This is a genomic window from Rhodococcus sp. 1168 (genome assembly GCF_002091955.1).
Classification (GTDB): Bacteria; Actinomycetota; Actinomycetes; order Mycobacteriales; family Mycobacteriaceae; genus Rhodococcoides.
On record NZ_MKKY01000084.1, the window covers coordinates 1 to 115,343 of the forward strand.

Consider the following 115,343-nt stretch of genomic DNA (forward strand, 5'->3'; position numbering starts at 1 on the left):
ATGGCGAGGGATCTGACACAGCTGGAGCTGCTACACGAGCTGGTTCCTGTTGCGGAAGACAACGTGAACCGCCACATGTCGATGGCGAAGGAGTGGCACCCGCACGATTACGTGCCGTGGGACGAAGGCCGCAACTTCGCCGCACTCGGTGGGGTGGACTACGAACCGGAGCAGAGCAAACTCTCCGAGGTAGCGCGAGCAGCGATGATCACCAACCTGCTCACCGAGGACAATCTGCCCTCCTACCACCGCGAGATCGCCGAAAACTTTTCACAGGACGGCGCCTGGGGCACCTGGGTGGGACGGTGGACCGCCGAAGAGAACCGGCACGGCATCGTCATGCGCGACTACCTGGTGGTCACCCGCGGTGTCGATCCGGTCGCGCTCGAGCAGGCCCGGATGATTCACATGACCAACGGTTTCGCCTCGCCGGCGGGCGCAGAAACCGGACTGTTGCATTCGGTCTCGTACGTTACCTTCCAGGAACTCGCCACGCGTGTCTCGCATCGCAACACCGGCAAGGTGTGCGACGACCCGATCGCCGACCGGATGCTTCAGCGCATCGCGGCGGATGAGAACCTGCACATGATGTTCTACCGCAACGTCACCGCTGCCGCGCTCGACATCGCGCCGGATCAGACGTTGGAAGCGATCTCGCATATCGTGATGAACTTCCAGATGCCTGGTGCCGGGATGCCGAACTTCCGCCGCAACGGTGTGTTGATGGCCAAGCACGGCATCTACGATCTGCGTCAGCACCTCGAAGACGTGGTGTGGCCAGTGCTACGGAAGTGGCAGATCTTCGAACGCGAGGACTTCACCGGTGTCGGGGAATCCAAGCGTGAAGAACTGGCGGTGTTCCTCGAAGACCTCGAGCGTCAGGCCACCAAGTTCGAGGAAATGCGTGATCGTTCCCTCGCACGCGAAGCCGCCAAAGCAGAGGCACGCGCCTCCTGAATTTAGATGCCGTGTGCCCGGTACCGGTATCGGTGCCGGGCACACGGCATTTTAACCCGTCCACAGATTCAAGAGGCTTCTCCCATGACATTGCAGATCGGCTCGCTCGAGCTGAACAGTCCCGTTGTTCTCGCTCCGATGGCAGGTGTGACCAATGTGGCGTTCCGCACATTGTGCCGAGAGCAGGAGATAGCGCGTGCCGGCAGTACGTCCGGCCTGTATGTCTGCGAGATGGTCACCGCTCGTGCGCTCGTCGAGCGCCAGCCCGCCACGATGCACATGACGACCTTCGGTCCGATCGAAACCCCGCGGTCATTGCAGCTCTACACCGTGGATCCGGACACGACCTACGCCGCGGCGAAGATGATCGTCGATGACAACCTCGCCGACCACATCGACCTGAACTTCGGTTGCCCCGTTCCGAAGGTGACGCGAAAAGGCGGTGGCGCTGCGCTCCCCTACAAGCGCAAACTGTTCGGACGCATAGTGGCGGCCGCAGTGAAAGCGACAGAGGGGACGTCGATTCCGGTGACGGTCAAGTTCCGCGTCGGTATCGACGAAGAACATCACACACACCTCGACGCCGGCCGAATCGCAGCAGGCGAAGGGGCGGCAGCCGTTGCGCTGCACGCACGTACGGCCTCGCAGCGGTATTCGGGAACAGCCGACTGGAGTGAGATCGCTCGGTTGAAAGAGCACGTCACCGATGTCCCCATTCTCGGTAACGGCGACATCTTCTCGGCATCGGACGCCGTTCGGATGATGGCCGAAACCGGTTGTGACGGAGTCGTCGTCGGTCGAGGATGTCTGGGACGTCCGTGGTTGTTCGCCGAACTCAGTGCACGCTTCGCGGGGCGCGCAGAGCCTACGCCCCCGACACTCGGCGAGGTCACCGTCATCATCCGTCGCCATGCCGAACTTCTGGCTGCGCACCATGGCGAGAACAAGGGTCTTCGTGAACTGCGCAAGCACGTGTCGTGGTATTTGCGTGGTTTTCCAGCCGGATCCGACCTACGCGTGGCGATGGCATTGGTGAAGACCTTGACCGAGTTGGACGATCTTCTCGGTCAACTCGATCCGACAGTGGCATTCCCGAAAGATGCCGAAGGCCCACGGGGCAGACAGGGTTCGCCTGGCGTTGTGTCACTGCCCGAGGGATGGCTCGACGACCCCGAGGACGATCGAGTGCCCGTGGGGGCGGATTTGATGAATTCCGGCGGCTGACCGAGGTCACGGCCGCGAGGATCGGCCGGAGTGGACCCCACAGGTTTCCTCAGTATCATTGCGAGGATCGCCTGACTCGGCGGCAAGAGCGATACCCGGAAGGCCAGGTTCACATTCGTGGGTGACGATCGAGACTCGGGCCCACCTGCGCCCGAAGGACGAGCTCCCTGGGAGCGTCCGATCTCCCGAATCTCACACGAGCCTCGGTCACCGAGTAGCGTGCCGGTGGCGTCGAATCCGCCGTCATCCTCCCCGTCTGTATCCGACCGCCGAGTGCCCGAGCCAACCGTCGAGTCCGCGGACAGCGAAACGCCCAGCAGTAAATTCAACCGGCTAGGCAAGCGTTCCTCTCGGAAGTCCGACTCGGTATCGGTAGCCGATCTCGTGGACAAGATGGCCGACGACGATCCACCCGCCGAGACGCCGCCTGTTCGAGCGTGGCCCAGCCGACCCGACCTCGATGAACCCACTGAAAAGATCGATCCGATTACGGACTCGACCCCGCCACCGGTGAGCCCACCCCCGGTCGTTGCGTTGCCCGAGGCCGTCGGCGTCCCTGCCGATGATCGGCCGGTCCTGACCCGTTTGGCCATGAGCAAAGTGCGTCGGCAAAAGCGACTTCGCAACATCGGCCGCGGATTCGTCTCCCTCGTCGCAATTCTCGCGCTCACCCTCACCGGAATGGTCTGGGGGTACCTTCGGAGCACCGACAAAGGGTTCGCACAGGTCGCCGCCCTGGACATGGATTCGACGGACGTCGTGGACGCTGCCGGTCAATATGGTGACGAGACTTATCTGATCGTCGGAACAGACACTCGTACCGGTGCCAGCGGCGAGGTCGGCGCAGGCACGGTTGCCGATGCAGAGGGCGCCCGCTCGGATACCGTCATGCTGGTCAACATTCCTGCTGATCGAAGCCGTGTCGTCGCAGTCTCGTTCCCACGCGACCTCGATGTTGTTCGCCCTGAATGCGAGGGCTTCGACAATTCCAACAACACGTACACCGGCGAGATGTACCCGTCAGCGGACGGCGACAAGCTCAACGCGACCTATGCGCTCGGCGGGCCCAAGTGCCTCGTCAAGACGATCCAGAAGATCTCCGGCTTGAAGATCAGCCACTTCGTCGGTATGGACTTCGCCGGATTCGAATCGATGGTGGACGAAGTGGGTGGCGTCGAAGTCTGCACGCCGCAACCCCTGATCGACTATGAACTCGGCACTGTGCTGCAAACAGCTGGGGAGCAACGTATCGACGGCCGCACGGCGTTGAACTACGTACGCGCACGCAATGTGGAAAGCGAGGGCAACGGCGACTACGGGCGTATCAAGCGTCAACAACGGTTCCTGTCCTCCCTACTGCGCTCTGCGCTCTCGAACAAGGTCCTGCTCGACCCAGGAAAGCTCAACGGGTTCGTCAGCGCCTTCACCAGCGACACCTTCGTCGAGAACGTGAAGACCAAAGACCTCGTTACTCTCGGCCGTTCCCTGCAGAACGTCGACGCAGGAGCCGTCACCTTCCTGACGATCCCCACTTCGGGTACCAACGGCTGGGGCAACGAGATCCCGATCGACGACGCCATTGCGGTGATCTTCAGTGCCATCATCAACGATGATCCGTTGCCCGGCGAAGAACGTAAAGACCCGCCGCCCAGCGCGGAGCCGTCGGATCAACCGACAGCGCCGCTGCTGGCAGTCGATCCGACAACCGTCTCGATCCAGGTCTCCAATGCTTCCGAGAAGGTAGGGATGGCGGCCACTGCGTCCAGCGAACTGTCCACCTACGGTTTCCAGATTCTCGAAGTCGGTAACTTCGTCGGAACAGCCAAGCAGACCGTCGTCCGCTACTCGGAGGGCCAGGAATCCGAGGCTGCAACGGTGGCGTCGGCAATGCCCGGTGCAGTCATCGAGCAAGCGCAGGGGCTCGACAGCATCGTCGAGGTCGTGCTCGGCTCGGACTATCCCGGGTACACCACTGCACCGACGGCGTTCGGTGAGCCGATCGAAGCCACGCAAGTTCAGGGTTCGACCGAAGCCGCGCCGTTGCCCGAGGATTTGTCGTTCACAAACGCCGCCGACGATACCTGCGCCTGAGCAAGCCATTCACGCTCCGTTCACCCTCTCGACGGTGACCATATGGGTGCGACCAACTAAACTCGCTGGTATGCGCGTCGCCTACACAGAACAGATGAACGACCTTGCCGATATCCTCGGACAGATGGCCACACTGGCCGGCTCTGCGATGGAGAAGGCAACTCAGTCACTACTACAAGCAGATTTGCTCCTCGCCGAGCAGGTCATCTCCGATCACGACAAGATATCCGAACTGAGTACCGTCGCCGAAGAGAGGGCATTCACCCTCCTCGCGCTCCAAGCTCCGGTCGCCGGAGATCTCCGCTCGGTCGTATCAGGGATCCAGATCGTCGCCGACATCGAGCGGATGGGGGCCCTCGCCCTGCACGTCGCGAAGATCACCCGGCGTCGTCACCCCAACAACGCTCTCCCCGAGGAGGTCAACGGATACTTCGCCGAAATGGGTCGAATTGCCGTTCAACTCGGAGCATCTGCACGCGAGGTCCTCGAAACTCGTGATCCGGAGCGCGCCGCCAAGCTCCACGAGGAGGACGAGGCGATGGATGACCTCCATCGTCACCTGTTCACGGTGCTGATGGATCGCGAATGGAGTCACGGTGTCGCCGCAGCTGTAGACGTCACCCTTCTCGGTAGGTTCTACGAGCGCTTTGCCGACCACGCAGTCGAGGTCGGACGTCGAGTCATCTTCCTCGCCACCGGTGAAATGCCGACCGAGCTGAGCAACACACACCTGCCCAGCTCCTGATCGGTCCAAGTCTCCTGGACGTGCACAAGAAAAACCCCCGAACGCTCAGCGTTCGGGGGTTCTTTTCATCTGGACGTGCACAAGAAAAACCCCCGAACGCTCAGCGTTCGGGGGTTCTCTTCATCTGTTTCCCTAGCCGAAGCGACCGGAGATGTAGTCCTCGGTGGCTTTCTGGGTCGGATTGGAGAAAATCTTCTCGGTGTCGTCGATCTCGACGAGCTTGCCGGGCTTGCCGGTAGCTTCGAGATTGAAGAAGCCGGTCTGATCGCTCACGCGTGCGGCCTGCTGCATGTTGTGCGTGACGATGACGATCGTGAAGTCCTTTTTCAGCTCGCTGATGAGGTCTTCGATGGCAAGCGTGGAGATCGGGTCCAGCGCCGAGCACGGCTCGTCCATGAGGAGGACGTCGGGCTGCACTGCGATGGCACGGGCAATGCACAGGCGCTGTTGCTGTCCGCCGGAGAGCCCGCCACCGGGCTTGTCGAGGCGATCTTTGACCTCGTTCCACAGGTTCGCACCTTTGAGGGAGCGCTCGGCGACCTCGTCGAGCTCCTTCTTACTTTGTCCACCCTGTAGCTTCAGACCTGCGACGACGTTGTCCCGAATCGACATAGTCGGAAAAGGGTTCGGGCGCTGGAAGACCATGCCGATGGTGCGACGCACACCGACCGGATCGACGTTGGACCCGTAGATGTCCTCACCGTCAAGGAGCACAGATCCTTCGACGCGCGCACCCGGTATCACCTCATGCATACGGTTGAGCGATCGTAGAACTGTGGACTTGCCGCAGCCGGAGGGCCCGATGAAGGCTGTCACTCCACGCGGGGGAACTGCGAGGGTGACCCCTGCGACGGCCTGAAACTTGCCGTAGAAGATATTGACGTCTTTCAGGTCGAGACGTTTTGCCATGATTGGCTCCTGGGTTTCGCGAGCGGGGAGATTCGTGTGTAGCGCAGTGGTCAGAAGCTCTTGGGAGAGAAGAACTTGGAGACCAACTTCGCGCCGATGTTGAGCAAAGCGATGATCAGGATCAGCGTCAGTGCTGCTCCCCACATCCGCTCGCTGGTGAGTACGCCGGTTCCTGCTTTCTGCAGGTCGACCATCATGAGCGGCAAGGACGTCTGCGGCCCTTCGAACAAGTTGAAGTTGATCGCGGTGGCGGAGCCGACCAGAATCAGCACCGGCGCAGTCTCACCCATGACACGGGCCAGTGCGAGCATGATGCCGGTGACGATGCCGGAAAGTGCCGTTGGCACGACGATCTTCGCGATGGTCTTCCATTTCGGCACACCGAGTGCATACGACGCCTCGCGCAGATCCTGCGGAACGATACGCAGCATCTCCTCGGACGACCGCACGATCACCGGGATCATCAACAGGACCAAGGCAAGCGCGACGGCGATGCCGGACCGGTCGAAACCGAACGTGGCGATCCACAGCGTGTAGATGAACAGCGCGGCGACGATGGACGGGACACCGGTCAGAATGTCGACCATGAAGGTCGTCACTTTCGCGAGGCGCGTTCCGACACCGTATTCGACGAGATAGATGGCGACGAAGACACCGATCGGAATCGAAATCAACGCGCAGAACAATCCCTGTATGAGTGTGCCGACTATGGCGTGATAAGCGCCACCGCCAGCTATGAACTGAGTGAGGCCTGCTTGCGAATTCGTCCACCACTCGAGGTTGTCTACTGCTCCGATGCCGCGAGAGATCACCGTGTACAGCACCCAGATGAGTGGAACCAGCGCGACCAACACGGACAGACTGACCAGTACTGTCGCGAATCCGTTGGTGAACTTGCGCCGAGGACTGACACCCTTGAAGGTCTGTTCCTTGACCGGGCGGTCCAGCGTTGCGGTCATGGCTCCTAGGCCTTCTTTCCGGCGATGGCGGCACGAGCACCCGCGTTGACGACAAAGGTGAGAACGAAGAGAACGAGCCCGGCCGCGATATAGGCACCCGCCTGCAGCTGGTTGTTGAACTCACCTGCCGCGAGCGCGATCTTCGTTGCAAAGGTGTTTCCGCCGTCGAAAAGTGTCCATCCGAAAGTAGATTGCGTGCTGCGGATGATGATGTACAGCGCGATGGTCTCGCCGAGAGCGCGTCCGAGCCCGAGCATCGAGCCACTGACGAATCCAGATTTTCCGAATGGGATGACGGTAGTCCGGACGACTTCCCACCGAGTTGCGCCGAGCGCGAGGGCTGCCTCGATCTGCCCTTTCGGCGTCTGGACGAACACTTCACGCGTCACTGCGGCGATGATCGGAAGGACCATGACGGCGAGCACGATGCCGCCGGTAAATATAGTTCCTCCACCGGCGATCGATACCGAACCGGTCGCGAAGAGCGGGAACCAGGCGAGATTGGTGTTGAGCCATTCCGCGAACGGGCTGATGGCCGGTGCCAGGACGTAGAGGCCCCAGAGTCCGAAGACGATCGACGGCACAGCAGCGAGCAGATCGATGATGTAGGCCAAGGGTCCCGAGACCTTCTTGGGCGCGTAGTTGGTGAGATAGACCGCAATTCCGAGCGCGACCGGCATCGCCAGAACCAGAGCGAAAATCGACACGGTCACGGTTACCAAGAACAGGTCCCGGATTCCGAACAACATTGCCGAAGTGTCCGAGGTGTTCCAGCTGCCGTTGTACGTCAGAAAGTTGACCGTGTTGTTCTGTAGCGCCGGGATCGCCCGCCACAGCAAGAACAATGCGATGGCAGCGATGAGCACGATGATGAAGACACCAGACCCCTTGGCGAGGGTGGCGAAGATTCGGTCACCTGGGCGAGTGACGGTACCGCCCTTGGCCTTCTTGTCCGGCAATTTTTTGGACTCTTCCGTGTTCCGCGGCGCGTCGGTCGCGGTGGATTCATCCGCGGACGTATCGCCGGTGATCGAGTGGGTGTCGCTCATACCGTTCACGTCTCTCGTGTGGTGGTCGAGGACGAGACCTGCTCGATGCCTCGGTTGTCATTGCACAGCATCGACACAGGCTCTCGTCTCATTGAATCAGGCGATCGCGTTGATCGCAGTGACCAAACGCTCCTTGAAAGACTCGGGCAGCGGAACGTAGCCTGCTTCCTCGAGACCCTGCTGGCCTTCGTTTGCGGCACTGAGCAGGAAGGACTTCACAGCCGCGCTGGTGTCGGCGTCGTAACCCTTCGAGCAGACAACTTCGTAGGTTGCAAGAACCAGCGGGTAGGAATTCTCGATGTCGCTGGCGTAGAGGGCGTCGATATCGATGACGAGGTCGTTGCCCTCGCCGGAGAACGCGGCAGTATCGATGGCCGCGCCCGCGGTCTCACTGCTCAGCTCGACCGGCCCATTGCCGAAGTCGACATCGGCGGTGCCGAGACTTTCCTGGTCTGCGAAGCCCTTCTCGACGTAGGTGATCGAGCCAGGAGTCGCAGCGACTGCCTGTGCGACCCCGGAGGAGCCGTTCGCGCCTTCGCCGACGCCGCCGGCCCAATCGGAGCTGTGGTCGAGTGTCCACGCCTCGGGCGCGGACGCTGCGAGGAAGCGCTGAAAGTTGTCGCTGGTGCCCGAGGAGTCGGAGCGGTAGATCGGCGTGATGGGGGTTGCCGGCAGCGAGACGCCCTCGTTGACAGCGGCAACTGCCGGGTCGTTCCAGCTGGTGATCTGGCCGGTGAACATGCGGGCCGCGAGGTCGGGAGTAACGACGAGGTTGTCGACACCGTCGAGGTTGTAGGCGATAGCAACCGGGCCGAATACGAGCGGAAGGTTCCAGGCGGGGTTAGCCTGGCACCGCTCGGCAGCCGCGGCGGCCTGCTCTGCCTTGATGGCCGAGTCCGAGCCTGCGAAGTCCACGAGGCCGGCGACGAACTGGGTGCGGCCGTTGCCCGAACCACTCGTCGTGTACTCGACAGCCTTACCGGAGCACACGCCCGCGTAAACCGAAGTGAAGTTGGACATCGCGTTCTGTTGAGCAGAGCTTCCTTCGCCCGTCAGCGGGGATTTGCCCTCACATGAGGCGGCCGTATCCGTCCCGGATGCCGATTCCACGTTCGAGTCGCTGCCGCACGCTGTCAGCAGCATGGCACTGATCGCCACTGCGCTGATCAAAGCAGCATTGCGCTTGAGGTTCACCGTTTCCTCCGAGGATTCTTGTTGCCGTTGTCGCTTAAAAGGGCAGCGTCTGCGCTACCCACCAGCAAAACGTAAAGGGAGCCGGTTGACAGCTACCCCCGAAACAGTGAACGGAGAATGAACAGAGCGGGCATTTGTCCGTTTATGGGCGTGTATACGCCGTGTCGACGTGGAAACGCGAAAAACCGAGACGTTCGTAGGTGTGCACCGCAGCTGTATTGTCCGCCTCGACGTAGAGCAGCACTTCGGCAAGCTGTCGGTCGCGCAGGTAGTGCAGGCCTGCGAGGGTCAGAACCCGACCGAGACCACGCCCCTGCGACGCCGGGTCGATACCGACGACGTAGACCTCGCCGATCTCGTCTTCGCCTGCCTCGGCGGCGTGCACTTTCGTCCAGTGAAAGCCGAGCAGATGATCGGTACCTTCTTCGAAAGCGAGGAACACCCCGACCGGGTCGAACCATTCTTCGTCGCGGCGTTCGGCAATGTCCTTCGCGGTCCAGCCGCCTTGTTCGGGATGCCAGGCAAACGCTGCACTGTTGACGCGAAGAAGTTCCGTATCGTCGCGAGCCCCTTCGTACGTGCGCAGTGTAATACTTTCCGGCACAATCACTTCCGGCAGTTCCGGCGCTCTCAGCGAGCGACGCATTTGCAGCAGTTCACGAGCCACCGTCAGACCGAGCCGGGCGGCGACTGCCTGTGCCGGTTCGAGGTTTCCGTGGGCCCAGACTCGGGCTCCGTCACCGCCCTCGGACAGTGCACGGTCGACGAGGCTTCGCCCTGCGCCTCGGCCGCGGAACTCCGGATCCACGACGACTTCAGCCATCGGCGGAGCCTCGTCCGAACCAGCTGCGATGCCCGCGTAGCCGACGATACGAGTGCCCTCGGAAACAACCAGGTGCTGCACCGACTTGTCCGCCGAGATGGCCTTGTCCGCCGAGATGGCTTTGACAGCCTGTTCCGACAGGGGAGCGGTGCCGTCGGTGACGGCGGCACGTGACACCACCGCCTTGACTGCCTCGGACACCTCCGAGGTCATCGCGGCGGAGTGGAATCGGAAGATTTCGAACGAGGAGTTCATCTACTGAGCCGCACTTCCCTGGGTCGTGCCGTTGATCGAGGTCGACTCGGCGCCGTCATGGCCATCGTCTTCGTGACCTGTAGCGACCGGCCCGCCCTTTGCGGTGCGGGACGGGCGCACCGCCTTGTATCCGACGTTCCGAACAGTACCGATCAGCGACTCGTACTCGGTGCCGAGTTTCGCGCGTAGGCGTCGAACATGCACGTCCACTGTTCGAGTGCCACCGAAGAAGTCGTATCCCCACACCTCTTGGAGCAACTGCGCACGCGTGAAGACTCGCCCGGCATGCAAAGCCAGATACTTGAGGAGTTCGAACTCCTTGTACGTCAGATCGAGTGGGCGCCCGCGCAGCCGTGCAGTGTAGGTGCCCTCGTCGATGACGAGTTCGCCGAGAGTGATTTTTCCCGACGCCTCCGGACTTGCCGCTCCCCCGGAACGTGCGACGAGTAGACGGAGTCGGGCATCGATCTCAGCGGGCCCGGTGCCGGGAAGAAGAATGTCGTCCAGGCCCCATTCGGAGTTGACGGCGACGAGACCGCCCTCGGTGAGTACGGCCACCACCGGGATCGCCGAACCGGTACTGCCCAGCAACCGGCACAACCCGCGTGCGGCGGCCAAGTCGGTGCGAGCGTCGACCAGGGCGATGTCGGCGGAACCCGCCTCGAGGAGTGAGGAAACTTCCGTGGGAACAGGCCGCACATTGTGCGACAGAAGCGCAAGCGACGGTAGAACGGCCTCCGGGTTCGGATCGGAGGTCAGAAGCAGGAGCTCCACACAGCCTCTATTCTTACCGCTGTCGTGCCGATATCGAACTGAGTCGAATTCTCGGCGGGACGCCGTCTTCGGAGCGAAGCCGACGGCTTTCTCAGGGGGTAAGACTAACTTGCCAACGGGGACCACCGTTCAACGCAGTCCCGGATCCGTCGGTCACAATGGTCCCCATGCGCAAACTGATCATCGGTCTCGTGAGTCTGCTGGCACTCGCTCTTGTCGTCGACTTCGGGGTTGCGGCCTACTCCGAGTACCGCGTCTCGCGCGCAATTCGTGAGGGCGGGGACCTCACCTCCGACCCTCAGGTCACGATTCACGGTTTCCCTTTTCTGACCCAGGCCGCCGAAGGCAAGTACCAGAACGTGGAGGTCCGGGCACAGGACGTCCCCAGCGATTTCGTCGGGTCGACGACCATCGAAGCCAATCTGCGTGGCGTATCGATCCCCCTGTCGGATTTGGCCGATGGGTCGGTTCAGACCGTTCCCGTCGATAAACTCGACGGTCGGGTGCGCATCGAAGCGACAGACCTCGGACGCTTCCTCGGCATCGTCGACCTGCAGGTTTCTGCGCCACCCGCCGACAAGTCGGACGGCACGGGCGGTTCGGGTGGGTCCGGAAAGACGACGAACGGCGGAGTAGTGCTTACCGGCACCGTTCCTGTCGGCCCGGTCGAAACCGAAGTCAGCGTCCAGGCAGATCTGATTCTCGATGGTGATCGGGTGAGCGTCGTCGCCACCGATTTCTACTTCGGCCCCGAAGGCAGTGCAGACTTCACGATCCCAGACTTCGCGAAGTCTGCTGTACTCGGTCAGTTCACCAAGACGATAGAGCGACAGACGCTTCCGTTCGGAGTGCTCCCTACCGATGTCTATGCGGAGGGTTCGCAGATCGTGATCGAAGGCTCGGCGGAGAATGTGACGATCGACTTGGACCAGATCGAAAAGTCATGACCGGAATCACAATTCTCGTTGTCGTATTGGTTGCTGCATCGGTGGTCGGCGTAATCCTCACCTCACGCGCCGGAAAGGTGCGGCACGCAGCCGCGGAGGGAACTTCCCCGCGCTTGAACGCCATGCTGAGGGACGCCGGCGCGGTGGTAGGGCACGCCACGATTCTGCACTTCTCCGCCGACTGGTGTGGCCCCTGCAGTGCTGTGCGACGCGTGGTGGGACAAGTGCTCGCCGAACTGGACGGTCCCACCGAGCTCGAGCTCGACATCGACGAACATCAGGCGCTCGCCCGGGAGCTGGGCGTCCTGTCGCTTCCGACGACATTCGTTCTCGACGGGCAGCTGAACCAGCGCGTTCGGATTGCCGGAGTCCCGAAAGCGGCCGCCCTCGAAGCTGCGTTACTCGACCTGTAGTTCTACTGGTCGGACTTCTCAGGGTATGGTGTTCGATGTGTTGTCCCGCCATGAGCTGTTGCTCACCAGTCGTCGCACGGTAGACCTGTGCCGACTGGGCGGTTGTTGCTGTCGCTGCTGCTGATCCCTCGTTCCGCCGGTGCCCATGGTGCGCACTCCGGAAAACTTTCAGGCGATCACGGGTAGATCCTTCATTACCCCTCTGCAGATGTGCTGGTTCCGTACTTCGGACCCGCCTCGACAACCGATTCGTTCAACAAATCAAGCGCAGGAGCACTTTCTCGATGTCTACTGACCTACATTCCGCGGTCGAACAAGTCGATGCCCGTGGCCCGCGATTCGCGGCCTGGATCACCACCGCCGTACTCGTCGTAGTTCTGCTGCTGTCGTCCTTCTCCGTTGCTGCCGCGGCAGTGCTTCTGGCTGCGCAGGCCGTGGTCTTCGCGATCGGTGCGGCCTTCGGTCCACGGCGCAGCCCTTACGGCCGATTGTTCGCCCTGTTTCTCGCACCGAGGTTGTCGCCTGTCGGCGAACGCGAGCCGACACCGCCACTGAGGTTCGCGCAGCTCGTCGGCTTCATGTTCGCGACCGCCGGTGTCATCGGTTTCGCCGCTGGGCTACCGACTCTCGGCGCTGTGGCCACTGGCTTCGCATTGTTCGCCGCCTTCCTCAATGCGGCCTTCGCTTTGTGCCTCGGCTGCCAGATCTATCCCCTCGTGGCGCGGCTGCGACCGCAGCCCGCTCACGCCTGACTACCTACCCACCTATCCATCACCGACCGACACAATTTCTCCCCTCTGATATCCATCACCGAAAGGAAACCCATGGCCCGCTCCGACGTCCTGGTCTCTGCCGACTGGGCCGAGCAGAACCTGAACGCCACGAAGACCGTTTTCGTCGAGGTCGACGAAGATGCAAGCGCCTACGACGGCGGTCACATCGAAGGCGCAGTGAAACTCGACTGGCGCAAGGACCTGCAGGACCCGGTTCGCCGCGACTTCCTCGGCCAGGACCAGTTCTCAGATCTCCTGTCGGCGAAGGGAATCGCCAACGACGACACCATCGTGCTGTACGGCGGTAACAACAACTGGTTCGCCGCGTACGCGTACTGGTACTTCAAGTTGTACGGCCACAAGGACGTCAAGCTCATCGACGGCGGCCGCAAGAAGTGGGAACTCGACGGTCGTCCGCTGTCGAGCGATGTCGTCACCCGGGACACGACGCAGTACCGGGCACAAGCGCCCGACCTGTCGATCCGCGCATTCCGCGACGAGGTCATCGACGCCATCGGCAACAAGAACCTCATCGATGTGCGCTCCCCCGACGAGTTCTCCGGCAAGATCCTCGCGCCGGCGCACCTGCCGCAGGAGCAGGCGCAGCAGCGTGGACACGTGCCCTCTGCGATCAATATCCCGTGGAGCACCACAGCCAACGAGGACGGCACGTTCAAGAACGACGACACCCTCGAGGCGCTGTACAAGGAAAAGGGCTACGACGAGGGCAAGGCGACCATCGCTTACTGCCGCATCGGCGAGCGCTCGAGCCATACCTGGTTCGTTTTGAAGGAACTTCTCGGCAAGTCCGACGTCAAGAACTACGACGGCAGCTGGGTCGAGTACGGCTCCCTCGTCGGAGCACCCATCGAGTTGGAGGTTCACTGATCATGTGCGGAGCGCCCGTTCAAGGCCAAACGATTCCGGCAGGCGTCGATGTCGAGAAGGAGACCGTCATCACCGGTCGTGTTCTTGCCACCGACGGTGAGCCTGTGGGCGGCGCATTCGTGCGTTTGCTCGACGGCACCGGCGAGTTCACAGCAGAGGTAGTGGCGTCGGGAACCGGAGACTTCCGGTTCTTCGCAGCGCCCGGCCAGTGGACCTTGCGTGCACTGTCCTCATCCGGCAACGGTGAAGCGGTGATCACCCCGGAGGGTGCAGGCGTGCACTCGGCGGATGTGACTGTCGGAGCCTGATTACTCCCAGCACACGAAAAGCCCCGCATCGATCTCCTTCGATGCGGGGCTCTTTCGTGTGTGTCTAGTTCTGCGGTAGCACTATGCCGAAGGAATCGAGCAGTGCTCCCAAATCGGTGTCACGTGTGGGGGTTCCGGGCGTCGGGAGGGTTTGCGGAGCTGGGCTGGGATCGACCTCAGAGGGTGCCGGAGGTGCGTCGTCGACGCCCTTTTTCTCGCGTTCGGTTTCGGCCAGATCCGTCACCCAGGCGACAATTTTTTCGCTCTCCCACACACGGCCGTCATTCGGATTGTTGTTCCAGTACAACAGGTGCTGGAGGAATCCGAAAAAGATGTACGGCTCGATGAAGACGTCTATTATCCCCTTGTTGTTCTCCAGCAGGCCTTCGCCTTCGGCACGCACTTTCGCACGCACCGTCTCGGCTCCTGGCCCCATCGCCCAGTCGAGGTCTTCGCGTAGACGCTCGGGGGTCAGACCTGCACGGGCTTTCCCTTCGTCGACCTGGTAAGTCTGATCGGAAACTTTGACGAGCACTTCGAGCAATGTCTCCTCGGACCCGACCCAGTCCTTCTGGGTGACGATGTCGACGATCGCGCGGGTGGCGATGGAAGTCACGGCACGGGCGAAGTCGGCGACGGTCTGGACGGGGTCGAGCACTGTCAGCCGCATCTGTCCGAGCACTCCGAGTGCCAGTTGCAGCGCGAGAATGTTCTCGGGAGCGTCGCACGCGAGATCGTAGGGCCGACAAGCCCACGTCATCTTGTCGTTCAGCGTGCCGTAATCCTTGGCCTCCGGCGACTGGAACCCACCGCGTGTTGGGCCGGGCTCGTCGATATTGGGTACGCCCGCAGGTCGGTACGGATCCCCCAAGAGTGCGACACCGGCGACGTCCTCGCCCGTGACGAGCGCATCGGGAGAGCGGTGTCCGAGTTCCATCGCCACACGCTCGACCACCTCGCCGCCGACGCTGTATCCGAGGAGCACGAACTTGGTGTCCTCGCCGCACTTGCTCTTGTACTCGTCGAGCAGACGGTTGGTCGATCCGACGCCCGCGGCAACCGATTCCTGGTACGTCGGCACGTCGGACAGGAATCCCACTCCGTACGTCGATGGATACGGGACGTAGAGCCAACCGACCGATCCCGGGTTTTTCGCGCCGGCCTGGCCGACAGGGAGCGTCACGTTGCCCACCCAATTGGACATCGGCGAGCGGGATTCTTCGTTCAGCGGATCACGATCGGCGTCCGAATCGGTGGCGCCGGATACTGTGAGCATCAATATGTCCGGGCACTCTTGGGCAAAGTTGTTCGGGTCGATATTCGGGCCGTCGTCTTCGGAAGAGGACCCGGCTGCAGACCCCGTCGAGGACGAGCCCGAGTCCGGGGATGCGGCTGCCGCCGCAGGAACGGCAAGGAGCAGCGCCACTCCCAGCGTCGCGGACTTGGTCAATATCGAGCCCGCACGTGTTCGGCGACGCATTCGAGATCCTCTCCAGCACACTTCGAGACAGCTTTCGACCAGACAAAAGATGTCGGGCGTAGACCGCCCGACACCACACTGGAGAAGCTACCGTGCCCAGCCCCCATCGTTTGCTACAGAGTGTGAAACCCCGATGTCAGGGGCCGAATTCTGGGAAATCGCACTATCGACTCCCGGGTTCTCCCCACCGCGATTCTGCGCAGTGAATCGGGTGGGTCTAAACTCGTCGTCGTGGTCATCTTCTTCGAGCTTCTGCTGGCACTGGCTGCAGTAGCCATCATCGCGTTCTCGCTCTACGTCGTCTATCGCTTGGTCACCGAAGAATCGTGACCGAGAGCGCAGCTGACGGGTCGGGCGAGACCACACGGTCCGCCAATGATGCGATCGCCGAAGCTGCCGAGAAGTTTGCGGCGGCGTCGGCACGCAACATTCCGACGTTGCCTGATCTTCCGCACCCCGAAGACACCGCCAACCTTCGCCTCGGACCCGAACTGAATCCAGCGATGCTTGCGCTGCTTCCCCTTGTCGGCGTCTGGCGCGGCGAAGGTGAGGGTCGCGATCCCGAGTCGGGGCAGGAGTACCCGTTCGGGCAGCAAATTGTCGTCTCGCATGACGGTGGGGCCTACCTCAGCTGGGAATCTCGCTCTTGGCGCCTCGACTCCGACGGCAACTACGCGCACCCAGACCTTCGCGAAACCGGTTTTTGGCGAATCACCGGTGATGACGTCAAGGGCAGCGAGACGCCGGAGGTCATCGAGTTTCTGCTGACGCACAGCACTGGCGTCGTCGAACTCTATTACGGGCACGCGCTCAATCAGACTTCCTGGGAACTCGCGACCGATGTCGTCATCCGGTCCACTTCGGGTGCCCTCGTCGGTGGTGCCAAGCGCCTCTACGGCATCGTCGATGGTGCCGACCTCGCGTACGTCGAAGAACGTGTCGACGCCGACGGAGAGCTCGCACCGCGGCTGTCTGCTCGCCTCATCCGCTATATCGGCTGAAGTCACTCATCGGTCCTTCGGACAATACTTCCTGCGCACGCGAACGGCCCCCGAGCCATACCTGCTTTCAGGTCTCGGCCGGATAAGACCGAGGGCTCGGGGGCCGGGTAGCTGCCCTGGATTCGCTTGCCGCTCGCGCGGTCTCCGAAAAGTGAATCCGTCAGCGGTTGCGGCTAGCTGACAGCCACCTCACGTGTCCTAGAGTTCTTCAACGTCAGACCACCTCCTCTCCCGTGTACTCAACAAGGTACGCCGCGATTCCGAAGTCGGCAAAGGAATATTTCCGTCCGGAAGACCAAGGTCCAAGACCAGGTCAGCACGGGTGTCCACCGGAAGTTGATGAGTCACCACCACGACCGCACGATTGCCGTCGACGATACCGTCGGAGCGGTCCAGGAGCCGTCGTAGCAGCTGCGCTCCCCCGTCGTCGTCGAGGTGTTCGGTCGGTTCGTCCAGTAGCAGAATCGGCGCGTCGGACAACAGCGCACGAGCCAGCAGAATTCGTCGACGCTGTCCTCCGGACACAGCCTGCGCACCGCCGACGAGGGGCGTGTGGATTCCGTCTGGGAGCGAAGAGATCCAGGCGCCGAGGCCGACTCGGTCGAGCGCCTCGACCGCCTCGTCCGGCTGCACGTCGCCGCGTGCCACCCTCAGGTTTTCGAGAATCGAGGTGTCGAACAGGTGCGCATCTTCGGCGAAGAAACGGGCGCCGGAGCCTTCGACGGTGCCGCTGATCGGTGGCAGCAGTCCCGCGAGCGTCATCAGGAGAGTGCTCTTGCCGATACCGCTGGGGCCGACGATCGCTACCCTCGCTCCGGGACCGACATCGAGATCGACCGGCACCGTGGTCGAGGATGACCCCGGCCAGCCGCACCGTAAGTTTCTCGCAGTGACACGGTCGGTGCGAGAGTCCAGATCATCGACTCTCTGCGGAGCGGCCTCGTCCGCAGCGTCGAGAAGTTCAACGATGCGTGACACGGAGATACGGGCCCTCGTCAATGCAATGGCGGCACCAGGCAGCGCAGACGTCGCCTCGAATGCGGACAGCGGCACCAGCACGATGATCGCCAACGCCATAGGCGTCATACCACCAACTGTTCCGCCCGTGCTGCCGTACAACGAGATACCGACGAGCAAAGAGCCCAACACCGCCGCGCCGACGGAGAGAGGTAGAGCCGCGTCGGCGAATGCTGCCGGGATTGCCGCACGGTCGCGGGCCTTCACCGATGCTCGGTTGGCTTCGGCAGCGTCCCGGAGGGTCTCGCTCAATCGTCCGGCGACCCGCAGCTCACCGGCATGGTCGAGGGCGCGGACGGCGGTTTCGCTGAACTCCGCACGGGCCGAAATACCCTCGGACTCGGCGATGACGGCAGATCTCGCCGCCCAGTAGGGGGCAAGTACTCCGGCGACCACGAGCGCCAGCAACAGGATCAGTGCCGCAGCAGGCGAGACGAACGCCAACACGACGACGGCGGCGATCGCCAGAACTATCGATACGCAGATCGGCACGATCGCACGCACCACGACGTCACCGAGCACGTCGACGTCGTTGCCGGTGCGCGACATCAGATCGCCGCGACGCAATCCCGCTGCTGCGGCCGGGTTGCCTGCGGCGAGGCGTTCGTAGAGACGAGTTCTCGCCGAGGTGGTTCCGCGCAGAGCGGTGTCGTGGGTAGCCAGGCGTTCCAGGTATCGGAATACGCCGCGTGAAATGCCCAGTGCCCGAACCGCTACGACAGCGACCGTCAGATCCAATACCGGTGGCATCTGCCAGGCGCGGGTGATGAGCCAGGCAGATACCGCCGCCAGGGTCAGTGCGCTGCCCAAGGTCGCGACCCCTGCCGCCACGGACATGGCCACTCGGGACGGACGAAGTTCGAGAAGCTCGAGAGCGCGCCGAAGGTCAACGAGCATGGCGTGCCTGCACTTCGATGATCGTGTCGGCACTGATGAGAACCGAACGACGGTGACCGACCACTACGACGGTTCTGCCCTCGTCGGCGAGGCGACGAATGGTTTTCAGTACTGTCGCTTCGTGGGTCGCGTCGAGGTGAGCCGTGGGTTCGTCCAGCAGAAGCACCGGGGCCGAGGAGGTCAGGACTCGTGTCAGCGCGAGGCGTTGGCGCTGTCCGAGGGAGAGCCCGACACCTCCGGTACCGACGACGGTCTGCCATCCGAGCGGTAGCTCTGCCAGAACCTGATCGAAACCTGTTGCTGCGCAAATACTGTCGAGCTCCCGGCGATCGGGCCGTGTCCCGGTGAGCAGGAGATTACTCTCCAGAGTGCCGGGAAGAAGGACGGGTCGCTGTGGGAGCCAAGCGATCTGACGCCACCAGGAATCCACATCGACGTCGGCCAAGTCGGTTCCGCCGACCGTGACCGTGCCTTCATCGGGCGCAGTCAGCGCGAGAATCACGCTCAGCGCCGTCGACTTTCCTGCCCCGTTCGCACCGGCCAGCACTGTCACGGTGCCGGGTTCGAATACGGCGTCGAGTCGGTGTGGGGCGCTGCCGCCTCGGGCATCGACAGAAATCGAAGCCAGCTCCAACCGTGCGCCTCGGGCTCGAATCGAACACGTTCCTGCCCTGTCCGTCGGGCGATCATCGAGCACGCCGAACGCCTTCTCCGACGCGGCGACGCCGTCCTCGGCGGCGTGGAATTGGGCCCCGACCCGGCGTAGCGGAACGTACACCTCGGGTGCGAGTACCAGCGCGATGATGCCGGCCTCGAGAGCCATGTCCCCGAAGACCAGTCGGAGTCCGATGCTCACGGCGACGAGAGCTACACACAGTGTGGCAAGCAGTTCGAGCACCATCGAGGACAGAAACGCGATCTTCAGTGCGCGCATGGTCGCGCGGCGATGTGCTTCGCCGAGTGCCCGGACCCGCGCTGCGGGCCCGTGTTCACGGCCCAGTGCCCGGAGCGTCGGAAGTCCGGCGAGAAGGTCGAGCAGTTGGGCGGACAAACGCGTCATCGATTCGAGCGTCGCCTCTGCCTTCCCCTTGGTCAGCAGGCCGATCAGAATCATGAAGATCGGAATCAGCGGAAGCGTGAAAAAGATGATTGCTGCCGATGTCAGATCCTCGGTCAGGATGACCACGAGCGTCAGTGGGGTCAGCGTTCCCGCCAGGATCAGCGCGGGCACGTAGCCGGTGAGATAGGGCGCGAGACCACCCAAAGCCCTGGTCACGACCGTCGCAACGCCTTCGCGCTCGGAATCGAGTCGACGCGGATCACTGTTCGACGCGGCGGCGAGGACGTCGTTCTCGAGTTCTTCGACCACGCGCGAGGCCGCACGATGCGCATAGCGCGATTGCAGCCAAGTCGAGGTAGTTCTGACCACGATGGCTCCGGCAAGAACTGCCAACTGCCCGGACCAGTTCGAAATCGATCGTGCTGCAGGATCAGTGATGACGCCCGCGAGCACTGTGCCGGTCATCACCGCGGAGACGATGATCGCCGCGGTATCGACAAGCGAGAGAAGCACTGTCAACAGCAGATACCGCCGCGCCGATCGCGAGTACCGCCACAACCGGGGGTCGATCGGTCCCCGGCTCGGCGCGGCGGTGACTGTCATGACTTGCGACCGAGCGGCAATCCGATCGAGTCGGGGATGTGCGCAGTGGAGATGCGCTGACGGAACACCCAGTAGGTCCACGCCTGATAACCGATGACAACCGGTGCCGTGAAGGCAGCTGCCCAGGTCATCACCTTGAGCGTGTACGGGCTCGAAGACGCGTTCTCGATGGTCAAGCTGAACGCGGGATCCGTCGTGGACGGCATCACGTCGGGGAACAGCGATCCGAACAGCAGAACGACGACGGCAATGACGGCGATCGTGGTGAACACGAATGCCCAGCCCTCGCGCACCTTGGCGGTGAGAGCGACGACGGCGATCAACGCGACAGCGGCGATCCCGACCATGATCCACGTCCACCCCGTTCCGTAGGCGAGTTGGGTCCACAGTGCGAACCCGCCGCCGACCACGACCGCCGGAACCGAGAGTCGTACTGCCATTTTGACAGCGTCCTCGTGCACGTCACCGGCAGTCTTGAGCGCAATGAACACTGCTCCGTGCAGCGCGAACACCAGCGCCATCGTGGCGCCGCCGAGCAGGGCATACGGGGAGAGCAGGTCGAAGAACCCGGCGGTCACCTTCTTGTTCTCGTCGATTGCGACTCCGCGCACGATGTTGGCGAACGCGACGCCCCACAGCACGGCCGGTATCCACGAGCCGATGCCGATACCGAGATCACAGCGTCGTCGCCACACCGGGTCGTCGATTTTGCCGCGGTACTCGATGGCGCAGATTCGCAGGATGAGCGCGACGAGGATCAGCAGTAGCGGTATGTAGAACCCGGAGAACAGGGTTGCGTACCACTCCGGGAATGCCGCGAACAGTGCACCTCCGGCGGTGATGAGCCACACCTCGTTTCCGTCCCACACCGGGCCGATGGTGTTGAGAACTGCGCGACGTCTACGTTCTCCGACTTTCGGATCCGATGCCCGTCCGAACACCGGGATCAGCATGCCGACACCGAAGTCGAAGCCTTCGAGGACGAAGTAGCCGACGAACAACACTGCGATCGCTATGAACCAGAATTCTTGAAGTCCCATGACCGTTCCCCTCAGTACGCGAACGAGAGTTGTTGCGGAGCGTCGTCATCCGTCGGATCGTCTTGATCGCTACCCGGCGGGTGCTGATCGTGTTCGAGCGGGCCTTCGACTACATATTTGTGCAGAAGGTAGTACCACACGACGCCAAGAGCTGCGTAGACCACCGTGAACGTCACCAGCGAGGCGACGACGAGGGAGGCCGGGTGATCGGACACCCCCTGATCGACAGTGAGTCTGATTCGATCGACGCCGGTCGGGTTGGGAGCGACAACCCACGGCTGGCGTCCCATTTCGGTGAAGATCCAGCCGGCACTGTTGGCCAGGAACGGCGTCGGGATCGCGGCGAGGCTGAGCCAGGAGAACCAGCGCTGGTTCGGGACGCGTCCACCTCGGGTAACCCAGAGTCCGGCGATCGCGAGTAGCGCCGAGCCCGCGGCCAGGCCGATCATCGCACGGAAAGCCCAGTAGGTGACGAACAGGTTGGGTCGGTAGTTGCCCGGCCCGAACTGCTGCTCGTACTGAAGTTGCAGATCTTCCACGCCCTGCAGTGTGACCCCGGAGAACTCGCCCTTCGCAAGGTAGGGCAGAACGAACGGCACCTCGAGAACGTGGGTGACACCGTCGCAGTTGTTGTGGGTGCCTACAGTCAGGATCGAGAAGTCCGGATCGGTTTCGGTGTGGCAGAGCGATTCTGCCGAGGCCATCTTCATGGGTTGCTGCTCGAACATGAGCTTCCCCTGGACGTCACCGGTGTAGACCAGTGCGATGCCGGACAGGATCATGACCACGAAGGACATGCGAGCGGCCGGTCGGAACATGCTTCGCGAGTTGGTATCGCGACCCTTGCGTGCCTCGCGCACCATCCACCAACCGGAGATCCCGGCGACGAACGTTCCAGCTGTCAGGAATGCGCCGGCGACGGCGTGCGGAAATGCGGCAAGGGCGGTGTTGTTGGTGAGCAGTTCCCAGATACTCGTCAGTTCCGCGCGACCGGTCTCTTCGTTGTAGATCGCACCGACTGGATGCTGCATGAACGAGTTGGCGGCGATGATGAAGAAGGCGGAGGCGTTGACGCCGATAGCGACGAGCCAGATCGTGGCCAGGTGAACAAGCTTGGGCAGCCGGCCCCACCCGAAGATCCACAGCCCGAGGAAGGTCGACTCGAGGAAGAACGCAACAAGCCCTTCCAGCGCGAGCGGTGCACCGAAGACGTCACCGACGAAGCGGGAGTACTCGCTCCAGTTCATACCGAACTGGAACTCCTGAACGATGCCGGTCGCGACACCGAGCGCGAAGTTGATGAGGAAAAGCTTTCCGAAGAATTTGGTCAGGCGATACCAGGAGTCCTTCTTGGTGATGACCCACATCGTCTGCATCGCCGCGATGATCGGGGCAAGACCGATCGTCAGCGGAACGAGAATGAAGTGGTAGACGGTGGTGATACCAAATTGCCACCTCGAAATATCCAAGGTATCCATGACGACTCCGACTCTCCCGCCCCCCGGGGCAGGTAACTGAAGTTACCGCTGACGCGGGCTTGTTACAGCGAATCCTAGATTACTACTACGCGAAGTAGTAGCTCAAGCGTCGACAATGTCGCCCTCCCCACGTTCGATCGCAAAATCGACCATCGAACGAACGTCGTCGGCGTTCTCAGGGGTGCCCAGCGTGACCCCATTCACGGTAACGACACGCGCCGCGAGCGTGATACTCGAGATCAACCAAACACCCTCTGCAGCAATCAGATCCGCAGGAAAGATATTCGACTTCTCGCAGGTGTATCCCTTCGCGGTCGCGGCGGCGAACAAAGCGTCGACAGTGGTTCCGGCCAGGATCCCGTGCTCGACCGGCGGTGTGATCAGTGTCTTACCGCGGGAGATGACCACAGTGGACCGCGGCCCCTCCAGGACCTGCCCCTCGTTGCTAATGTAGATCACCTCGTCAGCACCTTGCTGAGCGGCATACCGCAACGCGGCCATGTTGGTCGCATACGAAAGCGTCTTGGCACCCATCAACTGCCACGGCGCCCCCACGGCGAAGTCCACCGAGTACCCGCGACCGAGGGTGATAGCCGACACCCCTTCTGCGCGGGCCTTGGCGACCCGTTCGTGCACTGGACCCACGGTCGCGTAACCCGTCGGGCCACCGCCGCTTTCCCGGCCGCGACTCAACACCAACCGCAGTGCACCCTCGTTCCGCGTCTTGCGCTCCCACTCGTCAACCGCAAGGCCTATGACCAGCCTCCAGTCATCCAGGTCGGGCTCAGGCAGATCGAGGGCTCTCGCCGAGGCAGCCAGGCGCGTGAGGTGCCTCTCCACCCCGCATGCCGCTCCGTCGCGAATCAAAAGCGTCTCGAAAATCCCGTCACCCCGAACTGCGGCAAGGTCGTCGGCACACAGAAGCGGTTGATCTGCATCGTGAACTTGCCCATCGAGGGTCACTACTACACGGTCGGACATGGCGCCTACCCTAGTTGGGTCGCTCCGCAGGCTGCGCTCCTGCCCAACGGGGTCGCTCCGCAGGCTGCGCTCCTGCCTGATCGGGTCGCTCCGCAGGCTGCGCTCCTGCCTGATCGGGTCGCTCCGCAGGCTGCGCTCATGCCTGGTGCTCCTACTATGGGAGACGTGTCCGCTACCGCCCCGATCGACCCGAGCCCACTTCTCACCCTCCCCGGCGCTGTGCCTTCGCCCGAGGATTCTGCAGACCAGGCTGTGGCCTGGCACTACGGCAACCCCTTCGGTGAGCAACGAGATGCGACGTCTGCTGCGGCGGTCCTCGACCGCTCCAACCGATTCGTCATAGCGATCAGCGGGGACGAGCGCCTCACCTGGCTCGATACGATTTCCAGCCAACAGGTTCAGAACCTGCCCGACGGCATGTCCGCAGAGAACCTGAGTTTGGATATCAACGGACGCGTCGAGCATCACTTCGTGCAGACCGATCTCGACGGCATCACGTGGATCGACACCGAGGCGGCGAACGGGCCCGATCTCCTCGCGTTCCTGAAAAAGATGGTGTTCTGGTCCAAAGCCGAGCCTCGGGAAGGCCATGAACTCGCTGTCCTGAGCGTGCTCGGCTCGGACGCGCATCGAGTGCTCGAGGCCGCCGGTGCGCCGACCCCCGAGGACGTCTATGCCGCACTCCCCCTCGAAGGTGGCGGGTTCGTCCGGCGGATGCCGTGGCCCGGCCAGAACGCATTCGACCTACTCGTCCCGCGCACGTCACTGACCGCGTGGTTCAAGAAATTACGCGAGCAGGGCGCGACCCCCGCCGGAACCTGGACGTACGAGGCGCTGCGGGTCGAGTCGATCCGCCCCCGTGTCGGTGTCGATACCGACGAGAAGACCATCCCCCACGAGGTCCGTTGGATCGGCGGAGTTGCCGAACTCGGCGCCGTGCATCTGAGCAAGGGTTGCTACCGCGGGCAGGAGACCGTCGCGCGCGTGCACAACCTGGGTCGGCCACCCCGCCATTTGGTTCTTCTTCATCTCGACGGCTCTGCCGATGGCAGGCCCGAAACCGGGGATCCGGTGACGGCCGGAGGACGGACCGTCGGCCGACTCGGCACCGTCGTCGATCACTTCGAACTCGGTCCCATCGCGTTGGCTCTGATCAAGCGAACCATTCCTGCAGGCACCGAGTTGGTCGTAGGACCGTGTGCTGCGTCGATCGATCCGGATTCGATTCCGAACTACGACGACGTCCAGGCGGGCCGCGCAGCAATCGATCGGCTCCGCGGGAGATAATCGGAAGGTAGGTCACTTTTGCGCCGCGATGCGTCATCGTGACTCTTTACCGATGCTACGGGTATTGCCGCAGGCCAGCGGCCCTGACTGGCATCTTTGGACCGGCCATACATATAAACGGTAATAACGCTACCCAGAGGCGTATGAGCATCTCAGCCGTTCTCGCGCTAGAGTGTGGTCCAGGAAGAAATACCAAAACCAACGGGGCGCCCAAATTTCCCCAGGCCGCCCCGCAAGTCCGCGAGGGGGCAACGCCATGGGCCGAGGCAGGGCTAAGGCAAAGCAGACAAAGGTCGCTCGTGAGCTCAAGTACAGCTCTCCAACAACGGACTTGGAGAGTTTACAAAGAGAACTCTCCGGCGGTTCGTCCAAATCCCACCGTGGCGGTATTACCTCGGGCGGCATATCCTCCTCGGACGCGGAAAGCTATACCCGCGTCGAAGAGGACGAATACGAGGATTGGCGACGCTGACCTGCGATCTATACAACTGAGGGGGAGCCGCATTGCGGCTCCCCCTCAGTTGTATAGATTTCTTGAAGTCGTCATGGAGCGTAAGGCGCTCAGAAGCGTGGGTGATTGCCCAGCAATACGGCGCGCTCGGTTGCGACGGTCTTGTCCGTCGACTTCTTGACCGTTCCCAGCGTCCAGCATTCGATATGGCGTGCAGTCAGGACAGCAAGTGCACGGTCTACGTCCTCGGGTGCCACGATGGCAACCATGCCGACTCCCATATTGAACGTCTGTTCCATCTCGCTGCGTTCGACGCGTCCTCGCTGAGCGATCAGTGAGAACACCGGTGCCGGACTCCAAGTTCCACGGTCCAGTTCGGCGACGAGCCCTGCGGGCATGACGCGTCCCAGGTTGTTCGCCAACCCGCCGCCGGTGACGTGACAGAACGTCCGCACCTCGGTCTCGGCAGCCAATGCCAGGCAGTCCTTGGCATAGATCTTGGTGGGCTCGAGGAGCTCTTCACCGAGAGTGCGGCCGAACTCTTCGACGTGCCCGCCGAGATCCATGTGGTTTATCTCGAGCAGAACTTTGCGTGCAAGGGAGTACCCGTTGGAGTGCAGGCCCGAGGATCCCATGCCGATGACGACGTCGCCGGGGCGCACTCGATCGGGACCGAGAACCGAATCGGCTTCGACCACGCCTACCCCGGTTGCCGACAGGTCGTAGTCCCCGTCTGCCATCAGACCTGGATGCTCGGCAGTTTCACCTCCGAGAAGCGCGCAGCCCGCAATGACACAGCCGTCTGCAATGCCCTTGACGAGCTCGGCGACCATTTCCGGCACTACGCGGCCGACGGCGATGTAATCCTGCAGGAACAGCGGCTCAGCTCCGCAGACGACCAGGTCGTCGACGACCATGGCCACGAGATCCAATCCGAGGGTGTCGTGCTTGCCCATCGCCTGTGCGACGGCGACCTTGGTGCCTACCCCGTCTGTCGAGGCAGCGAGAATCGGCTCCCGGTAGTCGGTCTTGAGCGCGAACAGTCCGGCGAATCCACCCAGACCACCCATGACCTCGGGTCGAGACGCCTTCTTGGCAAGGGGGGCGAACAGTTCGACCGCTCGGTCCCCTGCAGCGATGTCGACGCCTGCCGAGGCGTAGGAAGCACCACCAGAGGAGGTTGCGCTCGGTGGTCGGGTTTCCTCGGTCATGCGGCTCCAGCCTGTGTGCTCGTACTGTTTGTATTCGCGCATCGTGCGCATAGTGCGCTCTCACGGTACCGGAGCGGACATTCGTCCGGGAACACGACAGACCTAGCCGAAAGCATCTGACGTCGACAACGGCAAATCGACGTAACGACGATCACACGACGTCGGCGATCAGCAGCCCCTAAGGTCTGCTCAGTGCGCTCGCGTTCGCGTTGTCGGTCTCGGTCTGTTGGCCGGCGGCCGTTGCAAGCATGCCTTCGAGTACATGCTTACCCAGAGCGTTGTCCGGCGGAAGGGCAATCGGGTACTCACCCGTGAAACATGCAGTACAGAGCCTGGATTCAGGCTGCTCCGATGCTGCAACCATCCCCTCGATCGAGATGTACCCGAGTGAGTCGGCACCGATGGCCTGACGCACACCTTCGAGGATTCCGTCCCCGGAATCGACGCCGTTGGCGATCAACTCAGCGGGTGAGGCGAAATCGATGCCGTAGAAGCATGGCCAGCGAACGGGCGGCGACGCGATCCGAACATGGATCTCGAGTGCGCCTGCCTCGCGTAGCATTCGGATGAGGGCGCGTTGGGTGTTACCGCGCACGATCGAGTCGTCGACCACGATCAGACGCTTGCCGCGAATGACTTCCTTGAGCGGATTGAGCTTGAGCCGAATACCGAGCTGACGAATGGTCTGCGACGGCTGGATGAACGTTCGCCCGACGTAGGCGTTCTTCATCAGTCCCTGGCCGTACGGAATGCCCGAGCCCTGTGCGAACCCGACCGCTGCCGGAGTGCCGCTCTCGGGAACCGGAATGACCAGATCACCCTCGGCGGGGTGTTCCTTCGCGAGCCGTCGACCGATCTCGACCCGGGTGGAATGCACGGAGCGACCACCGATGACGCTGTCGGGACGGGCCAGATACACGTATTCGAACACGCAGCCCTTGGGCTCCGGGGAGGCGAAACGTGAGGATCGAACACCATCGGCGTCGATGGCGAGCAGTTCACCGGGCTCGATGTCGCGTACGAATGCGGCACCGACGATATCGAGTGCAGCCGTTTCGCTGGCTACGACCCAACCCCGATCGAGCCGCCCCAACGACAGCGGTCGCACACCATGCGGATCACGGGCTGCGTACAGCGTGTGCTCGTCCATGAAGGTGAGGCAGAAGGCGCCCTCGAGCGTCGGCAGCAGTTCCATCGCAGCCTGCTCGATGGTGCGATCGGCGGCCTTGTGGGCCAGCAGGGCTGTCACGACGTCGGAGTCCGACGTCCCGTTGCCCTGGAGCCGGTCGCTGATGAGTCCTGCGTCGCGGGCTCTGGAGGCAAGTTCGGCGAAGTTGACGAGGTTTCCGTTGTGGCCGAGCGCGATGCCCGTCCCGGCAGTTGTGGTGCGGAAAATGGGCTGTGCGTTCTCCCAGGTGACCGAACCGCTCGTGGAGTAACGGCAGTGTCCGATGGCGACATGCCCCGGCATGGCGCCGAGGGTCTGCTCGTCGAACACCTGACTGACGAGTCCGAGGTCTTTGAAGACCAGCACCTGTGCGCCGTCGGAGACGGCGATACCCGCGGCCTCCTGGCCTCTGTGTTGCAACGCATACAGACCGTAATAAGTAAGTTTTGCCACATCCTCGCCTGGAGCCCATACACCGAAGACGCCGCATTCTTCTCGCGGCTCACTTTCGGGTACGTCCAGCGGTTTGCCTACCAAAAGATTCGGACTGTCGACCGACAACTCGGCGTTGGTCACTGGCACTGCTCCCTAAGGGGGACGAGGGCGGGGGGCTGGGACCAGTCTACGGGCCCACGGCAAGAGGAAACGCATCGTACGTGCACGGCATTCCTTCGGGGGCTCATTCCCGCAGGATCGGCAGCCGCATGATCGGCAACCAGTGTGCGACGTCACCGGCCCGACTGCCCGAGGCCGTGATGGATCCATCTTTCAGCGCATCGTCGAAGGTGCGGACACCTGTCGCTATCTGCAACCAGGTGTGCGGATCCGTCTCGACGACGTTCGGCGGCGTGCCGCGGGTGTGCCGCGGACCGGTGATGCACTGCACCGCCACGAAGGGTGGAACCCGGACCTCCACGCTCGAACCCGGTGCGACCTGCGCGAGCGTGCGTACGGTGGCCCGAACTGCATCGGCGAGCGTAGAGCGTGAGGGTTTCTCTACGTCCCTGCCTCTTGTCCAGTCGGCGACGGCCAGCACCGCTTCGCGTACCTGTTCGGGGGTTACGAGTTTGCTCGGCGCCATCTTCTCAGCCTAGTTCCAGCCAGAACCGCACCACTTACGTTGACCGACAGATGCATCAGCGCAGGGGCGAGGACGCTTCCACTGCGTCGCCGTAGAAACGAGAACACGACCCCCGCGGCTGCGGTCCCGATCACAGTGCCGACCACCGAGTCGCCGGCTGTCCGTGCCGGATGAATATGCCACAGCCCGAAGAACATCGGCGACAGTGTGGGTGATACTGCGTCGAACACGCTTCGAAAAACGAGTTCCTCGCACACGACGGTTCCGAACGGAATACGAAACAGGATCCACTCGGCGAGGTCGTTGTCGGATGGACGCACGTGCTCCAGCCACGACGGCTGGGCCGCGATGACGACTGCGCCCACCGCCGGCCGCGGCCTCCCCAAGCGAGCCCCGAACGCCACGACGAACGCTGAAGGCCGGCCGGACGGATGCCGACCGTGCGAGCGAGGACGATCGTGCCGATACCGAACAAGAGATTCGCGACGGCATTGCGCCGGTCCGGCAACGCCAACCGTGGCGACACCCATGTGCTCCAGCTTGTGGTCACCGCGCCGAGCGCCAACCCGCGGATCACTTTTCCGGGCCGTCCGTGCCCTTGTAGTCGTCCATGACAGCCCGCACACGTTCGGTGTCGGCGGCGGTCCACCCATCGGGGGCGGCGATCGAGACCCACCCGTCGAGGACCAGCGTTCCGTAATTGTGTCCGTGGCCGTCCGGGACGCCTGCGGCGTTGGTCAGATCAGCTGCAACCTGCCAGAACGTGACGATCGGGAACCAACGCATGTCGGGCAGCCGATCGGGCCCTGGAGCCTCGGACAGCCAGTCAGGCCGCTCGAACAGCAGGTCGGGAGACCACCAGACGACAGGATCCGATGCGTGCTGCACGTAGAGCACCCGCGGGCCGTACCAAGGTTGATCGACCGGAGGTATCGCTCCCGAGTTGTCGGCGAAACGCAGCACGAGCCCCTCCGCGTAGACCGGGAGCACTTCCGGGCTTCCGGGGTCGCGTCGATCCACGAACTGACTCCAGAGGCGATTGGAGTTCGGCGGTCCCACCCACAGCACGCCGTCGGTCGTGTCGCGTATGTCGGCCAAACCGTCGAACGCACCCTCGCCGGCATTGGTGCCGAGGCTTTCGCCGTAGACGTAGAACTTGGGGCGCGTGGCCTCCGGCTCTTGCAGCCAGCGCTCGTGAACCTTGTCGATGAGTGCCTTGCCTGCCTCCGATGCGATTTCTCGTTCGGCGAGAAAGGAAATCCAGCTCGGCAGATAGGAGTACTGCGCGGCCACCGTGGCCACGTTGCCGTCGAACATCAATTCGGCTGCTTCGATGGCCGTGGGATTGACCCAGCCCGTCCCCGTCGTGGGCACGACGATCAGGGCGCTACGTTGGAAGGCGCCGGTTCTTTCGAGTTCGTCGACGACCAGGTCGAGCCGCTCGTCCTGGTTCTCAGCCGATTCCAGTCCGGCGTATGCGCGGATAGGTTCCATGGCGTCCCGTCCGAGCGCCCGAGTCAGCTCGCCGGCGTTCATCCCGCTGGAGACGAAGTTTCGGCCTTCGAATCCGAGCGACTCCCACGACGCGGCGGACTGAGGACTTCCGGATCGCTCACGCTCCGTGGGCTGGATCACACCCTCGCGAGTTTCGTCGTTCTGGAGGCTGAAGATCGAGTTCGTCACGTCCGACACCGCCCGGAGCAACACGCCTTGCACGAGCGTGACGACGAGAACGACAACCAAGACCACCCCGATGACGTTGGCGACCTCACGCGGCATCTTGATCACTTTGTTGATCTGCCGAACCACGAGTCGAACGAAGTCCCGGAGCACCCGAATGGCCGAGATCAACAATGCGGCCGTCCCGATGCTCAGAGCACCGGTCCGTAAGTATCCGGTCGTTGTGGTGCCCTCGGCGTCCATCAGTGCCGCCAATTCGCGTTGCCAGCCTGCGGAGTAGGCGAGCATCACGAGCGAAGCGAGGACTGCCGCGATCGGGACGAAGATCTTCAGGCCCAGCTCGGCTCGTGGTGGCAGCGGCCACCACGAACGTGGCCGCAGAAACACTCGGAGTACCAGCCACCCGACGGCGACACCGAACCCGTAACCGATCGCGGAATTGATTCCGCCGATGAGGCCCTGGAACAACCAATCTCGGGGCAGGAGCGAGGGTGTCAGCGACCAGCAGAAGAACAGCGCACTGAAGGCAAGGCCGGTGAAGTCGAGCTTCGGCAGCCCCCACAGCCACATGAGGAAGGGGTGCGCGAGCGGGGAAGGCATCGAGAACTCGATGGGGATGCCGAGGTAGTGAGCATGTTCGCGTTCGACTGTGTCGACGTCCACGACCGTCGCCGCGTCCTCCGATACCTCGCCCCGCGACACGTCCCTATCCGAAGAGTCGGGGAAGAGTGCCCTCGAAAACTTCTCGCAGCTCGGTCATCGGGACCGAGAACTGACCCTGAACCTCGATCTCGTCGGAGCCTTCGTCGACGACGCCGATGCGCGTCCACGGCAGCTGACGAGCGGTACACATGTTGGAAAAGCGAGTCTCCTCGGTACGTGGAACCGCAACGAGAACGCGACCCGAAGACTCCGAGAACAGTGCCACGAAAGGATCTGCACCCTCGGGGAGTAGAATGCGGCATCCGGTTTCGCCTGCCAAGGCTGCCTCTACGACGGCCTGAGCCAGTCCCCCCTCGGACAGATCGTGGGCAGCGGTGACCATGCCGTCGCGCGAACCGGCGAGGAGGATGTCCGCCAGCAACTGCTCCCGCGCGAGATCGACCTTCGGCGGGACGCCACCAAGATGATCATGCTCGACCTGTGACCAGATGGAACCGTCCAGCTCGTCATGCGTCTCACCGAGCAGAATCAACGTTTCGCCGGGCTCGAGACCCAGGCCCGTCGGGATGCGTCGGTGCACGTCGTCGATCACGCCGAGGACGCCCACCACTGGCGTCGGCAGGATCGGCTCGGAGCCGGTCTGGTTGTAGAAGCTGACATTTCCGCCGGTGACGGGGATACCGAGAGTGACGCAGCCGTCGGCGAGACCGCGGACTGCCTGCTGGAACTGCCACATGACGCCCGGATCTTCGGGTGAACCGAAGTTGAGGCAGTTGGTGACGGCCTTCGGAGTCGCACCGGTGACCGCGACGTTGCGAAACGCCTCCGCAAGGGCCAGCTGAGCACCCTGATACGGATCGAGCGCGGTGTAGCGGCCCGACGCATCGGTAGCGAGCGCGATACCGCGACCGGTCTTCTCGTCGATGCGGATCATTCCGGAATCGGCGTTCTCCGCCAGCACGGTGTTGCCGCGGACGTAGCGGTCGTATTGCTCGGTGATGAACTTCCGGCTGCAGAGCTGCGGCGAGGCAATCATCTTCAGCAGCGTTGCCTTCAACTCGTCCGGCGTTTCGGGACGTGTCAGCGAAGCAGTCGTGTTCGCGATCAGTGCGTCCTGGTGCGCTGGACGCTGCACCGGACGGTTGTAGACCGGGCCGTCGTGGGCGACCGTCTTCGGCGGAACATCGACGACGGTCTCGCCATGCCAGGTGATCTGGAGGTGGTCGCCGTCGGTGACCTCGCCGATGACAGTGGCCAACACATCCCACTTCCTACAGACCGCCATGAACGCATCGACATTGTCCGGAGTCACGACGGCGCACATGCGCTCCTGCGACTCGCTCGAGAGCACCTCGGCAGGGGTCATGCCGGTGGCGCGCATCGGCACCTTCTCCAGCTCGATGGACATTCCCCCACTGCCGGCGGACGCCAGCTCGGAAGTGGCACAAGACAGTCCGGCACCGCCGAGATCCTGGATGCCGACGACGAGCTTGCCTGCATACAGTTCGAGGCACGCCTCGATGAGGACTTTCTCGGCGAACGGGTCGCCTACCTGAACTGCCGGAAGCTTCTTGCGCTTGCCGTCTGTCTCGTCGCCGTCGAAGGTCTCCGAGGCGAGAACGGAGACGCCGCCGATGCCGTCGAGACCGGTACGAGCCCCGAACAGAATGATCTTGTTGCCCAGTCCCGACGCGAACGCGAGATGCATGTCCTCTACCCGCATGACACCGGCACACAAAGCATTGAGTAGCGGGTTACCGGCGTAGGAGGCGTCGAAGACCGTTTCTCCGCCGATGTTGGGGAGGCCGAGGGAGTTTCCGTATCCACCGACCCCGGAAACGATGCCGCTGAGCACGCGACGAGTATCCGGCGCATCGGCGGCACCGAAGCGCAGCTGATCCATGACAGCGATGGGACGTGCACCCATGGCCATGATGTCGCGGACGATGCCGCCCACGCCTGTCGCGGCGCCCTGATAGGGCTCGACGTACGACGGGTGGTTGTGGCTCTCCACCTTGAACGTGACGGCCCAGCCGTCACCGACGTCGACGACGCCGGCATTCTCGCCGATGCCCGCGAGCATCGAGGTGCGCATCTCGTCCGTGGTGGTCTCCCCGAAGTACTTCAGGTGCACCTTGGAGGACTTGTACGAGCAGTGCTCGCTCCACATGACCGAGTACATCGCCAACTCGGCATCGGTGGGGCGACGACCGAGTATTTCCTTGATTCGGACGTACTCGTCTTCCTTGAGTCCGAGCTCTTTGTACGGCTGCTCTACATCGGGTGTGGCGGCTGCGGTTGTCACTGTATCGACGGACACGAGGAGTGGGGTCCCTTCTTGGAGCGAAATGCCAGCTGAAGTCTATCGGGCCGGGCCGACATGCCCGAATCCTCGTCCTCCCCCGGTGGCGAGCCAGGCCGAAATCAGCGAGCGAACACGACCCGGTGGACGGACCGCTCACCGAAAACGATCTGCACGAATCGGGCGTACCGACGCCCTAGATGGTGGTCAAGGGTGTGAATATCGCCCGCAAGGCCGTCATGTGCTTCTTCGCGGAAGTGATCGACTCCATAGCCGGTCAGGGCCGGGCACGAGAGTTGTTCGCCCTGCGATCAGAGCACGGCGAGCATCCCCCGTGCGAAATCGAGCTCGCCGGGGAGTGCATGCGCCTGCAAGCGCGCACCATTGTTCTCGAGCTCACCCCCGCGCTAGCCGAACAGCGCGGGGGTGTACTTCGGAAAAAGGGTGTTCACTTACCGAGCCGGGGCGAGAAACGCAGCGAGCGCGGCAGCGTAGGCGGCGACGTCGGACGCGCCCATCAACTCGCGCGCCGAGTGCATCGCCAACTGCGGCGCCCCGACGTCGACGGTGGACACGCCTGTGCGCGAGGCGGTGATCGGCCCGATGGTCGATCCGCACGGCAGATCGGCGCGGTGGACGTAGCGCTGTAGCGGCACCCCGGCCTGATCGCAGGCCAACGCAAAAGCCCCCGCGCCCGCGGAATCGGTTGCGTACCGGAGGTTCTGATTGACCTTCAACACCGGTCCGCCGCCGAGTTCGATGCGATGCGCGGACTCGTGTCGATCCGGGTAGTTCGGGTGCGTCGCATGTGCCATATCGCCTGAGGCACAGATAGATCCGGCCATTGCCTGTAGGAACTCCTCGCGTCCGCCGCCGCGCCCCAACACGATTCGCTCCAGTACGGTGCTGAGCAGATCGGAGAAGGCGCCGCGGTCCGACATGCTGCCGACTTCTTCGTGGTCGAAGAGCGCCAACACCGGGGTGGCGTTCGTAGGGTTCTCCACTGCCGCAATCAAAGCCTGCGTTCCGGCGTAGCACGTCGCCTGGTTGTCCAGACGCGGAGCGCTGACCAACTCGTTCTCGACGCCGACGACTGCACTCGGCGCCAAGTCGTGCGTCATGAGTTCCCAGCCGAGCACAGCAGACGGATCCACTCCTTCGCGCTCGGCGACGTATTCCAGGAACGATCGGGGTGAATTGCCCAGTCCCCAAATAGCATTGACGTGACGCTGTGGATCGAGGGTGACACCCTTGCGATCCTCGGACAGGTGGATCGCCAGCTGCGGTACGCGCAGGATGGGTTCGTCGACCTTGACCAGTACCTCGCGGAGTCCGTTGCCGTCTCGAACACTCAGCCGTCCGGAGATTCCGAGGTCGCGGTCCAGCCACGAGTTGAGCCAGGCGCCGCCGTACGGCTCGAGACCGACCATCTGCCACCCCGCCGACTCGAGGTCGGGGTTTTGCTTGACGCGCAGGTTCGGGCTGTCGGTGTGCCCGCCGACGATCCGGAACCGGCCAGGAGTGGAGCCTGCAGAATCACGAGGGCTGCTCTCGGTACTCCACGCCACCAGAGAGCCTCCGCGGATCAGGTAGTACCGCCCGGCCTCCGTCGGCCAGGCCGCGGTCTCCTCGACACGAACGAACCCGACTTCTTCGAGTTGCACCGACACCGTGCGGCACACGTGGAAGGGCGACGGAGAGACGTCGACGAACTTACACAAACCGGTGGCAGACGCATTGGAATCACTGAACGGCATAGGAACCATTGTGTCAGCAGCTGCGTCGAACGGATCAAGAGATCGAGAGGTGCTCCCCAACCTGGTTTCGAAGGTCGGTACCTCGCGGACCGTGACGGCTAGTGCGCTCCCGAAATGCAGAACACGTTGCCGTCGGGATCGGCCAAGGTCACCCACGTGAAGTCGCCCATCGTGTGCTCGTCCACCTCGGATGCACCCGACGACACCAGCCGAGACCGCTCACCCGCAAGGTCGGAAGTCGTCAGATCCAGGTGTATCCGGTTTTTGCCGGGCGTAGGGTCATCGACCTTCTGGAAAGCAAGGAGATACGGCACCGACGGCAGAACGACGGTGTAGAACCAGCCGTCGTTCTCCTCGCCGATGCGGCCGTCGGTCTGCTCGGCCCACCACCGTGCGAGGGGGCCGGGGTCCGAGGAATCGAACGTGATCATCACTGGTGTCAGAGTCATGCCCGGAGATTAACCCGGGCCACCGACAACTATGCGGAGACGATCGCATCCAGAGCGGAGTAGAAGATGCCGAGGCCGTCGTCGCTCGGGCCGGTGAGGGGCTCGGTGGCGTGCTCGGGATGCGGCATGAGTCCGACGATGCGACCGTTGGCCGAGGAGATACCGGCGATTGCGCGTTGCGAACCGTTGGGGTTGGAACCGCTGTAGCGGAACACGACCCGGCCTTCACCCTCCAGCTCGTCGAGAACGGCTTCGGAGGCCTGGAATCGACCTTCGGCGTTCTTGACGGGGATGAGGATTTCGGCACCGCTCTCGTAGCGCGAGGACCATGCGGTGTTGCTGTTCTCCACCTTCAGCCACTGGTCGCGGCAAACGAAGTGCAGATCCTCGTTGCGCGTCAGAGCGCCTGGCAGCAGCCCGGCCTCGCAGAGAATTTGAAAGCCGTTGCAGATACCGAGGACGGGCATGCCGCCTCCTGCTGCTTTGACGACGGATTCCATGACGGGTGCGAACCTGGCGATGGCGCCGGCGCGCAGATAGTCACCGTAGGAGAAGCCGCCCGGAACCACGACCGCGTCGACGTTCTTCAGGTCGGCGTCCGCGTGCCACAAGCTGACGGCCTCGCCGCCTGCCAACGTGACTGCACGGGAGGCGTCGACGTCGTCGAGAGTTCCTGGAAAGGTGATGACACCGATGCGAGTGCTCATGCGAGACGGGTCACTTTCCAGTCCTCGATGACCGTGTTCGCGAGCAGCGATTCGGCGATCTTTTCCAGCTCGGCGTCGTCGACACTGTCGTCGACCTCGAGCTCGAAACGCTTGCCCTGACGCACATCGGACACACCTGCGATCCCGAGACGCCCAAGAGCGCCTGTGATGGCCTGACCCTGCGGGTCGAGAATTTCGGCCTTGGGCATGACGTCGACAACAACACGGGCCACGTGAGAGCTCCTCGAGATATAGGTACCGGCAGGTGAGAGTCTACGCAGGCACTCCCGCGTGCATGACACTGCGTTTACTGTGGGGTGATGCGGCTGACTCACTTCGGACATTCCTGCCTCCTCGTCGAACTCAACGGAACGACCGTCCTCTTCGATCCGGGCAACTTCTCCCACGGATTCGACGGCATCACCGATCTCGACGCCATCCTGATCACTCACCAACACCCCGATCACGTGGACCTCGAGCGCCTGCCTGCCTTGGTGCAAGGAAATCCGCGGGCAGCTCTGTACGCCGACCCGATGACGGCGTCGCAGCTCGGCGAACGCTGGACCGCGACGCACCCGGGGGATGTGTTCGGTGTCGGCGGGATCCAGGTGACCGGTGTCGGTGGCACTCATGCGGTGATTCACCCGGACCTGCCGGTGATCGACAACACCGGCTACCTCCTCGGAACTCCCGAGAATCCGTCCCAGTTGTTGCATCCAGGCGATTCACTGTTCGTCCCCGAGCAGAAGGTGGACATTCTCGCGCTCCCCGCCGCGGCGCCGTGGATGAAGCTCTCCGAAACCGTCGACTTCCTACGCGCAGTTGCGCCCCGCACGGCCTTCCCGATCCACCAGGCCATCATCGCCGAGCAGGCCCGCGGGATCTACTACGGGCGCTACAAGGAGTTGGCGGACGAGAACACCGAATTCCGGACGTTCCCGGAGGAAGGTTCGATCGAGCTCTAGGGCCCCGCCACCTCGACAGGGAGCGCGCCGAGCATCGTCACCGAGGACCCATCCCATTGGTAGCCAATCAAGGCGGGACCGCCGCTCGGGTTGGCGTTGGCATCGTCACCGACGAGCCAGCGGTACCCGACGGTAATGGTGTCGACGGACTGCGAGTCGACGAAGGTGAATGCGTACGGCTCGGACGTTCCGGTGCCGAGGAAGTCGCCGTCGGCGAAGAACAACACCTGCACCGGCGAGCTGGCGGTGCCGCCGGACGTATCGGCGCGAACCCAGGTGAACGACGCGCACGGGTCCCCGATCTCCGTTGCCACCCACGAAACGCCGTCGAAGTACTGCGGCAGTGAGGCGAGAGCATCGGTCACGGTCGTCGAGGCAAGATCCAAGCAGACGGGATATTCGGGACCGGGCGTACGCGTAGCCGGGGCAGCCTCGGCGCGCGGAACCACTTCCGTTCTCGTACCGGGCGGGCGATCCGCGATGATGGGCGGTGGAGACCCTGGCGAGGGCACGAAGGTCTGCGGCACATTCTGCTGCCCCGGTGCCGCCGACGATGTCGGGGCCGCGGAGGATTGCGGGGCGGCTGTGGCGTTCCCGTCCTCGGAGTTTCCGCACGCCACCAAGGCCATGACGCTGATCGCTACGAGAAGAAGTCGTTTCATGCCGCCACCTGCAATATCGGCTGTTCGGTCGAGGATTACATCCCGCGAACCGAACGGTCCGTTACGGCAAGGGATACACCACTGACCGCTATGCGGCTCGGCGAACCGTCCGCACGTGCTCGTAGACGCCAGGCACCGCCCCGCTGTAGAGCGCGAGGTCGATCGCGTCGAGCATCGCTCGGCGCGGCCCGCTGCACCCGAGCTGCTGTGCGCTGACGGCCAATCGCACCAGGCCGTCTCGTCGAGCGGCGCGGCCCGCACCGATCACGAGCGCCCTGCACCACCACGGTTCGGCCTTCATGCCCTCCCCGATGCCGAGGACTCGTCCCCGCTCGGCGGTATCAGTTTCCAGGTCCCGAATTGCATTGATGCCGGCGATCATTCGAAATCCGGCATCCGGCAACGCCGACACTGCACCAGGCGAGGCGAGCCACCTGGGTGCCGCGAAAACTCTTGTCCGCAAGCCTGTCTCTTCCATAACGCGATCGGCAGCCATGAGTCGTAGCCGGGCTTCGTGGCGAGGAAGGGCGGCGAACTCGGCGCGGCGACGCTTGGTTGCCGCCTGATCGTAGCCGTGCAGAACGATGGCATCCCCGCTCTCGCGTCGGCCCCGAAGCCAGTCCTGGGTAGCCGAATCCTTCACGAGCCGATATTTGTCCTTCAGCCGGGGCGCGACGAGCAACGAGAGTGGTACCGATCGCGAGTCGAGTTCATGGGCGAATTCCGCGGCGTAGTCGCGGGTGTCGTCTCTGATTCCACTTACCGAAACGATCAGTGCTCCAGACATGACTCGAGCCTCGCACACCAGGGTGAACGAGGCTCGACATCAGCATTGACCGTCTCTAAACGGCGATGGTCTCTTTCGGCAGGATCTTGTCGATCGCTGCGAGTACTTCGGGTGCATCGGGTTCGGTGCGGGGACGGAACCGGTTGGTGACGACGCCGTCGGGAGAGATCAGGAACTTCTCGAAGTTCCACTGGATATCGCCTGCCGTGCCGTCTGCGTCTTCGACCTTGGTGAGCTCGGCGTAGAGCGGGTGCCGATTTTCGCCGTTGACATCGACCTTCTCGAACATCGGGAAAGTGACTCCGTAGGTGGTGGAGCAGAACGATTCGATCTCTTCGGCCGTGCCTGGTTCCTGTCCACCGAACTGGTTGCAGGGAATGCCGACGACCGACAAGCCCTGTGCCGCGTACTCGGTGGCCATCTTTTCGAGGGTGGAGTATTGAGGGGTCAGGCCGCACTTGGATGCGACATTCACCACCAACACTGCTCGGCCTGCGTACTCATCGAGCGTGGTGGGCGCGCCGCCCAGCGTGTTGATGCCGATGTTCTGAACTTCAGTCATGCCGACGAACTTACCTGTAATTATCGCGGGAAGGGGAACCGACCATATGAAAAGAGAACGACCCTCGCCGAGGGTCGTTCTCTCTTCATTTCCGAACCGGGCGACGGGGGGGTGCGCGGCGCCCGGCAGGTATCAGACCCTGGCCGATGCCTTCTCGAGTTCGACGCGCTCGACCTGCTCTGCGCGTTTGTCGTCCTCCGGAAGGTGATTGTCGGCCATGGTGGTCTCGTCGAACGGCAAGTTGCCGTCGAGAACTGTTTCGACGCGGGATGCGTCGATCGTCTTGGTCCACGTGCCGACCAGCAGAGTCGCGACGGCGTTGCCGGAGAAGTTGGTCACTGCACGAGCTTCGGACATGAAGCGGTCGATTCCAACGATGAGGCCGATTCCGTCGAGCAACTCGGGGCGGTGACTCTGTAGGCCGCCGGCGAGCGTGGCCAGACCGGCGCCGGAGACGCCTGCGGCACCCTTGCTGGCGATGATCATGAAGAGCAGCAACGAGAACTGTTCAGGGATCGACAGCGGAAGGCTCATGGCGTCGGCGATGAAGATCGACGCCATCGTCAGGTAGATGGCGGTTCCGTCCAGGTTGAACGAATATCCGGTCGGGACAACGATTCCGACGGTGGTGCGCTCGACACCGACATGCTCCATCTTGGCGATCAGCCGCGGCAGGGCCGACTCGGAGGAGCTGGTCGCAACGATGAGTAGGTATTCACGGGCCAAGTATTTGACCAGCTTGAAGATCGAGAAGCCTGTGACGAAGCGAAGAATCAGGCCGAGGAAGACGAAAACGAAGATGGCGCAAGTGATGTAGAACGCCGACATCAGGGTGCCGAGCTGAATGACTGCGTCGAATCCGGTCGCGCCGACGACGCCTGCGATGGCTCCGAAGGCGCCGATCGGGGCGAGCCACAGGATCATCGTCAGAATGCGGAAGACGAGCTTCCGTACTGCGCCGATGCCCTTGAGGATGCCTTCGCCCTGCTTGCCCATCGCTTGAAGCGCGAAGCCGACGAGGATCGCTACGAACAGAGTCTGCAGCACCGAGCCTTCGGTCAGCGAGGACAGGAGCGTCTCCGGAATGATGCCGGCGATGAAGTCCATCGTGCCGCCCGCGCCCTCCGCGGTGGCCGCATACTTCTCACCTGAGCCACTGGCTAGGATGTTGAGCCCGCTGCCCGGCTGGATGAGGTTGCCGACGACCATGCCGATCCCGAGGGCGATGGTCGACATAGTGAAGAAGTAGGCGAGAGCGAGTCCGCCGACCTTGCCGACGCTGGCTGCGGCTCGCACCGATCCGATACCGAGGACGATGGTGCAGAAGATAACCGGGCTGATCATCATCTTGATCAAGCTGACGAACAATGTGCCGAGCACCGCCAGGTCGACGCCGACTTCCTTCCACAGCAGACCGACGATGATGCCGGCGACCACTGCGATGATCACGGCGATGTACAGCCAGTGGGTCTTGTCCCGCTTCGCCTTGGGCTTGGGCGGCGGGGTCTGGCTTGTGTCAGCATCGATGCTGGTAGTCATTGGTACGTCCTCTGCGGCTATATCTGCGACTTGTGCTGCGTGAGGTGGGTCACGCCGTGCTAGGGAACGATGCTGGTGTAGATCGAGGCCACAGTCACGAATACGTTCATTCTGTTCATGAGTTTTACGATTTCTTCGAGGTGACATGACATGGCCAAGCGTCCGACGAGCGTGGCAGGGCAGGTATTGCTCTTGCAGTTGGCGGTCATCGCTGTCGTCGTCGCCGCAGGCGGCATCCTCACTGTCCTGAACGAACGCTCCAACAGTGACGAAGCGACATCCCGGGTAGTCGTAGGGGTAGCCGTCAGCATCGCCAACGAACCGTCGACGCCGTTGGAGATTGCCTCCGAAATCCGACGGCTCGGCTACAACCCGAAACCGAACGCATCCGCAAGATCACCGGCGTCGCTTCATCGTCGTCATGGCACCGGACCGTACGAGATTCACGCACACGACCGTCGACCTGATCGGTAAACCGTTCAGCGGCAACATCGATGACGCTCTGCGCGGTGAGACCATCACCGAGACGTACGTCGGGTCGCTCGGTCCGTCGATCCGTGCGGTCACCCCGGTCACCGACACCTCGAGAAATATCGTCGGCCTCGTCTCGGCAGACGTCACCCGCGCGAAGATCAGCGAACAGTTCGTTCGTGGTCTACCCATGATCTTCGCCGTCGTACTTGCCGATTCGCCGCCGCTGCAGCAGGATCCGTGCTTCTGAGTCGACGCCTCCGACGGCAGACCCTGGGGATGGCGCCCGATCAGTTGCGCACCATGTACGGCCATCACGAAGCGGTACTGCATTCGATCGGAGAAGGACTGGTGGTGTTCGGCGAGGGTGAGAGTGCCGAACTCGTCAACGACGAAGCGCGTCGACTTCTCGACCTCGAAGACGCACCGGTGACGCGGGCCTCGGTGCCGGAGTCGATGCGCTCGATGGACACCGGAATCGTTCGCGGCGAACTTCATCTCACCGACTCCAGGATCCTGTTCGTCGACCAGTATCCGGTGATGTGGGAGGGAACTCGGCTCGGGCAGGTCCTCAGCATCCGTGACCGCACCGAACTGCAGAACGTCATGGGCGAACTCGATTCGGTTCGCAGCTTCGCCGAATCGCTCCGATCGCAGGCCCATGAATCGGCGAACCGTCTGCACACGGTCATCACCATGGTCGAACTCGGCCGATCCGAAGAAGCCGTCGAGTTCGCAACCGCCGACCTGGAGTTCTGCATCTGATCGACCGAATGATGGCATCGGACCAGGAACCTGCGCTGGCGGCACTCCTGCTCGGCAAGATGAGCCAGGCCGGTGAACAGGGCGTGGAACTGACCGTCACCGAGGACACTGCGCTCGGACCCGTGAGTGTGCTGACTCCGCGCGAATTGGTGACCGTGGTGGGAAATCTGATAGACAGTGCGATCGATGCGAAAGAATCCGAACAACCGTGGGTCGAAGTGACGGTTCGTGACTCCGATGAGGTCCTCATCGTTCGCGTGGCCGACAGCGGCTCCGGAACGTCACCGGAAACGCTGCGTACGGCGATGACTCGCGGCAATTCGACGAAGGCAGATTCCCGTGGACTCGGACTCGCGTTGGTCACCCAGATCGTCAATCGCCACGGTGGGGAGTTGACCACTGCACTCACCTACGGTTCTGTGCTTCTCGCCAGCATCCCGTCCGGAGACCGGTCGTGATCAGGGTCCCGCATCACCGAATACGGCAAAGCGGGAAGACCGCAGGTCCGTTACCTCTGGCGGTAGTCGAGTGAGCCGCCGGTCTTGTCCACGATCCAGGCGTACTCGAAGGCCGCTTCCTTCCACTTCTCGTATCGCCCGCTGACGCCACCGTGGCCTGCATTCATTTCGGTCTTGAGTAGCAGGTGCGAGTCGCCAGTTTTCGTAGCGCGCAGCGCAGCAACCCACTTCGCCGGCTCGACGTACAGCACCCGGGTGTCGTTGATCGAGGTGATCGCCAGGATGCTCGGGTAGTCCTTTGCCTCGACGTTCTCGTAGGGGCTGTACGACTTCATGTACTCGTACACCTCCCTCTCTGCCAACGGATTACCCCATTCATCCCATTCGATGACGGTCAGCGGTAGCGATGGGTCGAGGATCGAGGTCAAGGGATCGACGAACGGCACGTTGGCGAGAATCCCGTTGAACAGTTCGGGTGCGAGGTTCGCGACTGCGCCCATCAGCAGGCCACCGGCACTTCCGCCGTCGGCGACGAGATGCTGCGGCGAGGTACGCCCACTGTCGATCAGATACTGTGCGGCAGAGACGAAGTCGGTGAACGTATTCTTCTTCGTCAGGGTCTTGCCGTTGTCGTACCACGCTCTACCCATTTCACCGCCGCCGCGAACGTGCGCGACGACGAACACGATGCCCCGATCCAGCAGCGAGAGCCGGGCGACCGAGAAGGACGGATCCGTGCTCGCCTCGTACGAACCGTAGCCGTACAGCAGCGTCGGAGCGGGCCCATCCGGCACATCCTTGCGTAGGACGACCGACAACGGAATTCGAGTGCCGTCCGCGGTGGTGGCCCACTCACGATGCTGCACATAGTCGTTCGCGTCGAAGTCGCCCAATACCGGCTGCGACCTACGCAGCAGCATCTCACCCGTCGCGAGGTCGTAGTCGTAAACCTTGGCGGGGGTGATGAACGAGGTGTACACCAGACGCAGCAGAGGCTGACTCCACTCCGGGTTGGAGCCCGCTCCGACGGAGTAGAGCTCCTCGTCGAACGTCATCTCCTCGTACTCGCCGTAACCGTTCTCGTCGAGCGGCCAGATCGCCAACCGCGTCAGAGCCTCCCGTCGATAGTTCAGTACGAGGTGGTCGGCAAACGCATCGACGTCCTCGAGTCGAACGTCGGCGCGATGTGGAACGAGGATGCGCTGGTCCTCGGGATTGTCGACGGGGGCCTCGGCGAGCAGGAAGTTCTCGGCCTTCTCCCCTTCGGTGCCCCAGCCGTTCACCGATCCGTTGTGCTGGATGAGAAACCGGTCCTCACCCTTCACGACGGCGTGTTCGACGCTGTATTCGACACCGTCGACGCGCGGGAGAACGACGCGAAATTCGCCTTCCGGATCGGCGGATTCGAGGACGAGGCATTCGGTGGTGATCTTCGACCCCACCCAGATCATCAGGTATTTTTCGCTGCGCGTGGATCCGAAACCGACCCAGTAGCTTTCGTCGGGCTCGTGGAAGACCTTCTGGTCCTGCTCGGTAGGGGTGCCGAGGGTGTGACGCCACACGGTGTCCGGCCGCCAGGATTCATCGACGGTTTGATAGAAGACGTGGCGGTGATCGATAGCCCACGTTGCACCCGTGGAGACGTTTTCGATCGTGTCGGCAAGCAGTTCGCCGGTCGAGAGGTCCTTGAAACGCAGCGTGTATCGCTCGTCGCCCTCGGTGTCGGTGGAGTAGGCCAGCAGGTTTCCGTCCTGGCTGATCGAGAAGGCGCCGAGCGAGAAGAAGTCGTGTCCTTCTGCTTCGAGATTGGAGTCGAGGAGGATCTGCTCGCCGGCGATCTCGATGTCCGCCGACAGTGTCGGTGGGGTCCAGTTGTCGGGTGAGTCCACCGGGCAACGGCATTGGAGCCCGTACGACTTCCCTTCGAGTGTGCGCGAGTAGTACCACCAGTTGCCCATCCGCGTCGGGACCGACAGATCGGTTTCCTGCGTGCGCGATTTGATCTCGTCGAATATCTGCCCTCGCAGCTCCGCCAACCCGGCGGTCTCCTGCTCGGTGTACGCGTTCTCGGCTTCGAGGTAGGCGATGACCTCGGCGTCGTCCTTGTCACGCAACCATTCGTAGTTGTCCACGAAGGTATCGCCATGATGGGTTCGTTTCAGCGGAACCTTCTTGGCGATCGGCGGTGTGAGTGTCATGGCTTGACCCAATCTTCGAAGTTCAGACCCGAAATGCGTTCGTAGGCCTCGATGTAACGTGCGCGTGTCGCTGCTACGACTTCGTCTGGAAGTGGCGGCGGTGGGGTCTGCCCATGGCGGTCCCAGCCGGATTCACCGGTGAGCCAGTCGCGGACGTACTGCTTGTCGAAACTCGGCTGCACCCGGCCTTCGGCGTAGCCGTCGGCAGGCCAGTATCGCGAGGAGTCGGGAGTGAGAACCTCGTCGGCGAGTACGAGGTTGCCGTCACGGTCGAGACCGAACTCGAACTTGGTGTCGGCCAGGATGATTCCACGATCGAGCGCAAAATTAGCGGCACTGATGTAGATCTCGAGGGCTTCCGAGCGAAGCTTGAACGCAAGCGCTTCCCCGACCTGATCGACGACGGTCTGGAAGTCCACGTTCTCGTCGTGCTCCCCCATCGCTGCCTTGGCGGCCGGAGTGAAGATGGGCTCGTCGAGCTTGGAGGATTCGACGAGGCCCGGCGGCAGTTCGACTCCGCATACCGCGCCGGTGCTGCGGTAGTCCGACAATCCCGAACCCGTCAGATAACCACGGACGACGCACTCGATCGGGACCATCTGCAGCTTCTTCACCACCAGAGCCCGCCCGAGAAGTTCCTGCGGGATCCGCTCGTCGAGCGGATCACCGGCGAGATGATTCACCCCACCGAGCTGATCGAAGAAGAACACGCTCATCGCCGCCAGGACTCTGCCCTTGTCGGGGATCGGGGTATCGAGGACGTGGTCGTAGGCGGAGATGCGGTCGCTTGCGACGAGAAGCAGGTGGTCGTCGTCGACGATATAGAGATCGCGAACCTTGCCGCCGGCCAGATGCTGATAGCTATCAAGAGTTGGGCGCACGTATTCACCCTATCTGGGCCTGATGGCACGCTCGCCCGGCGACGGGAGAACAATGAATCGCAATGGCAACGAACAACGAAGTCGCCGATGTCGGCTTCCGGTCCGAACGCGGGCCCGTACTCATCGCGTTGATGCTCAGCACCTCGCTGGTTGCGTTGGACTCCACGATCATCGCCACCGCGGTGCTGACCATCGTCGGCGACCTCGGCGGCTTCGGTCAGTTCCCGTGGTTGTTCTCGATCTACCTGCTCGCCCAGGCCGTGTCGGTGCCGCTGTACGGCAAGTTGTCCGACCTGTTCGGACGCAAGAAGATCATGCTGTTCGGAATCGGGGTCTTCCTGCTCGGTTCGATTCTGTGCGGACTGGCGTGGAGCATGCCGGCACTGATCGCTTTTCGAGCGGTCCAGGGTCTCGGTGCGGGCGCCGTGCAGCCGATGTCGATCACCATCGCCGGTGACATCTACACGTTGGCCGAACGCGCAAAAGCACAGGGATATCTCGCGAGCGTCTGGGCCATGTCGGCGGTGCTGGGTCCGGCCCTCGGCGGCATCTTTTCCGAATACCTGTCGTGGCGTTGGATCTTCTTCGTCAACATCCCGTTGTGTCTGCTCGCGGCGTGGATGCTGATCACCAAGTTCCACGAGGGTGACGTAGAACGGACGAGGCCGAAGATCGACTACCTCGGAGCGGGGCTGCTCACCACGGGTGCAGCGCTGATGCTGCTGGGTCTGCTCGAAGGCGGGCAGTCGTGGTCATGGGCGTCGCCGTTCAGTATCTCGATCTTCTCCGCAGGTGTCCTCGCACTCACATTGTTCGCATGGGTGCAGACGCGAGTGCCCGAGCCGATTCTGCCGTTGTGGGTCTTCACCCGGCGAGTCCTTCTCGTCAGTAGCGTCATCTCGTTGCTCGTCGGCGCGCTGGTTCTGGGCCTGACCTCGTACGTACCGACCTTCGTCCAAGGGGTACTCGGGACCGGCGCGATCGTGGCGGGCTTCGCACTCGCGACCCTCACCCTCGGATGGCCGATCGCGGCCTCGCAATCGGGCAGGCTTTATCTCCGGTTCGGCTTCCGCACGACCGCGTTGACCGGCGCGTCCATCGCCCTCGTCGGTGCAGTTGCGTCCACGTTCATCGGTTCCGGTAGCGCCATCTGGCAGATCGCCGCCGTGTGTTTCGTCATCGGTCTAGGCATGGGGCTGATCGCCAGTCCCACCCTCATCGCCGCGCAATCGAGCGTCGAGTGGTCCGAACGCGGCGTCGTCACCGCCACCAACATGTTTGCGCGATCGATCGGAAGTGCGGTCGGAGTTGCCATCTTCGGAGCCATCGTCAACTCTCGGATCTCCGGCCCAGGCGAACCCGACCCGCAACAGTTGTCCGACGCCATCCATGTGGTTTTCCTCGGGGTGGCCGCGGCGGCCGTGCTCATGGCTGTTGCCGCATTGTTCATGCCGAAAAGGTGACTATTCGACTCGCGGGGAGCGCCGTACGTACCCGCGCGCCACGAATTCGACGGTGAACGACACCGCCAGGCTCTGCGCCAAGAGTATGCCGAGCAGGACGAGAATCTGAACGGCTCCGGCCTGGATGGCAGACCCACTGGCCAATAGCACTCCGACGAATGCGCCCGGCAGCGTCACGAGGCCGACGGTTCTCGTTTGATCCAGTCCGGGTAGAAGCGCATCGGCGGCCGTCGGTCGAATTACTTCCAACCGTGAATCTCGTTCACTGAGCCCAAGGCTCAGGGCCGCCTCGACTTCACCACGCCGCTGAGAGAGAGCGTCGAGAGACCTGCGCGCGGCAAGAGATGTCGCGATCATCGTGCCGCCGAGAATGATTCCGCCCACCGGCACTATTGCTATCCCTTGTGCTGGAACAACCCCGGTCATCAGACACAGCGGAACCACGACGCCGACCCCGGCGGCGAGTGGTATCGCGAGCCACGATCCGGAGCGGCCTGACTCCGATCGCCGAGCCGAGGTGAATGCGGCCGCGATGAACATTGCCAGCAAGACGAGGAGCGATGACCACAGGTACTCGAGAGCTGCCGTGAGCACGAGCGACACAGCTGCCAGCTGCGCGACGCCGCGCAGAGCGGCTGCAGGGACAGTGAAGGACGGTCCGATACCTGAAACCCGATAGACGATCGCCGCCAGCAGCGCCATGACGACGCACAACACTGCCAGCGGGATACCGGGTTCGGCCAGAGATGTACTCACGCAGTGAGTATCTCTCAAACGCAGATGTGACAGAGTCGGCTACAGCCCGACGCGCTCGAGCATGGCGTCGAATTCCTCGCTCGCCTCTTGTTCGGTGCGGCCGGCCTCGATGACGCTGTTGTAGAGCGCCAGTGCCGCGCCCTGGTATTTCTTGTACTTTTCGAGCCACTGTTCGGACCTCGCGCGCCAGTATCCGATGATGTGGAAGTGCGCGATGTCGAAACCTCGGTCCTTGCGAAAGTACTTGCGTACTACCCGCGAAGATGCGGCCTCACCTGCGAACCACACGTATCCGACGCCTTCGGGTAGTTCGTAGCTACGTACGGCTTCGTCGAGAACGCTTGCGCAGTCACCGTTTCCGGAACCGATGCGCCAGTCGTAGGTGACGGATGCTGCCGTGTCGAAACTTTGGATGTCGCCCCGCTCGAGCACCTCCACGACGGCATGAGCTCTCATGCCGGCCGGTAGTTCCTCGATGATGCGTCCGAGCGCTGGGAGTCCGGTCATGTCGGCGACGAGGAGTTGCCACTGAACGTCGGCCGGGACGCGGTACCAGGACCGCGGCCGCGCCAGCAGCACCCGTTGGCCGACGGTTGCCTGCCGCGCCCAGGTGGCCGCCACTCCCCCGTCGTGAGCGAAAAAGTCGATGACCAGCTCGCCTGCGGCGCTGTTCAACCGCCGGACCGTGTAGTTACGACCTTCGGGGACGTCTTCGATTCCGTGATACCACCAGACGCCGTCGACCTCGGTCATCGGCGGTGGGGAAGTTTCACCGTTGCGCGGGAAGTAGACGGCGATGCATTCGTCCGGTGCACCGATGCCCTCGTACCGGGCCAGGTGTTCTCCGCCGAACGTCACCCGCACCATGTGCGTGGTGAGCTGTTCGACGCCTACTACGTCTGCATAGTAGAAGCCGAGTTCGCCTTCACTCATTTCTTCACCCTCGCCACGATGACCATTTGCGTAGGCTAGCCTACCCTGCCGCTTTCGTACAGGGGTGCCGCGAACTCCAACACCGTCGACCCCCACCCCAGTGACCCCACCCGTGCGGCTCCACCGCCGGATTCGGCTACCAACGCACACACCTCCGCTTCGGTCCGACGCCCGGCGCCGTAGAGGCACAGCCGCAGCAGGTCCTCCTCGGTATCGTGATCGTCTGTCGTCGACGGATCGAGTAGGTCGGTGAGCAGCACGACTCGCCTGGCGGATGCCCCGAGGGTGCGCAACAGCAGCAGAGCGTCGGAGTCCGGATGCGTGTCGAGGACGTCGACAGCGATCACCACGTCGACGGGCGCTACCAAAGCTGCGAATTCACTGGCGTCGATGCGGGTGATCGCGTCCCGACGCGTCTCCGCGACGTCGCCGAGGTTTCTGGCGTTCAAGGCAGGAAGCCCAACGAGAGATATCGACAGTTCCGGACGCACACGTGCCAGCGTATCGGCGTACACCCCGGCGCCTTCGCCGTAGATCGCGACGGACTTTACGTCCTCGAGGTCCACCGCGTCCGGCAACGCCGGGGCGCGGTACACCGCTCCGAACGCGGACTCTTCGTGGAAGTCTTCGATGAAGCTCGAATCGGCTTTCTTGGCGAAGAAGCTGTGCGCAGCCGCGGGCAACCCCGTCCGAACAGATTCGAGCAATCCGAGGAACGCCAGATCGAGACGTGTGTGGATCTTGTCGAAGTGCAATGCCTGGCTGGCGAAGGTGTCCTGATCGGCGAGAATCGATCCCATCTCGGTGAGGGAGTAGCGGCCGTCGTCGTGGCTCAGAAGATCCATCAGCACGAGATGTCGCAGCAGCTTCGCCGTCGCACCCGGATTCGTCGCGCATTCCGCTGCAATGGCATTCGCAGAATCTTTGCCGCCGTCGACGGCGGAAAAGATACCCACTGTCACCGCAGTACGAATAGCGAAAGGTGGCAGTAGTTCCGACTTTTCGTGGAGTCGTTCGTCGGGGCTCGGCTCACCTGCGGGATCGAGCACCGGTTGGCCCGCAGCCACCGCGGAGGTCTCACGAAAACGCCAGTATCCGGCTATCTCGACGAACTGCTTCGAAATCTGCTTGTCCTGCTTGGCCCATCGGCGCAAAGGCTTGATGGTCGACGCCTCACCTGCGACCCAGAGATACGGCTGGCCTGGACGCCACTGCGCGGCCTGCACGGTATCCACCATCCGCGACCGGCCGTCGTTCTCCGAGCGGTACAGCCAGGTGATGTCCACCGAAGCCGCAGAGAAGAGTTCCTGGCGGTGCGAAGGCTCGGCCACCTCGATCACCACCGTGGCCGGCAGATCTGCCGGCAGCTTCTCCAGGCAATGCGCGATGGCAGGCAGCGCGGTCTCGTCTCCGGCGATCAGCATCCAATCCACCTCACGCGGCAGCGACGAAGAATGTTTGGGCCCGGCGATGAGGATCTTCTCCCCCGCCTGCACCCCGTATGCCCAGCCTGCTGCCAGCCCACCATCGTGCATCGCGAAGTCCAGTGCCATCTCACGGTTTTCCTCGTCGAAGTGGCGCACGGTGTACGTCCGGCTGTACTGGAACGAGCCGGCCGGCCAGTCGACCGTCCCGTTGTCGGAGTTCACCGGAACCGTGAACGGCAGGGTGCCGGTCGCTGGGTCGACGGGCAGAATCTTGACGTCGTCGTCGAAACCTCGGGTACGTACCGGCGGAAGCTCCACGCCGTCGCGAACGTGGCGATTCATCGAGGGACCCCCGACGGTCACTCGACGCATTCCCGGGGTGATGTCCTCTACCCGTAGAACGTCCAGTTCTCGTATGCAAACCGGAAAAACCTCGACCTCGCGAACAGTCGCCACCATCGAATATCTCTCTCTCGTAGAAGTGTTCAGTACTCGCAGACCGGCCGATCCGGGGCGGTGGCGATATCGCCGATGACGGTCTCACGGGTGAGCACAGTGTTCTCCCTCGTTGTTCGGTGAAGTAATTTCGGACCGAATCGTCCTATTCGGTAAACATCCCCTGGACCTGGTCCAGAGTTGCCATCACCCCGTCGTAGTCCGGACGGTAGCTGGTGGCAGGCAGTTCGTAGACCTTGTTACCGGCGAATGCGGGCAGACCGACGTACAGCGAATCCTGTTGCAGCTCTACGAGAGTGCGTCCGGCGACTGGGACGACGAACATAGCCGGGGCGTTGCCGACCGGCGCCAACAGCTCGTTGCTGATGATGAACGAGTCACCCGAGCCGTACAGTTCGGGGTTGTTCGCCTTGGTGATCACGTCGTCCGGCTCGAAACCGACGGCTGAGAGCAGCGTGGGCAATGTGGCGCTCTGTGGGATGAACGCGGGTTCATCGGTAGCCAGCGACAGGAAGTACGACACGGGTGTCGCTGGAATGGTGATCGAGTCCTTCACCGCGGCGACCTTGTCTTCGTAGGCCTGCAGCAGACCGTCGACCTTGTCGCTCTCGCCGGCGGCCTCGGCGACCGCGGTGAGCTGTTCCTGCCACGTTGCGAGCGAGGACGAAATCAATACTGTCGGGGCGATATTGCTGAGCTGGTCGTAGGACTCGTTCGCCTGAACAGCAGAGATTCCCTGGCCGCCACCGATGATCAGATCGGGTTCGGCCGCGGCGAGTGCTTCGATGTTCAGCGCTTCACCAGCAGGCAATTCTTGCGTGCCCTGCATTTCTGCTTTCTCCGCCCACTGTGGCGGGAAGCCGCCGTCGAGGTTCGTCACGCCGAGCAGCCTGGTGTCGGTGATCGCGATGGGGGCATCGAGTGTGAACAGGTAGCCGGCTAGGCCTGCCGACAGCACGGCGATCTTTTGTGGCTCGGCAGGCACCGTGATGTCGCCCTTGTCGGTGGAGACCACTCGCGTCTCGGTACCCGAGGCGTCCTCGCTCGAGCGCTCGGAGCTGCACGAAGCCAGCCCTAGCGCTACGAATGCCACCGATGCGGTGGCAAATATGCGAAGACCACGCCGTCGAAATTGTGAATCAGACACTGAGGTAGACCCTTTCGAGATCGTCGATCGTAACCGGCACGCGGTGTTCGCGGCCGGGCCGGGCATCTTCACTCGTCCCGCAGAAGCTTCGACACCAGCCGTCAGGAAATAAACTTAGCCTAACCTACATAGAAATGGGGTTACGGGCTTCCCAAGCCAATGCCGCGAGTCGACGGATCGAAGTGTCACGGAAGGGCCGTGCATGGATATCTCGTACCACTATCGACACGGGGTCTCGTGTCCGCACGACGACGGTGCAGCAGCCGACGCTGTCCAGTTTCTACAGTCGGATCGAGCCCTCCACATCACCATGCAATCGCTCTACGTCGGCGGCGGCGCCACGTTGCGAAGACGACCGGCATCCATTACGAGGGTCGTGGGCGCGCGAGCGGAATGACCAACGGCGTGAGTGACTCCGGATCTTCGATGATGCGACACGGCAGTCCGAAGACCGCCTCCACCAACTCCGCGGTGATGACCTCCGAAGGATTACCGCGGGTGACCACCGCGCCGTCCTTCATGGCGATGATGTGATCGGCGTAGCGGCAAGCGTGATTGAGATCGTGCAGCACAGCGACCATCGTGGTGCCCTGATCTCGATTGAGTTGCGCACACAGGTCGAGAAGGTCGATCTGATGCGCGATGTCGAGGAACGTCGTAGGTTCGTCGAGCAACATCAGCGGGGTTTGCTGGGCGAGAACCATTGCCACCCAGACTCGCTGACGCTGACCTCCGGACAACTCGTCGACCAACCGTCCGGAGAGGTCGCTCACCCCGGTCGCGTTCATCGCGAACACGACAGCAGCCTCGTCGTCGCGTGACCATTGCCTGATCAGCTTCTGATGCGGATACCGTCCGCGTGCAACGAGATCCGCCACCGAGATCCCGTCCGGCGCGATGGACGTCTGCGGCAGCAGCCCGAGGCGTCGGGCAACTTCCTTGGCCGGATACGTCGAGATCGCCTTGCCGTCCAGCAGTACTGTCCCGACCGTTGGTTTCAACAACCGCGACAGTGCTCGCAGCAGCGTCGATTTGCCACTCGCGTTGGGACCGACGATGACGGTGAACATACCGTCCGGAATCTCCACGGTCAGCCCCTCACTGACGATGCGCTTGTCGTATCCGATCGTGACGTCGTCCGCATGCAAGCGCGGCTTCCTTCCGGTCACTGTTTTCTACCTTCCCGAGCCAACAACCACACGAAATATGCCCCACCGATGGACACTGTCACGACACCGACCGGCAACTGCGTCGGCGCAAATATGCGCTGCGCGGCATAGTCACTGACGAGCAGTAGCAATGCACCCATCACCGCCGAGGGAATCAGCGCGACACCTGCGGTCTTGGTCAACCGTCGTGCCAGCTGCGGCGCAGCGAGCGAGATGAACGAGATCGGACCGGCTACTGCCGTGACGAGCGCGGTCAGCGCCACGCCGAGAACGATGAGTATCAGCCGCGTCGGCTCCGCCCGGATACCGAGCGATTTTGCTGCGTCGTCGCCCATCTCGAGCATCCGTAGACGCCCCGCGAAGACAGCCAGTAGTGGTGTGAGAACGACCAACACGATCACCACCGGACGTACCTGCCCCCAGCTGAGGCCGTTGAGAGTCCCCGCGCCCCACACAGCGGCGGCCAGCGCATCGGAGAGATCGGCTTTGACGATCAACCAGGTGTTGACCGACGCCAGGATCGCGCTGATGGCAATTCCGACGATGATCAGCCGAAAACCTTGCACTCCACGTTTGAAAGCGAGGACGTACACCACTGCAGCAGTAGAGATCCCACCGACGAAGGCGCCCACACCGGTGGGATAGTAGCCACCACCCAGCGTGAGGATGACGATCAGCGCACCGGTATACGAGCCGGTGTCGAAGCCGATGATGTCAGGGCTTCCCAACGGATTTCGCGTCAGCGATTGAAAGATCGCACCCGACACACCCAGAGCGCCACCGAGAAGCAAAGCCAGGGCCACCCGCGGGAATCGCCACTGCATGACGATCAGTTCGGTGAACCGCCCGGCATCGGAAAACACCGCAGCCAGTACTTCGCCCGGCGGGATGTAGTAGTCACCGGTGCCGAGCGCCAGGACAGCGACGGCGAGCGATACGAGCGCCAGAAGGCAGCAGACCACCACGGTGCGGATGTCTACCCGCCCGCTGAGCTTGTCACCGGCAAGGCGAAGAATGCGAACTCTGCGACCGAAATCGACCTCGGTCGTCACAGCCCACTGACTTTCTTGCGGCGCACGAGAAAGATGAGTACCGGAGCTCCGACGAACGCGGTGACGATCCCGACCTGCAGTTCGCCAGGCCTGATGACCAGCCGCCCGACGATGTCGGAGAGCAGCAGCAGGCACGGCGCCGCCACCACGGTGTACAGCAGGATCCATCGCTGATCGGGTCCGACGAACCACCGCACCATGTGCGGAATCATCAAGCCGACGAAGCCGATCGGACCTGCGGCCGCCGTCGCAGCACCGGCCAGAAGAGTGACTGCAACGACACCGATCACCCGGGTGCTGTTCACTTTCGCACCCAGCGAACGAGCCAGGTCGTCTCCGAGCGCGAGGGCGTTGAGGGGTCGCGCGATGACGAGTGCGAGCACCGAACCGACGATGACGAACGGCGAGATCGCCAACGAAATATCCAGTCCGCGACCAGCCAGCGAACCAGCACCCCACAAGCGCATCTTGTCGAACGCATCAGGATCGAGCAGCAGCATGCCGGACGTGATACCCCCGAGCACCGCGGACAGCGCAATTCCGGACAGCGTGAGCCTGATCGGCGTCGCGCCGGCTCGCGACATGGACCCGAGTGCATACACCGCCACCGTCGCGAGGATGGCGCCGAGGAACGCGAACCAGATGTAGGACCAGATGCCGGTGAATCCGAGCATGCCGACAGCGAGTGCGACGAAGAAGGCCGCACCGGCGTTGACTCCGAGGATGCCCGGGTCCGCCAACGGGTTACGCGTCATGGCCTGAATGAGCGCGCCGCTGACACCGAGAGCGACACCGACGATCAACCCCAGCACGGTTCGCGGTACGCGGATCTCGCGGATGATGACGTGGTTGCTCGACTCGTCGAAGTGGAACAGTGCATCCCAGACCTCGCTCGGCGGAATGTACTTGGTGCCGACCGCGATACTGAGCAGACAGATCGCGGCAAGAACGCCGAGCAGAACGAGAAGGCCGAGAGCGCGGCGCGAGTTCGTCTCGGCGAGCCCACCGGATTGTTCGAGCCTGTCGGCCTCATCGGTCTTCTTCGCTGCCGCAGGCATGGATCAGTTACCCCAAAGCGTTCGCGATATGTGCAGCCTGGGTGTCGAGCTCCGCGCGGTCGGGGGACGTCGGTCGGGCACGAAGACCGAATCCGTCACCCGAGGTACGAGGAATGACATGAAGATGGACATGGAAGATTTCCTGGCCCGCAATTTCACCGTCCGCAAGAAACAGGTTCACCCCCGCGCACCGGGGGTCGCTCGCCCGTAGCGCCGCCGCGATCTTCTGCCCGACGACGAACAGATGACCGCCGGTGTCCGGCTCCAACTCCGCCAACGAGCGAGCTTGCTTCTTCGGGACCACCAGAACGTGCCCACGCGTGACCGGCCGGATGTCCATGAACGCGATGACCACGTCGTCCTCGTAGACGCGAGAGGATTCCGCGTTCCCTGCAATGATTTCGGCAAAGATCGTATAGGGGTTCACAAAGAGACAGTCTAGAACTGCACCAGAACGGTGCTGCGACTAAAGTCTGACCATGAGTATCTTGGGCGGCGTTCTGTTCGACATCGACGGGGTGCTCGTCACCTCGTGGAAGCCGATACCGGGTGCCCGCGAGACTCTCGACTATCTCGACCACAAGGACATCGCGCGCGCCTTCCTGACGAACACCACCTCGAAAACTCGCACACAGATCGCGGAGTCGTTGGCGGGAGTCGGCCTGCCGGTCCATGCGGACGACATCGTCACGGCCGCGAGCCTCACCGCCGACCACCTGCGCGAAACCTACCCGGGCGCCTCCGTCGTACTCGTCAACAACGGCGACATCGCGGTCGACATGCCGGGAATCGAGTTCGTGGACGAGTCGTCGACGCACGATCCCGACGTCGTCGTCGTCGGCGGAGCCGGTCCCGAGTTCACCCACGAGCGCCTGAGCCGGGTCTATGACTGGCTGTGCCGCGGCATCCCCGTCGTCGCGATGCACCGAAGTCTCATGTGGACCACCGCTGCCGGACTCCGCATCGACACCGGAATGTACCTCACCGGTATGGAGAAGGCATCCGGACACACGGCACAGGCCATCGGAAAGCCTGCGCCACTTGGCTTTCAGACCGCTGCAGAAAGAATGGGCACCGACCCGGTCGACGTCGTCATGGTCGGTGACGACATCGACAACGATGTGCTCGCAGCCCAGGTCGTCGGCATGACCGGTGTCCTGGTCCGCACCGGAAAGTTCCGCCAGGACACCCTCGACCGCCGAGCCAAGAACGAGTTCGGCATGCAGCCGAATCACATCATCGGTTCGGTGGCCGATCTGCCGGAGCTACTAGAGAATCGGTGACGGAGAGTACTTCGCGGCTTCCGGGAACTGCGCGATCAGCGTCTCGACGTCGGAGACGACGCCCGCGACCTGCGATTCGGCCGAGCCGATGAATGCCGACTTGTCGGCAAGAGCGGCGTCGAGAGCAGCGCGATCGAGCGGGATGCGGTCGTCGGCGGCGAGGCGATCCAGCAGATCCGGGTCCTGCCCCTGCTCCCGCATCGCGAGTGCGACAGCGACAGCGTGTTCCTTGATGGCCTCGTGTGCCGTTTCGCGACCGACCCCGGCGCGAACGGAAGCCATGAGCACCTTCGTCGTCGCAAGGAACGGCAGGTAGCGCGTGAGTTCCTTGGCGATGACGGCCGGGTACGCACCGAACTCGTCGAGCACCGTCAGGAAAGTCTCGATCATGCCGTCGATCGCGAAGAACGCATCCGGTAGCGCGACGCGGCGGACGACCGAGCAGAAGACGTCGCCCTCGTTCCACTGGGCGCCTGCGAGTTCGGCCGCCATCGATCCGTAACCGCGCAACACCACCTGCAAACCGTTGACGCGCTCACACGAACGCGTGTTCATCTTGTGGGGCATCGCCGAAGATCCGACCTGACCGGGCTGGAAGCCCTCGGTCACCAGCTCGTGGCCTGCCATCAACCGAACCGTATGAGCGAACGAGGAAGGTGCGGCCCCGATCTGAACGAGCGCGGACACGACGTCATGGTCGAGCGAGCGCGGGTAGACCTGACCGACGCTGGTGAGCACGTGCCGGAACCCGAGGTGGTCGGCGACGATGCGCTCCAGAGCGGTCAACTTCGAGGCGTCCCCCCCGAACAGGTCGAGCATGTCCTGCGAGGTACCCATCGGGCCCTTGATACCGCGAAGGGGGTAGCGCTCGATCAGCTCTTGGATTCGGGTGAGGCCGATCAACAGCTCGTCCGCCGCCGATGCGAAACGCTTGCCGAGGGTCGTTGCCTGTGCGGCGACGTTATGACTGCGCCCTGCCATCACGAGGGAGGAGTATTCAGCGGCGCGTTCGGCGAGCCGGGCAGCAACCGCCACGCCGTGGCTGTGGACGTGCTCCATCGAGCGAAGAATCTGCAGCTGCTCGACGTTCTCGGTCAGATCACGAGAAGTCAGACCCTTGTGGATGTGCTCGTGGCCCGCGAGTGCGTTGAACTCCTCGATACCGGCCTTGACGTCGTGGCGGGTGACACGCTCACGCGCAGCGATCGACGCGAGGTCGACGGTGCCGATCACATTCTCGTAGTCGTTGATCGCAGCAGTGGGCACGTCGACACCGAGGGTGGCCTGCGCTTTGAGAACGGCCAACCACAGCTGGCGCTCGAGGACGATCTTGTGCTCCGGAGACCACAGGTTCACCAGTTCTTTGCTCGCATAACGGGTGGCCAGGACATTCGGAATAGTCACGAGAGGCAAGTTTACGCAGGAGTGGAGCCTGCGGAACGACCAGGTAGGCAGGAGTGGAGCCTGCGGAACGACCAGGTGGTTCAGGAGTGGAGCCTGCGGAACGACCAGGTGGTTCAGGAGTTCATTGTGCGGGGGCCACGACGTCGATGACTCGGAGCAACATGCTTCGTGCCATCGTTCGGGGTTCCGGGTCGACCTCGCCGAGAGCACTGACCACGACGCCGTCGACGACGGCCACGATTCGTCGTAGTTGCAGTTCGTCGACGATGCGTCCGGAGCGTCGCAGGACGTCGGTGAGCAGGTCGTCGGTCTGGGCGCGCAGCCGCAGCTGCACTTCCCGCAGTTCGGGATGCCGGGCCGAGGCGATGAATCTTTCGTAGCGTGCGATGAGCCGCTCGCGCCCTTCGATCGCGTCGTCTTCCGGTCCGATGAGCAGGTCCACGATCAGGTCGACTGTCGACTCGACGTCCTGATCGAGATTTCCGAGGTCGTCGATCCGTCGCCGCATGACTTCGAGTTCGCGGTTGCCCAGTATTTCTACGGCGCAGGCGATGAGGTCGGCGAGTGAGTGGAAGTAGTACGTCGTCGATGCGAGCGGAAGATCGGCGCGGGTTGCGACAGAGCGGTGGCGCACCGCGTCGAATCCGCCCTCGACCAGGAGTTCAGCAGCGGCAGAGGCCAATGCGTGTCGTCGACGCTCCCCTTTCGGGGTTGCGCCCGACACCTTGACTGTTGGCCCTGCAGGTACTTCTGGCATTTGAAAGCCATCGTGCCAGGCCTGGGCTTCTCCGCTGGGGCAAACGGGCCATTCGATCGTGTGGAATCGTGAACTTCATGCAACACAGAACTATCGATCTCCGCTCCGATACGGTGACTCGCCCGGATGCGGCCATGCGTGCTGCGATGGCCGATGCCGAGGTCGGTGACGATGTCCTCGACCACGATCCGACGATGGCGCGACTGGAAGAACGCGTCGCGTCGATGCTCGGATACGAGGCGGCGCTATGGGTCCCGAGCGGTTCGATGGGCAACATCATCGCGCTGATGCTGCACTTGCGACGTGGTGATGCGTTTCTGGCGCCGGAGCATTCTCATGTTCTCGGGTCCGAGTTGGGGACGGCAGCGTGGTTGGCGCAGGGAATGCCGTCGGCGTTGCCACACGACGGCGGGCCCGGGCGTCCGACGCCTGCGACCGTGACGGCGTCGGCAGGCGGACCTGGGCCGTACTTCACTCTGAACACCACGCTGTTGTGCCTGGAGAACTCCCATAACTTCGCCGGCGGTGCCGTGTTCGGACCCGAGGAATGGAATTCGCTGTTGGCCGCGGCTCGCGGCGCGGGCCTGCTCGTGCACCTCGACGGGGCGCGCGTGTGGAATGCGGCCGTAGCCCAGGGTGTGAACCCCCGCGAACTGACCGTAGGCGCCGATACCGTCCAGGTATGCCTGAGCAAGGGCCTCGGCGCTCCCGTCGGGTCGATGCTCGTATCCGATTCGGCCCGCATTACCGATGCTCGACGCGTCCGCAAGATGCTCGGCGGCGGCGTTCGTCAAGGCGGAATACTTGCAGCGGCAGGGCTGGTGGCGCTGGACAATCTCGACTCGCTCGCCGCCGACCACGACAACGCTCGACTGCTGGCCGAGGGGCTACGCGAGCGGAATTGGGATGTGATGGAACCGAACACGAACATCGTGCTCGCGACGTCGGCCGACCCCGTCGCAACTGTCTCCGCGCTCGCCGACAAGGGCATCGGCGCCGTCACTGTTGCGGGCAAAGTCCGATTCGTGACGCATCGCGACGTGTCCGAGGCCGATATCCGCGACGCCCTCTCGCGTCTATCCGCCCTGCGCGCGTAGGGCCGGCGCCAGGCGCGCCAAAGCCTCCCGCATGTGCTCGGTCGTACCCGCGAACGAAAATCGAACGGTGTGGTTCCCCGCCACGGTGTCGAAGTCGACGCCGGGGGCAAGTGCCACACCCGTCGTCGCGAGAACGTTCTCGCACCATGCCCGCGAGTCCTGGGTCAGGTGGCCGATGTCGGCGTACGCGTAGAACGCCCCGTCCGCAGGCGCGAGATCGGTGATCCCGCCGGCGGCCAAACCGTCGAGCAGGATTGTGCGGTTGACGGCGTAGCGGCGCACGTGAGCGTCGAGTTCGGTGCGTGATTCCTCGGTGAACGCGGCAATGGCCGCTACCTGTGAGATCGCGGGCGGGCAGACGGTCATGTTCGATGCCAGTCGTTCCACCGCCCGGTGCAGGGTCCACGGCAACAGCATCCAGCCGAGCCGCCAGCCCGTCATCGAGAAGTATTTGGACACCGAACCGATCACTACCGATTCCTTCGACGTCTCCCACGCACTCGACGTCCGAGCATCACCGTAGGAGATGCCGTGATAGATCTCGTCGGAGATCAGCAACGTTCCGTGCTGCTCACACCAGCGTGCGATCGCGGCAAGTTCGCCGGCGTCGATGATGGTGCCCGTCGGGTTGGCTGGACTGGCGATGATCAACCCTGCGGGCGGTTCCGGCAGAGCGTCGAGCATCGCGACCGTCGGCTGAAATCTGGACTCGATCCCGCAGTCCAATTCCACGACGCGACATCCGAGCGCAGCGAGAGTATTTCGGTAGGCCGGGTACCCGGGCCGAGCCATGACCACGGTGTCGCCGACGTCGAAGGCCGCCAGAAACAGCAGCGTGAACGCCCCCGAGGATCCGGTCGTGACCACGACGTCGTCGGCATGCACCGGGATGCCTGCCTCGTGCGCGTGATGCCGGGCGATGGCTTCGCGCAGCGGCAGGGTGCCGAGTGTCTCGGTGTACCCGAGTACATGTGCGTCGAGGGCCTCCCGTGCCGCTCGAAGTACCGGAGCAGGCGCTGACGTCGACGGTTGCCCGGCTGCCAGGGAAAGTACGTCACCGTGCGTGCGCGCTCGTTGGGCAGCGGCTTTGAATACGTCCATCACGTGAAACGGCTCGATCTTGGATCTGTTCGACTCTGTGCGCACACTTCGAGGCTAGCTCGCGGTCGAAAACACCCAGTGAAAGACTCTACGAATGCCGGAATCGACGACCTGCCCCACCGTGACCGACGTAGCGAATGCCCTCGATGCACTCCGCTCGTCGACTCCGCTGGTGCAATCATTGACCAACGTGGTGTCCGCCAACTTCGTCACCAATGTTCTGCTCGCCGCCGGGGCCAGCAACGCACACATCGACAACGTCCACGAGGCCGCAGGATTCGCCTCGATCGCTTCCGGAGTTCTCGTCAACTTGGGTACCCCCGACGATGGAACCGCTGCTGCCTTCTCGCTGGCAGCGGAGGCTGCTCGTGCCGCAGGCACGCCGTGGGTCTTGGATCCGGTGGGCGTCGGCGGACTACCGTGGCGGACCGAACTCGCAGCCGGGCTATTGACGCTCGAACCCACGGCGATTCGTGGGAACGCGTCGGAGATCATCGCGCTTGCGGGGCTGGGCAACTTCGCGCGCGGAGTCGACAGTGCTTCCGATTCCGCGGCCGCAGTTCCCGCAGCAGTGGCGCTGCTCGAGTTCGCACAGGTGGTGTCGGCGTCCGGTCCGGTCGACTACATCGTCGGACGAAGCGACACCGGGCCCGTGGGCGTGAAAGTCGGTGGAGGTAGCCCACTTCTGACCAAGGTCACCGCTACTGGATGTTCGCTCGCAGCGCTCGTGGCCGCGTACCTCAGCGTGTCACCGACACCTTTGATCGGAATAACGTCGGCACACGCACACGTGGCGGTCGCATCGGAACGTGCAGCCGAAAAATCATACGGCCCAGGAACTTTCGCCGTCGCATATCTTGATGCGCTGGCTTCGGTAACCCCGGACGACATGCGTTCGGCTCTTGTCGAACCGTTGACGCTCTAGCCCTATCCACAGGCACGGCACTTATCCACAGATCTCGTTTCGAGCCCCCGACAGTGCCGAGAACGGTGCACCGTTCTCGCCATGGGGGTGTACACACGCATGCAGCTCGAAGAATCAGGTATCGGTCGATCCGGCATCACCCGACGGATGCGCAGTGGCAGCATGATCCGCTTACTGCCGGGTGTCTATTCGGACCCGGAACCGTCGTACTACGAACTGTGTGTGGCGGTGACGCTATGGCGCGAAGATGCAGTGTTGAGCCACCTCAGCGCCGCGTGGTTGTGGGATCTACTCGACACCGAGCCCACAGTCGTTCATGTGACCCTGTCCAGGAACTCACGGATCAACGGGCCGAGCTGGCTGAAAGTACACCGACGCTCGGTGTCGCCCGAAGAGCACCGCGGATTCCAGGTCGTATCGGCGGTGCAGTGCTTTGTCGATGTGGCCGCCGCAATGCGGGGTCTGCCTTTGGAACAGTTCTTCGACCGGTGCATCTCCTCACGTGTGTCGTGGAGAGATGTCACCGACCACTGTGAGTCCGCCAAAGGAATGGCGGGCATGCGAGAGGTTCGTCGGCAGCTCGAGAAATGTTGTCCGGGAACCTGGTCGGAGCCAGAGCGCCTGGTGGCACGGGCTGTGTTGGCACGAGGTATTCGGATGGAGATCAACACGGCGTTGGGCCGATACATCGTCGACTTGGCCTGTCGGCTGGCGCGGGTGATCGTCGAAATCGATGGGCGCCAGTTCCACATAGATCCGCGGACATTCGACAACGACCGCGTACGGCAGAACACGCTGGTACTGGACGGCTGGTTGGTGCTGAGATTCTCTGCGGCGACGGTGAACCGCGATCTGGATCGAGTTGCCGATCAGATAGCCGCGGTGGTGCGGCGCCGTAGAAAGAGTAGGGGTGCATGAAGCTCCACTATTGCGCGAAATCTACCGAACTCGGGAAATTTCACGCAATAGTGGAGCAAAACTCACGGGGCTCACAAAGAGATGCGCCCCTCGAGGGCTGCGAGGCCGATATCGGTGCGAAAGTGGCTACCCGGCAACCGGATCGACTCGATCTTCGAGTACGCATCAGCTCGGGCAGCAGCGAGGTCAGCACCTGAACCCACGACGCTGAGCACCCGGCCACCCGCGGAGACAATCTTGCCGTCCTTCGCTGCGGTACCTGCGTGGAAGACGCCGAGACCCCCGGCTCCGGTGATCGCATCTCCGGTGCGCGGGCGGCCAGGGTAGTACTCCGCAGCCAGGACCACGGTAACCGCAGCGCCGTCTTTCCATTGCAAAGGCGCCAACGAAGCCAGCGTCCCGGTAGCTGTCGCGTTCAATGCCTCACCGAGAGGAGAATCGAGCAATTCGAGAACTGCCTGCGTCTCGGGATCGCCGAAGCGACAGTTGAACTCGACCACTGCAGGGCCGTCGACGCCGATCGCGAGGCCCGCATACAGCAGACCGGAGAACGGGCAGCCACGCTTGACCATCTCAGCGGCGACGGGCTCGACGACCTCGCTGACGATCTGGTCCACGACGGCCTGCGGAAGCCACGGAAGCGGGGTGTACGCCCCCATGCCGCCGGTGTTCGGTCCGGTGTCGCCGTCGCCGACACGCTTGTGGTCTTGCGCCGGCAACAGGGGCACTACCGTCTCGCCGTCGACGAGGCAGAACAGCGACACCTCGGGTCCGTCGAGGAAGGATTCGAGTAACACCGGATGCCCGGTTTCGAGGAGTTCGGCAGCGTGGTCGCGAGCGACGAGCCGATCGGTGGTGACCACGACGCCCTTGCCGGCCGCGAGCCCATCGTCCTTGACGACCCAGTTGGGTCCGAAACGGTCGAGTGCCGCATCGAGCTTCGCTGGTGAATCGACGATCTCACTGTGCGCCGTTCGGACGCCGGCCACAGCCATGACGTCTTTGGCGAACGCCTTCGAGCCTTCGATACGGGCAGCCGCTGCGGACGGTCCGAAGGTAGTGATCCCGGCCTCGCGCAACGCGTCGGCGACGCCGAGTACGAGCGGAACTTCCGGCCCGATGACTACCAGGTCCGCTTCGACCTTGCGAGCCAGTTCGGTGACCGCCGCACCCGAGGCGACATCTACGGGGTGTTGCTCGGCCAGCTTCGCCGTTCCTGCATTACCTGGGGCGACCAGCAGCTTGCTGACCTTGGGGTCCTTGCTCAAAGCAAGGAGGATGGCGTGCTCACGAGCACCGGAACCTATGACGAGTACGCGCACAGTGGACAAGAGTATCGGCTCGACCCGCTCCGAGCGAAAACTCAGTTGCTCAGGTCGTACACCGTCACGCTGTCCACCGTGGTCGGGGTGTAGTTGGCGGCTACCCATTCCGCTATCTCGGACGAAGTGCCGGTGTTACTGCCACCCATGCCGCTACTACCTGCGATGAAGTAGTGGATTTCGCCGTCGGCAACGTACTGCTGGAATTCAGCGAGTGTCGGCGACGGATCACTGCCGTTGAATCCACCGATCGCCATGACCGGGTCTTCGGTGGCCAGTTGGTAGCCGGCGGCAGTGTTGGAGCCGACTGCTGCCGCGACCCAGGTGTAAGAGTCGGCATCTTCCCCGAGGAGCGAGGTTATGGCCTCTGTCGGCGAGCTGCCCTGGAGCAACCCTCCGGCGCCACCGCCGGTGCTGCCGCCGCCACGTCCATCCGTCGTGCCGCGTCCATCCGAGGCGCCGCCGGGAACTGCCGCCGCACCCGGTGTTGCTGCTGCTTCCGGCGCTTGTCCCGGGCCACCGCCATCGCGCATGCCACCCGTGCCGCGAGCTCCGCCGAAGCCTCCCATGACACCTGTACTGGGCCCCGCGGAGACGATGGAACCGGTGTGCGGGGTTGCAAGCGTGTCGGCGGTGTAGGAAGTAGGACCTGCCAGTCCTGCGAACATTACTGCGAGAATCGAGGCGACCGCGAGCTTTCCACGTGTCATTGCAGGAATCAGCACCAGCACTGCGCCCAGGATGCCGACGCCGAGGATCGTCCAGCGAAGCCACGGCTGGAATCCTGCGCTGCGGTTTAGCAGGACCCATGCCATCGCCACCGCGGCCAGTGTGGCCACAGCCATTGCGATCCGAACCCAATACCGCTCGCGATGACGCCATGCGAGTACGCTTCCTGCGCCGATCAGCGCAGCGATCGGCGGTGCAAGAGCCACCGTGTAATAAGAGTGGAAAATGCCGGCCATGAAACTGAATGTCAACCCGGTTACCAGCAGCCACAATCCCCATACCGCAAGCGCCGCACGCTTCGGATCGGTTCGATCAATTTTGCCGCGCAGCACAATTCCGACGACAAGAATGATAAGAGCCGATGGGATCAGCCACGCAATCTGGCCTCCCTGGGACGCGTCGAACATGCGGGTGATGCCGGTTTCACCCCACCTGCTGCCGCCTGCCCCGCCGATTCCGGGACCAGCGTTTGCGCCACCCGGAGTCACACTGCCGGTCTCGTTACCGCTCAGGCGACCGAGTCCGTTGTAACCCAAGGTGAGTTCGAGGATCGAATTGTTCTGCGAGCCACCGATCCACGGCCTCGACGACGCAGGCCACAGCTCGACAATCAGGAGCCACCAGCCTGCGGACACGATCGCGGCACCGAGGGCGGCGAACAACTGTAGGAACCGTCGACCGAGCTTCGGTGGGCCTGCAAACAGGTAGAGCAGCGCAATCGGCGGGATCACAAGCATCACTTGCAACTGTTTGGTCAAGAATCCGAAGCCGACGAATATGCCGGTGAGCACGAGCCATCGAGTGCGTCCGTCTTCGACTGCACGCATCGACGCCCACACCGCCGCGATCATCAGAAGTACGAGCAGCGCGTCGGGGTTGTTGAAGCGGAACATCAGGGCTGCGACAGGGGTGACCGCCAGCGTCAGACCTGCGAGAAGCCCCGCCGCAGAACCGAATTGTCTTCGGATCGTCGCCCACAGCAACGCCACGGAACCGACCCCGAGCAACGCCTGTGGGATCAGCATCGCCCACGAACTCAGTCCGAAAATTCGAACCGACAGCGACATCAGCCACAGTGACATCGGTGGTTTGTCGACGGTAATCGAGTTCGCCGCGTCGGAGGAGCCGAAGAAGAACGCCTTCCACGACACCGACCCTGCCTGTATCGCAGCGGAATAGAACGAATTGGCCCAGCCGGACGCACCGAGCCCCCAGATGTAGGCGACGGCAGTACCGACGAGGAGCGCGCCGAGACCGATCCACTCCCAGCGGGGACCTGACTCGGGCACTGGCTCGGCTGATTCCGGTTGTCGTTCGATCAGTGTCGTCATTGAACTGCACCTTCTCTGGTTCGGAAAACCCAACGAAGGGCAACGAATCGACATACCGTTGCGACGAGATTCGCCACCACGAGGACGGCAAGTTCGAGGTGTCGGGATGCTCCTGGCGCCCATGCGTGCAGTAACGCCAGTGCACCACTGGTCATGAGCAGGGCGAAGGCGAAGACGATCAAACCCTGAATCTGATGCTTGCCTGCGCTCTTCGAGCCCCGAATTCCGAACGTGAAGGCTCGATTCGCCGCGGTATTGAACACTGCGGTGATCAGTAGACCGCATAAGTTCGCGGCCTGCGCTCCGATCAATGGGTGCAGGACCAAGTACAGCAGTGTGTACGCTGCGGTGCTCGACACCCCGATGATGGCGAACCGAACCAGCTGTCCGACCATGCCGCGCGGCACACCTGGCACCAAAGGCTCCCGTCCGAGGCTTGTGCGCAGCTCGGCGATCGGCAGGGCGCCGGAGGCTAGAGCTCTCCCGACCCGCCAGCACCCCTGGAGATCCTTGATCGCAGTATCGACGATGTCGACGCTGCTGTCGGGGTCGTCGACCCAGTCCACCGGAACTTCATGGATACGAAGTCCGACCCTCTCGGCGATGACGAGCAGTTCGGTGTCGAAAAACCAACCGGTGTCCTGAACGAGCGGCAATAGCTCCCGGGCGACGTCCGTCCGGATGGCTTTGAAGCCGCACTGCGCATCCGAGAAGCGTGCGCGCAGCGAGGTACGCAGAATCAGGTTGTAACTGCGTGAGATCATTTCGCGTTTCGCGCCACGCACCACCCGCGAAGATCGGTTGAGTCGAGATCCGATCGCGAGGTCGGAGTGTCCGGACACGAGCGGGGCGATGAGCGGCATCAGCGCATTGAGATCGGTGGAGAGGTCGACGTCCATGTAGGCCACGACGTCGGCTTCGGACGCCGACCACACTGCCTTCAGCGCACGCCCGCGTCCACGGTCGTTCAGGTGGTGGACGCGGACTCCGTCGATGTCACCGGCCAGAAAATGTGCGACGGCGAGGGTGCCGTCCGTGCTGGCGTTGTCGGCGATCGTGATCTGGGCGCGAAAGGGAACGTTCGCATCGAGGTGCTCGTGTAGCCGCCGAACGCACTGTTCGAGATCGTCTTCCTCGTTGTACACGGGAATGACCACCTCGAGGGTGGCGGTGGCCGTCGAGTCCGACTCTCGGCGGTGTTCTTCGTTCCGTCCGGCTCGAAGTAGTGGGTTCGCTGTCATGACACCAGGTTCGGGCCTCGACCTGCGACGTCCCTGCCACCGAGCTGGCAATCAGCTGTGATCCGCCTATCCTTGCAACTATGGCATCGGTCTTCAGCAAGATAATCAGCGGCGAGATTCCGGGACGATTCGTGTGGCAGGACGAGGACGTCGTGGCGTTTCTGACTATTGCCCCGGTCACTCCAGGTCACACGCTCGTCGTTCCTCGCGAGGAAATCGACCAGTGGCAGGACGTCGACGGCGCTACCTTCGCCAAGATCACGGCAGTCGCCCAGGTCATCGGCACCGCGGTGCGGTCGGCTTTCGATGCGCCGAGGGCAGGACTGTTGATTGCAGGGCTCGAGGTCCCACACCTACACCTGCACGTGTTCCCTGCCTACGACATGGGTAACTTCGACATCTCAGGGGCGGACCCGAACCCGTCACCGCAGTCGCAGGACGAGGCTGCTGAGAAGCTGCGTGCCGCGCTCCGCGAGGCCGGTCACGGCGCCAACGTTCCTACCTGATTTCGCTCGGTCCCCCACCCGGATGACCATCATCGACTCTGCCGTCGACCAACGACGGTCTCTCACGATCGCTGCCCTCGGCACCCTGCTTACTCTTGTCGCGTTCACGTCACCGCTGGCAACGATCAACTCCACCGCTGCCACCCTCGGCAGCGACACCGCCGGTAAGACATGGATTCTCAGTTCCATGAGCATCGGGCTCAGTGCGGCACTGCTCACCACCGGAACGCTCGCCGACGATTTCGGAAGGCGCCGCACGTTCGTTCTCGGCGTACTCGTGCTGGCGGTCGCCTCGGTGGTCTGCGCCGTGTCACCGAATACGGTGATCTTCGTCCTTGCACGCGTACTGCAAGGACTGGGCGGCGCCGCCGTGATCGCGTCGAGCCTCGGGATCATTGCGCATACTCACCCGGCAGGACCGGTCCGGGCGCATGCCAGTGGCGTCTGGGGTGCCAGCCTGGGCGCCGGAATCGCACTCGGCCCGCTCCTGGTCGCGACGCTCGATCGGCTGGCAACCTGGCGTGACGCCTATTGGCTCGTCGCGTTCGGCGGCGCACTGCTCGCCGCCGCCGCACATCGACTCGTGCGGGAGTCGACCTCGGATACCCCTCGTGGACTCGATCCCGCCGGCGCGCTTCTGCTGGCGTTCGGGTTGAGTGCTCTTCTCGCTGCCCTTGTCGAAGGGCGCCAAGGATGGGCGCGGCCTCTGCCGTTGAGTCTGTTCGCGTTATCGGCGGTGTTGTTGGTCGTGTTCGTCGTCGTCGAATATCGAAGTCGCGCGGCAATGCTCGATCTGAAACTGTTCACCCAGCCGGCGTTCGTCGCAGCTACTGTCGCGGCAGTCGTCACCGGTGCGGGGATCATCGCATTGATGTCGTTCATGTCCGGATTTCTCGGTAACGCCTACGACATCGATGCCTTGGGCGCGGCACTGTTGCTCTTCGCCTGGTCCGCGACTTCCGTCGTGACAGCCCTTCTTGCGCGACGTATTCCAGCCCGCGTCACCGGCGGTGTGCAACTGGCAGCAGGTCTGATCGGGGTTGCGATCGGGCAGCTCGCAATGCTCGGTCTCTCGGTGGACTCGACTTGGCTTCGACTTCTCCCGGGCCTGCTGTTCGCAGGCGTCGCGAGCGGAGTACTGAACGCAGCACTCGGACGTGAAGCCGTCGCGAGCGTCCCGGCCGGACGTGCCGGAATGGGCAGCGGCGCGAACAACACCGCCCGCTATGTCGGATCTGCGGTCGGGGTGACCGTGGTTGCGGTGCTGGCGGTACCGCGAGGAACGAGTTCTCCTGCCGCGCTCGTCGAAGGTTGGAACTCCGCAGTCCTGTTCACCTCCGCGGTATCGGTAGGCGGCGCACTGGTCGTGCTGCTGTGCCGAGGAAAGAAGAACTAGAGTTGCTCGGGTCTCCCAGTGATCCGTAGCGCAACTGCATTCGAAGCCTTGCCTTCGTAACCAGATTCGCGAAGTATCGCCGAGCGGTAGCCCGCGAGCCCAGCGGACCGCGGGTACGATCGGCGTGCGCCCCGTGAATTTTGCTATGCACTCCTTGGCCTATGCATCCACCCGCGGAAGCTCGACGCGGAAGGTCGCGCCCTGTCCCGGTGTGCTGTCTACGGTCACGGTCCCGCCGTGCGCGCTGACCAATGCGGCAACGATCGACAATCCGAGTCCGCTGCCACCGCTTTCGCGAGTGCGTGAGGAATCGGCACGATAGAACCGTTCGAAGACGTGCGCGGATTCTTCTGCCGACAGTCCAGGGCCGGTGTCGCGTACTTCCAATAGCGCTGTCGTGTCGGTGGTTCCGACGCAGACCATGATCTCGGCTTCCGGCGGGGTGTACCGGATCGCATTGCCCATCAGGTTTCCCAGTACTTGACGCAACCGTGCATCGTCCCCGCTGACCTCTGGAATGCCAGGACCAGGAAGCATTTTCAGAGAAATTTCACGTTCCGGAGATACAGCTTTGGCATCGAGGACAGCGTCGGTCGCCACGGACAGCAGATCGACGGTGTTCATCTCGAGGGGCCGTTGAGCATCCAATCGCGCCAACATCAGCAGGTCCTCGACGAGCAGGCCCATCCTGGCCGCTTCACCTTCGATCCTGTTCATCAGCAACGCGATATCGCTCATGGCGCCTTGGCGGTAGAGTTCGGCGAATCCTCTGATCGTCGTCAATGGCGTTCGCAGTTCGTGGCTCGCGTCCGCGACGAAGCGTCGCATCTTGTCCTCCGAGGCGCGTGCCGCCTCCTCCGATGCTGCACTGGCCGCGAAAGCGCGCTGGATTTGCGTCAGCATTCCGTTGAGGGCCGCCGACAGTTTGCCGATCTCGGTGCGCTCACTGCGTTCGGGAACACGCTGGTGCAGGTCACCGGCAGCGATTGCTGCGGCGGTCTCCTCGACCTCGACGAGCGGCCGCAGACTGCGGCGAACGACGAAGTATGCGACAACGGCAAGCACCGCGAGGACCACTGCGCCGATGATCGTTTGGAGCACGATCAATCTGTCGACAGTAGTTTCGACCGCGATGAGCGGCTGTGCGACCAGAGTCGAACCGTTCTGGTTGCTGATCTTCAGGACACGCCATTCGGTGCCGCCGCCTTTCGACCCCACGGACACCGGAGCTCCGTTCGGGACGCCGTCGGTGTCGGGAACGCCGATGTCTGCATCCGGTGTCAGCACGAATCTCGACTGCCCTGCAGGGTCGGTCACGTCGACGTAGAAGTCGCTCGGCGGTCGACCTTTCGACGAGGACGGCGGCGGGCCGTCGAAACCCCGCGGTTCTGCCCACGTGCGGGATGCCTCGACGAGAGATTGATCGACACGTCGGACCAGCGAAGATTCGAGTGTCGACGTCACAGCGATTCCGGACGCCAGAAGTCCGGCGGCGACGAGTAACAGCAGCGCCGCCACCAGTGTGAATCGCAGTGGCGTGTTGCGAAGCCTCACCGCGACTGCCGCATGACGTAGCCGACGCCCCGGAGGGTGTGGATGAGGGGCTGGTCCCCGGTGTCGACTTTGCGACGCAGGTAGGACACGTACGATTCGACTACACCTACTTGGCCGCCGAAGTCGTAGTGCCACACGTGATCGAGAATCCTCGGCTTGCTGAGCACCGTGCCCGCGTTGATCATGAAGTAGCGCAGGAGCGTGAACTCGGTGGGTGAGAGCGACACCGGCTCGCCGGCCTTCCACACTTCGTGCGTGTCGTTGTCGAGTTCGATGTCCGCGAAAGAGACTCGCGACGGCGTCGCCTCTTCCGTCTTTCCCGATCGCCGAAGAATGACGCGCAGGCGAGCAACGACCTCTTCGAGGCTGAACGGCTTGGTGACGTAGTCGTCGGCACCGAGCGTCAGGCCGCTCACCTTGTCCTCGACGGAATCCCGGGCGGTGAGAAACAGCGCTGGTGCCTCGACGCCGTCTGCCCGTAGTCGACGCAGAAGCCCGAAGCCGTCCATGCCCGGCATCATGACGTCGAGGATCACCGCTTCGGGGCGAAAAGTTCTCGCCTTGTCCAGACCCTCCGGACCCGAAGCGGCAGTCTGGACGTCGAAGCCTTGGAATCGGAGACTGACCGACAGCAGTTCAAGAATCGTCGGTTCGTCGTCGACAACCAGGACGCGCGTTCGAGGTGGATCGCTCACCTCACCATCATGAACCGGATGCCTGCGCACGTGCTGGACGCTCGCTGTGATGTTCCTGTGAACCTTCGGGTTGCGGTACCGTCGTGCCAGTCTCTTCATGACTAGCGGACGAGCGCACCGTACCCGGCCTGCGACAAGACGGTGCATGGGAGTGTTGTACGCATGGCTTGGTTGATCTTGGTCGTCTCCGGCGCCTTCGAAGCAGTCTGGGCAACGGCCCTCGGCAAGTCCGAAGGATTCTCCAAACTTGGTCCGACGCTCGTGTTCGCCGTCGCTCTCGTGATCAGTATGGGCGGTCTCGCACTCGCGATGCGCACGTTACCGACCGGCACCGCCTACGCGGTCTGGGTCGCGATCGGCGCGGCACTCACCGTCACCTACGCGATGATCACCGGCGACGAGGCCGCGTCGTGGATCAAGGTCGCGCTGTTGATGGGCATCGTCGGCTGCGTGGTCGGCTTGAAGGTCCTTCCATGATGTCTCCAGCGGTTACAGTAAAACCATGAACTGGGTGTCGGCGATCACATTCCCTGCGCGTGCCGGGATCGCAATGACGGAAACTGCGCTGCAAGTGACCAGCACGGTCCTCTCCACGACCCGATTCGTCCTGGAATCCGGCGCCGCCAACCCGTCGAACCTTGCATCGATTGCGAATCCTCGCGGCGGCACCATGGCGTTGCTCGCGCAACTCGGCCAACTGACCTCCGAGGATCGCGCTTTCGGCAACGCCCTTCGCGAAGGTGGGCCGCTGGACCGGCTCCTCGCACCCGGCGGCGTCGTCGACCGATTGACCGCGGAGGAAGGCACGCTGGAAAGGCTGCTGGCCGACGGCGGCCCGGTCGATCGGGTGACCGCCACGGGCGGGCCACTCGACAGGTTGCTCGCCGAGGACGGCCCTCTCGAACGGCTGCTTGCCGAGGGCGGGCTTCTCGATCGGATCACCGCCGTCGAAGGTCCGCTCGAGCGGCTCACCGCGACCGATGGTCCCCTCGAATTGCTGACGAGGGAGGGCGGAATCATCGAGCGGGCACTCGAGGAAGGCGGCCTGCTCGAACAACTACTCTCCGAGGGCGGCGCCATCGAACGCCTGACGGCGAAGGATGGACCCCTCGATCAGCTCGTCAGCCTGTCCGAGACGTTGTCTTCGCTGGCCCCGAACCTCGAACGTATGGGTGTCAGTGTCGACATCCTGCAGGATTCGGTCGAGATACTCTCGGCTGCAGTAAACCCGCTGGGCGAATTGGTCGGACGGCTCCCCAATCGCTGGCTCAAAGGGAAGCAGCCCGTGTCCGAGCTTCAGTGAAGGTGTCGATCGAAGAAGTCGAACACCCGGGCAAAGGCGTCTTCGGCCTGCTCGTCTTTGAATCCGAGACCGCTGATGCGTTGTAGAACCGCAGCTTTCTTGTTGTCAGGGAGTGCGTTTGCGAAACCGTGACCGGCGCCCGGATACGTCTTGACATCGTGCGGGATTCCCTTGTCGGACAACACTTTATCGAGCTTCTTGCCGGCACCGATCAAGCTCGGATCGTTCTTTCCGTACGAAGCGACGATCGGGCATGCACCGTCGAGTGCCTCCTCCATATCCTTCGGTGAGACTCCGTAGAACGGCGCGCTCGCTCCGAATCCCTTCGGCGACAACAGTAGAGCGAATCCACCGCCCATGCAGAACCCGACTATCCCGACGCTGTCGGTCGCATCCTCACGCGTGAGCAGATACTCCCGAGCCGCGAGCAGATCGTCCACGGCGACTCCGCTCTGCCCGAGAAGCGCACGGAAGACCCCGACGACGCACTTACGCATTCCACCTCGGCTGTACAAGTCGGGTGCAAGCGCAAGGTAACCCTGGTCGGCGAACCGGCTCGCGATAGCTCTGGTGTCCGCATTCAGCCCGAATGCGTCGTGCACGATCACGACACCCGGCCACGGCCCATCCCCCTCGGGGATTTCCAGTACAGCGGCAATCGGGCCTGCGGGGGTGTCGACCCAAATGTCAGCCATCCCCGAAGATTAACCCACCGACCGCAGCCCCCGCGCGATCACGAGACGCTGAATTTGGTTGGTGCCCTCGAATATCTGAGTGATCTTGGCGTCCCGCATGTACCGCTCGACACGGAAGTCGCGGGTATATCCGTATCCGCCGAACACCTGGACTGCGTCAGTGGTCACCTTCATCGCGGCATCGGTGGCTATGAGCTTGGCGACGGATGCGCTTCGCGAGTAGTCGAGCCCGTTGTCGCGGCGTCGGGCGGCGTCGATATACGTAGCTCGGGCAGAGTCGACGGCGGCAGCCATGTCGGCCAGCAGAAATCCGAGCCCTTGGTGGTCGACGATCTTCTTGCCGAATGTCGTGCGTTCGTTCGCGTAGGCCACCGCGTCGTCGAGGGCGGCTTGGGCGATTCCGACGGCGACCGCGGCAATACCGAGACGGCCGGAATCGAGTGCACTGAATGCGATCTGCAGGCCCTGACCCTCGGCACCGATGCGGCGTTCGGTTGGAAGGTAGGCGCCGTCGTAGTGCGCCGAGGTCGTCGGTACCGAGTGCAGTCCCATCTTCTCCTCGGGCTTGCCGAAGGTGAGCCCGTCGAGGTCCTTGGGCACCAGGAAGCAGGAGATGCCCTTCGACCCTTCACCGGTGCGTGCGAAGAGGTTGTAGAAGTCCGCGATGCCGCCGTGGGTGATCCACGCTTTCGCTCCGGTGACGGAGTATCCGTCACCGGATGGCACCGCCTTGCAGGTCAGGGCGGCGGCGTCGGATCCGGCCTGCGGCTCGGACAGGGAGTAGGCGCCGATCTGCGAGCCGCCGAGCATCTCCGGCAACCAGCGTTGCTTCTGCTCTTCGGTTCCGAATGCCAGTAGCGGCGAGCAGGCGAGACTGTGCACGCTGACGGCTACGGCGACCGCGGCCCATCGCGACGCCAACTCTTCGAGGACCTGGAGGTAGACCTCGTAGGGCTGCGCTCCGCCACCCCATTCCTCGGGGAACGGCAGGCTGAGCAAGCCTGCCTCACCGAGTTGAGCGAACACGCCATCCGGATACGACTCGGCTTTTTCGTGTGCGTCGACGATCGGGTCGAGCACTTTGTCTGCGACGTCGCGGGTGAGCTGGATGAGATCTTTGGCTTCCTCGGTGGGCAGCAGGCGATCGACGGGCACTGGGCACTCCTCACGAAACCACGGACAGTACTGGAATGATCCTCACAGTACTGTACACAGTACTGCGCCGTCGAGTGCAGTACTATTTCGCGGTATGACCGCAGCTCACGCGACTGCACGGCGCGCCCAGCTCTTCGACCAACTGGTCGCACTGTTCCTCGACGAAGGATTCGCACACCTGACGCTCGACGACATCGCGGCACGCCTGCGATGCAGTAAATCGACGCTGTACACGTTGGCCGGGAGCAAAGATGAGCTCGTGCGGACTGCGACCGTACACTTCTTCCGTGGTGCGACCGACCGTGTCGAGGCATCCATCGCAACCCTCGAAGGGACCGGCGCGCGACTGACCGAGTATCTGTCGGCGGTCGGCGTCGCGCTGCAACCCGCGTCGGCCCAGTTCATGGACGATCTCGCAGCGTTCCCCCCTGCCCGCGAGGTCTACGAACAGAACACCGCCATCGCCGCGCAACGCGTGCAGCAACTCATCGACGAAGGCACTTCGGCCGGGGACGTCCGCGGAGTCCATGCCGCGTTCGTTGCCGATGTGGCCGCGACGACGATGGCTCGAATCCAGAGCCGCGAAGTAGCCGAGCGCACCGGGCTCGAAGACTCGCAGGCCTACGCCGAACTGGCCGCACTGCTGACGACCGGTATCACCTGATCGATCGCGCTTCGGCTGATTCTCGCTTACGGGCCCGTCAGGAGTCGACAGTGACGCCTATCGCGCCTGCTTGCCCGGTGAGCGAACGAAATGTCGTCTCCACCGGTAACGGTTACAGTTCGAGAGGATCGACCCGCCCAGACCGACTACCCCGGCAGTCCGGCATCGCCGTTCGGCCCCGAGACGTGACCCGCAGGGAGATATAGATGCGCAACGTCTTTCGCGTGCTATCGCGAGATGTCAAACGGCTCGCGCTCGTGCGCAAAGCGTGGATCGTCATCCTCGGCGTCATGATCACCCCATCGCTGTATGCCTGGGTCAATATCTCGGCCTTCTGGGATCCGTTCTCGGAAACAGCGAATGTCAGCGTCGCGGTCGTGAACCAGGACGAGGGTGGCACCTCGACCGCGACAGGTGATGTCGACGTCGGCAGTCAGCTGATCGACCAGCTCGAGGAGAACGACCAACTCGGGTGGCAGTTCATGGACGAGAACGACGCGATGGAGGCGGTCAGGAGCGGATCCAGCTACGCAGCCATCATCATCCCACCGGATTTCACCCGTGATCTCCTCAGCATCACCTCCGGCGCTTTCACGCCCCCAACCCTCACGTACTACGTCAACGAGAAGGCGAACGCGGTCGCTCCGAAAATCACCGACGTCGGCGCAACCACCCTCGACACGCAGGTCAACAGCACCTTCGTCTCGGTCGTAGCCAAGGCGGTCACCGAGGAGTTGACCAACGCCGGTGACAACGTCGAACGCAAGCTGAAAGACGCCCAGAGCAACACCGTCGACACGCTCGATCGGGCAGTCGGCACGGTTGCGTCGGCGCGCGAGCGAATCGGAGATATCAGGGACGGGCTGTCTGGCACCCGGGGTGGCCTCACCTCGGCGGGAGACACGCTCGGCACGGTCGACGCCACACTGGGCGAGGTACAGACCGCCGTTGGCCAGGCTCGACAGATCGCAGACGAGGCGCAGCAGGAACTGGCCGACTTCACCGGCTCGTTGACGACCGCCTACGTCTCGGGCGCCACGCTTCTGGCCGACGCCGCATCGACGCTGAACGGGTCGGTCGCGAGGGTGACCTCGGGGCTCGAGCGCGCAGGCGTCGCAGTCGGTTCCGGGCTGGACGACGCCGACGAGGTCGTCGCCAGAACCGGCGAAGCACTCGGCGAAGTCCAGGCACTACTGGCCGCGACGGTTCCGAATTCCGAGCTGTCCGCTCGATTGAGCGAGGCTGTCACCGGGCTGCAGGACCGCATCCCCGACGACCAGAACATCCTCGCCCGCGTGCAGCAACTCAACTCCGTCGTGGCCGAGGCGACGACGGCGATCCGGAACTCGGCGGACGCCATCGACACCGCCGCGCAGGCTGCGGGTTCCTCGGCGCGGTCCGTCCGAGACGTCCTGTTGCTGACGGGGCCGGAACTCAACGGCGCGATGTCGCGACTGTCGGCGAGCGCGGGGGCCCTGTCCTCGGCGATCGATTCGCAGCGCGCGCAGCTGGGGCAGGCGCAGAGTCTGCTCACGAGTCTCGGCGGCCAACTCGATGCGACGTCGACGGCGCTCGACGCGCTCGACGGCAATCTCGCCGGGGTGGAGGCCGGACTCGATCGCGTGCGGACCGACGTGGTCGCGCTCAGCACGGCGGACGCCTGGGACACGCTCGGCACTCTGACAGGACTCGATGCCGAACAGATCGCGCAGTTCATGGCATCGCCAGTCGAGGTGGACGAACACCCGGTGTTCCCGGTCGCGGCCTACGGCTCTGCGATGGCACCCCTGTTCGCGAACCTTTCGCTCTGGATCGGCGCGTTCGTACTCGTGGTCATCTTCAAGCTCGAAGTCGACGAAGAATCGATCGACGGGCTGACGGTCAGGCAGGCCTATCTCGGGCGGTGGATGCTGCTCGCCGCGATGGGCGTCGTCCAAGCGTTGGTCCTGTCGATCGGCAACCTCGTCATCGGTGTGGAGACGGTCGGTGCTTTCGTGTTCGTGGCTACCAGCGTGCTCATCGGTTTGGCGTATCTGAGCATCATCTACGCGCTCTCGGTCGCCCTCGGATATGTGGGCAAGGGGCTGTGCATCCTGCTCGTCATCGTGCAGATCCCCGGCGCGGCGGGCCTGTATCCGATCGAGCTGATGCCGGGGTTCTTCCGCGCCCTGTACCCCGCTCTCCCGTTCACCTACGGTATCGACGCCATGAGGGAGACGATCAGCGGCTTCTACGGTGACCACTATTGGAAGAACATGGCAGCTCTGGCGGTGTTCGTCGCCCTTTCGTTCATCCTAGGGCTCGTTCTACGTACCCGGCTCGGCAACTTCGCTCTGCTGTTCAGTCGCAAGATTGCCACCACGCAGCTCTTCGCGACCGAGGACGTCCACATCACCGGGCGCCGCTACCAGCTGCCGCAGATCATCCATGCACTGTCGAACGGGGGGCGATACCGGCAGGTTGTCAGGGCCAGGGCACGTCGATTCAGGCAGAACTATCCGACTCTGCTGCGAGCCACCTTCGCCGTCACCCTCGTGGTCATGCTGTCCCTCGGACTCCTCGCGTGGCTGATCCCCGGCGGTAAGGCCCCGCTCCTCGGCCTCTGGGTGTTGTTCTCACTGCTCATCATCGGCTTCCTGGTGATGCTCGAATACGTCGAGCAGAGCATCGGCTTCGCCGAAGAACTAGGCGGGATGTCCGATGCCGAGCTGCGCCGGGAGCTCGTGCTTACCGGCACCGGGCACGATGCGAGGATCCCGAGTACATCAGAAGTAGAGGAGGAGAGGGAGATACCTGAGGTGGATCCCGACGGACGAGTCGAACGGGGTGAGCGCGAGTGAGGAACATATGGACGCTCGTTCGCCGCGACCTGCGCCGCAGCGCCACCAACGTGATGGCGATCATCGTCCTGTCAGGGCTGGTCATGATCCCGTCGCTGTTCACGTGGTTCAACGTCATCGCCACCTGGGACCCTTTCGGCAACACCAAGAACCTCACGGTCGCGGTGGCCAACACCGACGAGGGGTACCAGAGTGACCTCATCCCGCTGCGCGTGAACATCGGCGAGCAGGCGATCTCTGCGCTGCGAGCGAACAACGATCTGAACTGGGTGATCACCTCGCGGGACGACGCGATCGAAGGCACGAGGTCGGGAGAGTACTACGCCGCCCTCGTGCTACCGCCGGAGTTCAGCGCAGACATGATGACGTTCTATGAGGACGGCGGTAAGCGGACCGCGATCGAGTACTACACCAACGAGAAGAAGAACGCACTCGCCCCCAACATCACCGAGCAGGGCGCGACCGAGGTATCGACGAACATCAACGAGGCCTTTTCTGCCACGCTCGGTGAAGTAGGACTACAGATCGTCTCCTCGCTCTCCGAGGAGCTGAACGACCCCGGCACCCAGCTCGCCTTGTCCCGCCTCGAAGCTGGAATCGGTCAGGTCGCGGCGCAGCTCCGGTCGGGCGCGGGCACCGCGGATATTTTCACCGCACTGATCTCATCGAGTGTCCCACTGCTGACAAGCGCCTCGGACCTGGCCGTATCTACGGGCCGCGCGCTGCGCCAGGCCTCCGACGCCATCAGCGGCGGTGCAGACGCCGCACGTTCGCTGAAGTCGACTTTGGCCTCGGCAGCGGGCTCGCTCGGCGGTGCACTGTCGGCGAGCGACGAGAGCTATCAAGCGGTGTCGGACCGTATCGACGACGTCTATGCATCACTCGACGGCCAATCGAGCAGCAGCGCGGACACCCTCGAGGCGTTGGCAGCACGGGTGCAGACGCAGATCGATCAATATGTCCGCGCGCGTGACAGTGCTGTGGGCACGGTCTCCCCGCTGATTCCCGACATCGCCAGGGGCGCCTTCGACCTCGTAGTCTCACGGCTCGGCAACGCCATTGCGCGGCAGCAGGCGCTGCAGGACGGCCTCGAGGACGCGGCGCTACAACTGCGAGGCAACAGCGCCGATACGGGCTCCGCCCGCCAAGAGGCACTCGGCCTGGTTGCTGACGCGAGGGAAGCTATCGGGAGCGCCAAGACTGCCTACGACACCAGCCTGAGGCCGAAGCTCGAAGCCCTCGGCTCCACTCTGTCCTCGATCGACGACGGCATAGCGACGGTCGGCAACGACCTGTCCACTGCTACGGCGACACTCTCCGGCGGTACGGACTCGCTGCTCGATCGCCTCGCACAGGTACAGTCGACGACCTCGTCGGTCTCTGATTCCCTCACGGATGCGGCCGACCGCTTCGACGGACTGTCCATCGCGTTGGCGGAGGCCATCGACACGGGAGACCTCGGCGCACTCACCGATGCAATCGGCAACGACCCTGGAATGCTGGCCACCTCGTTGTCGAAACCCGTGCAGCTCGAGCGGGTGCCGGTGTTCGCCGTGGCCAGCTTCGGTAGTGCGATGACTCCGCTGTACATGATGCTGGGATTGTGGGTGGGCGCGCTGCTGGCGGCGGTGGCGATCCGCGTCGATGTGCCGGCGGGAGCACTGCCGGAGGGTGAGGCGTTGACTCCCGATCAGACCTACATCGGGCGGTACGGGATCTTCGCACTCGTCGGGTTCGCGCAGAGCACACTCGTCAGCCTCGGCTTGATCCTGTTCGTCGAGGTGGAGCCCGCACACCCGTGGCTACTGATACTTGCCGCCTGGGTGATCTCCCTCGTCTTCACACTGATCACCTACACGTTCGTCGTGGCGTTCGGTAATGCAGGCAAGGCGCTCTCGGTACTTCTACTCGTCTTCCAGATCGCCGGTTCCGGGGGCGCATACCCATTGCAGGTGCTCCCACAATGGTTCCAGAACATCAGCCCGTTCCTACCCGGGACGCATGCCGTCGACGCGATCCGCGCAGCGATCGCGGGAGTCTACGACGGTGACTACTGGAAGTCGTTGGGTTGGCTCGTACTGTTCATCGTGCCGATACTGCTGCTGGGGTTCGTGCTTCGGCGGCCGTTGATGGAGTACAACAAGAACCTGTTGCGCGAGCTCGAGTCGACCAAGCTCATGTGACGGCCGGGCGGCGGGCTCAATCCTGTGAAAGATGAGCGCTTTCCACTGCTTTCAAGGCGCTACGCTCACTGCTCTCGCGCAAGTAGCGCCCGTCGATCGCGTGCTTCCTGTACCGCAGAACGAATGAGGTCGGAGTCGGAACCGTCTGCCCTCGAACCGATTTCGAGCTCGATGACGTCGTCCAGCACCCGCGCGGGCAAGCTTTGCACCAGCTGTGGACGCACGGGGAGTATACCCACCACGAAGATGTGCTCGATCGTCTTCGCGTCGTGCATTTCGGCGACGATCTCGGCGACGGTCTTCTCCCCTACGCGGTGTCGTGGCGGAGTTCCGGACTCGACCGTAACCGAACTCGTCGCGACGCCCCGAGCATCGAAGGTGTCTATATCGGCGCCCCGCTGATCCACGGAGACGACGGCATAGGGACCTGCCTCATGGAGCGGTTCGGGTTCGGCGTCCACTCTCGGAACACCGACGAACCGCGCCTCGGTCTGCTCGGTTCCCGGCTCCAGGTCGGACGCGTCCCGCGCGGCCTCGACGGGCGCCCCCGCGGACACCGCGTCGTGCACCGAATCTGTCTGCATGTGCTCGCATTCCCCGCTCGTCGACATCCGAAGGGGTTGCCCAGGTCTCCGAGTGCCAAACATCACGACCGTTGTGTCGTTCGCCGAGACGTACCGTAGGACTCATGACACTTCGCACTGTGGACGCCGTAGTGATCGGCGCCGGACACAACGGACTCGTAGCGGCTGCTGCACTGGCAGACGCGGGCTGGGACGTAGTGATCCTGGAGGCCGGCACCGAACCCGGTGGCGCTGTCCGCAGTGCCGAGCTCATACCAGGATTCGACATGGATCTCTTCAGTGCCTTCTATCCGCTGGGGGCTGCGTCGCCCGTGATGACCTCACTCGACCTAGAGAATCATGGCCTGCGGTGGTCGCGTTCGCCCACCGTCTACGGCCACGCACGCTCATCGAGGGACGAGTCCGCTCCCGTCGTCCACAACGACGTCGCCGATACCGCTGCGGCTCTGGCCGAATACGACCGTCGCGACGGCGATGCCTGGTTCGACCTTTTCGATCAGTGGACGAAGATCCGGAAGCCGATGCTCGACGCCTTCTTCGGACCGTTCCCGCCGGTGCGCGCCGCTGCGTCGTTGGCGAGAACCTTGGGTGCGGCGGACACTCTGCGGTTCGGGCGGTTCATGGCTCTACCGGCACGCGTCATGGCGCACGAGCTCTTCCGGAGCGAGGCCGCCAGGTGCCTCCTGTTGGGCAACGCCATGCACGGTGATGCCCCTTCCGACGCGCCCGTCAGTGGTGCGATGGGTTATCTGCTGACGATGTTGGCGCAGGACGTCGGATATCCGGTGCCTACGGGTGGCGCGAGCAAGCTCGCCGACGCGCTCGTAAGCCGTGCAGGCAAGGCGGAACTATGCTGCGGCAGCCCGGTCGATCGCATCGATGTCACCGATGGACGTGCGTCAGCGGTTCATACGAAGGGTGGGGACACGGTGTTCGTCCGTCGGGCTGTCATCGCCGACGTCTCCGCACCGATGCTCTACGGTTCCTTGCTTCCGGCCGACGCGGTACCCCGACGGGTGCACGAGGACCTCCGCAACTTCGAATGGGATACCCCGGTGGTCAAGGTCAACTACGCCCTCGACCGCCCCATCCCGTGGCGCTCGACAAGCCTCTCGGGTGCCGGGACCGTGCATCTGGGCGCCGACGACGACGGCCTGGTCCGATGGTTGACCGATCTGACCACCGGGGTGCTCCCGGACCGTCCGTTCATGCTGTTCGGACAGATGACCACGGCAGACGCCTCCAGATCACCGGATGGCACCGAGAGCGCCTGGGCCTACACGCATCTGCCGCGCGGAGTGACCGACGACGCGTCGGCCGATACTGTCGCCGACCGGGTACGCGAGGTGCTCGAAGAACACGCCCCCGGGTTCAGCGGGTCGATCATTGCCGAGGTGGTACAGCGACCGTCCGATCTGATGGCAGAGAACGGCAATCTCTACGGCGGCGCGGTCAACGGGGGAACCGCACAGTTGCAGCAACAGTTGATCTTTCGCCCGACACCAGGACTCGGACGTTCGGAAACCGTCGTCGAGGGGCTGTTCCTCGGTAGCTCTTCGGCGCACCCCGGAGGAGGAGTTCACGGAGCAGCCGGGATGAACGCTGCCCGCGCGGCATTGGGTCAGCAGGGCCCGCTCGGCCGGATACGAAAAAAGGTGACCAGCTCCTTACTGGAGCTGGTCACCCGAGATCGAGAAGAGCCCTAACGCTTCGTTGCCGCTTGGACGGCGTCGGCAACTCGAACGAAGACCTGCACGGCAGGTTTGAGAGAAGCAGCTTCCAACAACCGATGTACCGGGTGTCCCTCTACGAGAGACCAGCTCGACCCTGCTGCTTCGGTCGCACTGTCGAGTGCGCTGAAGACGGTCAGGCCGGCAATGCCGAAGAAGCCGACATCGGACAGGTCGAGTACGAGATGCCGGTGAGCGTCGATGCGGGTGGATGCGAACTCGGTCAGCATCGGTGCACTACGGATATCGATGTCACCGTGAACGCTGACAACGAGCGCGGTCGAGCCGACCGGTACGGCTCGAAAGATTGCGCCGGTAGCAGCCACGGACACCGAGGTGTCTGCTGTGGCATGAGCATTCAGCGCGGTCTGGTTGTGTGCGGTTGCGTCGTCTTCGACACCGCGTGGAGTAACAGTCATAGCCGTCCCATCGTCTTTTCGATCGGGAGGGAAACAGTGCAACAGCGGTACCAGTCGAATGTGAACATCAGTTCCGCTAACGGCTGAGACAGCCAGGGCGTCTCCCCCGACAACGGCTGTTAGCTCAACCTCGATAAACCCTACGTTACTCGGGCCGTCCCGCATAGTGAAGACAAATCGACCAGTGAGATTTCAGGTGCTTCGCGGAAGCAGTTCCTCGTGATGCGCACGCATCGAGCCGATCAAAGCGACAAAAACTCGATGGGCCGCAGCAAGATCCGAGTCGGGCACATCGGCAAGCGCGGAATTGGTACGGATACCGAGCGGACCGAAGAATTCACGTGCGACGGCCATGCCGTGGTCGGCATAGCGGAGGATCACTTTTCGACGGTCACGATCGTCTTTTTCTCGTCGAATATGACCGGACTCGATCATCCGATCGACCAAGTACGTCATGGCTGCGGATGACAACCCGAGCCGAGCCCCGAGTTCGCCCGTCGTCAGCGGCGCGCCTTCGACGTCGGCGACCATGATCAGGAGCAGTGCACGAAAATCGTTGTGTCGCAGATGGTGTTGCGCCCCGAAGGCCCGTCCGATCTCCTCGGAGACAGCGGACAGCGCACGTACATCGGAGGAGATTTTCGATTCCAGCTCGCTTCGATCGGCCACTGCAGTCCTCCCTCTCCGACGATGCGCTCAGACTATCCGCACGCCCGGCGGCTGATCTTGCCGGTTGATTAATGTCTCAGTTAATGAGATTGTTTGCCGGTGGACAGCTCACGCCGCGACGACGGCTTCTGGCTCGGATTCGCCCGGATTGTCACCTCACGCCGGTCGTGGGCAGTCGCGCTTGCCGTCCTGGTGCTCTCGCTTGGGTTCATGGCCCTCGTCGGCGAGAACGACTCGGCCGGAAGCGCACCATCCTCGGTACCACCGGAAGCAGAGTCCGCCCAGGTCACCGAACTGCTGACCCATTTCCCCGGCGCGGACACCGCACCGGCGATACTTGTCGTCAGTCGATCCGATGGGGGGGTGCTGTCCGAAGCCGATCTGGCCGCCGCGAAACGAGCCCTCGATCGGACCGCAGTCGCCGCAGGCACCGCCACCGGTTCGCCTCCGCTCGTGCCGGCGCCCGACGGCAAGGCCACCCTCGGCCTGGTTCCGGTAGACAGTTCGCTGTCCGGGTTCACACTCGACGACCTCGTCACCTCGCTGCGCACCGCCGCCGTCGACGGCCTTCCCGACGGCCTCGACGCGCAGGTGACCGGCGGACCGGCATTCGGGGCCGACATTGCGAACTCGTTCTCCGGCGCCAACTTCACCCTGCTCGCGGTCACCGCACTCGTGGTCGCGATCCTTCTCATCGTGACGTACAGATCGCCTGTTCTGTGGCTGGTTCCGCTCCTCGTCATCGGCTTCGGCGATCGCGTCGCCACCTCCGTCGGTACGGCACTCGCCGAGGTGACCGGGCTGTCGTTCGACGGCTCCACCTCCGGCATCACCAGCGTTCTGGTCTTCGGAGCGGGCACGAACTACGCGTTGCTGTTGATTTCGAGATATCGGGAGGAGTTGCGCGCCGAGCCCGATCATCGACGCGCACTTGCCAGGGCCGTCCGTCACGCCGGGCCTGCAATTCTCGCCAGCAACGCCACCGTCGTGCTGGCGTTGCTGACACTGCTGCTGGCAATACTGCCCAGCACCCGCAGCCTGGGTGCACTCGCGGCCGCGGGCCTCGTTGTCGCAGCCGTGTTCGTCCTTATGGTCCTCCCTCCACTGCTTGCACTGTTCGGACGGAAGTTGTTCTGGCCCTTCATTCCAGGCCCTGACGATCGTGACACCGCCACCTCGGGGGCCTGGTTCTCGATCGCGGCCGCAGTGTCACGACATCCGGCCCGCACGGCATCGATCACGATCGTCGCGCTCCTCGCCTGTGCCGGTGCGCTGTTCGGCACCGGAATCGGCTTGTCGCAGACCGAGCAGTTCCGCGTATCCGCCGAATCCGTCGAGGGCTTCGAAACACTTTCCGAGCACTTCCCCGCAGGCCTGGCCGATCCGACGACAGTGGTCGGGAAGACCGATTCGGCTGCCGAGATCGAGTACGTTCTGGCAGGCAACGACGCCGTCACCTCGTTCACCCGTGGCGCCGACTCCGGCACCGGCCTGACTCGGTGGTCCGTCGTATCCGACTCGTCGCCCGCGTCCGAGGAAGCATTCGCCGTCATCGAGGATCTACGTGGTTCGCTGAAGGGCGTTCCCGATGCCGAGGCGCTCGTCGGCGGCAGTGACGCCCAAGCCCTCGACACCAGCGACGCCGCTGCCAGGGACCGACTCGTCGTCGTGCCCGCCATTCTGATCGTCGTTCTCGCTGTGCTGCTCGTGTTGCTACGCGCCGTTCTCGCGCCGCTGGTGCTCGTCGGCACGACAGTTCTCAGCGCCCTCGCGGCCCTGGGCATCGGTAGCTGGGTGAGCCTGCACATCTTCGAATTCCCGGCTCTCGACGACAACGTTCCGCTGTTCGCCTTCCTGTTCCTGGTCGCCCTCGGCGTCGACTACACGATCTTCCTCGTCACGCGTACCAGGGAGGAGACGCCCGGCCACGGCACTCGCTCGGCCATCGTGCGGGCGGTGGGCGCCACGGGTGGTGTCATCACGAGTGCGGGCATCGTGCTGGCGGCAGTGTTCTGCGTGCTCGGCGTCCTTCCCCTCATCACATTGACTCAGCTGGGCATCATCGTCGGCCTCGGCATTCTGCTGGACACCTTCGTGGTGCGCACGTTGGTCATTCCAGCCCTGTTCACCCTTATCGGCCCGGGGATATGGTGGCCGAACACATTCGGCTCCAGCAGTACCGAACTGGTGGGACAGAAGGAGTGAAATCCATGAAGGTACATTCGGTGCTCACACGCGCGCTCGTGGCTGGTGCGTGCGCCACGGGGATGCTGCTCGCCGGTGGAATCGCGCAGGCAGCACCTGCCCCGTCCGGTTCGGCCGGATTCGAACCCCTCGCCCCCATCCCGTCTCTCGATGTCGCTGAATATCAGGGCACCTGGAATCAAATTGCCGCCGTACCGCAGCCGTTCAACCTCGAATGCGCGCGCGACACGCAAGCCGAGTACACGCTGATCGATCCGGCCAACGTGCGCGTGGAGAACACGTGCACCACCTGGAACGGGGAGCACAACAACATCGTCGGCAACGCACGCGTCAATGACACAGTGACCAATGCCCAGCTGCACGTGAGCTTTCCGGGCGTACCGACCCAGGAAAACCCCGAAGGACCGACCAACTACATCGTCGCCTACATCGCGGACGACTACTCCTGGGCGTTCGTCGGAGACCCTTTCCGAACTTCGGGTTTCGTCCTGTCCCGCTCACCAGAAGCGAGCCCGGAGAAGTTCCGCGAAATCCGCGCCGTCGCTGAATCACTCGGCTACAACTCGTGTCTGATCCTCACCTCGCCGACACCGGGCGGAGCGGCGGGCATACAGCCTCTCTGCACCGTCTAGGGTTTCGCGTTACTCGACCTAGGGTCGGCATTGAGCGCGACCTTGCGTAGCAGGTGTGCCAACGCCTCGGTTTCGTCCCGGCTCAACCCGTCGAGCAGTTCACGATCACGCGCGATTCGCAGCGGAAAGACGGTATCGACCAATTCGATGCCGGAAGCGGTGAGTTGTAGCAGTACGACTCGCGCATCGCGGTCCAGGCCGAGTCGCTCGACCAAACCTTCCTTCACCAGACGTTCCGAGATCTTGGTGGTGGATGCCCCACTGAGCATCGTCACCGAGGTCACTTCGCTCGCTCGTAGTGGCCGTTGGGCCCGGCGGAGCGCGCTCAAGACGTCGAACTCGGCCCTCGACACTCCACTCGGTGCGAGGGTGGAGTCGAGCAGGTGGTTGGCCTGGGCAGCGATCCTTCCGATTCGCGCGAGAATTTCGATCGGCGAAGTGTCGGTGTCCGGAAAGAGGGCGACCCACTCGCGGCGGACCTGATCGACGAAGTCTCCGCCAGATTTCTGCACCGAGGTCATGTCGTCCACCTTACGGCCCAGGTCACGGCCAAAAATATTTACTTCACTAGTAAAATACTTATAAAGTATACGAGTGTTTGATTCCGCCACCCGACTCGCCCACACCCGTACTGCGCTCGCCCATGCCACTTCGCGACGGGCCTGGCACCAGGCGATGACGCTCGGGCAGGCCGATGCGACTATCGCTCCAGCCCTGCGGGTCGGCGCAGCCGTTGCCATCGTCCTCGTCGGTGGAGGCATTCTGGGTAGGCCCGAACTCGCCGGCTTCGCTGCGCTGGGCGCCCTGTGCAGCGCCTTCGCGCGACACGAGCCGTACCCACGGCGCGCAGGGAAGTTGGCGTTGGTCGGCGGTTCGATAGTTCTCTGGGCGACGCTGGGCGCCGCGCTCGGCACGATGACGGACTCCTCTGCCCTTCGGATCGTCGCAATCTCCGTGACGGCCGGCGTCGCGGCACTTGTCCTGTCGGCCTTCTCGGTAACCGGACCGGGCCCCGTCATCCTCGTGTTTGCTTCGACCGCTGCCGTCGGGTTCGCGAGCACCGCCGGGGACGTGGTCGAAGTTTTCGTTTCGGTGTCCGTAGGTGCTGCAATCGGATGGGTCGCAGCAATGCTCCCAGCCTTGCTACATCCGGTCGGACCGGGCCAACTCGCTGTTGCCCGCGCTCTCGCGGCCACCGACGCCAGACAAGACGGCATGGCCCGAGCGTCGATCGAACGCGCTCGCGTGATCGTTGCACTCAACGCACGGCAGGGTTCACGAAAGCACAGCCTCGGACTGACCACTCTCCTCGACGACGCCGAACACCTGCTCGACGCCTGGGCACGTGGCGAAGATCCCTCTCATGCAGCGGAACTACTCGCTCACGAGCGGGCACTGCGGAAAATGCGCAGGCACGACGCGTTGCCGATGCGCGCTGCCGAACTCACAGCTACGCCTGAAAACTTCTTCGCCGTCGGCGTGCGCTCGTTGACATCACGTTCCCTGGTGGTCAACGCCGCACGCATCGTTCTCGCATCGTTGCTGGCCGCATGGTGCGCAACGGCTTTCGGCTTCGAGCATCCGTTGTGGGCGACCATGGGCGCGATGGCCGCGATGCAGGGCATCACTTTTCACACCACGGTCGAGCGCGGCATCCAGCGACTACTCGGCAATGTCGGCGGCGCTGTCATCGCTGCCGTTTTGATCGCAGGTGCGCTCGGATACTGGCAGACAACGGTCGCCATCATCGTTCTGCAGATCGTTGCCGAACTCCTCGTCATGAAGAACTACGCCCTCACCACGATCGCGGTCACCCCGATGGCGTTGCTTCTGACGGGGATAGCCGGTCAGCTCTCCCCCACCGTCGCGCTCAGTAGGGTTGGCGACACCCTCGTCGGTGTCCTGATCGGGATCGTCGTCGCAGCTCTCACCATCGGAAGCGGAGACAAGTCAGCACGAAAACTCACTGGACCAGAGCGACGCCCCATCCGCTGAGACGGTGTTACCGTGCAGTTCGAATCGACGAGCATGGGGGCAATCGTAGTGAATTCAGGACTCGGTAGACGATCATTTCTCGCCGCCACCGGGGCCGCGGCCCTCGGGGCTGCAACCTTGGGGAGTGCCACCCTCGGGAGTGTAGGGCAGGCGTGGGCGGCACCGGGAGGTCTCGAGGTCGGCCGAGGCATCGGTGACATGACGGGTGAACCGCTCGGTGCGGGAATGAACGGCTACGCAGTGTTGGAGCAGTCCTCGGCAGGCCTGCACCTGCGGCAGCGGGCGCGGGCGTTCGTGTTCGTCGACGCTGCCTCGGCGCAGCGACTCGTGCATGTGACGTGCGAGGTCGGCCTCATGTTCGAGAGCATTCTGGAAGAAGTACTCCGTCGTCTTTCCGCTCGATTCGGCGATCTCTACCACCGAGGGAACGTCCTGCTCTCGGCTACGCACACCCATGCCGCCCCCGGCGGAACCGACGGCCACCTGTTGGTGGACATCACCACGCTCGGCTTCCGGCCGATCACCTTCGAGTCCAACGTCGCGGGCATCGTGGACGCGATCGCGCGGGCGCACGAGGACGTGCAACCCGGTCAGGTCTCGATCACCACCGGCTCCTTGACCGATGCCGGAGTCAATCGCTCTCCCAAGGCGTTCGATCGAGATCCGATCTCGGACACCTCTCGATTCCCGGGCAAGATCGATCCGCGATCGGTCAACCTTCAGGTGATGCGAAACGGCGAACTGGCGGGCATCATCAACTGGTTCGCCACCCACGGCACGTCGATGAAGGCCACGAACACATTGGTCAGCACCGACAACAAGGGATACGCGGCCTGGCACTGGGAGCGCGAGGTCGAGAAGGTCGACTACCGCAACCCCACCTTCGTCGCCGCATTCTGCCAAAGCACCCCTGGCGACATCACACCCAACCTGGACAGGCAGCCCGGCACCGGTCCGACGTCGGATGAATTCGAGAACACCCGCATCATCGGCATGCGCCAATTCGATACTGCGCGTGCGCAAACCGAGTCCGCTGCGAGCGCCGTCGGCAACGGTATCGATGTCCGGTGGGTGTATGCGGACTTCTCCGGCTTCACCGTCCGACCGGAGTTCACCGGCGATGGCCGCACCCACACCACCAGCCCCGCAGCCCTCGGTGCCGCCTTCGCGGCGTCGAGCCAGGAAGATGGTGGCGGACTACCGGAGCTCGGCCTTCAAGAGGGCGAGCGCGGCGGCAATCCCGCACTGGCAGCTCTCGGTTCGGTCGTGATGCCGCAGTGGCTACGCGATGCACATGCTCCGAAGGACATCCTCCTCCCCGTCGGATTGATACCCGGAATCGTGCAGCAGCAGCTTCCTTTTCACCTCTCGCGGCTGGGCGGGTTCTTCCTCTTCTCCTGCCCGTTCGAGCCGACCATCGTCGCGGGCTCACGCTTGCGGACAGCACTGGCCGACACACTCGGCGTCGACTCCGGGCAGATCGTCGTGCAGGGATACACCAACGGTTACGGCCATTACCTGACCACGCCCGAGGAATACGACCAGCAGGATTACGAAGGCGGCGCGACTCCGTTCGGTCGTTGGCAACTGCCGGCAACCGTCCAGATCGCCGTCGACCTCGCATCCGCCATGAGAGATGGCAGGGCCGTCGACAACGGCACTTCGCAGCCGGACCTGACCGGCGCGATACCGAACTCTCCCAGCGGAATCTCGTTCTTCGATCTTCCGACCCCTGGCAGGGCATTCGGCGACGTGTTGAGTCAACCGTCCCCGCAGTACGACGTCGGCGCACATGTCGCAGTGCGGTTTTCCGGTGCGAACCCGAACTCGAATTTGCGACGTGACGACACATATTTGGCCGTGGAACGGGCCGACGGTACGAACTGGGTGCGCGAGTACGACGACAGTGACTGGTACACAACCATCGTCTTCGACAACTCTGGGCCGATCACCGACACCACGATCGCATGGGATGTTCCGGCTTCTCAGCAAGCCGGGCGCTACCGCATCGCTTATTTCGGCGATGCCCGGGCTATCGATGGCCGGCTCACACCGTTCACGGGCACCTCTGCCGAATTCGAGATCCTGCCGTCGTGACCTTGCCGTGACTATTGAGTGACCGATACGTAATGCTCGCTTGGGTTGGTTGTGTCCCCGAGGGTGGAACGTAAGGGAAGGCGCTGCGACGAAACCAGTTCCACGCAGCCCGCCACTACAAAACGACCTATCGGGAGGCTCGACATGTCCACAGCCAGCATGACAGCAGTCAAGAGAAGTCTGGGCAGCGTAGCCGCTATCGGCACAGCACTGGCGTTCGCCGCACTCGTTCCCGCGACGGCGTCCGCCGCTCCGGTCGGGTGTACCACCGCACCGGGTGGCAGCGCTGAAGCGTCACTGGTCGGAAGTTCGCAGTGCGACAGTCAGGCCGACGCCACCAGTGCGGCAGCGGGGTACGGTTTCGAAGGTTGGGGATCGGCGAACGCTATGGCGAACGCAGCAGCACTGGCCCTCGGGTTCAACGGCGGCACCGCGGTAGCGGACGGTACGGCAGGCGGAGGGCCGGCTGCGATCGCATTCGGTCCGGGCAGCCTCGCGGACAACTCGGCCGTCGGCCTGGGGCTGTCCATAGCGATTGCCGGCCCAGGTGCCACCATCACGCTCACCCCCACCGGTGCCGTATGCGAGGGACCAGGCATCGCAGGGAGCTTCACCACCCTGCAGGGCTGCATCGGCTGACCCGATCTCAGCACAGGCTTCACGTGGAACGCGACGTTCCCGCGCTCCGCACCGGAGCGCGGGAACGTAGTTGTATTCACGCAGGTCCAGCGGCGATCAAGCTACCGCCATGCGTACCGATGGCGTGCAGCAGGCGGATAGATGAGTACCTCGGAGTTCAGCGAGGCGATCCTCGCTTTGACGAGAAGGTTGCGCAAGCAGCGGCCAGTGCATTACCTGACACCGAGCCAGATGCAGATTCTGGGCGACGTCGAGCGAAGCGGCGGATCGAGCGCCCCCGGCGACCTCGCTGCGATGCAGGGCGTGCGAATCCAGTCGCTGACAAGTAATCTCAACGCCCTCGAAGCCGAGGGCCTGGTGACCCGCACCCCGGACATCACCGATCGGCGCAGATTGTTGATCGTGATGACCGCCGACGGAACGACTCTCGTCGCAGCGGACCGTGCACAGCGTGACAAGTGGCTCGCCGACGCGATGGACGAGGAGCTCACTCAGGCTCGAACGCGACATCCTTCATCTAGCGGCTCCCATCCTCTGGAAACTCGCACGACGGGCGGATTCCGCCGGAACGATTGACCTTCCAGCGAGGCTCGTGAACCATGTAGAGCGTTAACCCCTGAAGTGGTGCCTGTGCCGCGAACAACGAGGAGCTCGAGCGAGATGATGTCCTACCTTCTATATGACCTGCTACTCCCCCAGGTCGGCCACGACGTTGCAACGTATTGGGCGACGCTGCTGGTCATCAATCCAACCTGACACGCTCGAGAAGCACCGACTCGGCCCTCGCGGGAACTACTCCGGCGAGGACCGAGTTTTTTGTCCTCATACCTTCGGAAGTCGTTTCAGGCGGGCGAAGTAGCGGTCGGCAACAGCCGTGAAAGGACATCGGACAGTGTCACCACGCCGAGTGTCTGCTCTCCTTCGACGACGAGCGCAAGGTGATTGCTCGTCTCGCGCATCGAAGCCAGTGCGACGTACACCGGAGTGTCGACCTGCAAGGTGAGTACCGGGCGAGTGATCTCGGAGAGGGCGACATCACCGTTGAGGGTGTCGCGAACATGGACGACACCGCTGACGATCTCATTGTCGCGCACGAGAATGCGCAGGTGCCCCGACTCGATCGACGCCGCACGGACGTCTGCGATCGTCGCCGCCGAGGACACCGACACAGGCAGACCCGGCGACATGAGAAGGTCACGGACCACCAGCTTCTGCAGGTCCAGCGCGCCGGAAATCTGCGCCGAGTAGCTGATGTCCAGCGCTCCGACGTTGACAGAGTGTTCCACCAGTTGGCGCAGGTCCTCGGCGTTCTGTCCTGAGGCGAGCTGTTCCGATGGTTCTACGCCGACCTTGCGTAGACACCAGTTCGCCATACCGTTGAGAGCGATGAGTATCGGGCGAGTCAGCCACATGAACCCGCGCATCGGAATGGCCAGCAACGTCGCGGACCGTTCCGGATGCGCGATGGCCCACGACTTCGGAGCCATTTCGCCGACCACGAGATGAAGGAAGGTGACGATGATGAGCGCGAGCACGAAACCGGCCACGTCCGACACCCAGTACGCGATACCCCAGGACTCGAAAGTAGGTGTCAGCCAATGGTGAACGGCTGGTTTGGTGGTGGCGCCGAGTGCCAACGTGCACAGAGTGATGCCGAGCTGTGAACCCGCCAGCAGCACCGTCAGTTCACTCGAACTACGCAGGGCCGCTCGTGCCGACCTGCTGGTGCTCGCCGCATCCTCGAGCCGGTGACGCTTTGCTGCGAGCAGTGCGAACTCGACGGCGACGAAAAAGGCACTTGCAGCGATCAGTCCAACGGTGACCGCCAGCACGATCCACGGATCGCTCATCGGTGGGAGTCCTTTTCTCGATCATCGGAGCGGTGAGTATCTTCGGGATGATCACTGCTACGCGAATTACGTTGCCTCAGATCGAGTCTGACCAGCGATGGGACGTAGTTGTCGATCTCGAGCACCTCGAGCACCACGTAGCGCTCGGGAACTTCGTCGTCGTCGTTCACCAGGTCGGCAGAATCGGCGGGCAGATCGACCTCCACTACGGTTCCGACGCTGGGCAAAGCTCCATGATGGGCGATGATCAAACCGGCGATCGTCTCGTAGTCACCGCCGGGCAGATCATGATCGATGGAGCGTTCGACCTCGTCGATATGAACCTCGCCGCCCATCGTCCAGGTGCCGTCCTCGGCTGCGATCGGAGTCGGATCGACTTCACCGCTGTCGTGCTCGTCGGTAATTTCCCCGACGAGCTCCTCGGCCAAGTCCTCGATGGTGATGACACCGGTCAAACCGCCGTATTCATCGATCACACAGGCGAGCTGATTGTTCGACGACTGTAATTCGAGAACAGCGTCGGGAAGTGCTTGCGTCTCCGGCAGAATCAGAGCCGGGCGAACGAACTCGCGGACTTCGGCATCCGGTCGATCGACCGCGATCAGAATGTCCTGCAGATGCACCACACCCACGATGCCGTCGTCGTCGTCAAGCACTGGATAGCGCGAATGCTCGTGTCCCATCGATGCCGTGACACTTGCCAGCGAATCGTGGGCGCGCACAGTCGCGGCACGAGATCGCGGAATCATCGCATGCTCGACGGTTCGCGTCGGGAAGTCGAGGATGCGATCGAGGAGATCGGACAACTCGTCGGGCAGATCGCCGGATCCTCGAGACTCGGCAACGATATGTTCGAGGTCGCGGGGCGTCGCAGAGTGTTCGACGTCGTGCACCGGCTCGATCTTCAGCGCTTTCAGCAGCAGATTCGATGCCTGGTCGAAGATGGTGATAAGCCATCCGAAAAGCTTGAGATACATCGTTGTCGACAAGGACAGCCAGCGTGCGACCGGCTCGGGCCGGGCGATCGCGAAGTTCTTCGGAAACAGCTCGCCGAACAACATCTGGACGAAGGTCGAGAACAGCAGCGCTACTACGGCACCGATACCTATTCCGACCGCGGTCGGAATACCGACACCTCCGAGCATTGTGCCCAGGGATTGTCCGATGAGCGGCTCTGCCACGTAACCGACGAGAAGTCCGGTCACCGTGATCCCGAGTTGCGCGCCGGACAGCATGAACGAGGTGCGTTTGGTGACCTCGAGGGTGCGCCGCGCCCCCGTGTCGCCGGCCTCGGCGCGAGCTTTGAGTCGAGAGCGGTCCACCGTCATGTAGGCGAATTCCTGAGCCACGAAATAGCCGGTGACGACCGTGATGAGGAAGACGACGAGGATACCGAGCAGGAGGGTGAGCACTTCGCTCATTCGCCGGACACCGCCTCGCACATTGTCGACATCGTGCGTGGAGCCGCGTCCGGCCTGGGTCTATCGCTGTCCATGAATCCTCTGCTTGTGGGCGGGGTGGTGATTTGTCCGATTGTACCTGCCCCATTCGAATGCGAGATCGGGACCGAACCCGAGACTTCCGATCACCGGGATTTCATAGCTTCCGGCGCCTGCGCCCTCCCCCTACTCTCGATTCGGTGAAGACGCTCAGGTACGGAAGCAGCGCAGTGTGCGCCGCCGGATGCTTCTCTAGGGCCGAGTGTTGTCTCGGGTCGAGCCCCTCCTCTCACTCTCACTGTTCTCGTTCGGCGCCTGGCCGAAAAACTCCAACGCTGTTGCTGGGCTGAAACTGACCTGAGGGGAATAAGCTCGATCGCTTCGGGTACATACGTGCGCGAGAGGTAACGCCACAAGACTGGAAGCGAGCTCCCTTTGACCGAACAACTGACGGTCCGACGCGTGATCGACGCCCCCGCAGCATCGATCTTCGCGGCCCTGGCGAATCCGGAACTACAGGCCGAGCTGGATGGATCGGAGATGTTGCAGGGCGCAATCGACCCGATGCCGCTCACAGCTGTGGGCGAAATGTTCGCGATGGAGATGTATCAGCCTGCGATCGGTGAGTACGTCATGGAGAACACCGTGTTCGTCTTCGAGCAGGATCGCCGGATCGGGTGGATTCCCAATCGGGCGGGTATGGAGCCGCGCGGAACCCGCTGGTCATGGGAGCTCGACGCTGTTACCGACGACCGGACCGCGCTCACCCAGGTCTACGACTGGTCACGCGTCACCGATCCGGAGTTCCGCAAGGCTGCCGGGTTTCCGCGAGTGAAAGAAGAGCAGATCGTCCACACGATGCGCAAGCTCGCCCAGCATCTCGGAGTGCCGATCGAGGACTGAGAAGAGAGTTTCACTGCGTCGACAAATCTCCTCATTTGTCCACCGGGTTTACATATCTGCTGTATTGTCATCTACTAAGTGACATGCACCACTTGCGATCCGCGTCAGATGAGGAGTTTGCGTCGTGGCAACCCAGATGAGTCCCCAGTCGAGCACCCCCGTCGAGGAGTGGCACGACAAAAAGCGTTACCTATGGCTGATGGGTCTCGTCCCGCCCACCGCCGTCTTCTTCGCCACCGCGATGATCTGGGTCTTCAATCAACTCGGCTGGTCTGCGGTCTCCCCGGTGCTGTGGTGGATCGGGCCGATCCTCGTCTACGGGCTCTTGCCGGTGCTCGATCTGTTCTTCGGTCCGGACGGTCAGAATCCGCCCGAAGAGGTCATGGAGCGTCTGGAGAACGACAAGTACTACCGCTACTGCACGTACATCTACATCCCCTTCCAGTTCGCGAGCCTGATCTTCGCCTGCTACCTGTGGACGGCAGAGAACCTGAGCTGGCTCGGGATCGACGGCGGCCTCGGGCTCGCCTCGAAGATCGGACTCGCCATCAGCATCGGCGTCGTGGGCGGCGTGGGAATCAACACGGCACACGAAATGGGGCACAAGAAGCCGAGCCTCGAACGCTGGCTGTCGAAAGTCACACTGGCGCAAACGTTCTACGGACACTTCTTCATCGAGCACAACCGCGGCCACCACGTTAGGGTCGCTACGCCGGAGGACCCGGCGAGCTCGAAGTTCGGAGAGAGCTTCTGGCGCTTCCTCCCCCGCAGCGTCTGGGGAAGCCTGCGCTCGTCGTGGGAGCTGGAGAAGGCCCGTATGGATCGACTCGGTAAGTCCACGTGGAACATCCGCAACGATGTCCTCAACGCCTGGCTGATGTCGGTCGTGCTGTTCGGCGGACTCATCGCCGTGTTCGGCATCGGTATCGCGCCATACCTCATTCTGCAGGCCGTCTACGGATTCGCGCTCCTCGAAACCGTCAACTACCTCGAGCATTACGGGTTGCTTCGCGGTAAGACTGCCTCCGGCCGATATGAACGCTGCGCACCGGAGCACAGCTGGAACTCCGATCACATCGTCACCAACATCTTTCTCTATCACCTTCAGCGGCACAGTGATCACCATGCGAACCCGACCCGCAGGTATCAGACTCTGCGCAGCATGGAAGGCGCACCGAACCTCCCGAGCGGTTACGCAAGCATGATCGGCCTCGCCTACTTCCCACCGATCTGGCGAAAAGTGATGGACCACAGGGTGTTGGAGCACTACCTCGGTGACATCACCAACGTCAACATCGAACCGAGCAAGCGTGCGAAGATCCTCGCTCGCTACGGTGCGACTCCAGAGGCACAGTGATGGCCAGTTACCAATGCCCCGTGTGCAGCTTCGTCTACGACGAGACCGTCGGCGCACCGCGTGAAGGGTTTCCAGCCGGCACCCCATGGAGCGACATCGCCGAAGACTGGCCGTGCCCGGACTGCGGCGTGCGAGAGAAGATCGATTTCGAACAGAAAGCAGACTGACATGTCCACCGATTTCAAGCTCTACCAATGCATCCAATGCGGGTTCGAGTACGACGAAGAAATCGGCTGGCCCGATGACGGCATCGAGCCGGGGACCAAATGGGAGGACATCCCGGAGGACTGGAGTTGCCCCGATTGTGGTGCCGCCAAAGCCGACTTCTTCATGGTCGAGATCAGCAGGCCGTGACGGCGGGCGGTAATGTCGACGAAGTGACTGTGCGACCGGAAACGATTAGCCCTTACAAAAGCGCTGTGACCACCCTGATGCGCACCACCATTCTCGACGCGCTCCACTCTTTGCTACTCGAGCGCACCTGGTCGAACGTCAACATGACGGACGTCGCCAAAGCTGCGGGGGTCAGTCGCCAAACCCTCTACAAGGAGTTCGGCACCAGAAAGGGTTTGGCGCAGGGTTACGCGCTGCGACTCACCGACACCTTCGTCTCGGCCGTCGACAGCGCAATCTACGCCAACGAGAACGACAGCCTTCGCACGTTGTATCTGGCCTTCACCCAGTTCTTCGGTCGGAGCGCCACCGACCCACTCGTGATGTCGATACTGACCGACGACCCACCACCGGATCTACTTCGTCTCGTTACCACCGAAAGCGGAATTCTGCTCGAACACGCGGCAACTCGACTCGCCGAGACCTTCGAGCACAGCTGGATTCGGGCCTCACCGCACAATGCCGATGTTCTCGGTCGTGCCGTCGTACGGCTGGCATTGAGCTACATATCGATGCCACCGTCGAATTCCGCCGACGTCGCCGCCGATATGGCGTCACTGCTCTCCCCCTTCGTCGATACCATCAAAGATTCGGCTTGACGCGTCGATGATGCTGTCCTCGGACAGCAGAACCTCGAGCGCCGCGTCGCCCAGCGGGATGAAACTGTCCTTGCTCGCCACTCGGCGGACGATGCCGTCGAAGCCTGCGTCGGCCAGCGCCGCGATCACTCCTTCACCGACTCCGCCCGTTCTGCGAGTCTCGTCGACCACCAGAACGCGACCGGTCGCACGAGCATGATGTTCGATGTCCTCGATGGGTAGCGGAGCGATCCAGCGCATATCCACCACGCGTACACCGATGTCGACTTTTTCGAGATCCCGAGCACAGCGCAGGCTCATCGGGACACCGTTCCCGAACGTGACGATCGTCAGATCGCGTCCCTCTCCGTACACCCGTGCGCGGCCGACCTCCGCAGGCTCGGTCGGATAGATGCTCATCCACTCCCCGTCACCGTCGACGTGCAGATCTTTGGTGTGGTACAACGCAATCGGCTCGAGGAAAATGCACACCGCACCGTGGCGCATCGCTGCGTCGGCGCAGGCCAGCAACATCGCGGCGGCGTCGTCGGGCCGCGACGGCGACGCAACGACAATCCCGGGGATATCCCTCAGCGCTGCAACAGCATTGTCGTTGTGGAAGTGTCCTCCGAATCCCTTTTGATAGCCGTATGCAGCGATACGAACCACCATCGGGTTTCGGTATTGCCTATTGGAAAAGAACTGTAGTGTCGCCGCTTCACCCCGAATCTGATCGGCCGCGTTGTGCAGGTAGGCCAGGTACTGAATCTCCGCAATCGGTAACAACCCCGAAATACCTGCTCCCGCAGCGAGTCCGAGTACCGCCTGCTCATCGAGAACGGTGTCGAACACACGCGCGGGCCCCACTCTGTCCAGCAACCCACGCGTGACGCCGTAGACTCCGCCCTTCCTGGCTACATCCTCACCGAACAGAACAGCCTGCCGATAGCGTTCGAGAACCTCGAGCAACGCTCGATTCACCGCCTGCGCCAACGTCAGCGGAGCCGCTGCCGCTGTTACCGGCGCAGACGACGTGGGGCCTGCCTGCGGTGCCGAGGCGATGTCGCGCATCATCTCCGAAAGCGGCTTCATCACCTCGGCCGCGGAACCGAGGTGCGGGAGTTCCGCGATCTCGCGTGCAGCCCCGATCACCTGAGCACGCTTGGCTTCGTAGCGCTCCAGCACGCCCTCGGCAGTGAGAGCGCCATTCTCGATCAACCATCGTGCCGTGCAGAGAACCGGATCTCGCGCATAGTCGGCGGAAATTTCCGAAGCTCCACGGTACGCAGATTCGACGTCGGATCCGGCGTGGCCCATCAAGCGGACGGTCCGCAGATGTAGAAAAGCCGGCTTGCGGTGCGTGCGCACCCAGGTCGCTGCTGCGGTCGCCGTCGCGAGAACTTCATGCAGCTCACTGCCGTCGGCATAGAAGTATTCGAGCCCTCGACGTTCGGCGAAGTTGGACGCAATCCAACCCGCCGGTGTCCGCACGCTGATTCCGATGCCGTTGTCCTCGCAGACGAACAGCAGCGGCAACGGCACGCCCTGATAAGCCGAGTGGACAGCGGTATTGATAGCGCCCAGGGCCGTCGAATGGTTGGCCGACGCGTCGCCGAAACTGCAGACCACGACGGCGTCCTCGGGCCACGGTGAGGCCACACCGAGCTTTTTCGCTCGTGGAATCGAGAATGCGACGCCGACTGCGCGGGGAAGATGCGAGGCAATGGTCGAGGTCTGCGGAATGACGGCGAGATCGGCTCGGCCGAACACTTTGTGACGGCCACCGGACATCGGCTCGCTCGTCGCCGCGACGAGGCCTTCGAGGACGTCGCGTATCGGATCGCTGCCACCGCCCTGACGTGCACGTTCGAGGTAGAAGGCTCCCGAGCGGTAGTGCAACAACGCCGGGTCCGTCGGTCGTAGTGCACCGGCAACCGCGGCGTTGCTCTCGTGTCCCGCGCTACCGATCGTGTAGAAACCACGGCCGATCGAGCGGAGCCAGCGCGCTGCGAGATCGAGATGTCTGCTGCCGAGCTGGGCGTCGAACAGCTCGAGGATACGGTCGGTCGTCGCTGACCGGCTCACCGCGCTACTGCCCGAGCAGAGGGAACCGATTCGATCCAGGAAGTGCTCGTCGATCGGTTCGGCCATGGCTGATTCTAGCCATCGGTGCGATGGTCCACGACTTTCCCGAACAGTCCCCCTGTGCCCCAGCAGAAACGGCCTATCGGGATATGGTGCTCAACGCTCGGCGACCATTCCGCGGTGCATGACGCGGTCGCCGGTCCGGAAATCGGATGCACTCGGACGAGCGGATGCTTCGCTGACACATTCTCGAATCCATCCAGTCCGGTCACCACGTGTGTGACGAACCGCCCGTCGATGTCGGCGCGGATCTCGGCAGGCAAGGTGTAATAGGCCCCGTACTGGTCGCTGAACAGCGTCCTTCGGTGAACATCAGCTCGCCGAAGGAACGAAGAAACGCAAGGAAACTGATTGTCGTCGATCTCGTGATCGGGCATGACTGCGACACCGTGCCGAGCGAGGAGCGTCGCGACCTCATCGACGTCTTCGGCAGTCAAACGGGCGGAATCGACTTCGGTGATGCGGACCCCGATGGGGTGCAGAAACTGGTGTTTCATCGGTTCCCCTCGGCTATCGCCAGGGCGAACAGTTCGTCGAGGGGAATGCCTGCCGCCGCGGCCATGACGGCGATGACACTGCTCGGGGAGTACGAGCAGTAGAGACCGGCTTCGAGGAACCACGGGTTTCCGTCTCGATCGATGCGGAAATCGAACAGGCTGTACTGACGGCACCCGAGCGCAACGTGGCATGCCCTGGCGGCATCGAAGACTTTCTCGGTGATGGGATCGTCGCTCTCGACTATCCAGGCGCGTGTGGCCTCCTTGGCAACGAGGTACAGCTCACCGTCGTCGGTCCGGTCGAGCTTGTCGGCGCGGCCACGGATCGGGTTCGACACCTCGTCGACGGCGTACTCCTCCAACGGGAGGCACACCAGGTCGCCGTCGCGGACGATGATCCCGCAGCGCACCTCGCGGCCCAATTCGATGTACGACTCGATGAGTGCCGATTGCGAGTACTGCAACGCCTCGTTCACGGCGGCGTCGAGTTCGGTCGGATCGCGAACCAGTGTCACACCCATCGAATTATCGGAATCGACGGGCTTGACCACGACCGGCACCATGGCTCTCGAAGATTCTGTTTTTCTCGGGTCGTGGCGGGAAACGAGAACCCCGTCGGGAACGGCGACGCCGGCTGCCGCGACGATAGCCCGGGCACTGTTCTTCTCTGCCGTCATCGCCATCACTTCGGGCCGGTTCCCCACGTACGGAATGCCGAGCAGTTCGAACAGTGAGCGGTACGTTGTCATCCCGGGTCGGCAGAACATTTGGGGAACAACGACGTCGATATGCCAGGTGGATATCTGCGAAATTGCATGACTCAGCGACATAGGTTGAGCTGCTTCGACACTCGACGACTCGATGCTTTCCGGAAAGCGCCAGCACCCGTCCGGGGTGACGAACGCGATCCGAAGACTGTAGGCCGGGTTCTCGGCGAACGCATCGAGGAATCCACCGGCGTAGACGCGCGACAGATCGGCGTTGAAGTCGTCGACTGCCGAGCCCGCAAGGACCAGTACCGATGTCGGTGACATCAGTCCCCTCCGTTCTCGACGAGTTTGCCGATGTTGAAATCTATTCGCGTCCAACCTCGCCCGGACTTCAGGTTCTTGAGCAGCAGCGAAGGGATCTGCAGGTGATGAACCAACAGGTAGGGCAACGGGTCCCAACGTTCGTACACCGCATCGGTTCCGCCGAGAATCACTCGGAGTCGATGCCGGCGCTGCGGCTCGGTGAGCAGCCGCCACAGTTCGTGATAAATCCAGTACGTCGGACGTGAGGACTGGGTGGGTTCGACGACCGAGTGACCGTCCTCGAGGTACGCAGCAGCGAGTTCCGGGTGGTCGTAGAACATGCTGATTGCCGAGTGCGTGCGCGGATTGCATTCGATCGCGTAGACCTGCCCGTCCGATGCCTCGATGAAATCGAAGGACAACTGACCGGTGACACCGAGCGCCTTCACGAATGTCTCTACCCAGGACCGGATCTCGGGCTGGTCGATCATCTCGTAGTTGACCTGGAATGCCGAGGACTCGCAGCATGCGTAGACCTGCAGCGCGCCGTTGCGCACGGTTCCGTGGGTGCAGTACTCCTGGCCGGAGATGAACTCCTGCAGTATCCACGGGTCGCCCTCGTCAAGGCCGAGGCTGCGCGCGAAAGCAGCATTCCGCTCCGGGGTGCTCTGGGACAGGCGTGTCAGATCCATACGCCCGACGGGGTTGTAGGCAATACGTTTGAGGATGTACTCACGCCCCGGAGCGAAATCGAACGTCTCGATCTGCCGCGAATCGGTAATTCGCTCCCAGTGCGGAACCCGAAGTCCCATCGACTCCGCCATCGCCGAGAATTGCGATTTGTCGTCGAGCATGCGCACGGTCTCGGAGTCTGCGTGCACGACTTCGCAGTATCCGTCGAGTATCTTCCGCGCGTCAGCGTCGTGAATACTCGCCGCTGGACTCGCCACCGGAACGAAGACGTCGACACCTTCTCGGACGACCACGTCGCGCAAGGCTTTCGCGTACCCGGGGTCGGTGGGCTCCGGCACGCAGTAGAAGCGATCGACTGCCCGAGAGAACCGATGTCCGGTGAACCGATACTTGGGTGATTCGACGAGGACTACTCGATGACCTGCCAGGTGGAACGACCGGGCCAGTTGGAGTGCCTTGGTCATTTTTCCACCGCTGATCAGAATTGTCCGGCTCGATGAACCCTGTGCGTCGAAGGGCGGATCGAATCGCCTGACAAGGGCATAACCCACCACGGCAAGGTCGAGTGGCAGCGTGGCGAGCAAACCTGCCAAGGCCCCGACCGTGCGTACCGTCGACGACGCCATTCCCGCTACCTCGATATCCGTCGAACGAGAGTCACGCCGTCTCGTAACGGCAGCAGGACCTGCTGGACGCGAGGGTCGCCGGCGATATAGCTGTTGAAGTCCGCGATCGCGTCACCGTTTGCGGTCCGACCGTCCGCGGGCGCGTAGGGCTGCCCTTGCATCAACGTGTTGTCCACGACGATGACTGCGTTCGCGGCCAGCAGATCGGTGTCGAGCAGCATTCGGTAGTAGTCGAGGTATCCGGTTTTGTCGGCATCGATGAATACGAGGTCGAAGGGATGCGAGGTTCCGTCGAGTCGACGCAGAGTCTCCGAGGCCGGACCGACTTCGACGACGATGCGCGCACCCGCTGCCGACTCTGCAAAGCTTCTCCGCGCGAAGTCGGCCACGTACTCGTCGATCTCACAGGCCACCACTTCCCCGTGCGGCGGGAGAGCCTCGGCCATGGCCAGCGCGGAATAGCCGGTGAACATGCCGATCTCGAGCACTCGCGTTGCGCCGGTCATGTGCACCAGGAACTTCAGCAACTGGCCCTCGACCTGCCCGGACAACATTTCCTGCTCCACTGGCCGCGAAGCCCAGTCTGCAGTATGCGTCCGCTGCGACAACGCTGCCAGCGCCGGAGACTCTTGGGTGGTGCAGCGTTCGAGATACGGATCCAGCCCCGTGGCCAGATCTCGCATCCGGGTGATCCGGTTCATCAGCTCGGGGGGAATCGACGCCACATCTGCCAGCAGTTCGGTCACCTCCCGCAATTCCGCGGCAAGGATGGTCGACGGTGTGACCGGCCGCTTCTGTTCTGTGCGGGAGTCGATGTCGCTCACAGACTCTGAGCGGAGGTGAACATGTCTACTCCGTCTCCGCCGCGGTCGAAGTCCAAGCAGATCTTCTTGTGCAACGTCAACACGTCGGCGAGCTCTTCCGTCGTCACATCGTTCAGGAATCGGCACGCTCCGATCGGGTCGGGAACTGCGGCACGTAGAATGCCATCGCGAGTCTTGAGGATCGAATTGGTTGCCTCGGAGAGTAATTCGGGCGTCAGGTAGCCACTGTCGAGCGCGAGGCCGAGGCGGGACATGGCCCCGAGTACTCGATCGCGCTCCTCGGAGGTAATGTGCCCGCGCTGCTCGGCGAGAGTGGTCGACAACGCCATATCGATATTGATCGCATGTCCGTGGAAGAACGGCGCCGGTGGCGTCAATTCCAGCGTCGGACTCCAGGTGTGGCCGAAGGCGATGACGCGGTCCAGTTCGATCTCGTGCAGATTCGGCGCCTCGAGTTCGAGCATGGTGTCGATGGCCTGATACGTCAGAGCGTCTGCGACAGCACGTAATTCGGGTGTCCCATCGAGGTGCCCGAATCTGGTGCGCAGTAGCTCCGGACCGTGTTCGTCGAGCATGTCGAAAATTGCACTGTTACCCACGACGGAGATCTTGATCAACTCCGCCATGCCGTTGCGGACCTGATCTTCGGGCAGCGTACGGAGGAAAGAAAAGTCCAGCAGGACCTTCTGCGAAGCGTGGTACGCGCCCAGCCGATTCTTGTGCTTTCCAAAATTCACGGCGACCTTGATGGACACGCTTGCATCGATCAGCCCGATCAGTGTCGTCGGAATTCTGATGTACGGGGTGTTGCGCCGGTAGCTTGCGCACGCGTACCCGGCGACGTCGGTAGTGAGCCCGCCACCGACGACCAGGACCGGTTCGGTGCGCACGAGCCCGAACCTGTCGAATTCGCCCAGGATCTGCTCGAACGTCTCGAGTGACTTGGCGGTCTCGGCGATCTTCACCGGCAGCACGGTCAAGGCAATGTCGTGATGCTCGAAGTACGCGCGGATCTGCTCTCCGTAGATCGCGTAGACGACCTCGTCGACAACCATGAGCACCCGCCCGTACGGCCGGTAGCTGTCCGCCAATTCCGTATTGCCTACCGAGAAAACACCGTCCACGTAGAGAAGGTCGTACTCGATCTTCTCGTATCCCTCGACGTGGAAGGCACGTTCGGTTGCAGTGACCTGCGCTTGCAAGGAACTCATCGGTTGGCTTCGGTCAGCGAGCGGAGCCGATCCGCGTCGAGATGATCGACGGTTTCCACCGCCGCGGAGAAGTCGCCCCCTACCGTGTTCGCGTTGGGGAACGCGACGCAGCGAACGTGTGCAGCAATAGCAGCGGCGACGCCACCGACATTGTCCTCGATAGCAACGCAGTTCCTGGCGTTCTCGCCGAGGCGTCCGAGGGCGAACATGTACGCCGCCCGATCCGGCTTGCCCTGCGAGACACTCGCGGAATCGACTACGACGTCGAACAAGTCGACGTCGACAGCCGTCAGAGCACCGAGCAATGCGTTGACGTTTTCCGGGGAAGTGGTGGTCACCAGTCCGACCTTGATGTCGTGCTTCTTGGCATGCGCGATCGTGTCGACGACGCCTGGGCGTGGGTCGACGTAGGAGTTGGCCAGCAGCTTCTGAAAGATCTCCGACTTCGTGGAATGCACTGCCGCGGAATCGACTTCCTCACCGCGGGAGTGTGCATATTCGGCGATGCGAGCGGCACCGCCGTTGCTCGCCAGCATTTCGATGTAGTCCTGACGCTCCCAGGTCCAGCCGAGATCGTGGGCGACGAAGGCGTCGTTGAATGCTTGTCGTTGAATTTCGGACGTATCGGCGAGTGTGCTGATCGAACCGAACAGGATGGCAGCCATCGGGTTCCTTCCGCGGAATGTGGTGACGTGCTTGGGACTTGTTGCCAGTGTGGTGACGGCGAGTGTCATCCAGTCAGGCGCGGTTATCACAAATGAATAACGGAAAGTAACAGAACGGTCACGCTGTTCGTCGAGGCGGGGGCGATCGACCAGGTTCTGTCTGAACTCCGAATTTCTGGGTATCGCGGCGTCCTACGGAAAGAGGTTCTCACCATGAGAGTGCTGGTCACTGGTGCCACCGGTTACATCGGGTCCCGGCTCGTCCCTGCCCTGCTCGACGCCGACCACGAGGTGGTCGCGGCCATGCGCGACCCGGACAAGAAGTCTTCCTTCGCATGGGGCGATCGGGTCGACACGGCCCGGTTCGACCTCGACGATCACGACACCTTCGACACCGCAACGGCCGGTGTCGACGCAGTCGTCTACCTGGTCCATTCGATGGATGAGGGCGATTTCGTCCGCAAGGATGCAGAGGCAGCAGAGCGCATGGCAGCGGCCGCCGAAAAGAACGGCGTCGACCGAATCGTCTATGTGTCCGGCCTGATTCCGGACGACGGTACCGAGTTGTCCGATCACTTGCGTTCGCGTTTGCAGGTGGAGGAGATCTTTCTGGCCAGCTCCGTCGATGCAACAGTGTTGCGGGCCGCGATCATCCTGGGGTCGGGATCGACGTCCTTCGAACTGGTACGACGAATGACCGAGCGCCTGCCAGTCACACCCGTTCCGACGTGGATGAATCGAAAAGTCCAACCGATCGCAGTAGCCGATGTGGTGCGGATAGTTGCTGCATCACTCCGACCGGAACCCACCACCGGATCGTTCGACATCGGTGGCGAAGAGGTGCTGACGTATCCGGAACTACTGGGCACCTATGCCCGTGTCGCCGGCCTACGTCGTCCCAGAATCCCAGTACCGTTCGCTCCCGTTTCACTCGTAGGCAAAGCCGTTGCAGCAACTACCCGAATGCCCGAAGGCACGGTGAGCTCGCTGGTCGAGAGCCTCACCCATGAGATGACCGTTCGGCGAGGTAATGCGGCGACAGCCGAGTTCGCGGACCCGAATCGGCCTCTCATCGGGTTGACCGAATCGATCGAACGCTCCATCACCGAGTCGTCTCGGAGCGGAACGGAAGCCGACATCGATCCGCAGAAGGCAGCGGATACGGACCCTTCGTGGGCCGGGGGTGTAGTGAGCCTGCAAGACGGTACGATCCGCCATCGCCCGACCGGACGCATTTCGCGTCTCGCGTTGGGTACCAAACGAAACTAGGACTGCCCGATGGCCGTCTCCACCCAATTCACTCGGCCGCGAGTCTCGAAAGGATTGCGGCCGCCATCATCGACAAGCCAGGTCGCCTCGAATCCTCGCTCACGGAACAACTGGAGCCGCGCTCAGCAGCATGTCCTCCCGAGCCGTGCTCTTACTTGCCATCGACACCTCCTATCGTTTGTGGGATTGTAGGCTCGGTCGTGATTCGATCTCGGGATCGATTGTCCTGTCGCGCAGCCAATCGTAAGCGGCACAGTGGTTTCGAAGAACCCCTGTGCCGCCCGTAGTCAAGTGAGAGTCTTACGCGAACGGGCACCCCACGGTGTAGTTCCATTCTGTTCCGCCGGGGCCGATAACCTTGACCAGGACATTCGTGTCAGTACCGGGAGGAAGGTTGATCACGGCAGAACCGGTTCCCTCGTTCGTGTTATCGCCCACGTATCCCGTGCTGAAGACGAGCGCACCCTGGTAGAACACGTCGATGTTGTCCGGGATGTCGAGGGTTTCCCAGCGAAGCTCGAATGATGCCGGTCCGCTACGCCCGAGGTCATGGAGGGTCTGCGTCACCCCCGGACCACCTGCCAGTGTGTCCTGGTTGCAGAACTGACGCGGCGCGATAGAGCCTGTGCCGGGAAGGCTGTTGATCATGGAGCTGCCGCTGTTCAGAATGCCGATAGCGCCGTCGACGATGCTGCCGCCGTCGAGGATGCTACTTCCACTGTCGAGAACGGCGCTGCCACTACTGATTATGCCGTCGACGCTTCCCGTCGAGGGCTGTGCCGACGCGACGCCGGGCAGTGCGAGGGACACTGCAGCCAAAGTCACAGCAACCGTGATCGACTTCAATATTGTATTGCTACTCAACATGATTGCTCCAGAGGGCGAGGGAAAGTCCGTCAAAAGCAATCTTGACACCGCGCCGGCGGATCGAGTATCGGTCGTTCGAACTAATCGAAGGGGCGCGTCGTCGAGACCGAGTGGTTCTGCGATCGAAAGCGAGACTGTTCTTCGGCGCTGGACGCGGATCTCTATTGTCGAGACCGACACGCCATGGTGCACTGGCGTGCAGCAGAAGCGTGCAGGGGAACGATAAGGGGAAGAGGTTCGATGATGGATGCGGACGTAATCGTGGTCGGTGCTGGTCTGGCAGGTCTGGTGGCCACCGCCGAACTGGCCGACGCGGGCAAGCGAGTGCTTCTGCTCGATCAGGAACCGGAACAGAATCTCGGTGGCCAGGCCTTCTGGTCACTCGGTGGCCTGTTCATGATCGATACCCCTGAGCAGCGCAGGATGGGCATCAAGGATTCAACCGAGTTGGCATTGCAGGACTGGCTCGGCACCGCGACTTTCGACCGCGGCATCGACGACCCCAAGGGCGAGGACTACTGGGGTTACCAGTGGGCACAGGCTTACCTGGATTTTGCGGCGGGCGAGAAGCGCTCGTGGCTCCACGCGCAGGGAATGAGATGGGTTCCCATCGTCGGTTGGGCCGAACGCGGCGGCTACCTCGCCGAGGGCCACGGCAACTCGGTGCCACGCTTCCACCTCACCTGGGGAACGGGCCCCGGCGTTCTCGCCCCGTTTGAACGGCGTGTCCGCGAGGCGGCCGCGAAAGGCCTGGTGCGCTTCGCATTCCGTCATCGCGTGGACGAGCTCACCATGACCGACGGCGCCGTCGACGGCGTCCGCGGATCGGTTCTCGAGCCCAGCACCTCGGTCCGAGGTTCGGGTAGCACGCGGGTCGAGATCGAGGAGTTCGAACTTCATGCCGGTGCGGTATTGGTCACCGCCGGTGGGATCGGCGCCAATCACGATCTGGTGCGGGAGAATTGGCCCGCTCGATTGGGTGCACCCCCGACGTCGATGATCTCCGGTGTACCCGAGCACGTCGACGGACGCATGCTCTCCATCACCGAGCGTGCGGGTGGCCGACTGGTCAACAAGGACCGGATGTGGCACTACACCGAGGGAATCAAGAACTGGGATCCCATCTGGAAGAACCATGGGATTCGCATCATCCCCGGCCCGTCATCGATGTGGTTCGACGCACGCGGACAACGCTTCCCGGTCCCGAACTTCCCCGGCTTCGACACTCTCGGCACGCTGAAAACAATTCAGGACAGCGGATACGACTACTCGTGGTTCGTTCTCACACAGAAGATCATCGAGAAGGAGTTCGCACTCTCGGGATCCGAGCAGAACCCCGACATCACCGACAAGAACCTCAAACTCGTTCTCGGGCGGGTATTACCCGGAGCGAGCGGACCGGTAGAAGCATTCAAAGAGCACGGCGAGGACTTCGTCGTCGCAAAAACGGTGTCCGAACTGGTCGCCGGCATGAACAAGATTACCGGTGACAATCTGATCGACGCTCGCGATCTCGAACGGCAGATCACCGCACGTGACCGTGAAACCGACAACCCGTTCACCAAGGATCTGCAGATATCCGCGATTCATAATTCACGACGATCCCGCGGCGAGCGGATAGCACGCACTGCGTCGTTGCACAAGATCCTCGATCCCAAGTCCAGTCCGTTGATCGCAGTGCGACTGAACATCATCACCCGCAAGACCCTCGGCGGAATTCAGACCGATCTCGACGGGCGCGTGCAGAATTCGGACGGAACTGCGGTGCCGGGACTGTGGGCAGCCGGTGAGATCGCCGGATTCGGTGGCGGCGGTGTGCACGGATATCGATCGCTGGAGGGCACCTTCCTCGGCGGCTGCATATTCAGTGGTCGGCAAGCCGGACGTGCATTGGCACAGCGAGTGTGAGCGCGGCCGACAGACAGTACGCCGAGAGGTAGCCCGTCGGTCGCGAAGTGCGCACTCTGTACCGTGGAGCGGAGGACTTCGACCACGGAACACCGATTGGGAAGGATCTTTATGTCTCAGCCTGCACGGCTCGAGAAGAATCCGGACAAGGGCTACGTAGCACTACTCGGCTGGAGCTTGCCGGCTGTGGAAGCCCTCGACAAGTTCGACCGCAGGTATGTGGTCGTGGCTCCGGATTGGGCCGAGCAGTACTGCACTGAGCACGATATTCCCTATCTTCCGTGGAACTTCGAACGTCTCAACGACCGTTCGCTCGAGATCGCCGAAACACTGCGCGTTATGGGTGTCGACGTCGCGATCCCGCTGTACGAGGAAACTGTCGAGTGGGCCGGCGCCATCAACTCGGTACTGCTGGGCAACCCACGCCTGTTCGGGCAGGCGATGTTGTTGCGAGACAAGTCCCTGATGAAGCGTCGAGCACAGCTCGGTGGGATTCGCGTCGGCATCTTCGAGGAGGCTCACGACCATGAAGATGTGATCCGCTTCCTCAAACGCGTCAACCAAACTCTCCTCAAACTCGACGGCGACCCCAACGACCCTATTCACGTCAAAGCCTTCGACAAGGCGGGCTGCCTCGGCCACCGGGTGATCAGGACACCTGACGACGTCGACTCGATCCCCGACGAGGAATTCCCGGCTTTGATGGAATCGCATCTCGACGGCTGGGAGTTCGCCGTCGAAGCGTGGATTCACAACGGAAAGATCAAATTCCTCAACATCTCCGAGTACGTGACCCTCGGATACTCGGTGTTCGTACCCGCCACCCCCGAGCTCGAGAAATACCGCGATCAGATCACCGTCCAGATCGAGAAGCTGATCAAGACCTTCGAGATCGAATTCGGGTTCATCCACCCCGAGTACTTCGTCACCAGCGACGGCGAGATGTACTTCGGCGAAGTTGCTTACCGGCCACCAGGTTTCAAGGTTTTCGAGCTACTCGAGCGTGCCTACGGATTCAATGCTTACCAGGGCCTGGTACTGGCATTCGACCCGAAGACCACCGAAGAAGAGATCGACGCCTTCTTCCCCAAGGAGGTCGTCGACGCCACCGGTGTTGCCGGTTGCTTCGGTGTGTACCCACGCCGACGCGTAGTCAGTAACCTCGTCATTCCCGAGGTCACCTTGGACGACGACTACTACGAGACGAACGACCTCTCGACACCTGTCGAGGAGACCGTCACCAAGCGTACGGCTTTCGGTACGCACTGGGGATTGCTGTACTTCTTCGGTGAAGATCCGTATCGGATGCGTGATCTGCTCAAACAACAGGAAGAACTGGACTTCTACGTGTGAGGCACGAATTCGGGGACGACCGCACGCCACTGGCGCAGCCGACGGAAGAACCGGCGGCCACCGACGCGAGCACACCGGCCGATCGAGCGTTGACTTCACGTCTCGCGCAACTCGATCACGCGGCCGAGGCGTTCGCCACTGCGCCGGAGTTCACCAAGAGCTCCAAGCTCCGACGCGTCCTCGACTCGTTGCATCGTGTGCTGTCGCAATCCGGCGGCTGTGCAGCGATTCGTGAGCGGGCCGAACTCCTCGAGAACGCGGGACTGTTCGCCGGATCGGACTGGGCGCAGCCGGACATCCTCGTTCCGGCGTTCGTCGGCCCGAGCCTGCGAAGCGGCAACAACGACACCGTCGTGCTCGAAGCGACGAGTGAACTCCGGATGGTGGCGATCGTTGCCGGCGAATACGATCATCCGGCGGCGACGCCGGAGAATGCTCGCCGGTTCCTGTCCCAGGTCCTCGCCATGAACCTCGAAGTCTTGTTCACAGCGCCGTCGGAGGCCGAACGAGTTCGGCTCGGGCGCACAGCTCATCTCATTCGCGATCTGTTCGGTTACGTAGCCGAACAGATCGGTTACGACAGCGTTCTCGACGAACTCCTCGAAGAGATTTGGCGTGTGTTGCGTCAACGCCCGATTCAGGTGGACAACGTCAAGGCGATGGTCACCCGCATCGCGATCTACCGCGACGACCCCACCGTGGATCTCGGTACGTCCGGGCAGGGTCTCGATCGGTTGACCACGGCACTGTTCGGCACAACCGAAGCGTGTCGGGAGGACCCCGGGGTCGACGTCTACCGGTCGCGGCTCGCGGTCATGGATTCGGAAGCTCTGCAGTTCGAGGCACGTGGTTTCGCCCGCGCAATGCACGACACCGGGTTGGTCTCGCCCTATCACGCGACCCTCATGCGTCACCTGGTCGAGAACAACAGTTACGTGCTGGCCGAGGCGCTCGGACTGTCCGACACCGGCAGGACCTGTCTGCAGCGATATCCGGAACTCGTTCAGCGACTCGTTTCCGAGACCGTGTATCCGGAGACAGCACAGTGCCTTTACGGCCTGGCGCTGCTTCTCGACCGAGGGACGCTCTACGAGCCGCCGGTAGTCCCTTCCCTGTGGCGGCAGATTTCGTTGAAGCTGTCACCGAAGGTGCGCGAGAGAATGCTTGTCGCATTCGGTCCGGGTCCCGATCCGGAGTCGCGGTTGCTCGGTGGACTGTTGTCGATGCTCGGCCAACCACTCGGCGTCGGCCAAGGCGACAATCCCACGTGTCAGTCTGCGCGAGCACTGTCCATGTGGGCGTACAACGACCCGGACTACCTGCTGCAAATGGTCGTCTGGGCTGCGCGTGATGACGAGATCGTCATGCACTTCGAAGGTCAACCGATCTCCTCGACCGACAGCGTGGGCGGTGTCGCAACCACCGATCCGGTCGACCTCGATCCGGTCTCTTTGTTGTTGGTACCGCACCTCGACCGAATTTACGCAGAGATGGTCCGACGCTGCGCCGACCGCGAAGGCGACCCGCACCGCTGGGTCAATCCGGAGTTTCACGGCTGGTGGTCCGCACGGGAATTCCACATCAACGTCGACGTCGCGACCGGAAATCTGATCGATCTCGACGACTTCATTCGGCAGTTTCACGCCTCCTATCACCCTGCGTACAACGGTGGTCAGCCACTGATTCACCCGCAGCCGGCAGGCGTCGCCGTCACCGACAGTGCGGCCCGCTACATCGGCTGGCATGCGATCGCCATCCTGCGTGTCACCGCCGATCCCGACGGCATCATGCGGGTTTATTTCTTCAACCCGAACAACGACAGTGGCCAGGATTGGGGTGACGGCGTCGTCGTCGGGACCGCGGGCAACGGTGAACGAGCCGGCGAAGGGTCACTGCCGTTCGACCAGTTCGCTTCTCGCCTCTACATCTTCCACGCCGACCCACTCGAGGAAGGTGAGCCGGACAAGATTCCGGCGGAAGATGTCGAGAACATCATCGGATTCATCGAACGCAGTTGGGGCGCAGACAGGTTGCCTCGGGGCGCGAGCGAGGAAGATCGGTAGATTCCGAAGCGTTTTCTCGACTCCCCGCGGCTGGGCGTCTGCCCTGTTATCGTCAGCCTCGTGCCGATCCCACGTACTGCCGGTCTGGTGCTTCGCGCCGGTGTGCTGGCCATGATGTTCTTCGCTATGGTCGCTTCGCCGGTGTCCGCCGAACCTGCTCCCGCCGCGACGACGACCTGGCTGTGTCAGCCCGGCCAGCAAGGCGACCCGTGCGGCGGTAGGTCGGGCGCTCCGATCGACTGCTTCTACGTCTACCCGACAGCATCATTGCAACAGAGCACCAACGCCAACTTCGATACCTCTCCTGAATTGCGCGCAGTGGCAGCTCTACAGGCCGCTCCTTTCGGAGAGAACTGCAACGTATGGGCACCCGTCTACCGGCAGACGACGTTGCGCGCATTGTTCGCCGGGACCGCGGAAGAGCGCACCGCCGCCGGGAATCTCGCGTACGCCGATATCGAGAACGCCTGGGACGACTATCTCGAGCACCACAACAACGGCCGTGGCGTGGTCCTCATCGGACACTCCCAGGGCACGTTCGTACTGCGAAAGCTGATCGCCGATCACATCGATGGCCAGCCGATCCAATCGAAACTGGTCTCTGCGCTGCTGATCGGCGGGAACGTGCTCGTCCGTAAGGGCGAGGGTGTCGGAGGCGACTTCGACTCTGTGCCCGCATGCACCGATTCGACGCAGACCGGCTGTGTCGTCGCCTATTCGGCATTCTCGAATTCCGCACCTGAAGACGCAAGGTTCGGTCTACCGCCGAATACGAGCGGTCCCGACGTCGAGGTACTGTGCACCAACCCGGGGTCGTTACGCGACAACGCCGACGCTCCCATCCACGGAATTTTCGCGGGTCTGGAGGTCGACGGCTTCCATGCTCGGTGCACAACCGGCGAGGGCCCGCGCGTTCTCATGGTCGACGGGCAAGGGGCCTCGCTCATCCCGGCAGTGCCGGCCCCGAACTGGGGAATTCACCAGGTCGACATGAATGTTGCCCAGCGAGACCTGGTAGATCTCGTCGAAGTTCAGGGCGCGGCGTACGCCGCCGGTCGGTAGTCGAGCACCACTGTATCGATTCGCCTCAGTCGACGACCTCATAGATCCGCCAGTTCGGTTGATCTGCACCCGTAGTGGGGACCTCGAATGCGAGTGTGGAAATAGTGGCACCGTTGTCGTAGACCGTCGGATACCTGCGGTTGACGGCGTCGGATTCGCCACGCCCGGTGTTGGGAACGGTCAGCAGGTACTTCACTCCCGCTGCTGCCGGATCGTTGAGAATCGTGGTGAAGTCCTGGTCGGAGGGAACGACGAACTGCTTGGGATTCGACGACGCAGCGACCACCGCGAACCCGTAGACGGTGTCCACGAGAACCGATCCTTCGGGCAGATTCTGTGCATCGAGATAGGCGGCGAGTTCGCGTTCGGTGGCGAACGAGTCGATGATCGAGCGAGCTGCGACTGCATCGGCATCTTCGGCCGAGGGGGTCGGGTCGAGTAGATATCCCAGCGCATATTCCTGGGGAGCCAGCTTCGGCTGCACCATCGCCCAGCCGGTGACCGGCACTGCCAACACCGACAACACCACCAGCCCGACGCCGACCCCTGCCGGCACCATCGCACGAACCGGCCGGGGACGGTGGAACGCACCTTCTCGTCGCGTGTGCGGATTGCCTCGCGGCGGAACCAATTGCACCAATGCGACCACGGCGAGCGGTATCGCGCAGATATAGAACCGCAGAAAGCCGAAGGTGGAGCCGCCGATGAAGCTGACGGCCTGGAATGCGAGCACCGCCCCGAACACGACCGGGCCGACCAAGAATTCCAGATCGCGTCGCCGGAATGCGAGGACCGCCGATACCGGCAGTGCCACCAGCAGCGCAGGCCCCAGCACGACAATGGCCGTCACCGCGAACACGGTGTTGTCCAGCGCTGTCCCGGTCGAACCGCCGGACTGCGCAAGAATCGCGGCATTACCGTAGCCCGAGGACAATTGCGCCAACGCTTCCCCGGTGATCAACCAACTAGTCCCGGTCCACACCACGAATGCGGCAAAACCAGGCCCTGCCACGAGCACCCCGTCGAGCACGGCGCGACGAATCATCGTCCGCCACTGCGCTCGGCCCCGTCGCATCACCGTGATCACCGCGACCAGCACAGCGGCACCGGCGATAGCGACGACGCCGTCGTAGCGGGTGAGGTAGGCCAGCGCCAACGCGATACCGGCAACAACCAGATCGTGGACG

The 115,343-nt window shown here is 62.9% G+C and carries 103 protein-coding genes, 1 pseudogene and 1 riboswitch (1 of these 105 running past the window's edge); of the genes and pseudogenes, 43 read left to right on the forward strand and 61 right to left on the reverse strand.

Annotated elements, in window-relative coordinates; translation table 11 throughout:
- The 4 genes from BJI47_RS19155 to phoU form a co-directional block, all read left to right on the forward strand.
- A partial coding sequence (locus BJI47_RS19155; protein WP_088945241.1) for an acyl-ACP desaturase occupies window positions 1-957 on the forward strand: 957 nt, incomplete at its 5' end.
- Window positions 958-1,041: 84 nt separating this feature from the next.
- Window positions 1,042-2,181, forward strand: coding sequence for a tRNA dihydrouridine synthase DusB (gene dusB, locus BJI47_RS19160; RefSeq protein ID WP_088945242.1), 1,140 nt, complete (start codon window positions 1,042-1,044; stop codon window positions 2,179-2,181).
- 117 nt (window positions 2,182-2,298) lie between these two features.
- Window positions 2,299-4,272, forward strand: a complete 1,974-nt coding sequence (locus tag BJI47_RS19165; protein WP_088945243.1) for an LCP family protein — start codon at window positions 2,299-2,301, stop codon at window positions 4,270-4,272.
- Window positions 4,273-4,342: 70 nt separating this feature from the next.
- Window positions 4,343-5,017, forward strand: a complete 675-nt coding sequence (gene phoU, locus BJI47_RS19170) for a phosphate signaling complex protein PhoU (RefSeq protein ID WP_088945244.1) — start codon at window positions 4,343-4,345, stop codon at window positions 5,015-5,017.
- A 132-nt stretch (window positions 5,018-5,149) separates the two neighbouring features.
- Here the strand turns inward: phoU and pstB are convergent, their stop codons facing one another.
- The 6 genes from pstB to BJI47_RS19200 all read right to left on the reverse strand — a co-directional run bounded on the left by pstB (window position 5,150) and on the right by BJI47_RS19200 (window position 10,980).
- Window positions 5,150-5,926: a phosphate ABC transporter ATP-binding protein PstB gene (pstB, locus tag BJI47_RS19175; RefSeq protein ID WP_088945245.1), complete on the reverse strand. Its 777-nt coding sequence runs from the start codon at window positions 5,924-5,926 to the stop codon at window positions 5,150-5,152.
- Between the two features lie 50 nt (window positions 5,927-5,976).
- Window positions 5,977-6,885: a phosphate ABC transporter permease PstA gene (gene pstA / locus BJI47_RS19180; RefSeq protein WP_088945246.1), complete on the reverse strand. Its 909-nt coding sequence runs from the start codon at window positions 6,883-6,885 to the stop codon at window positions 5,977-5,979.
- Window positions 6,886-6,890: 5 nt separating this feature from the next.
- Window positions 6,891-7,934, reverse strand: coding sequence for a phosphate ABC transporter permease subunit PstC (gene pstC, locus BJI47_RS19185; RefSeq protein WP_088945388.1), 1,044 nt, complete (start codon window positions 7,932-7,934; stop codon window positions 6,891-6,893).
- A 96-nt stretch (window positions 7,935-8,030) separates the two neighbouring features.
- Window positions 8,031-9,128 carry a phosphate ABC transporter substrate-binding protein PstS gene (gene pstS, locus BJI47_RS19190; RefSeq protein ID WP_088945247.1) on the reverse strand — a complete coding sequence of 366 codons (1,098 nt, stop codon included), beginning with the start codon at window positions 9,126-9,128 and terminating at the stop codon, window positions 8,031-8,033.
- Between the two features lie 142 nt (window positions 9,129-9,270).
- Window positions 9,271-10,206 (reverse strand): mycothiol synthase, encoded by a 936-nt coding sequence (gene mshD, locus BJI47_RS19195; protein ID WP_088945248.1) that lies wholly within the window; start codon window positions 10,204-10,206, stop codon window positions 9,271-9,273.
- A complete protein-coding gene (locus tag BJI47_RS19200; protein ID WP_088945249.1) occupies window positions 10,207-10,980 on the reverse strand; it encodes a response regulator transcription factor in 774 nt (257 codons plus the stop codon). It lies immediately after the preceding gene.
- A gap of 167 nt (window positions 10,981-11,147) precedes the next feature.
- On the opposite strand from BJI47_RS19200, the gene BJI47_RS19205 reads away from it, so the two are divergent.
- The 5 genes from BJI47_RS19205 (at window position 11,148) to BJI47_RS19225 (ending at window position 14,309) form a co-directional block, all read left to right on the forward strand.
- The gene (locus BJI47_RS19205; protein WP_176224971.1) at window positions 11,148-11,927 is read left to right on the forward strand and encodes an LmeA family phospholipid-binding protein; all 780 of its coding nucleotides are present in this window, start codon (window positions 11,148-11,150) and stop codon (window positions 11,925-11,927) included.
- Entirely contained in the window at window positions 11,924-12,340 is a 417-nt protein-coding gene (locus BJI47_RS19210) for a thioredoxin family protein (protein ID WP_088945251.1), read from the forward strand. The genes BJI47_RS19205 and BJI47_RS19210 overlap by 4 nt, the downstream gene beginning before the upstream one ends.
- A 284-nt stretch (window positions 12,341-12,624) precedes the next feature.
- Window positions 12,625-13,092 (forward strand): DUF4395 domain-containing protein, encoded by a 468-nt coding sequence (locus BJI47_RS19215; RefSeq protein WP_088945252.1) that lies wholly within the window; start codon window positions 12,625-12,627, stop codon window positions 13,090-13,092.
- A 72-nt stretch (window positions 13,093-13,164) separates the two neighbouring features.
- Complete coding sequence (locus BJI47_RS19220; protein ID WP_088945253.1) at window positions 13,165-14,001, forward strand: sulfurtransferase; 837 nt, start codon at window positions 13,165-13,167, stop codon at window positions 13,999-14,001.
- Window positions 14,002-14,003: 2 nt separating this feature from the next.
- Entirely contained in the window at window positions 14,004-14,309 is a 306-nt protein-coding gene (locus tag BJI47_RS19225) for a DUF1416 domain-containing protein (protein ID WP_088945254.1), read from the forward strand.
- A gap of 64 nt (window positions 14,310-14,373) precedes the next feature.
- Here BJI47_RS19225 and BJI47_RS19230 read toward each other — a convergent pair whose 3' ends face one another.
- Window positions 14,374-15,789: a cutinase family protein gene (locus BJI47_RS19230; protein ID WP_088945255.1), complete on the reverse strand. Its 1,416-nt coding sequence runs from the start codon at window positions 15,787-15,789 to the stop codon at window positions 14,374-14,376.
- Window positions 15,790-16,115: 326 nt separating this feature from the next.
- Here BJI47_RS19230 and BJI47_RS19235 point away from each other — a divergent pair, with 326 nt between their 5' ends.
- Window positions 16,116-16,790: an FABP family protein gene (locus BJI47_RS19235; RefSeq protein ID WP_088945256.1), complete on the forward strand. Its 675-nt coding sequence runs from the start codon at window positions 16,116-16,118 to the stop codon at window positions 16,788-16,790.
- Window positions 16,791-16,988: 198 nt separating this feature from the next.
- Here the strand turns inward: BJI47_RS19235 and cydC are convergent, their stop codons facing one another.
- The 5 genes from cydC to BJI47_RS19260 all read right to left on the reverse strand — a co-directional run bounded on the left by cydC (window position 16,989) and on the right by BJI47_RS19260 (window position 23,866).
- Window positions 16,989-18,704, reverse strand: a complete 1,716-nt coding sequence (cydC, locus tag BJI47_RS19240) for a thiol reductant ABC exporter subunit CydC (protein WP_088945257.1) — start codon at window positions 18,702-18,704, stop codon at window positions 16,989-16,991.
- On the reverse strand, window positions 18,694-20,367 hold the full coding sequence (gene cydD, locus BJI47_RS19245; RefSeq protein ID WP_088945258.1) for a thiol reductant ABC exporter subunit CydD: 1,674 nt from the start codon (window positions 20,365-20,367) through the stop codon (window positions 18,694-18,696). Before cydD ends, cydC begins: the two co-directional genes overlap by 11 nt.
- Entirely contained in the window at window positions 20,364-21,407 is a 1,044-nt protein-coding gene (gene cydB, locus BJI47_RS19250) for a cytochrome d ubiquinol oxidase subunit II (protein WP_088945259.1), read from the reverse strand. Before cydB ends, cydD begins: the two co-directional genes overlap by 4 nt.
- A gap of 11 nt (window positions 21,408-21,418) precedes the next feature.
- A complete protein-coding gene (locus tag BJI47_RS19255; protein WP_088945260.1) occupies window positions 21,419-22,885 on the reverse strand; it encodes a cytochrome ubiquinol oxidase subunit I in 1,467 nt (488 codons plus the stop codon).
- Window positions 22,886-22,987: 102 nt separating this feature from the next.
- On the reverse strand, window positions 22,988-23,866 hold the full coding sequence (locus BJI47_RS19260; RefSeq protein WP_088945261.1) for an aminodeoxychorismate lyase: 879 nt from the start codon (window positions 23,864-23,866) through the stop codon (window positions 22,988-22,990).
- A gap of 156 nt (window positions 23,867-24,022) precedes the next feature.
- Between BJI47_RS19260 and BJI47_RS19265 the strand changes: the two genes are divergently transcribed.
- Window positions 24,023-25,153, forward strand: coding sequence for a folate-binding protein YgfZ (locus tag BJI47_RS19265; RefSeq protein ID WP_088945262.1), 1,131 nt, complete (start codon window positions 24,023-24,025; stop codon window positions 25,151-25,153).
- 256 nt (window positions 25,154-25,409) lie between these two features.
- The gene (locus BJI47_RS19270) at window positions 25,410-25,625 is read left to right on the forward strand and encodes a DUF3073 domain-containing protein (RefSeq protein ID WP_084347077.1); all 216 of its coding nucleotides are present in this window, start codon (window positions 25,410-25,412) and stop codon (window positions 25,623-25,625) included.
- An 89-nt stretch (window positions 25,626-25,714) separates the two neighbouring features.
- Here the strand turns inward: BJI47_RS19270 and purM are convergent, their stop codons facing one another.
- The 10 genes from purM to purS form a co-directional block, all read right to left on the reverse strand.
- The gene (purM, locus tag BJI47_RS19275; protein ID WP_088945389.1) at window positions 25,715-26,815 is read right to left on the reverse strand and encodes a phosphoribosylformylglycinamidine cyclo-ligase; all 1,101 of its coding nucleotides are present in this window, start codon (window positions 26,813-26,815) and stop codon (window positions 25,715-25,717) included.
- A gap of 178 nt (window positions 26,816-26,993) precedes the next feature.
- Complete coding sequence (gene purF / locus BJI47_RS19280) at window positions 26,994-28,559, reverse strand: amidophosphoribosyltransferase (protein WP_088945263.1); 1,566 nt, start codon at window positions 28,557-28,559, stop codon at window positions 26,994-26,996.
- Window positions 28,560-28,662: 103 nt separating this feature from the next.
- A complete protein-coding gene (locus BJI47_RS19285; protein WP_088945264.1) occupies window positions 28,663-29,064 on the reverse strand; it encodes a sterol carrier family protein in 402 nt (133 codons plus the stop codon).
- Complete coding sequence (locus tag BJI47_RS19290) at window positions 29,043-29,594, reverse strand: CPBP family intramembrane glutamic endopeptidase (protein WP_176224972.1); 552 nt, start codon at window positions 29,592-29,594, stop codon at window positions 29,043-29,045. The genes BJI47_RS19285 and BJI47_RS19290 overlap by 22 nt, the downstream gene beginning before the upstream one ends.
- A gap of 43 nt (window positions 29,595-29,637) precedes the next feature.
- Window positions 29,638-31,344, reverse strand: a complete 1,707-nt coding sequence (locus BJI47_RS19295; protein WP_088945390.1) for an alpha/beta hydrolase — start codon at window positions 31,342-31,344, stop codon at window positions 29,638-29,640.
- 106 nt (window positions 31,345-31,450) lie between these two features.
- Entirely contained in the window at window positions 31,451-33,727 is a 2,277-nt protein-coding gene (gene purL, locus BJI47_RS19300; protein ID WP_088945265.1) for a phosphoribosylformylglycinamidine synthase subunit PurL, read from the reverse strand.
- A 434-nt stretch (window positions 33,728-34,161) separates the two neighbouring features.
- Window positions 34,162-35,466 carry a M18 family aminopeptidase gene (locus BJI47_RS19310; RefSeq protein WP_176224973.1) on the reverse strand — a complete coding sequence of 435 codons (1,305 nt, stop codon included), beginning with the start codon at window positions 35,464-35,466 and terminating at the stop codon, window positions 34,162-34,164.
- A gap of 98 nt (window positions 35,467-35,564) precedes the next feature.
- Window positions 35,565-35,915, reverse strand: a complete 351-nt coding sequence (locus BJI47_RS19315; protein WP_088945267.1) for a VOC family protein — start codon at window positions 35,913-35,915, stop codon at window positions 35,565-35,567.
- A 29-nt stretch (window positions 35,916-35,944) separates the two neighbouring features.
- Window positions 35,945-36,622: a phosphoribosylformylglycinamidine synthase subunit PurQ gene (purQ, locus tag BJI47_RS19320; RefSeq protein ID WP_088945268.1), complete on the reverse strand. Its 678-nt coding sequence runs from the start codon at window positions 36,620-36,622 to the stop codon at window positions 35,945-35,947.
- Window positions 36,619-36,855 carry a phosphoribosylformylglycinamidine synthase subunit PurS gene (gene purS / locus BJI47_RS19325; RefSeq protein ID WP_088945269.1) on the reverse strand — a complete coding sequence of 79 codons (237 nt, stop codon included), beginning with the start codon at window positions 36,853-36,855 and terminating at the stop codon, window positions 36,619-36,621. The genes purQ and purS overlap by 4 nt, the downstream gene beginning before the upstream one ends.
- Before the next feature lie 87 nt (window positions 36,856-36,942).
- Here purS and BJI47_RS19330 point away from each other — a divergent pair, with 87 nt between their 5' ends.
- Window positions 36,943-37,587: an MBL fold metallo-hydrolase gene (locus BJI47_RS19330; protein WP_088945270.1), complete on the forward strand. Its 645-nt coding sequence runs from the start codon at window positions 36,943-36,945 to the stop codon at window positions 37,585-37,587.
- On the opposite strand, the gene BJI47_RS19335 is transcribed toward BJI47_RS19330, so the two are convergent.
- The 4 genes from BJI47_RS19335 to BJI47_RS19350 form a co-directional block, all read right to left on the reverse strand.
- Window positions 37,584-38,249, reverse strand: a complete 666-nt coding sequence (locus BJI47_RS19335; protein WP_088945271.1) for an LppP/LprE family lipoprotein — start codon at window positions 38,247-38,249, stop codon at window positions 37,584-37,586. The genes BJI47_RS19330 and BJI47_RS19335 overlap by 4 nt on opposite strands.
- A gap of 88 nt (window positions 38,250-38,337) precedes the next feature.
- Window positions 38,338-39,036: a DUF2334 domain-containing protein gene (locus BJI47_RS19340; RefSeq protein WP_088945272.1), complete on the reverse strand. Its 699-nt coding sequence runs from the start codon at window positions 39,034-39,036 to the stop codon at window positions 38,338-38,340.
- A gap of 55 nt (window positions 39,037-39,091) precedes the next feature.
- On the reverse strand, window positions 39,092-39,598 hold the full coding sequence (locus BJI47_RS19345) for a glutathione peroxidase (RefSeq protein ID WP_088945273.1): 507 nt from the start codon (window positions 39,596-39,598) through the stop codon (window positions 39,092-39,094).
- Between the two features lie 132 nt (window positions 39,599-39,730).
- A complete protein-coding gene (locus BJI47_RS19350; RefSeq protein WP_088945274.1) occupies window positions 39,731-41,137 on the reverse strand; it encodes a cation:dicarboxylase symporter family transporter in 1,407 nt (468 codons plus the stop codon).
- 150 nt (window positions 41,138-41,287) lie between these two features.
- On the opposite strand from BJI47_RS19350, the pseudogene BJI47_RS19355 reads away from it, so the two are divergent.
- Window positions 41,288-42,831: pseudogene (locus BJI47_RS19355) on the forward strand (ATP-binding protein).
- Window positions 42,832-42,881: 50 nt separating this feature from the next.
- Here BJI47_RS19355 and BJI47_RS19360 read toward each other — a convergent pair.
- The gene (locus BJI47_RS19360; protein WP_088945275.1) at window positions 42,882-45,029 is read right to left on the reverse strand and encodes a S9 family peptidase; all 2,148 of its coding nucleotides are present in this window, start codon (window positions 45,027-45,029) and stop codon (window positions 42,882-42,884) included.
- Window positions 45,026-45,910: a phosphoribosylaminoimidazolesuccinocarboxamide synthase gene (locus BJI47_RS19365; RefSeq protein WP_088945276.1), complete on the reverse strand. Its 885-nt coding sequence runs from the start codon at window positions 45,908-45,910 to the stop codon at window positions 45,026-45,028. Before BJI47_RS19365 ends, BJI47_RS19360 begins: the two co-directional genes overlap by 4 nt.
- 62 nt (window positions 45,911-45,972) lie before the next feature.
- On the opposite strand from BJI47_RS19365, the gene BJI47_RS19370 reads away from it, so the two are divergent.
- Entirely contained in the window at window positions 45,973-47,373 is a 1,401-nt protein-coding gene (locus BJI47_RS19370; protein ID WP_088945277.1) for an MDR family MFS transporter, read from the forward strand.
- Here BJI47_RS19370 and BJI47_RS19375 read toward each other — a convergent pair whose 3' ends face one another.
- The 8 genes from BJI47_RS19375 to BJI47_RS19415 form a co-directional block, all read right to left on the reverse strand.
- Window positions 47,374-48,129, reverse strand: coding sequence for an ABC transporter permease (locus tag BJI47_RS19375; RefSeq protein ID WP_088945278.1), 756 nt, complete (start codon window positions 48,127-48,129; stop codon window positions 47,374-47,376).
- Window positions 48,130-48,168: 39 nt separating this feature from the next.
- A complete protein-coding gene (locus tag BJI47_RS19380) occupies window positions 48,169-49,062 on the reverse strand; it encodes a siderophore-interacting protein (RefSeq protein WP_088945279.1) in 894 nt (297 codons plus the stop codon).
- Window positions 49,063-49,097: 35 nt separating this feature from the next.
- Window positions 49,098-50,948, reverse strand: a complete 1,851-nt coding sequence (locus BJI47_RS19385; protein ID WP_088945280.1) for a siderophore-interacting protein — start codon at window positions 50,946-50,948, stop codon at window positions 49,098-49,100.
- 142 nt (window positions 50,949-51,090) lie between these two features.
- Complete coding sequence (locus BJI47_RS19390) at window positions 51,091-52,092, reverse strand: ABC transporter substrate-binding protein (RefSeq protein WP_254900694.1); 1,002 nt, start codon at window positions 52,090-52,092, stop codon at window positions 51,091-51,093.
- A 365-nt stretch (window positions 52,093-52,457) separates the two neighbouring features.
- Complete coding sequence (locus tag BJI47_RS19400) at window positions 52,458-53,261, reverse strand: ABC transporter ATP-binding protein (RefSeq protein ID WP_088945282.1); 804 nt, start codon at window positions 53,259-53,261, stop codon at window positions 52,458-52,460.
- Window positions 53,258-54,313, reverse strand: a complete 1,056-nt coding sequence (locus tag BJI47_RS19405) for an iron chelate uptake ABC transporter family permease subunit (protein WP_088945283.1) — start codon at window positions 54,311-54,313, stop codon at window positions 53,258-53,260. Before BJI47_RS19405 ends, BJI47_RS19400 begins: the two co-directional genes overlap by 4 nt.
- The gene (locus tag BJI47_RS19410) at window positions 54,310-55,371 is read right to left on the reverse strand and encodes an iron ABC transporter permease (protein ID WP_088945284.1); all 1,062 of its coding nucleotides are present in this window, start codon (window positions 55,369-55,371) and stop codon (window positions 54,310-54,312) included. The genes BJI47_RS19405 and BJI47_RS19410 overlap by 4 nt, the downstream gene beginning before the upstream one ends.
- Before the next feature lie 7 nt (window positions 55,372-55,378).
- Window positions 55,379-55,798 (reverse strand): HIT family protein, encoded by a 420-nt coding sequence (locus tag BJI47_RS19415; protein WP_088945285.1) that lies wholly within the window; start codon window positions 55,796-55,798, stop codon window positions 55,379-55,381.
- Between the two features lie 52 nt (window positions 55,799-55,850).
- On the opposite strand from BJI47_RS19415, the gene BJI47_RS19420 reads away from it, so the two are divergent.
- Window positions 55,851-56,654, forward strand: coding sequence for an HAD-IIA family hydrolase (locus tag BJI47_RS19420; RefSeq protein WP_088945286.1), 804 nt, complete (start codon window positions 55,851-55,853; stop codon window positions 56,652-56,654).
- Here the strand turns inward: BJI47_RS19420 and purB are convergent.
- Window positions 56,640-58,067, reverse strand: coding sequence for an adenylosuccinate lyase (gene purB / locus BJI47_RS19425; protein WP_088945287.1), 1,428 nt, complete (start codon window positions 58,065-58,067; stop codon window positions 56,640-56,642). The two genes, BJI47_RS19420 and purB, sit on opposite strands and share 15 nt — an antisense overlap.
- Before the next feature lie 112 nt (window positions 58,068-58,179).
- On the reverse strand, window positions 58,180-58,815 hold the full coding sequence (locus BJI47_RS19430; RefSeq protein WP_088945288.1) for a TetR/AcrR family transcriptional regulator: 636 nt from the start codon (window positions 58,813-58,815) through the stop codon (window positions 58,180-58,182).
- Window positions 58,816-58,892: 77 nt separating this feature from the next.
- On the opposite strand from BJI47_RS19430, the gene BJI47_RS19435 reads away from it, so the two are divergent.
- On the forward strand, window positions 58,893-59,912 hold the full coding sequence (locus BJI47_RS19435; RefSeq protein WP_088945392.1) for a low specificity L-threonine aldolase: 1,020 nt from the start codon (window positions 58,893-58,895) through the stop codon (window positions 59,910-59,912).
- Here BJI47_RS19435 and BJI47_RS19440 read toward each other — a convergent pair.
- The gene (locus tag BJI47_RS19440) at window positions 59,892-61,013 is read right to left on the reverse strand and encodes a pyridoxal phosphate-dependent aminotransferase (protein WP_217808563.1); all 1,122 of its coding nucleotides are present in this window, start codon (window positions 61,011-61,013) and stop codon (window positions 59,892-59,894) included. The genes BJI47_RS19435 and BJI47_RS19440 overlap by 21 nt on opposite strands.
- Window positions 61,014-61,107: 94 nt before the next feature.
- Here BJI47_RS19440 and thiM point away from each other — a divergent pair, with 94 nt between their 5' ends.
- Together thiM and BJI47_RS19450 are read left to right on the forward strand one after the other, a co-directional pair.
- Window positions 61,108-61,938: a hydroxyethylthiazole kinase gene (thiM, locus tag BJI47_RS19445; RefSeq protein ID WP_088945290.1), complete on the forward strand. Its 831-nt coding sequence runs from the start codon at window positions 61,108-61,110 to the stop codon at window positions 61,936-61,938.
- An 81-nt stretch (window positions 61,939-62,019) separates the two neighbouring features.
- Complete coding sequence (locus BJI47_RS19450; RefSeq protein ID WP_088945291.1) at window positions 62,020-62,856, forward strand: DUF559 domain-containing protein; 837 nt, start codon at window positions 62,020-62,022, stop codon at window positions 62,854-62,856.
- A gap of 71 nt (window positions 62,857-62,927) precedes the next feature.
- Here the strand turns inward: BJI47_RS19450 and purD are convergent, their stop codons facing one another.
- Genes purD through BJI47_RS19465 form a run of 3 tightly spaced genes read right to left on the reverse strand, consistent with a single transcriptional unit; the run spans window position 62,928 to window position 67,479 of the window.
- Complete coding sequence (purD, locus tag BJI47_RS19455; RefSeq protein ID WP_088945292.1) at window positions 62,928-64,178, reverse strand: phosphoribosylamine--glycine ligase; 1,251 nt, start codon at window positions 64,176-64,178, stop codon at window positions 62,928-62,930.
- A gap of 41 nt (window positions 64,179-64,219) precedes the next feature.
- On the reverse strand, window positions 64,220-66,238 hold the full coding sequence (locus BJI47_RS19460) for a glycosyltransferase family 39 protein (protein WP_088945293.1): 2,019 nt from the start codon (window positions 66,236-66,238) through the stop codon (window positions 64,220-64,222).
- Complete coding sequence (locus tag BJI47_RS19465) at window positions 66,235-67,479, reverse strand: bifunctional glycosyltransferase family 2/GtrA family protein (protein ID WP_088945294.1); 1,245 nt, start codon at window positions 67,477-67,479, stop codon at window positions 66,235-66,237. Before BJI47_RS19465 ends, BJI47_RS19460 begins: the two co-directional genes overlap by 4 nt.
- Before the next feature lie 80 nt (window positions 67,480-67,559).
- On the opposite strand from BJI47_RS19465, the gene BJI47_RS19470 reads away from it, so the two are divergent.
- Together BJI47_RS19470 and BJI47_RS19475 are read left to right on the forward strand one after the other, a co-directional pair.
- Entirely contained in the window at window positions 67,560-67,985 is a 426-nt protein-coding gene (locus BJI47_RS19470; protein ID WP_088945295.1) for an HIT family protein, read from the forward strand.
- Window positions 67,986-68,007: 22 nt separating this feature from the next.
- Window positions 68,008-69,381 carry an MFS transporter gene (locus BJI47_RS19475; RefSeq protein ID WP_088945296.1) on the forward strand — a complete coding sequence of 458 codons (1,374 nt, stop codon included), beginning with the start codon at window positions 68,008-68,010 and terminating at the stop codon, window positions 69,379-69,381.
- Between the two features lie 159 nt (window positions 69,382-69,540).
- On the opposite strand, the gene BJI47_RS19485 is transcribed toward BJI47_RS19475, so the two are convergent.
- Together BJI47_RS19485 and BJI47_RS19490 are read right to left on the reverse strand one after the other, a co-directional pair.
- Entirely contained in the window at window positions 69,541-70,935 is a 1,395-nt protein-coding gene (locus BJI47_RS19485) for a HAMP domain-containing sensor histidine kinase (protein WP_088945298.1), read from the reverse strand.
- A complete protein-coding gene (locus BJI47_RS19490) occupies window positions 70,932-71,630 on the reverse strand; it encodes a response regulator transcription factor (RefSeq protein WP_088945393.1) in 699 nt (232 codons plus the stop codon). The genes BJI47_RS19485 and BJI47_RS19490 overlap by 4 nt, the downstream gene beginning before the upstream one ends.
- A gap of 84 nt (window positions 71,631-71,714) precedes the next feature.
- Window positions 71,715-71,778: riboswitch (guanidine-III (ykkC-III) riboswitch) on the forward strand.
- 14 nt (window positions 71,779-71,792) lie between these two features.
- Here BJI47_RS19490 and BJI47_RS19495 point away from each other — a divergent pair.
- Together BJI47_RS19495 and BJI47_RS19500 are read left to right on the forward strand one after the other, a co-directional pair.
- A complete protein-coding gene (locus BJI47_RS19495) occupies window positions 71,793-72,107 on the forward strand; it encodes a multidrug efflux SMR transporter (RefSeq protein WP_088945299.1) in 315 nt (104 codons plus the stop codon).
- 25 nt (window positions 72,108-72,132) lie between these two features.
- On the forward strand, window positions 72,133-72,933 hold the full coding sequence (locus BJI47_RS19500) for an ABC transporter (RefSeq protein WP_088945300.1): 801 nt from the start codon (window positions 72,133-72,135) through the stop codon (window positions 72,931-72,933).
- Here the strand turns inward: BJI47_RS19500 and BJI47_RS19505 are convergent.
- A complete protein-coding gene (locus BJI47_RS19505; protein ID WP_088945301.1) occupies window positions 72,927-73,628 on the reverse strand; it encodes a dienelactone hydrolase family protein in 702 nt (233 codons plus the stop codon). The two genes, BJI47_RS19500 and BJI47_RS19505, sit on opposite strands and share 7 nt — an antisense overlap.
- Window positions 73,629-73,637: 9 nt before the next feature.
- The gene (locus BJI47_RS19510; protein ID WP_088945302.1) at window positions 73,638-74,783 is read right to left on the reverse strand and encodes an acyl-CoA dehydrogenase family protein; all 1,146 of its coding nucleotides are present in this window, start codon (window positions 74,781-74,783) and stop codon (window positions 73,638-73,640) included.
- A gap of 94 nt (window positions 74,784-74,877) precedes the next feature.
- Between BJI47_RS19510 and BJI47_RS19515 the strand changes: the two genes are divergently transcribed.
- From BJI47_RS19515 to BJI47_RS19525, 3 genes are all read left to right on the forward strand, one after another.
- Window positions 74,878-75,447 carry a TetR/AcrR family transcriptional regulator gene (locus BJI47_RS19515; RefSeq protein WP_088945303.1) on the forward strand — a complete coding sequence of 190 codons (570 nt, stop codon included), beginning with the start codon at window positions 74,878-74,880 and terminating at the stop codon, window positions 75,445-75,447.
- A gap of 206 nt (window positions 75,448-75,653) precedes the next feature.
- Entirely contained in the window at window positions 75,654-78,287 is a 2,634-nt protein-coding gene (locus tag BJI47_RS19520; RefSeq protein ID WP_088945304.1) for a YhgE/Pip domain-containing protein, read from the forward strand.
- Complete coding sequence (locus BJI47_RS19525; protein ID WP_088945305.1) at window positions 78,284-80,470, forward strand: YhgE/Pip domain-containing protein; 2,187 nt, start codon at window positions 78,284-78,286, stop codon at window positions 80,468-80,470. The genes BJI47_RS19520 and BJI47_RS19525 overlap by 4 nt, the downstream gene beginning before the upstream one ends.
- A gap of 65 nt (window positions 80,471-80,535) precedes the next feature.
- Here the strand turns inward: BJI47_RS19525 and BJI47_RS19530 are convergent, their stop codons facing one another.
- Window positions 80,536-81,054, reverse strand: coding sequence for a hypothetical protein (locus BJI47_RS19530; protein ID WP_088945306.1), 519 nt, complete (start codon window positions 81,052-81,054; stop codon window positions 80,536-80,538).
- A 104-nt stretch (window positions 81,055-81,158) separates the two neighbouring features.
- Here BJI47_RS19530 and BJI47_RS19535 point away from each other — a divergent pair, with 104 nt between their 5' ends.
- Entirely contained in the window at window positions 81,159-82,760 is a 1,602-nt protein-coding gene (locus tag BJI47_RS19535) for an NAD(P)/FAD-dependent oxidoreductase (RefSeq protein ID WP_088945307.1), read from the forward strand.
- On the opposite strand, the gene BJI47_RS19540 is transcribed toward BJI47_RS19535, so the two are convergent.
- Window positions 82,757-83,203: an STAS domain-containing protein gene (locus tag BJI47_RS19540; protein WP_088945308.1), complete on the reverse strand. Its 447-nt coding sequence runs from the start codon at window positions 83,201-83,203 to the stop codon at window positions 82,757-82,759. The two genes, BJI47_RS19535 and BJI47_RS19540, sit on opposite strands and share 4 nt — an antisense overlap.
- Window positions 83,204-83,395: 192 nt before the next feature.
- Window positions 83,396-83,872, reverse strand: coding sequence for a MarR family winged helix-turn-helix transcriptional regulator (locus tag BJI47_RS19545; RefSeq protein WP_088945309.1), 477 nt, complete (start codon window positions 83,870-83,872; stop codon window positions 83,396-83,398).
- 210 nt (window positions 83,873-84,082) lie between these two features.
- Between BJI47_RS19545 and BJI47_RS19550 the strand changes: the two genes are divergently transcribed.
- Both BJI47_RS19550 and BJI47_RS19555 read left to right on the forward strand, forming a co-directional pair.
- Window positions 84,083-86,077 carry an MMPL family transporter gene (locus tag BJI47_RS19550; RefSeq protein WP_088945394.1) on the forward strand — a complete coding sequence of 665 codons (1,995 nt, stop codon included), beginning with the start codon at window positions 84,083-84,085 and terminating at the stop codon, window positions 86,075-86,077.
- Window positions 86,078-86,082: 5 nt separating this feature from the next.
- Window positions 86,083-86,709, forward strand: coding sequence for a lipocalin family protein (locus BJI47_RS19555; RefSeq protein ID WP_088945395.1), 627 nt, complete (start codon window positions 86,083-86,085; stop codon window positions 86,707-86,709).
- Here the strand turns inward: BJI47_RS19555 and BJI47_RS19560 are convergent.
- Complete coding sequence (locus tag BJI47_RS19560; RefSeq protein WP_088945396.1) at window positions 86,706-87,230, reverse strand: MarR family winged helix-turn-helix transcriptional regulator; 525 nt, start codon at window positions 87,228-87,230, stop codon at window positions 86,706-86,708. The two genes, BJI47_RS19555 and BJI47_RS19560, sit on opposite strands and share 4 nt — an antisense overlap.
- 73 nt (window positions 87,231-87,303) lie before the next feature.
- On the opposite strand from BJI47_RS19560, the gene BJI47_RS19565 reads away from it, so the two are divergent.
- From BJI47_RS19565 to BJI47_RS19580, 4 genes are all read left to right on the forward strand, one after another.
- Window positions 87,304-88,704 (forward strand): FUSC family protein, encoded by a 1,401-nt coding sequence (locus BJI47_RS19565; RefSeq protein WP_254900695.1) that lies wholly within the window; start codon window positions 87,304-87,306, stop codon window positions 88,702-88,704.
- Window positions 88,705-88,737: 33 nt separating this feature from the next.
- Window positions 88,738-90,801, forward strand: a complete 2,064-nt coding sequence (locus BJI47_RS19570) for a neutral/alkaline non-lysosomal ceramidase N-terminal domain-containing protein (RefSeq protein WP_088945311.1) — start codon at window positions 88,738-88,740, stop codon at window positions 90,799-90,801.
- Between the two features lie 144 nt (window positions 90,802-90,945).
- Window positions 90,946-91,440 (forward strand): DUF6764 family protein, encoded by a 495-nt coding sequence (locus BJI47_RS19575; protein ID WP_254900696.1) that lies wholly within the window; start codon window positions 90,946-90,948, stop codon window positions 91,438-91,440.
- Between the two features lie 141 nt (window positions 91,441-91,581).
- On the forward strand, window positions 91,582-92,016 hold the full coding sequence (locus BJI47_RS19580) for a MarR family winged helix-turn-helix transcriptional regulator (RefSeq protein ID WP_368655910.1): 435 nt from the start codon (window positions 91,582-91,584) through the stop codon (window positions 92,014-92,016).
- Window positions 92,017-92,282: 266 nt separating this feature from the next.
- Here BJI47_RS19580 and BJI47_RS19585 read toward each other — a convergent pair whose 3' ends face one another.
- Both BJI47_RS19585 and BJI47_RS19590 read right to left on the reverse strand, forming a co-directional pair.
- A complete protein-coding gene (locus tag BJI47_RS19585) occupies window positions 92,283-93,290 on the reverse strand; it encodes a hemolysin family protein (RefSeq protein WP_088945312.1) in 1,008 nt (335 codons plus the stop codon).
- Complete coding sequence (locus BJI47_RS19590; RefSeq protein WP_088945313.1) at window positions 93,287-94,711, reverse strand: hemolysin family protein; 1,425 nt, start codon at window positions 94,709-94,711, stop codon at window positions 93,287-93,289. The genes BJI47_RS19585 and BJI47_RS19590 overlap by 4 nt, the downstream gene beginning before the upstream one ends.
- Before the next feature lie 453 nt (window positions 94,712-95,164).
- Between BJI47_RS19590 and BJI47_RS19595 the strand changes: the two genes are divergently transcribed.
- From BJI47_RS19595 to BJI47_RS19615, 5 genes are all read left to right on the forward strand, one after another.
- The gene (locus tag BJI47_RS19595) at window positions 95,165-95,632 is read left to right on the forward strand and encodes an SRPBCC domain-containing protein (protein WP_125458767.1); all 468 of its coding nucleotides are present in this window, start codon (window positions 95,165-95,167) and stop codon (window positions 95,630-95,632) included.
- Between the two features lie 136 nt (window positions 95,633-95,768).
- Window positions 95,769-96,989: an alkane 1-monooxygenase gene (locus BJI47_RS19600; protein WP_088945315.1), complete on the forward strand. Its 1,221-nt coding sequence runs from the start codon at window positions 95,769-95,771 to the stop codon at window positions 96,987-96,989.
- The gene (locus tag BJI47_RS19605) at window positions 96,989-97,156 is read left to right on the forward strand and encodes a rubredoxin (RefSeq protein ID WP_088945316.1); all 168 of its coding nucleotides are present in this window, start codon (window positions 96,989-96,991) and stop codon (window positions 97,154-97,156) included. Before BJI47_RS19600 ends, BJI47_RS19605 begins: the two co-directional genes overlap by 1 nt.
- Before the next feature lies 1 nt (window position 97,157).
- Window positions 97,158-97,343 carry a rubredoxin gene (locus BJI47_RS19610; RefSeq protein WP_088945317.1) on the forward strand — a complete coding sequence of 62 codons (186 nt, stop codon included), beginning with the start codon at window positions 97,158-97,160 and terminating at the stop codon, window positions 97,341-97,343.
- A 65-nt stretch (window positions 97,344-97,408) separates the two neighbouring features.
- The gene (locus BJI47_RS19615) at window positions 97,409-97,981 is read left to right on the forward strand and encodes a TetR family transcriptional regulator (RefSeq protein ID WP_254900697.1); all 573 of its coding nucleotides are present in this window, start codon (window positions 97,409-97,411) and stop codon (window positions 97,979-97,981) included.
- On the opposite strand, the gene BJI47_RS19620 is transcribed toward BJI47_RS19615, so the two are convergent.
- From BJI47_RS19620 to BJI47_RS19650, 7 genes are read right to left on the reverse strand one after another with little or no spacing between them, the layout of a single operon-like run.
- The gene (locus tag BJI47_RS19620; protein WP_088945319.1) at window positions 97,937-100,111 is read right to left on the reverse strand and encodes a transketolase C-terminal domain-containing protein; all 2,175 of its coding nucleotides are present in this window, start codon (window positions 100,109-100,111) and stop codon (window positions 97,937-97,939) included. The two genes, BJI47_RS19615 and BJI47_RS19620, sit on opposite strands and share 45 nt — an antisense overlap.
- Window positions 100,112-100,119: 8 nt before the next feature.
- Window positions 100,120-100,602 carry a hypothetical protein gene (locus BJI47_RS19625; protein ID WP_088945320.1) on the reverse strand — a complete coding sequence of 161 codons (483 nt, stop codon included), beginning with the start codon at window positions 100,600-100,602 and terminating at the stop codon, window positions 100,120-100,122.
- Window positions 100,599-101,636 (reverse strand): ATP-grasp domain-containing protein, encoded by a 1,038-nt coding sequence (locus BJI47_RS19630; RefSeq protein WP_088945321.1) that lies wholly within the window; start codon window positions 101,634-101,636, stop codon window positions 100,599-100,601. The genes BJI47_RS19625 and BJI47_RS19630 overlap by 4 nt, the downstream gene beginning before the upstream one ends.
- Window positions 101,636-102,934 carry an ATP-grasp enzyme gene (locus BJI47_RS19635; protein ID WP_088945322.1) on the reverse strand — a complete coding sequence of 433 codons (1,299 nt, stop codon included), beginning with the start codon at window positions 102,932-102,934 and terminating at the stop codon, window positions 101,636-101,638. Before BJI47_RS19635 ends, BJI47_RS19630 begins: the two co-directional genes overlap by 1 nt.
- 5 nt (window positions 102,935-102,939) lie before the next feature.
- Window positions 102,940-103,758 carry a class I SAM-dependent methyltransferase gene (locus BJI47_RS19640; protein WP_254900698.1) on the reverse strand — a complete coding sequence of 273 codons (819 nt, stop codon included), beginning with the start codon at window positions 103,756-103,758 and terminating at the stop codon, window positions 102,940-102,942.
- Window positions 103,755-104,969, reverse strand: coding sequence for a sedoheptulose 7-phosphate cyclase (locus tag BJI47_RS19645; protein ID WP_088945323.1), 1,215 nt, complete (start codon window positions 104,967-104,969; stop codon window positions 103,755-103,757). Before BJI47_RS19645 ends, BJI47_RS19640 begins: the two co-directional genes overlap by 4 nt.
- Window positions 104,966-105,634: an HAD-IA family hydrolase gene (locus BJI47_RS19650; protein ID WP_088945399.1), complete on the reverse strand. Its 669-nt coding sequence runs from the start codon at window positions 105,632-105,634 to the stop codon at window positions 104,966-104,968. Before BJI47_RS19650 ends, BJI47_RS19645 begins: the two co-directional genes overlap by 4 nt.
- A 213-nt stretch (window positions 105,635-105,847) precedes the next feature.
- Here BJI47_RS19650 and BJI47_RS19655 point away from each other — a divergent pair, with 213 nt between their 5' ends.
- A complete protein-coding gene (locus tag BJI47_RS19655; protein ID WP_088945324.1) occupies window positions 105,848-106,903 on the forward strand; it encodes an NAD(P)H-binding protein in 1,056 nt (351 codons plus the stop codon).
- Window positions 106,904-107,203: 300 nt separating this feature from the next.
- Here BJI47_RS19655 and BJI47_RS19660 read toward each other — a convergent pair whose 3' ends face one another.
- Complete coding sequence (locus tag BJI47_RS19660) at window positions 107,204-107,770, reverse strand: hypothetical protein (RefSeq protein WP_176224975.1); 567 nt, start codon at window positions 107,768-107,770, stop codon at window positions 107,204-107,206.
- A gap of 243 nt (window positions 107,771-108,013) precedes the next feature.
- On the opposite strand from BJI47_RS19660, the gene BJI47_RS19665 reads away from it, so the two are divergent.
- The 4 genes from BJI47_RS19665 (at window position 108,014) to BJI47_RS19680 (ending at window position 114,156) form a co-directional block, all read left to right on the forward strand.
- Window positions 108,014-109,678 carry an FAD-binding dehydrogenase gene (locus BJI47_RS19665; RefSeq protein WP_088945325.1) on the forward strand — a complete coding sequence of 555 codons (1,665 nt, stop codon included), beginning with the start codon at window positions 108,014-108,016 and terminating at the stop codon, window positions 109,676-109,678.
- A gap of 111 nt (window positions 109,679-109,789) precedes the next feature.
- The gene (locus BJI47_RS19670) at window positions 109,790-111,031 is read left to right on the forward strand and encodes an acetyl-CoA carboxylase biotin carboxylase subunit family protein (RefSeq protein WP_088945326.1); all 1,242 of its coding nucleotides are present in this window, start codon (window positions 109,790-109,792) and stop codon (window positions 111,029-111,031) included.
- A complete protein-coding gene (locus BJI47_RS19675) occupies window positions 111,028-113,094 on the forward strand; it encodes a hypothetical protein (RefSeq protein ID WP_254900699.1) in 2,067 nt (688 codons plus the stop codon). The genes BJI47_RS19670 and BJI47_RS19675 overlap by 4 nt, the downstream gene beginning before the upstream one ends.
- A 60-nt stretch (window positions 113,095-113,154) precedes the next feature.
- Window positions 113,155-114,156 carry a DUF3089 domain-containing protein gene (locus BJI47_RS19680; protein ID WP_254900700.1) on the forward strand — a complete coding sequence of 334 codons (1,002 nt, stop codon included), beginning with the start codon at window positions 113,155-113,157 and terminating at the stop codon, window positions 114,154-114,156.
- Window positions 114,157-114,181: 25 nt separating this feature from the next.
- Here BJI47_RS19680 and BJI47_RS19685 read toward each other — a convergent pair whose 3' ends face one another.
- On the reverse strand, window positions 114,182-115,343 hold the 3' portion of the coding sequence (locus BJI47_RS19685) for a glycosyltransferase family 39 protein (RefSeq protein ID WP_088945327.1). The gene runs 485 nt beyond the window's last position; the window shows 1,162 of its 1,647 coding nt (coding positions 486-1,647); its start codon lies beyond the right edge, outside the window — the gene reads right to left on this strand; it ends in the stop codon at window positions 114,182-114,184.

Coding starts and splice junctions, on each gene's coding strand:
- BJI47_RS19555 (WP_088945395.1), top strand. CDS start 86,083: ATGAAGGTACATTCGGTGCTCACACGCGCGCTCGTGGCTGGTGCGTGC.
- thiM (WP_088945290.1), top strand. CDS start 61,108: ATGCCGGAATCGACGACCTGCCCCACCGTGACCGACGTAGCGAATGCC.
- BJI47_RS19270 (WP_084347077.1), top strand. CDS start 25,410: ATGGGCCGAGGCAGGGCTAAGGCAAAGCAGACAAAGGTCGCTCGTGAG.
- BJI47_RS19360 (WP_088945275.1), bottom strand. CDS start 45,029: ATGACACTCACACCGCCGATCGCCAAGAAGGTTCCGCTGAAACGAACC.
- BJI47_RS19635 (WP_088945322.1), bottom strand. CDS start 102,934: ATGGCGTCGTCGACGGTACGCACGGTCGGGGCCTTGGCAGGTTTGCTC.
- BJI47_RS19255 (WP_088945260.1), bottom strand. CDS start 22,885: ATGGATACCTTGGATATTTCGAGGTGGCAATTTGGTATCACCACCGTC.
- BJI47_RS19380 (WP_088945279.1), bottom strand. CDS start 49,062: ATGAGTGAAGGCGAACTCGGCTTCTACTATGCAGACGTAGTAGGCGTC.
- BJI47_RS19465 (WP_088945294.1), bottom strand. CDS start 67,479: ATGACAGCGAACCCACTACTTCGAGCCGGACGGAACGAAGAACACCGC.
- BJI47_RS19625 (WP_088945320.1), bottom strand. CDS start 100,602: ATGAAACACCAGTTTCTGCACCCCATCGGGGTCCGCATCACCGAAGTC.
- BJI47_RS19265 (WP_088945262.1), top strand. CDS start 24,023: ATGGGAGACGTGTCCGCTACCGCCCCGATCGACCCGAGCCCACTTCTC.
- mshD (WP_088945248.1), bottom strand. CDS start 10,206: ATGAACTCCTCGTTCGAAATCTTCCGATTCCACTCCGCCGCGATGACC.
- cydC (WP_088945257.1), bottom strand. CDS start 18,704: ATGCTCGTTGACCTTCGGCGCGCTCTCGAGCTTCTCGAACTTCGTCCG.
- BJI47_RS19550 (WP_088945394.1), top strand. CDS start 84,083: ATGGCCCTCGTCGGCGAGAACGACTCGGCCGGAAGCGCACCATCCTCG.
- purQ (WP_088945268.1), bottom strand. CDS start 36,622: ATGAGCACTCGCATCGGTGTCATCACCTTTCCAGGAACTCTCGACGAC.
- BJI47_RS19600 (WP_088945315.1), top strand. CDS start 95,769: ATGAGTCCCCAGTCGAGCACCCCCGTCGAGGAGTGGCACGACAAAAAG.
- BJI47_RS19205 (WP_176224971.1), top strand. CDS start 11,148: ATGCGCAAACTGATCATCGGTCTCGTGAGTCTGCTGGCACTCGCTCTT.
- BJI47_RS19665 (WP_088945325.1), top strand. CDS start 108,014: ATGGATGCGGACGTAATCGTGGTCGGTGCTGGTCTGGCAGGTCTGGTG.
- dusB (WP_088945242.1), top strand. CDS start 1,042: ATGACATTGCAGATCGGCTCGCTCGAGCTGAACAGTCCCGTTGTTCTC.
- BJI47_RS19580 (WP_368655910.1), top strand. CDS start 91,582: ATGAGTACCTCGGAGTTCAGCGAGGCGATCCTCGCTTTGACGAGAAGG.
- BJI47_RS19630 (WP_088945321.1), bottom strand. CDS start 101,636: ATGTCACCGACATCGGTACTGGTCCTTGCGGGCTCGGCAGTCGACGAC.
- BJI47_RS19645 (WP_088945323.1), bottom strand. CDS start 104,969: ATGAGTTCCTTGCAAGCGCAGGTCACTGCAACCGAACGTGCCTTCCAC.
- BJI47_RS19620 (WP_088945319.1), bottom strand. CDS start 100,111: ATGGCCGAACCGATCGACGAGCACTTCCTGGATCGAATCGGTTCCCTC.
- BJI47_RS19450 (WP_088945291.1), top strand. CDS start 62,020: ATGGGGGTGTACACACGCATGCAGCTCGAAGAATCAGGTATCGGTCGA.
- BJI47_RS19225 (WP_088945254.1), top strand. CDS start 14,004: ATGTGCGGAGCGCCCGTTCAAGGCCAAACGATTCCGGCAGGCGTCGAT.
- BJI47_RS19530 (WP_088945306.1), bottom strand. CDS start 81,054: ATGCAGACAGATTCGGTGCACGACGCGGTGTCCGCGGGGGCGCCCGTC.
- BJI47_RS19560 (WP_088945396.1), bottom strand. CDS start 87,230: ATGACCTCGGTGCAGAAATCTGGCGGAGACTTCGTCGATCAGGTCCGC.
- BJI47_RS19315 (WP_088945267.1), bottom strand. CDS start 35,915: ATGACTCTGACACCAGTGATGATCACGTTCGATTCCTCGGACCCCGGC.
- pstC (WP_088945388.1), bottom strand. CDS start 7,934: ATGAGCGACACCCACTCGATCACCGGCGATACGTCCGCGGATGAATCC.
- BJI47_RS19585 (WP_088945312.1), bottom strand. CDS start 93,290: ATGAGCGATCCGTGGATCGTGCTGGCGGTCACCGTTGGACTGATCGCT.
- BJI47_RS19460 (WP_088945293.1), bottom strand. CDS start 66,238: ATGACGACACTGATCGAACGACAACCGGAATCAGCCGAGCCAGTGCCC.
- BJI47_RS19660 (WP_176224975.1), bottom strand. CDS start 107,770: ATGTTGAGTAGCAATACAATATTGAAGTCGATCACGGTTGCTGTGACT.
- BJI47_RS19575 (WP_254900696.1), top strand. CDS start 90,946: ATGTCCACAGCCAGCATGACAGCAGTCAAGAGAAGTCTGGGCAGCGTA.
- BJI47_RS19540 (WP_088945308.1), bottom strand. CDS start 83,203: ATGACTGTTACTCCACGCGGTGTCGAAGACGACGCAACCGCACACAAC.
- BJI47_RS19295 (WP_088945390.1), bottom strand. CDS start 31,344: ATGCCTTCCCCGCTCGCGCACCCCTTCCTCATGTGGCTGTGGGGGCTG.
- BJI47_RS19330 (WP_088945270.1), top strand. CDS start 36,943: ATGCGGCTGACTCACTTCGGACATTCCTGCCTCCTCGTCGAACTCAAC.
- BJI47_RS19505 (WP_088945301.1), bottom strand. CDS start 73,628: ATGGCTGACATTTGGGTCGACACCCCCGCAGGCCCGATTGCCGCTGTA.
- BJI47_RS19610 (WP_088945317.1), top strand. CDS start 97,158: ATGTCCACCGATTTCAAGCTCTACCAATGCATCCAATGCGGGTTCGAG.
- BJI47_RS19475 (WP_088945296.1), top strand. CDS start 68,008: ATGACCATCATCGACTCTGCCGTCGACCAACGACGGTCTCTCACGATC.
- pstA (WP_088945246.1), bottom strand. CDS start 6,885: ATGACCGCAACGCTGGACCGCCCGGTCAAGGAACAGACCTTCAAGGGT.
- BJI47_RS19285 (WP_088945264.1), bottom strand. CDS start 29,064: ATGGCGCCGAGCAAACTCGTAACCCCCGAACAGGTACGCGAAGCGGTG.
- BJI47_RS19570 (WP_088945311.1), top strand. CDS start 88,738: ATGGGGGCAATCGTAGTGAATTCAGGACTCGGTAGACGATCATTTCTC.
- BJI47_RS19340 (WP_088945272.1), bottom strand. CDS start 39,036: ATGTCTGGAGCACTGATCGTTTCGGTAAGTGGAATCAGAGACGACACC.
- BJI47_RS19345 (WP_088945273.1), bottom strand. CDS start 39,598: ATGACTGAAGTTCAGAACATCGGCATCAACACGCTGGGCGGCGCGCCC.
- BJI47_RS19500 (WP_088945300.1), top strand. CDS start 72,133: ATGAACTGGGTGTCGGCGATCACATTCCCTGCGCGTGCCGGGATCGCA.
- BJI47_RS19370 (WP_088945277.1), top strand. CDS start 45,973: ATGGCAACGAACAACGAAGTCGCCGATGTCGGCTTCCGGTCCGAACGC.
- BJI47_RS19290 (WP_176224972.1), bottom strand. CDS start 29,594: ATGGGTGTCGCCACGGTTGGCGTTGCCGGACCGGCGCAATGCCGTCGC.
- BJI47_RS19590 (WP_088945313.1), bottom strand. CDS start 94,711: ATGAGCGAAGTGCTCACCCTCCTGCTCGGTATCCTCGTCGTCTTCCTC.
- BJI47_RS19260 (WP_088945261.1), bottom strand. CDS start 23,866: ATGTCCGACCGTGTAGTAGTGACCCTCGATGGGCAAGTTCACGATGCA.
- BJI47_RS19350 (WP_088945274.1), bottom strand. CDS start 41,137: ATGACTACCAGCATCGATGCTGACACAAGCCAGACCCCGCCGCCCAAG.
- BJI47_RS19230 (WP_088945255.1), bottom strand. CDS start 15,789: ATGCGTCGCCGAACACGTGCGGGCTCGATATTGACCAAGTCCGCGACG.
- BJI47_RS19520 (WP_088945304.1), top strand. CDS start 75,654: ATGCGCAACGTCTTTCGCGTGCTATCGCGAGATGTCAAACGGCTCGCG.
- BJI47_RS19650 (WP_088945399.1), bottom strand. CDS start 105,634: ATGGCTGCCATCCTGTTCGGTTCGATCAGCACACTCGCCGATACGTCC.
- BJI47_RS19410 (WP_088945284.1), bottom strand. CDS start 55,371: ATGCCTGCGGCAGCGAAGAAGACCGATGAGGCCGACAGGCTCGAACAA.
- BJI47_RS19470 (WP_088945295.1), top strand. CDS start 67,560: ATGGCATCGGTCTTCAGCAAGATAATCAGCGGCGAGATTCCGGGACGA.
- BJI47_RS19670 (WP_088945326.1), top strand. CDS start 109,790: ATGTCTCAGCCTGCACGGCTCGAGAAGAATCCGGACAAGGGCTACGTA.
- cydD (WP_088945258.1), bottom strand. CDS start 20,367: ATGACAGTCACCGCCGCGCCGAGCCGGGGACCGATCGACCCCCGGTTG.
- cydB (WP_088945259.1), bottom strand. CDS start 21,407: ATGGGACTTCAAGAATTCTGGTTCATAGCGATCGCAGTGTTGTTCGTC.
- BJI47_RS19655 (WP_088945324.1), top strand. CDS start 105,848: ATGAGAGTGCTGGTCACTGGTGCCACCGGTTACATCGGGTCCCGGCTC.
- BJI47_RS19435 (WP_088945392.1), top strand. CDS start 58,893: ATGCAACACAGAACTATCGATCTCCGCTCCGATACGGTGACTCGCCCG.
- BJI47_RS19215 (WP_088945252.1), top strand. CDS start 12,625: ATGTCTACTGACCTACATTCCGCGGTCGAACAAGTCGATGCCCGTGGC.
- BJI47_RS19420 (WP_088945286.1), top strand. CDS start 55,851: ATGAGTATCTTGGGCGGCGTTCTGTTCGACATCGACGGGGTGCTCGTC.
- BJI47_RS19220 (WP_088945253.1), top strand. CDS start 13,165: ATGGCCCGCTCCGACGTCCTGGTCTCTGCCGACTGGGCCGAGCAGAAC.
- BJI47_RS19515 (WP_088945303.1), top strand. CDS start 74,878: ATGACCGCAGCTCACGCGACTGCACGGCGCGCCCAGCTCTTCGACCAA.
- pstB (WP_088945245.1), bottom strand. CDS start 5,926: ATGGCAAAACGTCTCGACCTGAAAGACGTCAATATCTTCTACGGCAAG.
- BJI47_RS19535 (WP_088945307.1), top strand. CDS start 81,159: ATGACACTTCGCACTGTGGACGCCGTAGTGATCGGCGCCGGACACAAC.
- BJI47_RS19385 (WP_088945280.1), bottom strand. CDS start 50,948: ATGGTGGCGACTGTTCGCGAGGTCGAGGTTTTTCCGGTTTGCATACGA.
- purM (WP_088945389.1), bottom strand. CDS start 26,815: ATGACCGAGGAAACCCGACCACCGAGCGCAACCTCCTCTGGTGGTGCT.
- BJI47_RS19335 (WP_088945271.1), bottom strand. CDS start 38,249: ATGAAACGACTTCTTCTCGTAGCGATCAGCGTCATGGCCTTGGTGGCG.
- BJI47_RS19440 (WP_217808563.1), bottom strand. CDS start 61,013: ATGGACGTATTCAAAGCCGCTGCCCAACGAGCGCGCACGCACGGTGAC.
- BJI47_RS19605 (WP_088945316.1), top strand. CDS start 96,989: ATGGCCAGTTACCAATGCCCCGTGTGCAGCTTCGTCTACGACGAGACC.
- BJI47_RS19430 (WP_088945288.1), bottom strand. CDS start 58,815: ATGCCAGAAGTACCTGCAGGGCCAACAGTCAAGGTGTCGGGCGCAACC.
- BJI47_RS19310 (WP_176224973.1), bottom strand. CDS start 35,466: ATGCCGTTCAGTGATTCCAATGCGTCTGCCACCGGTTTGTGTAAGTTC.
- phoU (WP_088945244.1), top strand. CDS start 4,343: ATGCGCGTCGCCTACACAGAACAGATGAACGACCTTGCCGATATCCTC.
- BJI47_RS19210 (WP_088945251.1), top strand. CDS start 11,924: ATGACCGGAATCACAATTCTCGTTGTCGTATTGGTTGCTGCATCGGTG.
- BJI47_RS19495 (WP_088945299.1), top strand. CDS start 71,793: ATGGCTTGGTTGATCTTGGTCGTCTCCGGCGCCTTCGAAGCAGTCTGG.